This window comes from Clostridium sp. D5, from assembly GCF_000190355.1.
In the GTDB taxonomy this organism is placed as follows: domain Bacteria; phylum Bacillota; class Clostridia; order Lachnospirales; family Lachnospiraceae; genus Faecalicatena; species Faecalicatena fissicatena_A.
The window spans coordinates 1-81,325 of record NZ_GL870812.1 but is presented as its reverse complement, the minus strand read 5'-3'; the positions used below and the strand labels follow the sequence as shown (position 1 = coordinate 81,325).

Sequence of the window (81,325 nt, the reverse complement as noted above, 5' to 3'; positions counted from 1 at the left end):
TAAACGTTCATCTGCAAGAAGGGACTTAGTGCCGCTTGCCGGAAAGAGGTTCTCTATTTTAAATATACCGAAAAACCTATTTTCAACCTACTGGGGATACGAAAGTTACGCCAATTCTATTCCATCCACTGGCCCGGTCTGGGATCCAACCGGGGAAAGAGTTCTTTCCTATCGGCGGATGAACCTAGCTTACCGTGAGCCGGGACGGACTGTGAAAAACACCTGTCCTGTTGGAAATGCTTTTAGCGAGCACTAGCAGCAGTTAGAGGAAATCCGCAAAATCAGCATGAAAAAAGCTGCTTCCGAAGCAGCTTTTTAGAACACCTGAGCCGCTTAATCACCAGATTAAGCGGTGAATGTGTTCGGTTCAGGCTGATTTTGCGGATTTCCTCTTACTGCTGCTTGGCACAGCGGCTGTATTTCCAACAGGACAGGTGCTTTTCACAGTCCGTCCCGGCTCACGGTAAGCGTCCGCTCCATCCGCGCCCGAGACTAAAGCTCGTTCGCTAAATCCCGATTGCAGATAAATTGTATATGATATCTGTGTCGAGATAACATGCAATTCCTTTATCAAAATATACATCCTGTAGATACAACAAATCTTCTTTAGACAATGCATCCTGATTCTTATATTTATATGTTGTGCCAAGCTGCTCCCATTTCGATGTCCCAAGCCTGTGGAACGGCAGAAGATTTATTTCAAAGAATCCGTTTTCATTCATAAAATCTGCTGTTTTTTCAGCGTTTTCCACACTGTCGTTAAATTCCGGAATGATTGGTGTTCTTAATACGATTCTTCCTTTCCAGCCACTTTTTTTAAGTGCGCGAAGATTTCTTAATATCTCTTCATTCCCAACACCGGTCTTTTCCTTATGTGCTTCGGAGTCCATATTCTTGATGTCTACAAAAGCAAAATCTATATATTCTAATACCTTTAAGAATATGTTTTCATCCGTGTAAGCAGAGGTCTCTATTGCTGTATGGATATTATTTTTCTTGCATTCCTTTAATGCATCCAAAAGAAATTCCCACTGTATGATAGGATCACCGCCGCTAAAGGTAACACCCCCATCGGCTCCCCAGAAATCTTTATCCCTTTTTAACACATCCATCAGTTCTTCCAGTGTGTAATAAGTACCGGATACTCGAAGTGCTTCATAATTACACACATTCATGCATTGATAGTCTGTACAGTCAACGCAGTGCGCACGCTGTATCTTTGGCAATCCGCTTTCCTGATCCATTGTAATGGCGCCTCGTGGACACGCGGCCACACAACTTTTACAATGATTCTGAACTGCCTTGCACCTGCCGGAAGTGAATAACAGATTCTGCTTCAGCTTCTTCCCCTCCGGATTTGCACACCACTCACAACGAAGCGGACAACCGCTTAAGAATACAAGAGTTCTGTCTCCAGGACCGTCATGTACAGAAAATCCCTGTATGTCAAATATTAAACCTTTTTTCTCCATAACACTCCCTCCTGAAAACCAGTACATCGCACAGTTCTTTCATTTGCGATGTACCAGTAACTTATTTCTTTAACTTATCCGGCAATTTTGCTTCTTTTGGAAGTGTGAATGCAAAGACTGCAGATAAAATGAACATGATTGTTGCTACGATGAATGATACTTTATAGGATCCGAATACATCAAATAATTTTGCACCCAGGTAACTTCCTACCGCAGGGCCGATCCCCATTATGATAAGCGTTGCAAGCCCCCAGATTTTCGGGAAGCTTCTTCCGAATATAGATCCCATATATCCTGTCACCTGTCCCGGCATTCCCTGTCAGTAAGCCGCAAAGAAGATACATGCTGCAATCGTAATAATGATGGATGTCTTACCCGCTAACAGGCAGATCATACCAAGAACACCACTTGCCGCTGCAAAGAACATCAATATTTTCCTTGCCTTTGTCTCGTCCCCAACTTTGCTTGCATATTTATCGGAGAAGGTTCCAAGAAGCGGTGCGAATACACATCCGAGAAGTCCTACGAATGCGTAGAGGTTTGTGCTTGTTCCCATAGAGAGTCCAACGTCTGTCTGCCAGTAACGAACCAGCTGTGACCAGATCAGGAACTCAGAGAAACAGGAACAGAAGAATGACAGGATGGACCCCCATACAAAATATGTTGTGAATGCTTCTTTTACTGACCATGTATAACTGGCTGTTTCTGATACGGACTTCTTGCCGCCGATCATTTCACCTTTGGGTTCCATGCCATATGTTTGTGGCGCCTGTTTCGTTATTAGAGTCGCAATCAATAACAGTACCAGTGCTACAGCACCAAGAAGCTTCATTGCTACGCGCCAGTCCATTGTCAAGAGAACTGCTTTGAGTCCAAGTGTCAGGATTACCTGTGCGATACATGCACCTGCTGCCGCGAAACCAAAAGCTTTCCCGTAAGCATTTCCGATAAACCAGCTTCTGATCGTTGATACTGCCGGAACAAAAAGCATACCAGTTGCGGTACCTGCAAAAATAGAATATGGAAGCAGATACATCAGATAGGAATCCGCATAACTTGTAACAAAATATCCAAGGAATCCGGTAACCGTTGCAATACCAAAACAGAATTTCGGTCCGAATTTACTGAAAATAAGACCAGAAAAATAAGATATAACTGCATAGACAAGCATCATGATGGAATATCCTGCAGTTACGCTTGCCGTATCCCATCCCATATCTGTTGTCATTGGGGTAAGCAAAACGGAGAACGCACTACGATATCCGAAAAACACAAAATAAACAAGAAAAGCAGCTGCAATTACCATTAAACCATAGTTTTTAGAATTTGACTTCTCATTCATATTAAAGCCCCCTTTTCATTATGCAGGCGCCCAGGCGCCTGCATGCTCAGATAACACGGTTATCTATTTTGCCTCATATCCTTCACACGTTTTTGCGTCCATATTTTCATATGCCCAGTATTCAGATTCCAGTCCTTTACACGTTCCGATGCCTTCTTCATTCACATCACAGAAATGACTGCAGTTCCTGCATTTTGTTTTTTCTGTAAAGGCCGGACAGATCTCTGTATCAATCAGCACAAAACCACCATTTTTTCTACAAAAACCTTTAAATACATCAAACTGAACAAAGTTTTTACAATCACTGTGTTTATTCATATCAGATACCTCCTTCAAATTCTGTACGGGCAATTACTTCATCCTGGACCGGTTTTCCCGTCTCAACCCAGTACTGCGTAAATCCAGAAACTCTGACTAACAGATCTCGGTTTGACTCCGGATGTATCTGTGCTTCCTTTAACATTTTGGAATCAACAATGTTAAACTGAACATGGAAGCCTCCCTTATTCATAAATGCCGAGATCATCGTCAGCAGCTTCTTGCTTCCGTCAAATCCGCGGACTGCATTCGGATGGAATTTCATATTAATCTGTGAATTCTGGGATTTACTCTGATCCCAGCAGCATCCTGAGGACAGTAACGCATACGGTCCTTTACGGTCAGTGCCCGGATATGCAGACATAGAGCCATCAGCAAATGCCGTGTTGCACAGACGTCCGTCTGGTGTTGCAAATGTTGCCATACCTACTGCTGCATGCAGCGCCACAGATATCTGACATGCATACATTGGTTTTGCATACAGAGAATCGTATGTATTGCAAAGATCGCAGAACCAGTCTTCATACTCTTTCAGAATCTCTTTCACGTAATCTTCATCATTACCGTGCTTCGGTGCTTTCAGACAGTCACCATGGATTTCATCATATTTTGCAACATCTGGTTTTTTGATCTGTTCGCCGAGTGAGAATGCTTTTGATTCCATTGCTGTATAGAAACCAAAATTATCCTTAATTGCATCCCGGAAATCATCCAGTGCATATTTTCTGTCTTCGTATACAAGTTTCTTCAATGCCGCCAGTGAGTTCACCATATTGATCGTACCACAGGACTCAATATTATATGTCGCATTATATCTGGTTCCCATATGCCCGATATGATGGCCGTTCTTCAGACAGTCTGGTTTGAACAGAGAGTTCACTATGGACATATTTCTGTCGCGCCAGATATCATGCTGGATATTGCCGGCTTTTACCGTTGACTCCAATGTCTTTGCATAATATTTTTTATACTGATCCCAGAACTCTTCATAAGTTGTAAGTTCTCTGTTATGCGGCGGAAGTACCTGGATACCGGTTCTTGGATCTACGCCGTTGAACAGTACCATATTGATCATCTTCGGATTCGATACAAAGTGTACGCCTACGGAAGTTGTCTGGCTTGCGCCTGCCGGGATATAATGTGTCTTCCCGTTGAAATGAAGAGGCATGAAGCAGCCCGGTGCAGTCTCCAGACATCCGCCTATCGCTACCGCACGTGCTTCTGATACAGTCATTCCTTCTGCGCCATACTGATTCATCATAAAGTCCATTGCAACCCGGTTGTTCATCCATGCAGGATATCCAACACCTGTCTTGGTACATTCTACACATTTAATCAGAAAGTCCTTCGGAAGTCTCTCATCATATAATACAGATAATGTAGGCTGCGGAGACTGGTTTGTCATACCGGCATGAAGAAACAGCCACTCAAGTCTGTTTCCGCAAGGCGCTCCGTCTTTATCAAGGCCTCCCACAGAAAGGTTGTTAAATGTGTTACCGGATATACCTCCCGAAATTCCTGTACTTGCAAAAAGCTCGATCGTACTGAATTTGAAGCGGTGAACTTCCAGAAGTTCGATGACTTCTTCTTCTGTAATAGTACCATCTGCAATATCCTTTTCGAAATATGGATAAAGAACCTGGCCGAGACGTCCCGGTGAGTATCCGGAGATAGCATCTTCATTCAATACTGTTATATGGATTAAATAGGTAAGATGCAGTGCTTCTCTAAAGTTTCTCGGCGGATTATGTGCAATCCATTCCATTTGGTCTGCGAGCGCAAGATACTCTGCTTTCTGCGCTTCATCCGGCTCAATCTCAGCAACGGTTCTCAATTCTTTTACATAATTCAGCCAGAACTGCTGAATGCCGCCTAATGCAATGCGTGCTGCCTCGTAGAAATACAGACGTTTCATACCAAGAATTCCGTCGCCGTCTGCATATCCTGCAACTTCCAGTTTCTTCGCCTCACAGAATTTAATCATTCCGTCAATCCCATATTCCAGCGGGAAGTAATAACTTGCAACTTCACGTCCCTGTGGAATTGTATAGCCGCTGTCACAGAACACGAGAACGCTCTTCATGATATTTGCCTTGTCTTCATAGTCAGACATCATCTTCTCATAAGCAAGGCCAAGATCTTCGACCGATTTTCCTGCCCACTCTCTTGCAAGCTTTGTAAGCACCGGTACATCTTCCGCCCTGATACCGAATTTGCCTGCAAGAGAAACAACTTTGCCCTGGTTCTTTGTTACGTTTCCCCCTCCGGTTCCAAGGGCTGCAATCTCATCGATTGCCGTGGTTCCACTTGCCGCTGCACTCTTGAGCTCATCTTCTTTTGCAAGGTAGAATGAATTGGTAAGCCATGGCATTGGAAAACCGCCTCTTAAATAATCTGTTTTTCCGCCCGGGAGTAAATCTTTCGGATAAATACTCGGGGTGGAATGAGCGTATGCGCATGCAAGTGCTTTTGCACGACGGACTTCCAGCACATCTCCGTCACATTCTGCAAACTTTCTGTTGTACCAATAGGGGAACTCCACACTTGCGCTTGAAAATGCCTGATAATACAGATCCATTAAGTATTCTGCGCGTTTTGTTTTGTCCAGCTTGATCTCTCTATCAACAATCTCTTCGGATTGTTGGGAATCATCGCTGCCGTAGGCTAAACCCATTGACATTCCTTTTTCTGCAAGAATCTCTTCCAGCCGTTTCCCTCTCTCAATAGCGTCCATACAATTCTCCTCCTTTTGAAATTATTCGTTCTCTGCAGCCTTATAGGCGCTGCTTTGATATATTAGTATCATAGTATATTATGATCCGGATTCCTATTGACCAGGGGGCTCTTTTATGGAGTATTTTCTGGTATGATCTCCTTATTTTAGTCCTTTTCTCATGCTTGAGGATTAAAAAAGATGTAGGTTCAATGCGGGGATCGTCTTATGGCTTTACTCTTGAAATATATTTTACTGTAAAAAAATAACAGCCACTCTATTAATATAAGTAGCTGCTGAGATTTCTGTTTGTATTTACTTTTGCCATAAAGTGTGGGGGATGCCGCGTAGTTCCTTTCCACGAACCCCCTTTTTCATAAATCATAACCTATCCTTGCTCCTTAGCCAATTCGGGGTCACGGATGCGGCCCACGATAATGATTGCCACGAGGAACATGATAAATATAAACACAAATGGCAGGCGGCGGTCAATACTTGATAACCCCCCTGCAAAATAACCAAATGGTGAAGAAAAAGCAATCGTGAAAGACATAATCAAAGCATTTATCCGAGCCCGTTCCTCAGGATTAATACTCAGCTGAATCAAGGCATCCTTACGAGGCATAACAAGGGAACCGGCTACTGCCACAACAAAGACATAAATAATAATAACCGGTATATTACCGATCGGAGCCAGTATCAGAAGAATCGCTGCTGCAGCATACAAAACAAAACCGATACACATAGGTATCCGGAATTTCACGGATTCCAATCGGTGCTGTATTCCAATCATAAAAATCAACATCACAGCCGCATTCAAAATCGGAAAAAAAGCCAGATAGCGCGATTCTATGCCTAATCGTTGAGTCACATACAAGCTAAAGAAATTGGTACTGACCAGATTTGTGATATGTAATATCACGGAGACAATGAGCACTTTCATAATATCTTTATTCTTCAGCACTTTAGGTATTAGATCCTTGTATTCGTATAACATCTGTAAAACAGGGGTATCTTTTGTCTCAGCCATTCGAATCATTCCCTGCCGGGTTTCCTGACAATAACGAAAAGTAACAACTACCTTAATCAGCATATTCACAGCGAAAACCAAATATAAAACTCGGATAACCGGAACCACGGTAAAGGAATTGATAAGCAATCCAGAAATCGGCGCAAAAAAGATTGCAATCAGACCGCCTATATTCACCCAAGTATATATTCCCAATAAATCTTTGGGTTCTGCATCTTCAATCAATAAACAAAACCATGCGGTCTGGTTAATCTGCTCAAAGCTGTTGAATAAAACTGCAATTAAAAAGAGCCAGAAGTTACCCGATATGCTCCATATCAGGCAAGCAACAGTCCAACCAAAGAAATCGCCCATCATGGTTGTAAATTTTCGCCCCATCTTATCTGATATTATGCCTCCAAAGAAAGAAAAAAATACCTGAACAAACATGGCAATGGACAGAATCAGTCCGATTTGGACGTCCGTTATTCCCTGTGAATACATATATAGTGTGGCAAAAGGTGCGATCAAATTATATGGAATACCCCATAGCGGTTCCATCAATATCAGGGTTCTTGGATTTCCTTTGTTATGCTTTAACAATTCAATCAGCGGGTGTTTTCGCAAAGCTTTTGTTTTTTGTACTGTATTCACTGGTTTCTCCATTCTACGGTTGGTTCTGACTTCACGATCTATTCTGGGAGAAGGTAATTTTATTCTATAACAGGGTTACTCTCCATGTCTAATACAATAAGTATATCATGACGGAAAGCGGATTACACGGTTATCTTGCATTTGACGCTCAAAGTATTCATCTGTGAAGATTTGCCCTTTTTCAGTCGCTCCTTGTCCATTATCCATCCTTGGGTGGTATAATCCTTTACAATTTGGCCTGACCATTTACGTATGAACAGCACGGTCATTATTGACTTTAAAGACAACTGCAATAACCATCTGGAGATCATAATGAATGACCTCACGATTCACCTGACGTGAGCACTAATTTACCTGACCTTAGACATCAGACAGACTGTCTCAACGGCTCTATACTATTGGATCATATCCACATACAATACCTATATTTCTTCCATCAGCCTATCAAAATCACTTCTATAATCTTTGTCTTGAATTGTCCTATACTTCTCGAATTCTAGGTTCGTATTACTTTTGTAGCCCACTGGCGAAACTGTGTTGCTCTCAGAGAATTGACACAATATCCAACAGATATAATAGCATCTAAATTATAAAATTTGGTATTATAATTCTTTCCATCCGAACCAGTATGTCGGAATTTCCGACATACTGAACTTTCTTCTAATTCTCCTTCTTCAAAAATATGTTTTAAATGTTCTGTGATTGTGGTTCTACCCTTATCAAAAAGCTGTGAGATTCCTTCTTGCGTAAGCCATACTGATTCATCTTGTACCCGGACTTCTATTCCATCTTCTGTATTCTGTTTTGTAAAAACAAGAAAGTCCACAGTACTATTGCGAATTTGAATTTTCTTTCCATCTTCGTTCATTTTGTTGACCTCCTTATTTAATTATTCCAATATACTTCGTATGCACATTCAGACCATACTTCTCTTTCACATACTCCTTAACCTTCTGATATGTCACCTTCTCCGTCACATCTTCCCTATCCACATTCATTTCAATATCAATTCTCTCCACACCCTTTTTACGGGTTAAGAGCGCAACCGTCTCACCTTGCTCATTTTTGTCCAAACCTATTTCCATATCATATTCAATAGTAAAATGTTAGAATTCAATGGATTTCAGCTACTGACCCAGCTAATAATTTGTTTTTTCTTAACACCTATCTATGGTTAAGTATAGACTACATCCTTAATTCCTATGGGATATAATACAATTATAATCACACCGTTACTTCATCACCTGCACAAAAGATTTTTATGTCTGCACACCACTTTTGAATGTTAATTTCAATGTTTTTCTTTCCTTCCAAATGTGCCAAAACATGGCTCTTATTTAATAAATAAATGAAACAAATAACTTCCTGTGCAGTTCTTCGTCGTTCTTCATCACTTAAAAAACACAAATAATCCATGTCATCCAGACTATTTGTTCTCTCTAGCATATGACTATCACCATTAAGCACAAGCCTATACATTAGATTCTTGAAATAATCAATGTAATCTTTGTCTCCAATCTGTTGTAAAATCGTATCATCACAGGAAATCTCTGCTATTCCTTTTTTATACACAAATGTTGAGAATGCCTCCATCACTCGTCGCATTGAGTTCCCAACAATCAGAGCATCATTCTCATTCTTACCACAAGCATAATCATATACATCCTTCAAAATCTCAGAATATTCGTTTCGTTTTGTATAACTGAATGGAATAATCTCTTTGTTTTTCAATTCACAACAAGCATATGTAACTTTCTTTTGTCCATTGCTCTCTCTCTTATATTCGTTGCAAACCTCCTCTCCAATTTTTTGAAGATCATATAAACACTGAATATCATGTGTCATTACTAGAATTTGGCTTTCTGGATTGGTTTTAATAATATCGGCTACCTTAGCTTTCAGCAGTGACATAATTCCCACTTTGTTTTCAAAATCAAAACTTGATACGGGATCATCAATAACAAGGATTAGCTTTTTTGAATACCCGTCTTTCGCCTCCTGATTCATAATCAATTCTGTAAAAAAGTAACATAAAGCAATAATATTTCTTTCACCAACAGACACATTGTTGGGCTTTACTGCTTTTCCGTGGGCATACAATACATATTTATCATCCTCAACTCTGATTTCTAATCTATCCCTTGAAAAGAACACATATCTGAGACTCTTATTAATCAAGCTGACTGCTATTTTTATATTTTTCTTTCGAGATTTTAAGACATTCAACTCATCATTAAGATTTTTGATTTTCTCGTCAGATTCTTTTAATGCTTCATCAGCTTTCTTCTGATCCGCCAAGGCTTGCTTCCATAACTCAATATCTCTAGAAACCTCATAATGCGCAATGGCTGCATTATCAGTTGTGAGATTCCTTTTAAGCGTTCCAATTTTTTTAACTGCATTGTTGTAAGTTTCTATTTCCTGCTGCAGCTTAGTCCTAAACAACTCATATTGTTCAAGTTTATCAATTAGGTGGCTCTCAAAATCAGTAATAGGTGTATATGGATGGTTAATCTTTTTAAGAATAATTTCTCGTATCTTAAATATCTCCCTATTGATTTCTTCCACTACATCTTTACATTTTATATAATTAGGTGAGTTCAAGACATCCATGCCAGAAAAATCAACGTTTAATTCTTGTATGATGCATTTTTTGAGGTTTTCCTCATGAATATCAACTTCTTTCGATAATACTTTCTCTATACTACCAATCAAATCTCGTTTACCTTGATCCGAGATTTTTTGAAAGCAAAAAGGACATTTCTTTGTTTTTTCTTTTGAAAATACTGACTTCATTTCATTGATTTGATCTAATTTTCCGTCATCAATAAGCTGAAGAAGATATTGCTCACGATCTGACAACGTAGGTCTTTCAACCTTCTGTGAAAGAAAATCTTGTAATACCTTTTCATTATATGGAACATTCAGTTTCACAGTACTTCTAATCTGAGCCGCTTCATTAGCTATTACCTGACTTAACAGTTGAAGATTCTCTTCATAATGTTTTCTCAAATCCGCCAATGTTTCAGCAGGTTGCAACGCAATAATAGAATCAATTACTTTATCCGTAACGCTAGCATTGCGTTTACCATTATTAATAATCTTTTCTCGTTCAGCCCAATGTCCATTTCCAGACAATCCAAAGTTAATCTGAAATTTACAGTTACTTGGAGACTTTATATTATCTTTATCTCTATATTCGCCAGTAGCTGTTTTAAGCTCTGTATTTCTGTTAGATTCAGCTTCAATTCTAAGTTCTAAATCCAATATTTTATCTTCAAGATTACCTAGCTCACCCAAAAGAATAATTGCATTTAGCCCATCATCTCGTATTTTAACACGTGAACTCACATAATCTTCATTAAACACATGAATACACTGAGTATCCATAAAAGCCATATCTTCTTTATCAAGTAATGTAGCTTGGACTATATCATCAACTACGTCCCCTTTTGCCTTACGCACAGCATTAGAAATTGTACTCTTTCCAGAACCATTTTTTCCGTAAAGAAATGATACTCTGTCTTCATTCATAAATAATTTCAGCTCTTTTTCTTCATTAAAAAAGCCTCCTTTGAACTTTATCTTATTTAACATCTTATCCTCCCATTTAAATCATTTGAAAATGTTTAAACGCGTCTTTTATTGCATTTTCTTTTTCCTCTGTGCAGTTTGGCTGCTTAACATTTTCGTTTTTTGCCTTATTATAATTCTCACGCTCGACAATACCACACTTTGCTTTAATCTGAGCAATGTTCAAACTGGATACTTTCAAACCATATTTATCAAGCACATACTGTTTGAGTTCTGCATAAGTGGCTTTACTCTCCGCCGCCGTCAAATCAAGCTCATCCATCTCTAATTCCACATTAATATGCTTCAACTTATTTGATTTAAGTTTGGAAAGCAACACGATACTCTCAACGTGTGATTCCTTTACCCGTAAAGCCTGAATCACATCTTCCTCTATCGGGAACGAATACACAATGCTCTTTACTGCATGACCTTGCACCTTCTGTTCTTCTGGCATATATAGCTTGATTTCTTTAATCATGCACTTAATCAACTCACGTTTGTCTCTGTCATTCATTTTATCATAGATTTCATCAAAGGACAGCAGAATCTTATAAATCATATCCACGTTTAAAGATTCCTGCTCTGCAATGATAATTCTCCTTTTACACCTTTCTACGCTATCTTCAATATCATAAATCTGATTGTATATTTTATCCAACCGTCTATTATATTCTTCTCTTTTTCTCTCTGTATATCTATCATCCGGCAAACTGTCAATGTCATGCTCCAGATTTGTCCGGCTTCTTGCAAGTCGTTTCATTTCCTTTTCATAAACTGATATTTCTTTCTGAATCTCCGTCACATCCACAGCAACACCTATTTTTGTTTTGATGTCACGGGCAAACTTCGGATTGCGTAAGAGCTTTTTCGTATACTCTAGCACTTCTTTTTCCAACCGCTCCATTGATATTCCATTCCTCCGGCACTGGCTTGTACCTCTTGCGCGTTTATAATGACTGCACACATAGGTAAATGTCTCCCGAAATGTTCCATCTTTATTTGTCCACTGGTTACAATCAACATTCATAGCCGAGCCACATTGTGGACAACGGGCAATTCCTGACAGAAGATGTGCCTTGTCCTGACTGATATTATGATTACCAATAGCTTTCTCCCTCATCACTTTTCGGATTTCCTGCACTTTCTTAAAATCCTCTTCTGATACCAATGCTTCATGGCTCTTCTTTTCACTCATAATAAATTCTTCCTGTGGAACTAAACGCTGTTCATTGTTTGTTCCTTGCACTTTTTCTGTCCTTCTCCTGCCCCATGCTATTCTTCCGATATAAAGTGGGTTGTCTAAAATCCGTTTGATTTGCTCTGCTTTCCAATCATTGAATTTCGGATTGACCGCATTTTTGGCAGGTTCTCTAGTATAGCCCTTCTGATTCAGATAACGAGCAACCGTAGAATACCCCATGCCTTTATTCAAAAACATATGGAATATCATAGTTACAATCTCCCGTTCTCCTTCCTTTGGCTCTAACTTACCATTTTTCAATTCATATCCATAGGGCGCAAACCCACCATTCCAACCACCGGATTTTGCTTTCTCCTCTCGTCCTAATACGCTTTGTGCAATAATATTTTCCCGTTCCAGTTCTGCCACTGCACCAAGTATAGTTATCATCATTTTTCCCATTGATGTTGAAGAATCTAGTCCATCCTCTACGCACATCAAGTCAACACCATACTGCATAATAAATTCCAATGAGTTCAACACATCTTTTGCATTTCTACCAAAACGTGACAGCTTGTAAACAAGCACGTAATCTGTCTGTAAAGTACCTTTCTTGATTCCGTCCAACATGGACTGAAACGCTGTTCTCCCCTCAATACTTTTCCCACTTTTCCCCTCTTCCACATAAACAGCTAACACCTTCATTCCCTGACGTTCAGCACAATCAATCAGATACCGTTTCTGTCCGTCCAGACTATATCCCTTAACCTGACGCTCACTACTTACCCTAATATAAATTACACACGTTTTTCCTAATCTCGTCTGATACACTTTGCTTCCCCCTTCTAAAAAGGCGGTCAGCCTAATTAAGCCAACCGCCGGATATGATTATTTATCTTCCTTTTCCTCTACTACATATTTTGCCACAATATTAGACAGCACATTAATAAACCTCTGATAGCTCTGTTGTTGCTCCATATCCATTCCATTTTCACTTCCTGTCGGAATGTTAATTTCCACACCATTTTCTATGGTATATTTCTTATATTCTGTATGGGATTTTTTCTTCAAAAAACTCCCCCTTTCCTTGTATCGTCTTTTACATAAGGTATTAAATCTTCTCTGTTTATCCTGCATAAATGCCCTATCATTTTGTTTCCAAATGACGGGCTATAACTTACATCAGCCAACATCTCTCCTATACTTTCCAGACCACCTAAAGCCTGATGGGTTTCAAGAAAACAGAATCCCTTTACCGCTGACAATACACCACCTTCTTTCAACCACCTCTGGGTTTCCAAAAGAGTATTATGGGGGGTGTCCATATGTAATTGTAAAGGTTCAACTGCTCCTAAAAAGCGTTGCCAGAACTGACACGTTTTCCACCGGCTTTTATTGCTTTGATTTTCATCTGGTACAACAAATCTCAAATTTCCTGCCAAGAGGTCAAACGCCAGTTTTCCCAAATCAAGCGAATTCTCTTTGAACAATATCGCGAAGGCATGAGCCTTTTCATCTCGCAACTGTAACTCCGTTCGTTTCCAACTCCCAATCTCTTCATACGACCTCTGATACTTCATACTCACTTCTTTATCTTTGTCGTAGAAACGATAGGATAAATTGGATTTGCCAACACCAATATACACAGTTTTGGCGGTTTCCTTCTCTGTGAAACTGCTTTCCACAAAGCGATAACTGTTACTGTTTCCAATAAATTCCTCTTTCTCACATTTCCGTTTAATCTGTTCTGGTGTGAAATATGGCACTTCGTTTCTATCATCTATGGCAATATCTATTCTTGTCAGATGAAACTCACTGCCAAACCATTTCTCACACTTCCAAAACAAATCTCCGAAAGTATGACCATGCATATCCAATATACGGAAAATCTCTTCACATCCCATACCAGTCAGCACCAGATAACTTCCAAGTCCTATTGGATTCTCTTCTGTTATTTTAGAATCCCCGAATACTTGAATACTCCCTGCCCGGTAAACACTCTGATATGACTTGTGTTTGATTTTTCCTATTCCCTTTAGGAATATGTCTACCGGAAGTCCTAACACCTTTTTAATAACCTCTTCTGCCATTGCAGAATCAAATACAATGCTGATGTAATCTATTTTGATACTCACATTGTCACGTCTTGCGATTTTTTATCCTCTCCTCTCCAATACACTGTTTCAGTACATCTTAAAACTATATACAAACGTTGATTCCTGGCTGTTTTTGAATTATCAATCCTGTATGTACAGGGCGGTGTTACTTGTACGCCCTGTTGGAACGCCTCCGGCGTTCCTTCCTGCCCTTTCTCCGCTTTTCGCCTTCGGCACAGCGTAGAAGGTCAGGAACTTAGTTTCCCCATCCCGAAAGGATAAACAATGCTTTCAGAACTAAAACTTTCATGTTATAATGCTTTTGTAAGCAGATAATTAATGCCATTGAACTTAATCAATCATTCTGATGTGATAATAATACCATCACACTTATTTGTCAATACATTTTATAGATATTTTATATTTTTTAAGCCTTACAGGCTGAAAGGAGCATTTATGGATTACAAATGGCTAGGTCACAACATTCAAGTTATTCGGAAATTAAAGGGATTGACACAGCAGGAGCTTTCCGAGCAAATCGGAATTAATCTGCAAAGCCTTTCTAAAATTGAAAGAGGTATCAACTATCCCACCTTTGACACACTGCAAAAACTGGCAGAAATACTGGACGTCACACCTAATGAACTACTTGCCGGCGAACTAAAAAGCACATCCCACATAGAAGCCAACATTTTAAAATTTCTAGAACATGAAGAGAGACTGAATGTTGAACTTGCCCACGGTCAGTATGATAATCCACTGGACGCGGACGAATGGATCGAGTATGAGTTGCAGAAACTACGGGAATACATTACAGATTACATCCATTCTGATAAACGGAATGCTTCTGACCTTTATCCCCTGAAAAAGCTAATACAAGGGCAGAAATTACAAAAACTGATTGACCGATATGACGATTACTATTCTTTTGACCTTTTTGGAGAAACCATTGAAGGACACAAACACGTCAATCCTTATGTTCCAGAAACAATAAAGAGTATGACTGCTGATGAAGAAGGAAACATTTCATCTTCTCTTGAATTTCCTGATAATTTTGAAGAATGACCTTCTTCCTCTTGCCAGAAGATACAGGAAAGCAAAAAGCCTTGTCAAGAATGCTCCGCACCGCAGAAGCGGCAAGTTCTTGACAAGACTTTTCCCTTTCCTGTGTTGGGTAATCAAGAGGATAAAGCGAAATTATACAAACTTGTTTGTCCCCTTCTACCCATACCACACACTTCATTTGGCAGTAATATACATATCTTCTGTCCTACACTGTGCGGCTTTCAAAATCATTTCAGCTTTTTCCATTGACTTTTCATCATTTTTCTGGAAATATTTCAAAGCTAAAGATACTTCACTGAATAAGGAATTATACATTTCCCTATAATCTACATTTTGTGCCGTATCTCCTAACTTCCTTTCTATAAATTTTGTATTCTTTACTATATCCATCATAATCAGGATTCCGGCCTGTAGTCCTATCCCTGTATACACATCCGTTGCTTCACTCACAAGTTCATTAGCATAATCCATTAATTTCTCATGGTCTTCCTGCACATAGTGTAATACTTGTTTATCAAATTTATGATAGGCTTCATTCATCCGTGTCTCATAATCCCTCTCTTCTCCATGTTCCGGTGAACCATAAAGAAGAAAATCTGATATAGCTGTAATATTAGCACGATTAAATATTTCTTTTGTGAATCCCATTTTGTCCTCCTCTCTTAACCTTATACCGTTAATCTATCATACTTTTCCAGCAATGTCAACCGTGTACCATTAACATTGATTTCTAAAACCTCCTATACTTTTATTAACCGTACAAAGTTAATGGAGGAACTATTATGACTTATTCTGACGTAATCATTAAGCGATTAACAGAATTATGTGATGAACGTAAAATAACAATCAATAAACTTGCGTCGTTGTCAGGTATCACACAATCTACAGTAGACAATTTAATAAAGGGAAAAACCCGCAATCCGAAATTAAAAACATTACATAAACTTGCTATTGGACTGAACATGACTATATCTGAATTATTGGATTTTCCGGAAATGAATGAGACTACTTTTGAAGATGAATAATATAACGGTACAACACTAATTTATGTTGATTTCTAACGTTGCACCGTTATTCTTGCTGTCTGTTTGCTTATATACTTTTCTTAATAAAATCAGCTTTGAAGGGAGATTGTAATGACCTATTCAGATGTTATTATTCTAAGACTTACACAGCTTTGTGATGAGAAAAATATCACCATAAATAAACTCGCCACTTTATCCGGTATCACGCAATCAACTGTGGAAAATATTATGTCTGGAAAAACAAAAAATCCCAAACTGAAAACCTTGCATAAGCTGGCTCTCGGTTTGGGAATGACTGTTTCAGAATTGTTAGATTTTCCGGAAATGAATGAAACTATATTTGAGGATGAATAGAGTACGCTATTTTATTAGTCCTGCCACCTGACCTAAATAAGGCAACACAGCAATTAGTGCATCTGCTCCTTTATCAGCTAAAAACTTCAATACACCACATACTTTTTCTCTTGCTTTTTCTTTTTTTCCACTCCGTAAAGTTGCTTCTATACCTGACACTTTATCTTCCAACTCTTCCTTTTCTTCCTTCGTCATGATTTCATCAGGAATACTTTCAATAGTGCTAATTACCTGTTCTAAAGAAATCTGAACATTAATATTATTTGAATTATTGGAACTTGACGAAATACTTATATTCCCTTGTCTCAATCTAGCAATTTCTAATTCATCTTTCCGCTTTTGTTCTTCTAACTCTAGGTTATCTTTATAATTGATTAATTTTGCTTTTACTTTTACAATATCCCCATCATAGTCTATACTTCCATCGCCAAGATGGTATCTGTACATATCCAAGCCTTCATGAATATTCCCAATCTCATCCCCGTATACAGCAAACACTTCGTTTAAAAAATCATATTTTTCGACCTCACTTTTCCTTACTTTATCGCACTCAACTATGTATTTATTAATATTATCTATTTTTCCCATAAATTCCTCCGCTACTAAATCAGGCTAAAATATTCAAGAGCTTCCTCTATTGCCTTTACTTTCTCTTCTGGACAACCCGGATATTCCCTCTTCGGCACATCCACTTTATTCGGCGCTTCATGCATAGGCAATCCATGTTTCCTCTTCACTTCCGCAATATACTTCATATGAACATTCAAACCATATTTCTCTTTCACATAGTCCTTAATCTTCTGGTAGGTAGCTTTTTCCGTCACATCTTCCTTGTCCACAGTCATTTCAATATCTATTCTTTCCACATCTTTTTTACGGGTTAAGAGCGCAACCGTCTCAACGGTATTCCCTTTGTCCCACAAAAGCTCCGTAACTTCCCCGCCATCCTTGAACACCGGAAAATTCAGACCAATCCGCTTTAGCGGATATTCAGACTCGTCATTCCTGTAAATTTCAATTTCCTTAATCAAGGCTGTGACCACATTTCTCTTTTCTTCGTCATTTATTATATTATAAACGCAGTCGAAATTCACCATGATTTTGTAAATATTCTCAAGAGTAATTGCCTGCTGCTTAATTGCATCTCGCCGAAGTCTGGCATCTTCGATTTTTTCCTCCAGCTCAACAATGACATCATATAGGGAATCTAACCGCAAGGTCATATCATGGAGCTTTCGTTCCCGATATTTTGCATCAGCAGGGAGACTGTCAATTTCCCGTTCCAATCTTGTTTTATTCAGATCAACTTCCTTCAGCTTTGCCTGATAGCCCTCCAGTTCTTTATCCACTGCTTTCGTGTCAATCTGAACGCCAATCCGTTTTTTAATGGCTTGGGCATATTCCTCATTCCTTACGATCTCACGAATTGCCTCAATGACCATCGGTTCAATATCGGTCTTTTTCAGCATCGCCTTATATTCACAATGCTTCCCCCGGACCATCCTATTCCGACTACATACATAATAGTAAATTTCTTTGTAAGTGCCATCTTTATTTGTCCATGCGTGTTTATTCGTATACATGGGACTTCCACAAACCGGGCATTTCAGCAGACCGGATAACAAATGAACTCGATCTCGCCCAATTTTTGACGGTTGCTTTACTCCGGTTCTAAGACGCTTGGCATGAGCCTTTTCCCATACCTCCTCACTAACGATTCCTTTATGCTGTCCCTCTGTCAGAATGTAATCGTCATTTCTTTTCATCTGGTAATCGTTTTTTGTGCCTTTGACTTTTTCCTTCGTTCTCCGTCCATAAGCAATTTTACCGCAATAAACCGGGTTATCCAATATCAGTTTAATAAAATGTCCTGTCCAATCCTCTAATGTGCCATTCTGCCTCGGAATTTTCCGTATACCTTGTAAGTTCAACTGATTCGCAATACCACCCAAACCGATTTCCGATGAAGTATATAATTCAAAAATCTTCCGTATTGCCACAGCCTCTGTTTCTTCAATCATCAGCTTGTTATCTTCCAGTGTATATCCGTAGGGAGCAAAGCCACCATTCCATCCACCCTGCCGTGCCTTTTCGCGCCGCCCGTTCATCGTCTGCTCGATAATATTCTCACGCTCAATCTCAGCCACAGCAGATAGTACAGAAATCAAAAGTTTTCCGCTTGTCTGAGAGGAATCAATCCCTTCTTCTATGCAAATCAGATTTACACCATAAGATTGAACCAACTCCAAAGAGTTAAGTATATCTGCTGCATTACGACCAAACCGTGACAGCTTATACACTAAAATATAGTCAATGTCCAAGCCATCCTCAATATCTCTGAGCATTTTTTGAAAGGCAGGCCGTCCCTCAATGGATTTACCGGATTTACCGGCATCTTCATAAGTATCAACAATGATCATTTCCTCACGATCCGCAAATCGTGTCAGCATATTTTTTTGACCTTCCAGGCTGTATCCGTCCACTTGCATCTCTGTGCTGACCCTCGGATACAAAACACAGCGTTTTCCATATCGGTTCATAATTCATACCTCCAAAATTTACTTTTGGAAAATATCCTATGTAAAGCTGCGATTCTCACGCAGCTCCGTCAACCTCGCCCAGCACTCTCATACCATATTTCTCGATTATATGTGCCAGCGAAGTGATAAACGCTTCAAATTTTTGTTCCGCCAGACGTTCTTCTGACCGGATTTCATCTGAAGGAATCAATGCGCTTTTATTCTGGATATTCTCCATTCAGAATCACCTCCGCAATTCCTAACGAAATTATAACTCTACTTGCACGGCCTGAAAATGATACGGCCTTTCGGCACTTTTATGTAATCCCCAGACTGCACAAGAGCGTCTTGTTTATGTTTTCCATGTCATCCTTGTTTAGATGACCAATATAGTTTTTTAACCTCGACTTGTCGATTGTTCTGATCTGTTCCAGCATAACAACAGATGGTTTCACCAAACCGCATCTGTCATTTAAGTGGTAATGCGTGGGGAACTTTCTGCTTTTTTTGCTTACACTGGTAATTGCTGCAATAATAATCGTAGGACTGAAACAATTTCCCACATTATTTTGAAGAATGAGTACAGGACGAGAGCCACTTTGTTCAGAGCCGATACCAGGGCTTAAATCAGCCGAATATATGTCACCTCGATGGAATTTTTCAAACATCACTCTCGCCTCCTTAATATCTTAATACTTAAACAGCCGCACCAGTCTGAAAGAAATCTTCGGATAAAAACCTGGTGCGGCTACTGTTATTCTGTTCGGATTACTCGTCATATTTGCCACGCTCCCTGACGATGGGAACACAACAGGTCTCCGCTGGCGCGGCTGTCATAACTCCGCAGCATCGTTCGTATCGTGTGCCACAGGGTTCCCCCCAAGTCTTTGGCGGGCCGTGAGGAAGTATCTTTAAGCCCCCATGCAGTCATCGCGCCGGATCTGCCACAATCCGTTTTATGAAATCGTAGATCGCTCCGAAGCAGTTCTTTCATCACCTCCCTGACTGCTCCATCTTCGCGGCGTTTCACATTCGCTCGTACATGAGTTATGTACCTGTTGTGCTGTCTATTCAGTTTTCAAAGATCTTGAGGTCACGAGGATAGCGTGTCCTTCTAATAACCGTGAGGCTTTGAGCCTTTCTTTCAGGGGCGTTACAGACGATTTTTAAGGAAAGTCTCCATGTTCCGAAGGCCGCGCTGTATAGATTCGCTGACCGATGCAACGCTGACTCCTTCGCTCTTGGCAATCGCTGATTCTGTCAGTCCCAGGAAGTAGTAAGCATAGATGCGCTTGGCCTGCTTGTCCGGCAGAGCGGCAATCGCAGCGTGAAGCTGCTCCATCGTCACTTTGCGCTCATACAGCTCACAAGGGGTCATGGAAACGAAAAGGGCATCATACTCAATTCCGTCTCCGCGATCCAGAGAATAATGCGCCTTGTGGTAATATGTACGGCGGCGGTATGCGGCCTCCAGGCGGTCATGCTCTTTCATAACAGCGGCTACTTCATCAGGAACCTCAATAATGTAATCGGTCTTATAAAAATCGGGATACTGCTCCCGCAGATTGATCTTGGTCATAATTTCCTCCATTTCAGTTGTTAGGGACAAAGGGCAACCGAAATGGCTATGGCGGAGAGCGACACCGGGGATGTTCGGGAAAATTCCCGTAAAATCGACAAAGAAAAACGTCAGACGGCCTTAATAGCTGTCTGACGCATTTTGTATAATATGTTGTACGATTGTGCGGATTATTTACGCTTGATTGCGCGTGTCCGTGTGTATAATTTCTCTTTGGTAGGTCATTGATTTTTTTAGGTAATCACCTACCTGAAAACCATAATTCTGCTGAAATAAATAACCGCCCATCGTAGACTCCTCAAACGGCAGTCACGGGCGGTAATGGAAATATGCCCTGCCGTGAAAGGCCGTTTTTTTTATTGGCCTCCCGTCAGGGCTTTTATGTATATTTTATCTTTCAAAGGTGCATGATAAACACATATCAATACGCGTGATTGGGTTATGGTAACTTCCCCTTACGCACGATAGAATGTAATAGAGGTGAACAATCATGCCGGAAGATGTATTTGTGTATTTGGGACAGTGCCTCAGAGATGCAAGAGAAGAATGTGGACTGACCCAACAGGAGCTTGCGGATCAAACCGGCAGAGGGCTTCGTCATCTCCAGGACATTGAAAAGGGCAGGAAAAATCCGTCTTACGATGTACTGGCATCCTTTATCAAGCGATTAGGCATTTCTGCTAATGAGCTGTTTTATCCTGACGCTTCGGAACAGGAAAAGCAAGTACAGCATTTCATGGGAAAGTTTCTGGCCTGTACCGAGGATGAGCGGCAGATTATCTTGAAAACACTGGATTGTATGGCGGAGCAGTTTATCAGCCGACGTTACAAATCCTCCGATCCGCAAAATTATGAATAAAACCAGCAGGGCAAAATGCAATTTGTTTCTGCTGGTTTTATTTTGCCTCCGGCAGTAGACGTAAATTTTCCTAGCCCAATCAATCGCCACTATTTTGTTTCCGGTATTCAGCCGGTGCAATCTTCATGACATCTCGAAATGCTGTTGCAAATTTACTCTGATTCTCATATCCAACCTGGCTGGCAATTTCTGCTATGGTTGCCTGTGTCTGGCGAAGCAGAGCAGCGGCCTGTTTCATGCGGTACACTTTCATATAGGTTCCAATGGGCTGTCCATAAACTCCCTTGAACGTATCCTTTAAGGTTGCCGTATTGATAAGATACTCTTTGGAAAGTTCCTCAATCGTTGGCCGTTCCTGCAAGTTGGAGATAAGCCGCTTGTGAATGTCCCGTACAATCTCCACCTGGGGAGAAGTATATAACTCTCGCTGCTTTTCTTTATTTACATCCACCATACACAAGAATAAGAGAAGCTCCTGCACCTTCAGCATGAAGTATGGCTTTTGCAGGCGATCCGGTACGGAATACAGTTCAGAAAAGATATGCTCAATCTCATCCTTGGCCCGCATGACAAAGCATGCGCCATCGGCACAAAATTTGTTTTTGAAATCTGCAATACCAATACCGCTCTCGGCGAGGATTCCAGGCGGATTTTGAGAAACCAGCTCCAGATCAAGCACTACTGAGATTCCGCGATAATGTCTCAAAGGAAAGGCCATTTCAGAAGCACAGTTATCCATTGTATGAATGGAAAGATCCCCTTCTCCGAGGTACAGGCAGGAACCGCTTTGCAATACGCTCCCTTCACGCCCTTCCCGGCAATGATTGATCTCCAGCACATTCTTATCAATGGTTCCGTCCCAATAACAACTCGTTGCTTCAAAATCATTGTAAATAAGCTGGATACCGGGATAAACCTGATAGACTGTCATAAGCCCCAGGCCATCCTCACAGTCCATTTTATAGACGGTGCAATATCCGTCATTATCTTTTGGAATAATCGCAGATAACCCCGTAGCATTGGTGATAGGGTTTTTGTTCATAGTATTCATTCCGTTATCTCGTATTTGTTCTGCCAGGATTCTCCTGGCGTCTTTTATTATATAGTTTTTTCTCATTTTATACCGCTCCAATCGGCAGGATGTGCAATCCAATCAGAAAGCAAATTCTATTATAGTGCAGCCCTGCCGAATGTGCAAATATACGAAAAAGCCGATGCCCTCCAAAACGGAAAACATCGGCTATATGCGGGATTTTATTTGCTGCAATATTCCTTTCCTACACAACCGGAACAACTGCCGCTACAACAAGAACCATTTTTGCGGTTCTTATGGATTTTTCGCACAGCCCATATTGCATAGAAAACAATCCCGATAAGGATTATACCAGTAACAAGCATCTAAAACTCCTTTCTGACTGGAAACTCACAACTTATTAGCTTTGGGTCTCCGATCCTCTTTTCAAAATCCAAAGTCCAAATGCGACCACTGATAAAATGGCCGCTGAACGAAGCACTTTTCCAAACGTCATATTCATACCTCACAGCAAAAGTCCAACACGATAAACCACAAAAGTAACAGCCCAGGCCACAACCAACTGGAACAGGGCCGAGAACAGCATCCACCTTGTACTGCCGGATTCCTTGCGAATTGTAGCTAGGGCCGCTGCACAGGGAACGTAAAGCAGGCAGAAAATCATCAGGCAAAACGCATTGAGCTGTCCAAAACCGGCTGCACCCAGGATGCCGACCAATGTATCCATTCCCGCGCCGGAGTTGATATTGGGAATCCCAAACAGAACGGCACAACTGGACACCACAACCTCTTTTGCAGAGATGCCAGCAATCAGAGCAACCGCTATCTGCCAGAATCCCAGTCCAATCGGTGCAAAGATCGGTACAAGCCAATGGCCCAGGATAGACCCGAAGCTGTCTGCCATTTCCGTAGTATAGCCATGCGGCCCAAAGTTCAGGATCACCCACATGAGGATAGATGCTACAAAGATGGTAGTACCTGCTTTGGTAAGGTAGTCCTTTACCTTTTCCCATACATAGATTGCCACAGTTCTGGCGCTGGGGGCCTTATATTCCGGCAGCTCAATCAGCAGATAATTTTCCGATTTTCTCCGGTCAATCAAATGGATGATCGCCGCTACCAGGATAGCGACCACCAGGCCGATCAGGTACATGGAATAGGCCACGAGCATGGCGCGTTCCTGAAAGAACATCTCGGCAAACAAGATGTAGATTGGCAGACGGGCGCTGCAACTCATAAAGGGCGTAATCAACATGACCTTAAAACGGTCACGCCGGTTTTCCAAAGACCGTGAAGCCATGATTGCCGGAACAGTGCAGCCAAATCCCAAAATCATGGGGATAAATGCCCGTCCGGAAAGTCCCAGCTTGCTCATAATCCCTTCCATGACATACGCAACACGGGCCATATATCCGCTGTCCTCCAGAAAAGCCAATGCCAGAAACAGAATGAAAATGTTCGGCAGGAAAGTCAGGATACCGCCCACACCGGCGATGATGCCGTCTACCAGCAGGGAGCGCAGCACTTCATTGACCCCGACAGCAATCAGTCCATCGCTTATCAATGCCGACAGGCTTTCAATTCCTAATTCTAGGAATCCTTTCAGCCAATCGCCAATGGTAAAGGTCAGGAAGAACACCGCCGCCATGACAACGAGGAAAATCGGGATGCTCCAAAACTTATGCGTCAATACACGGTCTGCCTTTTCCGTCAAAGCGTCTTGACGATCCTTATTGACCAGAACCTCCCTGATGATTTCCTCGATAAAATCATACTTCTCATTGATAATGTCGGATTCATAGTTCCGGTCGATCACATCCGGCATATTGACCGGATAACGTGCAGAGATTTCCTTATCCTGCTCCAGCAGCTTAATGGCGTGCCAGCGGTAATTGGACAGGTTCGGATATTTCCGCTTCAGCTCTGCCATGATAAGATCAATCTTGTCCTCAATAGCATCACTGTAAACCATTGCGTATTCTGAATGGTGGTCGTGCCGGTGTTTTGGAGTATATTTATGATGATGAATCAGACACTCCGGATCTTTACAGTCTTTATGGTGCGCGGCTGCATGAAGTAGCACATCCAGTCCTGTCCGTTTTCTGGCTGAAACTGGAATGACCGGGATGCCCAGCATTTCCGGCAGTCTGTGTGTGTCAATCTCCATGCCGCGCTTTTCCACAATGTCCATCATGTTCAGCGCCAGCACAACCGGCTTGCCCAGCTCCAAAAGCTGCAAAGTTAAGTATAGGTTTCGCTCCAGAGCGGAAGCGTCCGCAACATCAATAATCACATCGACTTCATCGCTTAGTATAAACTGTCTGGATACCTGTTCTTCCATTGTGTAGGAGGTCAGGCTGTAAGTGCCAGGAAGATCGACCAGTCGAATATTCAGATCATGGTCTTTAATGGCACCCTCTACTTTCTCAACGGTTACACCTGGCCAGTTTGCCACTTTCAGATTTGCACCGGTGTAAGCATTGAAAAGTGTTGTCTTTCCGCAGTTCGGATTTCCGATGAAGCCGATAGTCAAATTTTCTCTCATCGGAATTTACCCCACTAAAATATTCTTTGTGATATTGCGCCCAAGTGCAAAGCGTGTTCCCCTGACTTTCACAATCAGGACACCCCGACTTTTGCTGTTCAGAACAGCGATAGAGGTTCCACGGGTCATCCCAAGGGCCTCCAAACGCTTTTCTATATTGACAGGCAGATCAATATCCTCAACTTTATATTCATTTCCTATTTTTCCATCGCAAAGATACATGAACGCTCCCTCCTCACCGATTTACGGAAGAAGTCGCAGGCAGTTTGCGGAACTCATAAGCCACCATGAACGCGATAATAGCCACCAGAATCGCATCGGTCAGCGCAATCGCCAGCCACACGCCGCGAATACCCATGCCGCCGATCATTGGCAGAACCACACAAAGCGGGATAAAGAGAATAATCTGACGGAACAGCACAAGCCAGGTGGCCTTTTTCGCTTTACCCAAAGACTGAAACAGGGTCACGGCGATCATAAAGCTGCCTTGCAGGATATAGGTGCTGAACATGATACGGAAGTTTGTCGAACCTGATGCGGCGATACCCGGCGTTGTCAGGAACATGGACAAAATCTTTTCTGGGAACAGCTCGGCGGGGATATAGAACACCAGCGACAGCAGCGTTGCGGCGATAATGAAAACTCTGGTCAGCGTCTTTACCCGGTCATAGTCTTTCGCACCGTAGTTTGTACCGGCGGCAGGCTGGAATCCCTGGCTGATACCCCATAGAGGTACAAAAGAGAAATTCCAGAACCGGAGCGCCGCCGCTAAAAGGAGCTGGGAGGTTTCACCGCCATAGTTCGATGCCACACGATAAATCACTGTCTGCTGCACCAGGGTCAGAATCTGCATTAACAGAGCAGAGATGCCGACAGAAAGAACCTGGGGAAGCAGCTCACCATCAATGCGGATACGCCCGATCTTCACATGGGGGCTTTTCTTCTTGAAATACCACAGGGTAATCGCAGCCTGGACAAACTGGGAGAAAATCGTTGCATAAGCAGCCGCCTCAATGCCCATACCGTAGGGATTCAGGATACTGATAAAAATAGGGTCAAGAATGATATTCAAAATAGCGCCGCTGGCAATAATGGTCATTGCCCTTTTGAGCTGGCCTTCTCCACGGATGACCATGTTGGCGCTCTGGAAGAAGTTTACGAACAGAGAACCGGCGAATACGATCCGCAGATATTTCTCAGCGTAATTCAGAATGTTATCGCTGGCTCCGGTCAGGGACAGAAGCTGGCGGGTGAAAACCATACCCACAACAGTGTAGATGACGGACAACAGAAGAACCATCGCAACCAAGTTGCCCATGATCTTCTTAATTGTGTTCTCGTCCTTCTTGCCGATAGCGCGGGACAGTACCGATGCAGAACCCACGCCCAGCATGGCCGCTGAACCGGCATTGATAAGCGTCAAGGGATAGGATACCGATATGGCTCCCATCTGCACGTCACCGACCATCTGGCCGACAAAGATGGAATCCATCATGTTATAAAGCCCAACGACCACCATGCCAAGAACCGCAGGGATGCTAAGTTCAATCATCAGCGGCCAGGGGCTTTTTGTTAAGAGCTTTGTTCTTGTGTCAAGTGCCTGTTTCATCACTCTATTCCTCCTGGTCTATTTTAATTTCGAGGTATCCAGCAAAGCGCGCCAGTGACGTGCCTTGCTGGATTAGCCATATCTAACTAACCACTTAAAGTATATAAAATCCGGGCTTCTTTGTACGCTCCCAACCGCAGGATTTACAATCCAATCTGAAACGAATTTAGGAGCGGAAAGGACATAATGCCCTTTCCGCTCCCGTTGTTACTGTATCATTTTTTCCAGTAGTTTCAGGGCTTCTTCCAGTTTTGGATTTACGGCGTCCGTTTGCAGGGCCTCCCGGACGCAGCTTCGTATATGGGCTTGCAAAATCTGCTGATTGGCGCTTTTTAATAACGCCTGCGTAGCAAGAAGCTGATTGGAAATATCCACGCAATAGCGATTTTCCTCAACCATTTGCAGGATACCGTCTAACTGTCCTCTGGCGATTTTTAGCTTGTGAACAATATCGCCTTTCTTGGCCTTCATAAACGGCCCGTTACTGGATACTGACGAGCTGATAGCCAGCGTCCTCGATAGCAGCTTTCAGCACAGCATCCGGCACATCCTGGTCAAGCTGCACCTGGGCCGACTTACTCTCCAGGGAAACATCCACATCCTTGATGCCCTGGATGTCCCGCAGCGCCTTATCAACGTGTTTTACACACATTCCGCAAACCATTCCTTCGATGTTCAATACTTTTTCCATGTGAATTGCTCCTTTTCGTTCTTGTTTAATCGTTGTTTGTTCATGCATAGGGACTGAATCCCGTTCTGTATTGGCCTGATGCTTCGCCTTGAACCACCGCAGACGCAGGGCATTGGACACCACGAATACCGAACTGAAACTCATAGCAAAAGCGCCGATCATGGGGTTCAGCTTCCATGCAAAGGGAAGATAGAATACGCCTGCCGCCACCGGAATACCGATGATGTTGTAGATAAACGCCCAGAACAGATTTTGCTTGATGTTGCGGATAACCGCCTTACTAAGCTGGATTGCCGTGGACACATCCAGCAGATCGCTTTTCATCAAAACAATGTCCGCTGACTCAATCGCCACATCCGTTCCGGCCCCGATAGCGATACCAACATCCGCTCTGGCAAGGGCCGGAGCATCGTTGATACCGTCACCGACCATCGCCACCTTCTTACCGACGCTCTGCAAACGGCGGATTTCCTTCTCCTTATCCTGGGGGAATACCTCTGCCACGACACGATCCACGCCGACCTGACGCCGAATCGCTTCTGCGGTCTTTGCATTGTCGCCGGTCAGCATGACCACCTCAATGCCCATGCCGGTCAATTCCGCTATGGCCTGCTTGCTGGTGGGCTTAACTACATCCGCCACGGCAATGACACCAATAAGCTGACCGCCACGGGCAAAGAACAGAGGTGTTTTCCCGTCAACGGCCATTTCCTCGCCCAACTGAAGGAGTGCGCCGCCATTGATGCCATTTGCCGCCATCAGTCGGCGGTTTCCGGCAAGGCACGTTTCGTTTCCGATCTGACCCACAAGGCCCTGACCGGGAATCTGCTTGAAATCATCCACCGGGAGGAAGGAAAGTTGTGCTTTTTCGGCCTCTGCCACAATCGCGTCCGCCAGCGGATGCTCGGACAGCTTTTCCAGCGAAGCAGCGATTTGCAGCATCTCCTTTTGTGGAACACCCTCTTTGCAGAGCATATTTGTCACCACGGGCGTACCCTGGGTAATCGTGCCGGTCTTATCCAGCACAACCGTATCAATGTTATGGGCCGTTTCCAGGGCCTCCGCCGATTTAATCAGGATACCGTTGCTTGCGCCCTTGCCGGTTCCGACCATAATGGCCGTAGGCGTTGCAAGGCCCAGCGCACAGGGACAGGAAATGACCAGGACAGAAATGCCGATAGATAGGGCAAATTCAAAGCCATATCCCAACAGCAGCCAGACAATGACTGCAATCAGTGCGATGCTGATAACCACCGGAACAAACACGCCGCTGACCTTATCAGCCAGTTTCGCAATAGGGGCCTTGGAGCTGGTCGCTTCATCCACCAGCCGGACGATCTGTGCCAGCGTGGTATCATCGCCCACCTTGGTGGCCTGCATCTTGAAATAGCCGGACTTACTTGTGGTCGCGCCGATCACTTTGTCCCCGATATGCTTCTCCACGGGGATGCTCTCGCCGGTCAGGGCAGATTCATCAACGGAGGAAAAGCCCTCGATGACAATACCATCCACCGGCACAGACTCACCGGCCTTGACAATCAGGGTTTCGCCCAACTGCACTTCTTCCACAGACACCTGAAGCTCTTTTCCATCCCGCTCCACGGTAGCTGTTTTGGGAGCCAGATTCATCAGCTTTGTAATTGCATCCGAAGTCTTACCCTTTGCGCGGGCCTCCAGGGTTTTGCCCAAGGTGATAAGGGTCAGAATCATGCCTGCGGATTCAAAATACAAATCCATCATAAAGCTGTGAACCGTAGCCATATCCCCATGACCGAATCCGATGCCGATTTTGTAAATGGCGTAAATGCCATAAACGATTGCGGCGCTGGAGCCTATCGCAATCAGCGAATCCATGTTAGGCGAGCCGTGGAACAGGGTCTTGAAGCCCATCCGGTAATATTTGAAGTTGATGAACACCACCGGGATCAGCAGCAGGAATTGGGTAAATGCAAAGCTGATTGCATTTTCCATCCCCAGCAAGGAGCTGGGGAGCGGCCACCCCATCATGTGACCCATAGAAATATAAAACAGTGGGATCGTAAAAAGGGCAGAAAGCAGCAGCCGCTGTTTCATCTGCTTGTATTCTACCTGTGCCGTACTGACCTCCGGTTTTGCTGCCGGTGTGGTCGTGCGGCTCTTGTTTTGTGCGGAGGCTTTGGGAATCGCGCCATAACCGGCCTTTTCAACGGCCTGGACGATTCCCGCCGTATCCAAAACGGATTCATCATAAGAAGCAACCATGCTGTTTTTTAACAGGTTGACGGACACTTCTTTGATGCCAGGTAGCTTTGCCACGCTCTTTTCCACTCTGGTAGAGCAGGCCGAGCAAGTCATACCCGTAATGTCAAATTGCTCTTTTTGCAAAATCACCCCTTCTTTCTTATAAAGATTTGTGCGAGTACCCCTCCCCCGTAGGGAACTAAATACCGTTATGAAAAGGGGCGTTTGGCATCTTGGGGGAAAGATGCTAAAGCCCCGAACATAAAGTTTACGCACAAGGTCTTTGACCGTTTTTCATTATACTTATACTGCTTCTCCTTTGTCTGCTCCAAAGTGGAGCTTTTTTTATCCAAAGAGAAATGAGGTTTTTTGCTGGAAATCCAATCGGCAGGTTCTCCAATCCAAAGGGCAGAACCGCTCCCAAATCCATTGACTTTGAGGGTTTTCGTGAATATACTGGCAGCATGAACGATTAAACAATCTTTTAATTGTTCAGCCATATCAAGCCAACCAAATACCAAAATGAAAGGGGGCTTTCTCAATGAAAAAGACCATTAAACTGCTTGACCTGGACTGCGGCCATTGTGCTGACAAAATCCAGAACGCCGTGAAGAAGATTGATGGTGTGACCAGCGTATCCGTCAACTTCCTGGGTCAGAAGATGGTTCTGGAAGCGCCGGACGATCAGTTTGACGCTGTTCTGGCCGAAGCAAAGACGCTGATTAAGCAGATCGAGCCGGATGTGACTGTTAAGGCGTAATGAAAAGCTGGACACCGGCTGCCACAAGGTAGCCGGTGTTTTTCATCAATAGACAGAAAAAGCGTGACACGCTTTATGCTGCAACGAAAGGAGAATACACTATGACACGAAAACAAAGGCACTTGCTCACACGCATTATCGTGGCGGCGGTGCTGTTTCTTGCAGGCAGCTTGCTCCATCTCCCTGAATTGGCGGAGATGGCGGTCTTTCTCGTCTGCTATGTGGTTGTCGGCTGGGATATTGTCTGGAAGGCAATCACGAACATCCTGCATGGACAGGTGTTTGACGAAAATTTCCTGATGACGATTGCCACCATCGGCGCACTCATTTTGGGCGAACATTCCGAGGGTGTCGCCGTTATGCTGTTTTACCAGGTGGGCGAATGGTTCCAGTCCTATGCGGTGTCCAAGTCCAGAAAATCTATCGCAAGCCTGATGGACATTCGCCCGGACTATGCTAACATCGAAAGGGACGGAAAACTGGTTCAGGTTGACCCGGACGAGGTTCAGATTGGAGAAACCATTGTTGTGAAACCGGGAGAGCGCATCCCGCTGGACGGTACGATTCTCAAAGGCTTCTCCACCCTGGACACTTCGGCCCTGACCGGAGAATCCATGCCCCGCGAGGTGGAGCCGGGAATGGAGGTCATCAGCGGCTGTATCAACCAGACCGGCATCCTGAACATTCAGACCACAAAAGAATTTGGGGAATCCACCGTAGCCAAAATCCTTGACCTTGTGGAAAACGCAAGCGATAAGAAGGGCCGTATTGAGAATTTCATCACACGCTTTGCCAGGTATTATACCCCGGTAGTGGTATTTGCTGCTCTGGCGCTGGCAATCCTGCCGCCGCTGATTACCCAGCAGACATTCAGCACCTGGATTTACCGGGCCTTGACCTTCCTGGTGATTTCCTGCCCCTGTGCGCTGGTCATCTCCATTCCGCTTAGTTTCTTCGGAGGCATCGGCGGCGCGTCCAAGATCGGCGTTCTGGTAAAGGGCAGCAACTATCTGGAGGCCCTGGCAAATACCGAGGTCGTGGTCTTTGATAAGACCGGCACACTGACAAAAGGCTCCTTTGCGGTCAGCGAGATCCACCCTGTCGGCATGAAGGAAGCGCAGCTTTTGGAGCTGGCCGCATACGCTGAGGACTACTCCAACCACCCGATTTCTCTTTCTATTAAAAACGCCTATGGACAGAAAATCGACAACAGCCGAGTTTCCGATGTCCAGGAAATTGCCGGTCACGGCGTGCAGGCCGTGATTGACGGGAAAACGATTCTGGCCGGAAACACCAAGCTGATGGAGAAAGCGCATATTAAGTACACGCCATCCTCAGCTGTCGGCACCGTGGTCTATCTGGCCTGTGACGGGAAATACGCTGGATGTATCATCATTGAGGACGAGATCAAGGCCGATGCTCCAGCCGCAATCAAGCTGCTGAAATCTGCCGGTATCCGCAAAACGGTCATGCTGACCGGCGATGCAGATGCCGTTGGAAAGAAAGTCGCAGGGCAGCTTCATCTGGATCAGGTTTATACTGAACTGCTGCCCGCTGATAAGGTTGACCGCGTGGAAAGCCTGCTGAAGCAGAAAAGCGAAAAAGGTATGTTGGCCTTTGTTGGGGATGGTATCAATGACGCTCCCGTACTGGCGCGGGCCGATGTCGGTATTGCTATGGGCGGCTTGGGTTCCGATGCGGCCATTGAAGCTGCTGACGTGGTTCTTATGACGGATGAACCGTCCAAAATTGCCGCTGTTATGAAGATCGCCCGTAAGACGATCCGCATCGCAAATCAGAATATTGTGTTTGCCCTGGGCGTGAAATTCCTGGTTCTGATTTTAGGTGCGCTAGGCTATGCAAATATGTGGGCGGCGGTGTTCGCAGATGTAGGCGTTTCCATTATTGCGATTCTCAATGCCATCCGCGCCATGCGGGTCAAGCTGCCGGATATGCCAGCGGGCAGCACAAATCAGGGTTAAGCGCAATAGAAATGCGCCGCAACTTTCACACGCTGCGGCGCATTTCCTTATTGTTCAGTCGGGCATGATACTTCAAACAACGCATCTATGGCATGATGCAGGAGCTTTGCCTGCGGCGTGTCCGACAGCGAATAATAGACTTCTTTTCCGTCCCTGCGGCTTGAAATGATCCCGCTCTTTTTTAATATCCGCAGATGATGTGACACAGCAGGGGCGCTCATATCCACAGCCGCCGCGAGATTGCATACACATTCTTCACAATGGCACAGCAGCCACAGAATCCGCAGCCGGGTCGGATCGCCAAGCTGCTGAAATAAAAATGATATATCCTTAAACCCTTCCGCAGAGGGCATCTTATTTAAGACTTTTTCAATATTCTGTCCGTGGTTATGGGGTAGATTGTAATGCGGCATAAAAATCAGCTCCTTCCTGTGACTATGATACTGACATAATTCTTGTCTGTCAAACAGCTTCATTATAGATTGGAGAAAAATACATGAACGAAACAGAGAAAAAAACTTTTTCCGCTCCAAGCCCTGGCGAATTGGAACAATTAACCGAGCTTCACAAAGCGATGGGCGATTACACACGGATGCGGATACTTTGGTATCTGATGCAGAAAGATTCTTGCGTCAGCGAACTGGCACAAAAGATGGAGGTCACAGAATCGGCCATATCCCACCAGCTTCGTGCGCTTTGGATTGTCCGGTTAGTGCAATCACGCAAGGCCGGGAAAAACGTGATTTATTCCTTGCAGGACGAACATATCCGGTGGATTCTTGAAGAAACCTACGCTCATATTTCAGAAAGATAAAAACGCAGCCCCTGTGCTGTTTTGCAGGGGCTGCGCGGGTATTCAATTACAGCGTTTCGTAGGAAACCAGCTGGCTCATCGGGATGCGCTGCTTATTGAAGCGATTGGGGTCGCCGGTTCCTTCATCGGAATAGCCGACAACCAGAATGTTGACCGGCTCCAGGTTGGCCGGGAGGTCAAATTCCTTGCGCAGAACATCGGGCTTGAAGTAGCATACCCACACCGTTCCAAGGCCCAGCTCTGTGGCCTGGAGCATCATGTGGTCGGTCAGGATGGAGGCGTCAATGTCACCGGTCTGCTTCTGATCGAAAGGCCGTACCCACGCCTTATCGTGATCGGCGCAAACAATAATAGCCAGGGGCGCACCGTAGATATTGGCCGCTTTACTGATCTTCGCAAGACCTTCCTCGCTCTGAACGGCAATCAGGCGAATCGGCTGAAGGTTGGCAGCGGTCGGGGCCACATGAGCAGCCTCCAGAATCTGCTCCAGCTTCTCAGGTTCTACCTTCGTTTCCTTGTAATCGCGTACCGACATACGCTGCTTTGCAATCGTGATAAAATCCATAATATATAGTCCTTTCAGTATTTTTATTTTGAGCATATCAAATCAACCATTGACCTAATTGTAGCACTAGAACACAAAACCGCAAGAATGCACTTTTTCGGAAGATACTTCCCAAAAAGATAGCACCTTGCGGGAAAGGAGAGCCATTTTATGAAATGTGAAAAAAATCAATTCAACTGCCCAGTTGAGGCAACCCTGTCTTTGATCGGCGGCAAGTATAAGCCGTTGATCCTCTGGCATCTGATTGACCATCCATTACACTATATGGAGTTACAGCGGCTGATTTCAAACGCCACGCCGAAGATGCTTTCGCAGCAGCTTCACGATCTGGAAAACAACGGCATGATTCATCGTGAAGTGATTCCAGAAAAGCCGCCCAAGACGGTATATTCTCTTACCCCATTTGGACAGAGTATTGTTCCTATTCTGGATGCAATGTGCCAGTGGGGAAACAACTATCTGGACGGCCTGGATGTTCAGCCGCCATGCTGTCAAAGTCGCAAATAAAAGGCTGGGCATAGCTGACGAAAAACGGCTATGCCCAGCTTATATTTTCTGCTCTAAATTTGTGACTGCCGGACGTAATTGCACAGCGCGGCAAAGTCAACATGGGGATTCTTACTTAAAATCTGTTGCAGGCTTTCCCCGGCCTTTTGATGCAGCTTCGGCTTTTTCAGATCGTCCAAGCGGAAGAAGATATTGAGCCGCCTGCCGACAGTAAACAAAAGCCTTTCATCCGGTGGCAGGGTCAGAAAGCGGTCAATCGTAGAGAGCATTTCCTGTTTCTCTGTTCGCAGATTTCCCCTGACCTCCAGAAGCAGATTGACGATGTGTTCATTCACATAGTAACTGTCCATCTCATGTAGCTGCTGCAAGAATAACTTTTGCTCTATAACGATTTCTTCCTCCGATTGCAGAGTAAACGAGCCATCCCTGACAAACTCGCCCAGCTTGGACTCTAGCTTAATACCCGTGGCGTGGACACGGATAAAATCAGGCTGGATGATGTTCAACGCCTTTGCTGTTTGAGCAGCATTTTCTTCAGACAGCTCCTTGCCGCCGATCCCCAGCAATATGAACTCCGACAAGATCATGTCCGCATCTTTTGCCATGCAGCCGCTTCGTACAACGGTAGCGGAACCGTTCATTGCTAAAGCGGTTGCTATTGATTACCCGAAGCAGATAGTCGGTAAACTTTGGTGGCATGATGCTCTCAATACTTACCACAACTTTTCGCTCCGGGCTGTTATGAATTTGAGTAATCAGGGAAGAAAGCACCTGCGGAGATAAGATGATAAAATCCATTTCTCCCTTGATAATTAGCGTGTACTCTTTCATTTTAGGTCCCTTTTTCATACGGCCAGTGTAACCGACACTGGCCGTATGTTAGAACACATCAATCAGTTGCCCGCAGTCTTTCCACGATACTTTGCTTCTCCAAATTCTTAAAGCAGATATAGGGAACAACGATTGCAAACGCAATCAAAATCGGCGTACAGATTACCAGCGGCAATAGTGTAAAGTGGAATGTTGCCGTCCAGTCACCGGCTACCATCATACGGACACCAACAGCTACTGCCACAGTGCCTAATACATAAGCTGCCAACAAAGTGCTTCCCGCGTAATACAAGCCCTCATCGATCAGCATACGCCGGAGCTGCCGTTTTGTCATGCCGATGCTCTGGATCATGGCAAATTCTTTCTGGCGGGAAACAATCGCTGTTACCATCGAATTGACGAAATTCAGAATACCCACAAAAGCAATGATAAGGCTGATTGCAAAGCCCATCACAGTGTTCGCCCGTGTCTGTTCCTGATAATGCTCAATCAAAGTGGATTTCGCAGTATAATTCAGGCTCTTGTCCACGTCTTGTTGATATTGGATCAGCATTTCTTCCGCCTGCGGCTGGTATTCCTCGACTACATCAAAGAACAGCTTCCGCAGAGTGTTATCCGGGTACATGGCCCGGAATGTATCGGCAGGAAGATAGAAAGAAAGGAAGTCTTGTGTGCTGCTGTTTACGCCCTCGGTAATGGTGGGAATATCCGCCACAATCGCCATAACCTCGTATTGCTGGCCGTTCAACTCTACCGTATCACCAACAGAATAAGTCGGCTGTGTTTCTTTCCCACTGTCCTCTGCACCGGTAGCCGCTTCCATCACTACATAGCCCCCGGACAAGAATTTCCCTTTGTCAAAGGTGCCATCCAACATCCTGCCGTCCTGTGCAAAGGTGTCCAGAATCAGGCCGTCAATGCCGTATAGAATGGAAATACATTCGCCGCTGTCGATCATGTCGTGATAGGCTTCTGCCAACCCTGCATCCGTTGCTTCAATATAGGTCAGCCGGTCATCAGCGTTATAGTAGGTCTGGATATTTTCAAGAGCAGACGCCCCGATTTTATGTGTAAATACCTGCGAATACAAACGCCCTGTTGCTTCCAGCCCGGAAAGTCCCTCAATGTTCTGTACCAGCTCCGGGGAAATGGTGGTGCCATAGGGATTATAGGTGCCAAAGGTGGAAGAAATCGAACTGTCCTCTACCTCAAAATCACTGATAACTGTCTGGCTCATGTACTTATCAATATCGAAGCTGGCATTTTTCGCATAGACACATGAAAGCAGCACAAGCCCCAGCGTCAGGGAGCAGATTACCGTAATGGTACGCTTTTTGTTCCGGCCTAAGTTAGCCAGAGCCATCTTCGGGATGCTTGCGCCGCCGGTGCTTTTCTTTGTTTTCCGTTTGCTGTTCGTTCCGGCGTCGGTGTAGCGCAGAGCTTCCATTGGGGAAACCTTACCGGCGATTTTCGCAGGCTTCATGCAGGAGATCAGAACCGTCAAATAGGCAAACAGCGCAGAGCCGATGAAGATATAGGGATTGACCGCTGTTTTGGCTTCTCCCGTTGTCCCGGTTATCATTACCGGCACCAGCACAGCCCCCAGCAGATACCCGATCACAAGCCCGATAGGAATACCAATCAGCGACAGGCGGTTGGCCTGTCCGTAAATCATCTTCTTTAACTGTCTTTTGGTTGTCCCCAAAGTTTTCAGTCGGCCATAAAAGCGGATGTCACTGGCAACGGAGATCTGAAAGATGTTATAGATAATCAGATAACCGCTTGCAAATACCAGAACCATGCAAATTGCCATCGGCAGAACTTCACGGTTGATATTCTGGTTCATTGTGGAATCATAAGCGGCATTGGGAGAAAGGGACACATTGGAAAGGCCGGTGTCGGCTAAAATCTGTTCCGCCGCCCCTTCCAAATTGCTGTCGCTGTATAGGTCGATATGGAGCATCACCGTTCCTAATACCTGCCCGTTTGCCAACTGTTCCACTTGGTCGATACCTGCACACTGGCTTTGAACACAGGCTTCGGAAACCCATGCCATACTTGCCATAGCAGCAGAATTTCCATTCCAATAGCCGGAGAGGGTGAATATACTGGTGGTGATTTCTTCACCGTTTAAGTCCTTACGCCATTGCAGGGTGATTTTCTGCCCCAATTCATAAGGCAGCCCCATTTTATCAAGGGTAATGGTGTCCAAAGCAATCTCGTTTTCCTGCACCGGCATGGTTCCCTCGGTGGGATAGGAAAAGCTGGAACGGGCATAGTTTTCGTCCGCATAGCGGATTTCTACCTGTCGCCCGGTCAACTCCTTGTTTTCAGCAATTCCAACCACAATGCTTTTGCCAAAGTCTCGGACAGCTTCATGGGTGGTGATCTTCTCCACATCCGCGTCCGTCATGATGCCGGAACTCAAATGGCTGTTATATCCGGCCTGCTGAAAATTCATGTTCCGCAGGTTTTCAACCATGCTCTGCGATAGGACAAACAGGGATGTAAACATTACCGTTGTCAGAACAATGGCAAAGATGGCAACCAGATTGCGCGTTTTGTTTGCCTTGAAACTGCGGTTTGTCAATGTGCGTATCATTGATTTTTGTCTTTTCATGGTATCACCGCCTTACTCTGCAATCCGGCCATCTTCGATATGAATGGTACGATCTGCCTGCGCTGCAATTTCCGGGTTATGGGTAATCATTACAATGGTCTGATGAAATTTCTGACTGGTGACTTTCAAAAGCTCGATGACTTCATCACTGGTCTTGCTGTCCAGATTGCCGGTCGGCTCGTCGGCAAGGATGATTGCCGGTTTGCTGGCTAAAGCTCTTGCAATGGCGACGCGCTGCTGCTGGCCGCCGGAAAGAGTGTTGGGCATATTGTAGAGTTTCTTTTCCAGCCCCAGCAAAGCCACGATCTCTTTGATAAATTTCTGATCCGGCTTTTTCCCGTCAAGCTGGATGGGCATAACGATATTTTCATACACATTCAAGACGGGAACCAGATTGTAGTTCTGAAAGATAAAACCGATCCGCTGGCGGCGGAACACAGTCAAGTCCTCGTCTTTCAGCTTGCCCAGCTCGTAATTATCTACCCTGACAGAGCCGGAAGTGGGGCGGTCTAATCCCCCCAGCATATTCAGCAGGGTTGACTTGCCGCTGCCGGATGTGCCGATGATGGCAACAAACTCGCCCGGTTCAATCGAAATGCTTACGCCGTCCAGCGCCTTAACAATATTCGGCTCGGTGCCGTATTGCTTTGTCAGTTGCTTGGTGCTTAAAATACTCATGTTCTATAACCTCTCTTTGCTTTTTGTGTTTTTTCTTCATTATATCCGGGCAAAAGAAAGGCACAATGGAAAATGCGTAAACTAACATCTATAATGAAAAAACTAAGTCTGCACAAAAAAACGCCGCTTCGTGAAGAAGCGGCGTCAATCTGTTAAGGAATCGGGATCAGGATTTTCAGCAGGTAAGTTCCATCCCCCTGATGGAAACTGCACTGTCCGTCGTATTTTTCAACGGCTTTTTTAATATTGGGAATACCAAAGCCATGTACGAAACGATCTTTCTTTGTGGTTCCCTCGGCTGGCCGTGTCCCCGGTAAGGTGTTGTTTTCCACCGTGATAATCAACATATCCCGAACACGCTCGGCCTTGACAGTAACCAATCGTTGATCTTCCGGCAACCGTTCGCTGGCCTCCATAGCGTTGTCAAGGGCATTGCTGAAGATGGTGCTGATATCCAACGGCTCTATGAAGTCCATACCCTTGAAATCAACCAAAGCCGAGAAATCAATCTGCTTTTCGCGGGCTTTTGCTGCCTTGTCCTTTAGAATGATGTCAAGAAACTCGTTTCCTGTATGCACATAGTCCTCATAGTCTGCAATTTGAGAGCGGAGCATTTCGGCCATCTGCCGGGTTTCTGCTGTATTCTGCCTGCTTTCCATGACAAGCAGGTGGTTTTTCAGGTCGTGGTAGATGGAGCGGACACGTTCTTCTTCGACAATGCGCTCCTTGTAATAATCCCGCTGTGTTTCCATCTGCTGTACTCGGTATGCTGTCTGCATGGAATCATAAATATAAGCTGCCAGATACATACAACTGAAACTGGAAAAAATAGAAGCCCCACAGATGGGATAAACAATCACAGTATTTTCAGGCATAAAGTAGATAATTGTGAAGATTGCCACAAATGAGGCAAGAATCAGCATATCAATAATCAGCCATGTCTTTATGTTCAGATGGGACGGAATTTTTTCCAAAAACCTCCGCAAAACCAACCATGCACCGATCCAGAACAGTAACCGCAGCAAAAGGGACACCGTATGAATGGCTGCACTGGTGAGCATGAGTGTTGAGGATTGTAAAGCCTCCTCATAACTTGCTTGGGTTACGATTTTGAATAATCGGCCCCCGGTGTCAAGCATTAAGTAGTTAATGGCAATGAGTGCCGGATAAAAAACAAGTATGACCGATAATTTCTCCATGAATGTCCCGCGATAAAACAGTAGAACATAGAGAAAAAACAAAACCATTGTACCAAACAGACTTCCAGCATCATTGGAATAGATAATGGAATCAGCTAAATAGCCACAAATCAGAAACGCTATAACTTTTAGTACCACATTTTTGCGGAGAGGAAGAAAGGATTTCAAAATAAGAAAGAAAATCGCTGTATATCCCCATGCCAATAAAAAAGAGAGAATTTCAAAAAAGCGGATCATAAGAAATTCCCCCAATAGTCCGTCAGCCGTTCCATAAATTCTTTCCGTTTGGGCTGGCTGATGAGAATGACCTCACCTGTAATCAATTCAATATCCAGCTTCTTGATGCCTTTCACATAGAACAGATTGACAATGTAGCTGGTATGGCAGCGCACAAAGTCTTTGTCGCAAAGCTCCCGTTCCACTTCTTTCATGCTCTTATAGCAGATAATATTTTCCTGCTCGGTATGGAACATCAGATTGCGGTTATAGGTTTCAACGTATCGAATGGATTTCAGCGGCACCTTATATTTGCCGGTATCGTTGGTAATCACCAGAGAGGGGGCATCTTCTTTCTGGCTGCGCTCCACGAATTTGTCCATTTCTGATTTGAGCCGGGCATATTTCATGGGCTTAATGATGTAGTTCGTCGCATGGTATTTATATCCCTCAAGCCCATACTGTGTAAGAGTAGTTAGAAAAATAATGCCCACGGTTTCGTCCATTTGTCGGATACGCTCGGCAGCATGAAGTCCGTCTACCATCTTCATTTGAATATCAAGGAAAATCAGGTCTATGGTTGGATCGTATTTCTCGATTAGCTCCATACCGTCATAGTACGGGGTAATCTTTATGTTCCGTCCTGTTTCCTTGCTGTATTGGTTCAGTAAGTCGGTCAAATACTGGACAAAGTCTTTTTCATCATCACAAATTGCTATATGCAGCACTGTATCACCTGCTTTCGTTATACCGTCTGTCCTTTGGCTTCTCTGCCTCCTTGGGGATCAGCCAGACACCGGCCATTTTGACAGCACCGGGGATGCGTCCATCGGTGCAGTAATAATTTATCTGACGGGACGAAACGCCCCATTTTTCGCTTGCCTCTTTGAGCGTCATGTAATCCATGTTCACACCTCTAACAATTTATTTTATTATATTTCATTTGCTCGAAGAATACAAGCCCGCAACCATGCTGTCAAAAAAAGAAAATCGGTATAATCGTACATCTTGTCAGGCATAATAAGGTCATTCCATCATATAAACCGGAACAATACAATATTATTGAGGTGAACGATTATGCCGATTGATGATTTAACTGCTTTAGGGCAAAAAATGCTGGAAGCCCGAAAGAATAAAGAGCTAACACAGCAGGAGCTATCTGATCTGAGCCATGTTTCTGTAAAGCAAATCGCCAATATCGAAAAGGGGAAAATGAATCCCTCTTATTTGATTTTAAGAGTATTGGCAAAGGTCCTGCACATCTCTTTAGATACGCTTATAAATCCAGATATTTCTCTGGAAGATGAAGGTGTCAATCAGATGAAAATGCTTTATTCCACCTGTCCGCCAGAAATGCGTGACACCCTGTTACATCACACACAGGAAACGGTGAAAGAACTGACAGAGTTGTCCGAGAAATTTGAAACGAATTGAGCCAGTGAGTGAAATTTAACGATTCTCTCAGTGGTTCTTTTCATTTTCGGAGAAAAGAGGCAAGCAATGCCTGTGTTAATACACACAGGCCCGCAGAGAAGAAAATCCCTCCGTGATTTTCCTCTCCGCTTGCTTGTTGAGGGCAGCGCCCCCAAGCCCCTTTGAACACAGAATTTCATTCTGTGGCTGCGCGTTCTGCGAACGCTTTTGACCAGGACCAGCTTACCGCTGGCCGTGGTCTTTTTCTTTTTCAACATCCTGTTCTACCTCCATTTTCAGCACTCGATCTACATTTGCCTTTGCCGTTAAAAGCTCCCGCATTTCCTCACGGGAACGCCGGTACTCGGCATAGGTCTTTTTCTTTTCTTCCAGCAATTTCGCGTACTCCGTCTGCAACTCTTTGACCTTGGGAAGCTTCTTGACTCCCATCTCATCAAAGGCATTCTTAGCAGCCTGGTGGAGCAAAATTTCTTCCTCATGTTCTTCCCGGAATTTCTTAGAGTAACCCGCCTTGCGGTATGCCACATAGACCTCACGGGTCTTGGCATAATTTACGATGTGAGTACGCAGAACAGCGATCTCTGCCATGCGCTTTTCAGCCGCTTTGATCTGCGCCGAAAGATCATTGTGATGTGCCGTGGCAGCCGCAGCCTTTTCTTCCAAAACCGCATACTCCAGCAGATTGTTCTCTGACAGGTAATTCATGGTCTGCGCCATTTGTTTCAGATTAAAAACTTTAGCCCATCGAGCATAGCCAGCACCTTTTCCAGCCTGCAATTTTGCCTGAATGTCCACCAGCAGATTGACCTTCGGCGGCTCTGCCTGTGTGACGGTTTTCTTTCGCGGGGTATGTGCTTTCTTCCCTAAGAGAACTGCCCGCAAATCTTCCAATCCATATCCTTCGCCCAGACTGTCCATGCGGGCGGCTTTCTCCCAACCAGAGAGCTTCAGTCGATACGATTTTCCGAGGTTTGAGACTTCACAACCATACTCTTGCAACAGCTTCAGCAGTTCTTCAAAGTCAGCAGGACTTTGTGATAATGCGTTGTCAATCATCACACGCAGCTGTTCCCGATGGGAGGGCTTGGCCTGATCGCCCAGCCATTTGTTATAGCTCTTTCCGTGAAGTTTCGGATTCTCTACAATGGACAGTCCATTCTCAATACAGATGGTGTCACTTAGCCGACGAACCGCCTTGGTGCTGCCCCAAAAGTTTCGGAACTTCCGGTCATATTCTAAGCTGACCGATGACCAGATAATGTGATTATGAATGTGCGACTTGTCTATGTGAGTGCAGACTACAAAGGCATGATTGCCTTTAGTAAAACGCTTTGCAAATTCTACGCCCAGCCGGTTTGCTTCTTCCGGGGTAATCTCACCGGGGCGGAAGGACTGGCGCACATGATAGGCAATCACATCATCTGTACCACGCACCCGTCCGGTAGCGGCAATGTACTGCCGCTTTGCCAGAAGAAACTCTGCATCCGCAGTCCGGCTGTCACACGCATAGCCGGTAATGAGCTTGCCGTTATCTGTTTTCTTTGGGTTTGCCACATAGTCGATGATGTCACTGATTGCCCGGCTTTCTGTGCGACCCTTGCCAACATGAAGCGGCATGATTCTTGTAGTTGCCATAATAGAAGGACCTCCTCTCATAAATATTTTTGTTTTCGCTGAACTCTTTGTTTCTATCGTTGCAATAACTTTCTCCGCTGGGTATAATAAAAAAGAACATTCTCCAACCTCAAAGGAGGGATTTCTATGATAGAACAGCTCATTGCTGAAGCAACAGAATGTGATTTCAAAGTTGCTCTCGAAATAAAAAAGCCAAAAAGCTGGTTAAAAAGTGTCAGTGCCTTTTCCAATGGAATCGGCGGCACTCTGTTTTTCGGAATCTCTGATGACCGGAAACCTATCGGCTTGTCCGATGTTCAAAAGGATGCTGAGGCGATCAGCCGCTTAATTAAAGAACGAATCACACCATTACCTCAGTTTATCTTAAAACCATTACAGGAAGATGGTAAAAATCTATTAGCTCTGGAGGTTTCTCCCGGCCGTAGCACCCCATATTATTACAAGGCAGACGGCGTGATGGAAGCATATATCCGTGTTGGAAATGAAAGCGTAATTGCCCCGGATTACATTGTAAATGAATTGATCTTAAAGGGAACCAATCAGTCCTTTGATACCCTAACAACAGATGCGGTAAAAAAGGATTACAGCTTTACACTTCTGGAGGCAACCTATCTGGAACGGACTGGTCTCCGCTTTGAGCCATCAGATTATGTCTCCTTCGGTTTGGCTGACAAAAATGGGGTCTTGACCAATGCCGGAAAGCTCATGACCGATCAGCACACGGTTTATAACTCTCGTATGTTCTGTACCCGGTGGAATGGCTTGGAAAAAGGCTCTATCTTTGATGATGCATTGGACGATAAAGAATACGAAGGGAATCTGATTTATCTACTGAAAAGCGGCAGTGAATTTATTCGCAATAATTCCAAAGTCCGTTTTGTCAAAGAGGCACAGTATCGGGTAGACAAGCCGGATTATGCGGAACGAGCTGTGACAGAGGCTCTTGTCAATGCGCTTATCCATCGTGATTATATTGTGCTTGGCAGCGAAATCCATATTGATATGTTTGATGATCGGGTGGAAATCACATCTCCTGGCGGTATGTTTGGCGGCGGCTCAATTCAGGAATACGATATTTACAGTATTCGTTCGATGCGACGAAACCCTGTGATTGCTGACCTGTTCCACCGCATGAAGTACATGGAACGCCGTGGAAGTGGCCTACGCAAAATCGTCAGTGAAACCGAAAAGCTACCTGGATATACAGCGGCATATAAGCCTGAATTTACCTCAACAGCAACAGATTTCAGAGTCATCTTGAAAAATGTAAACTACAACTTAGAGGGTGACGCCCACCAAGTTATCCACCAAGTTACCCACCAAGTTATTGAACTATCAACGGTATCCAAACAGATTTTGGCTTTTTGCACAACACCAAAATCCAAGAAAGAGCTTGCAGTATTTTGCGGCTTCAAAGATTTAAGAAACTTCACTTTGAAGCATATCAATCCGCTTTTAGAATCCGGGCAATTAGAAATGACTATTCCCGATAAACCTAAAAGTCGCAATCAAAAATATATTACAGTTCGTTCCGAATAAACAGAGAAGCAGGGCATTGGGTCTCATCTCCCATTGTCCTGCTTCTTTTTCATTCCAAATTATATTCACATCATTTACCCATACACCCAATCCTGTATCGCAAATTTCAAACTCTGCACCTTTCCCAACAGCCAGATCGCAGCCAGCGGCAGCCCCATCGGGCTAATCAAAAATGCCATAACCAGCAAAATCACACCATTCTGCGGGGAATAGGTAATCAGCACAGCCACGCCAAGCAGAGCAATTACCGTGCTTAGTAGACCAAGCACCAGACCGGATATGTAGATCAGCCCCGTGCAGAGCCAGACAAAAAGCGTCAACACCAAAACGACCGGTGCAGTTACGATCATCAGTAGACATTTCAAAATCTTCATTCCTGTTCCTCCTTCCAACGCTCCAGATGCCGTTTGCACAGGGCATCCGCTTCTCTCTCATCATCTTCCGTCACTTCCCGTTTTCCTTTGGTCAGTTCAATCTCCAGATAAGTCCGGTAATCATCGGCTAAGAGGTCGAACAGTTCCTTGGGAGTATGGCACACCTCGCCAGAGCAATAGTGAAAATCTTGGTCAAATTCAACTCTTACACATCCATGGCGGCTGACATAAACTTCTATGGTCTCGTCTGCGGTCAGGTAATCCGCAAAAATCTCCAGCACCTTTTCAAAGGTCAGCATCTGTTTTCACTCCTTTGCTACGCTTCTTATTCTACTCATATTATCCGGTACGGACAGCCAAAAGGCAAGGATACCGCCAAAAAGAAAAAGCGGAGGGAGGTGCGGCGAAGAAACGCCGTTCCTCCCTCCGCAAATGGAGTATCTATCCCTGTTATGAAAGTTTAGAAAGCTGAGTAAGGATTTGACTCACACCCTCCCACAGTTGTTCTTGCCGCTGGGATATATTCTCCAAGTCAGCATCATAAACCCGCCCGGTCTCATGCACTTTGCGGGTCAGCTGATTCAAGTTGTTGCTGCTTCGGCGCATCAGGGAGACCAACTCCTTCAGCTCCGGCAGTTCCAGCTTGACCACATACCCATCCAGCGCCATTTTCCGCAGATAAGCGCTCAAATTCTCTGTCCCGTATTGCTGCATCTTTTGATGGATCAGTTCCAGTTCTTCTGCGGACACCCAAAACAAAACCGGAACATCCCGCTTGCGCTTTGCCATGGTTATCGCTCCGGCTCCCGTTTTTTCGGGGCGGCAGACTTATGGGCGGGCAGTTCCTGTTTGAGCTTATCCCGTACTGAGGGACGGGACGGTTCCAGCTTTTCTCTCTGGGTACGGCTGCGCTGCTGTTCTTCACGCACCAGATCAATAAAACCATCCAGAACAGCAGGGTGGCTGTTTAAGGCATAACCACAACGGACGGTTTCGGGATTATCATTAGGAATGGTCTTAGCCCATTCTTTGTTGCGTCGGGAGTAGCGCCCATCCCAGTCCTGAAGCTGGACCGTGTTAGACAGAACCATAGACACACGCTCCATGCCATAGGTCTCGATCACACCCTTTGCCGCATCGTGGCTGAGATACATTCCATCGAAATGTTCCCGCACCGCCGCTTCAATGGACTCCTTGCATTGGCGATTTACATTGTTGGAAGCTCGGTACTGCTCCAGCTCCCCATGTTCTCTCGCATAGGCAGCTGAATGGGGATAGACCGGTATTGTTCGCAGTTCCTCTTTGGCTCTGCACACATCGTCGGCACGGCTCTCAATGCTGTCCCGGATCACATCCATGTGACCGGTCTCCAGCTTTTCAAAGTAGCGGTACACATCCGCCAGCGGCGAAGAAGATTCCAAAAGTGCCTGGGCCTGGGCGTCGGTCAGCTCCAGCTCCTCCATCGCCATCACGATGTCCTCCCGGACGGTGTACTCATAGGTGTGGTGCAGGATTTCTTCTGGGGGCTGGCTTTTCAACCAGTCCCTATATTTTTCCTGCTCAGTGGCCATCTTTTCATAAAGGACCGTATTCAGATTATTGGTATTCATGTTATCGCACCTCCTCATGCTGTTTTGGTTTCTTTTCAAGGCTGCGTGGTGGCACAGGGCGTTTCAGGCTGTCCAGCACCGAGGGCCGCGCACTCTTGGCAACCACGGTTTCCGGCTGGGTGTGGCCTTTGCCGTCAATGTTCAGCAAGGTGTCCAGTTCCACCAGACGGGCGGACTTGACCCGCAGATCGTCCTCAAAGGGGAACGGCTTGCCAACTTCCTCTTTGGCAGCGGCCTGCTGCTGGTAAAGGTTCTCCAGCTGGTTTTTGACCGCCTCCAGACGCTGGGGCATCTGCGCCAGTGCGTTGTCGATGCGGGTGAGATTTCCGCGCGGGTCTGTACCGAGGGTCGCCCGATGGGTCATTTGTCCTTTCAGCAGGAGCGTATATTCCTGTTTCCACGCTTGAAATTCCACCGACATAGTGAATCCCCGGTAACTGCCAATCTGCACCGGATCGGAGGTTTTGACCTCCTTGCAGGCATCCAAAAGGGCTGCGCCGGCGTTCTCCTTATCGGTCAGCAGATCACCCCGGATTTCCATACCAGCAAAACCGTCCTCCGGGTGCGGGTGCGCTGCCAAACCCTCCAGATCGGATTCAAAACCCTTGATAAAGCCTTTGTGTTTTTCAATCTCCTCCGGGAAGTATTTGAGCAACTGGTCCTCCAGACGATATTGCTTGCTCTGGTGGTCGGCTTTCATCAGCTTCAGCTTGGCAACCTCCACATCCAAATCCATACGCTCCTTGATACGGGGATCTCCGGCGCACAGGGCTTTGATCTCGGCAAAGGAAAGCGCCGTTTCATCCACATCATCGCAGCTTCTCACAGGCGATTTCGAGGTCATAATCTGGCTGATGAATTTCTGTTTGTTTTCCACCGTCTGCCAGAGGTAGGCATCAAAAGTTCCCTCCGTGACATAGCGGTACACATGGACAAGAGGATTCTGGTTGCCCTGGCGCTCGATACGGCCCTTGCGCTGGGCAAGGTCAGTCGGTCATTTTTTGCGGACAGTTCATACATGCTATCCTTTTCTGTTCTCTGCTCCTGCGTTTGCTCTCGTTTGATTTCTCCCTCCGTATCTTCTTGGCACAAGCAGGACAATACCTTGATGCACCAGAGCCCGGGACATATTCAACGCCGCACACCGTACAATTTTTAGCGGGCATTGCTGCCCACCGTTTTGTAGGTATGATATGTAATTCATCGACAAAGCCGATGAATTTATAGTAAATCTTGATTTCCTGCTTCACTGTTCCGTCTGCCATCTTCTCACGCTCCGAAACAAGTATCTTGTCTATGAGTGCGTTTATAACTGTTGCATCCAGTTCTTTTAAGCCTTGATAATTTCGGATAAGGGCGAGGAAGTCACGGATTCCCCGTGATTTCTCGTAGCTTTCATTAAGAGTTTCCGTCACCTCTTTCAGCCTTGCTTCAATTTCAAGCTGCTCTTTCTGGTATTTCCCCGACATCATCTCAAAATTCCGCTCGGTAATACGCTCCATGACCTTATCCTCGTAGAGAGAGGAAAACAGCCTGTCCAGTTCCGCAAGGCGTTTGTTCAGCTTCTTACGTTCTTTCTCTAATGCTTTCGCCCTGCTCTGGTCTGTTTCCGTGAGCCGCTTTTCTATGGCCCTGACCGCCTTTTCATCATTCACTGCCATATCCGCAAAACAGTTGATGTCGGCAAGAACGGCATTGAATAAATCCCTTGCTTCTATATTGTGGGCACTACACTCGCTTCTTCCGTTTCTTGCATAATTATTACATGAATACTGTACACAGTCGATAATCTCTGGGCGTTTCCTCCTGTGTACGTTCATTGCCCGCAGAGCACATCCGCAGTCCACACACTTGATAACGCCTGCAAAAATATTTACAAATCCTCCCTTGTTCTGTGGAAGCCTACGACTTGTAATAAGCTGTTGGACAATATCAAATTCCTCCTGCGTGACTATTCCCTCATGGGTATTGGGTATCACTTCCCATTCTTCGGGCAGCTTAGAGGGGCGTTTCTTGCTTTTCATATTGGCGGCAATCCGTTTGTAGCCTACAAGATTTCCCGCATATATCGGGCTTCTTAAAATGCTCCTCACGCTGTTCCCACTCCAAATATAGCGTTTGTCCTCGTTCCCCTCAAAATGACGTTCAAAGCCTGTTTCGCCACGCTCCGCCGCATAAGCGGCAGGGCGTAGGATATGCTGTTTATTAAGATGTCTGCAAATTTTGGCAACTCCATTCCCTTTTAATGCAAGGTCGAATATCTCTTTTACAACATGTGCCACTTTATCATCTATCAGCAGATGGTTGTGGTCGGCAGGGTCTTTGATATAGCCATAAGGGGCGGTAGTTCCCATGAATTTCCCCTGTTGAAACCTCGCCCGATATGCCGATTTTATCTTAACAGATATGTCAGCGGCATACATTTCGTTTAAAATGTTGCGGAAAGGCGTGATGTCCATAGCAGATTTATTCAAGGTATCTACGCCGTCATTGACCGCTATATACCTCACGTTATGCTCTGGGAAGAAAACTTCCAGATATAACCCACAATCAAGATAGTTTCTCCCCAGACGGGATAAATCTTTCGTAATCACGCAGTTTATCAGACCGCTTTCAATGTCTTTTATCATATTCTGGAAACTTGGTCTTTGGAAATTTGTACCAGAATAACCATCGTCCACATACGTTTTTGCTATGTGCCATCCCTGCTTTTTCACATAATCCGTGAGGATGGATTTCTGTGTCGCAATGCTCGCACTCTCGTTATCCGTACCATCGTCTTTAGATAAGCGGCAATAAATGCCGACTAAATAGATTTTCTTTTCTTCTTTGATTCCTGCCATACTGTAAAACCTCCGTATCTGTCCTATCTGTTTTCATGTCCCATTGCGTACATTCTAAGCGGACAGCCCCTCATTGTCGAAGGTGTCGCCCTCGGCAATCTTCTTCCGAATATCCTCGGAGATAATCGGGACAAACGCTTCTGTAACGGTCTGTGTGCCGACATATTCACGGCTGATTATCATCTGCACTGGTGCTTTTGGCACGATACGCTTTCTCTTTTTATCTGCTTTCTTATCCTCGCCCATACTTAAATCTTCCTTTCCAGACAGGGCAGGGAAGAGTTTGGAAATGTCCCCGCCCTGCCAATCAGATACCATTAATCCTCGCTGTTTAATTCTTTCTGTAATGCTTTAAGGAGTGCCGCCGCTTCATCAGCGTTCAGCGTGATTCCCTTGCCGCACTTTTCACGGTTCGGGGAAAAGCTGCGGATGTCATACTTCGGCTCTTTCCCATTCCATGAAATGAGATTGATTTCCTTTGTGTAGCCACTGTCGCCCGTAGACAATACTGCGATTTCCTTTACGATTTCATACTGGATTTCTCTCATTCTCCATACCTCAACTCTCTGTATTTACTTCCCGAAAAAAGAAGATTAGCGGCTGTCACGGTTGCGTTTCCTCTGCAACTCACGCTCCAAAAGTTTGATGATGGTTTCCTCCATCTGCTTCGGCGTTGTGTTCTTCGGAAAGTATTTTTTCAGCTTGCTTGTGTTGATTTTCAAGGTTTCTTTCTGGTTGCCCTTTTCCTCCGTCATAATCGCAAATATCGTATCCATGTCAAGCCGCCCGCTCTGGCTTAACTGTTTCATCCGCTGTGCCTGTGAGAGTGAGGGCGTTGCTTCTTCGCTCTCCATCGTGGCAAAGAGGTTTTCCTGCTCGTCTTTCTTCAAGAAGGACAGTTCCACCGCAGGCGTGAGGGCGATTTTCCCCTCGTCCACCATCTGCAAAATCGGCGGTATCAGTTCCGTCAGGCGGATAAAACGCTGCACGGTCATCCTGCCCACGCCGAAGCCCTGTGCCACCTTGTCGTCCGTCCGCAACTTCGTCACAACTTGTGACGAGGTTAAGTCTGTGCGGAAACCCTGCCGCTTCATGGCTTCGGATTTCATCTTGTAAGCAAACGCCCGCTCCGATGGCAGGATATTCTCACGCTGCAAATTGCTGTCTACAAGGGTGATGATGGCTCGGTCACGGTCTAAGGGCAGGACAAACGCAGGCACGGTATTTATCCCTGCAAGTTCAGAAGCACGGACACGCCGCTGTCCTGCAATCACTTCATAACCGTCCCCGTCCTCTTTCGGGCGTGTGATTATCGGCGTGACAATGCCAAATTCCTTGATGCTTTCCGCTAACTCTGACAGTGTTTCATCTTCTGCCACATGAAACGGATTGTCGGGGAACGGGTACAAGTCTTTGGTCTTTAACACCTTAAAATCCTGTTTCTTCATTCACATATCTACCTTTCTTTCGCTCTGCTTCTATGATTTTTCTGCAATTCTTCCAACACTTCGGGCGGTATTTTTGACAGCAGCCGCCCCATCTGCTCGTTGGTTCTCTGCAATTCAAATATCTTCTGATTCGCTTTCTGCACCTTTAGTTCCTGCTCGTACTTTTCATCACGCATACGCCCCGCATAGTCTGATTCCTGCCCAATTCTCTCTTTCAAACTGTCGATATACGCCTGCTGTTTCCCGATTTCCTTAGAGAATTTCTCCACGTCTGGCAGCCATGCAGAGAGTAAATCTAACGCTTTATCCCTTTTCTTCCCTGCGTTAAAGGCGTTGATGTCGGATAGGGCAGACACGATTTCTTCATACTGTTTATCAAGCCTGCCGCCTAATTTATAGAGCCATGTGGGGACGTGTTTCCGCTTGGTTTCCATTGAGGACTGCCCCCGTTCAAGCTGATTCCACCGTGAGGACATCCGCTCATGGTAGGCGGTCTGCCACTCGGATAATGATTTCTGGTTGCCTAAGATAGCTTTCGCTGACAGCTTATTGTCTGGCGTAATCGGCACAAAGCAGAGGTGCATATGGGGCGTTCTCTCGTCCATATGGACGACAGCGGAGAGGATATTCTGCTTTCCAACACGCTCCGAAATGAAGTCAAGAGCCGTCTGGAAATACGCTTTTTGTTCTTCGGGCGGTAACTGGTTCATAAATTCTGGTGAAGCTGTGATGAGCGTTTCCACCATCATCACGCTGTCTTTCCTTGTCCTGCACCCCGCTTCGGCTACCATGCGGTTAATCTCTTTCTTGTAGGTGTACTTTGGTGGTGCTATGAGATGGTAATTGTTTTTAGAGCGTTCCATATCTATATCTGGGTTGCTTTTGTAGGCTTCTTTCTTCCGCTCGTTGTGGCGTTCACAAGCCGCAACGCCGCCCGCTTTTCGTTTCTGGAAACGCAGGATTGCATAAGGCATAGGCGGATTCCTCCTTTCTTTCGGCGGGTGACCGTCCTTTGGGGTGACAGCGGTGACGGTGGTGACAGCAGTTTTGGGATACCCCCTGCCGACTGCCGCAACTGTCACCCTCACCCCCTGCATGACGGTCATGTCGATGATGACGGTGTTTTTGGGATACCCCCCTCGCAAGAGCCGTCACCGTCATGCCGCCATTCTTTTATCCGAAGCCGTAAGGCGTAGGATAGCAGGGCACAGCCCTGCCTTAAGGGAGTCCAGAGGGAACGTCTGGCACACGACTTTGCAGGGCAAAGTGTAGTGTGTTACACCCTGTAAACGCAGTCGGAAAAATCGGAATGATTTTTCTGACCGCAGGGGTGGTTTTACACGACCGAAAAGGGCGAGTAAATCTCACGCCTGCATTTTGCGTTTACGGGGTGTTCTCCCGTAGGGATGACAGCGGCAGGGTATCCTAAAATCACTGTCACCACCGTCACTGCTGTCACCCGCAGGGCAGAGCCGCCAGCTTTACATGGCTTTAAGCGTCAATGACAGTAACAGGGGGGTATCCTAATATCGCTGTCACCACCATCACCGCTGTCACCCGCCCTCCTTGCAAGGGCAATCCGCCTGCCGTCTTTCCTGCGGCTGTACTGGTAGCAGATACGGTTCTCGCTTAAAAATGTGGTGCGGTATTCATTCAGCCATTTCGTAATCACCGTGGGTATGGTTTCCGTTTCCCCCATAGCGGCTAACAGTTCCGTTGCCGTGCCTATCCATTCTTCCTTATCCCTCATAAAATCCACCAACCGAAAAAGGACATCTGGTATCGTTTCTTTCGCAAGCTGCTCCTGCGTTTTCCGCTCCACAAGCTCCCAACGGCAATCACGGAAACGCAGCGTGTATTCCTGATAAGGCGTGTCCCTGCCCGTCACATACAGCTTGGCGGTGTCAGACGCACGTTTCTCCTTTTCCAGAACAAAGGTAGCGTCCGCACTCCCCGTTAATCCTGTCGTCCCAGACACCTTGTTGAACACGTCGCTGTCATTCTGCTTTCGGATGTGGTGTACGACAATGACCGCCAGAGAGTGCCTGTCGGCAAAGTCTTTGATGAGGGAGATGTCCCCATAGTCGCTTGCATAGGCATTGTCTTTTGAAGCTGTACGGACTTTCTGCAAGGTATCAATGACAATGAGCCTGCTGTCTGGGTAATCTTTCAGATAATCTTCAAGCTGCACGATAAGACCGTCTGACAGCTTGCAGCTTGCCACGGCAAAGTGGAGCCGCCCGCTTGCTTCGTCCGTCAAACGAAATAACCTGTCCTGTATGCGGCAGAACGTGTCCTCAAGGCAGAGGTAAAGCACATCGCCCTCCATTGTCGGCATATCCCATAAAGGGATTCCCTGCGACACGCATAAGCATAGCTTCAGCATGAGCCAGCTTTTGCCTATCTTCTGTGAGCCGCAGAACAGCGATAAGCCTGTCGGGATAAGGCTGTCCACCACAAAGGATGGTTTCTCAAGCGGTTCATAAAGGAGCGTTTCGGCGTTGACTGTCTGTAACTTCTGCATGGCTTTCCTCCTTTCGGGCGGTGTCTTTGTTTTCGTTGCACATAGGCGTTGACCTCCTTAAAAATAGATTTACTCCCACGGAAAAAAGTGAGAGTATGTAATGCCGCCAATCCCACACAAATAAAAAACAGATTTCTTTTTCGGGCGGTGTCGGTCACGGTTGGAGATATTTCTTCAATTTCCGCCTTTACTTTCTCCTTTGCAATCGCAACAGATTTCTGTATTGCCGAAGCGGTGCAATGCTCCATAGCGGCGATTTGGTAAAAATTGAACTCATACTCGTAGTAGAGCAGGAAACGCCGCCTTTGTATCTCTGGAAGGCTCCCAACCGCCTTATAGAGCGTTTCATTCCGTTCTTCCTCAACCATGCGTTCATCAAGGCTCTTAGGCACACGCAACGCCCGTCTGTAAAGGGTTTCGTCCCATACCTCGTTAAACTCCCTGTGCCGCTCGTCCCATTAGAAAAGATTCCTGTTCCTGCGCTCCATCTGCCGAAACTCCATAAAGAACTGTTCCGACACTTCCAACTCGTGGGATTTGCCCTGCCCGTCCTTAAAGCTGATAAAATACCTTGTGCCGCTTTCCGTGGATTCCTCCCGAAGCGTGTATGCCTTAACCCTGTATGCCATCCTGTTGTCCTCCTGCAAAAAATGAGTGAGGGGATTTCCATCCCTCACCCAGTAGCCCGCAGGATGGCAGGCTGTTTTAGAAGCTATAAAATTTTCCGCAGCTTCTTCCGCAGATGGTCTAACCTCGCATAGATGGCACCAGTCGTCAAATGCACAAGCGGGGCAATCTCCTTTGTGGAATACCCCTGCATTTTCAGCAGGACGATTTTCAAGGTACGCCCGTCCACCGTGACTAATACTTGATAGAGATTTTCGCTCTCAATCTCTTCCAGTAACTCCGCAACCGTACCCACTTCCGCCTGCCGCTCCCTGCCTGCCATGTCCTCAAGATATTCCGCAACGTCATTCGTCCATCGGTAAAACCGCCTGTTGGAATTGAAGTCTGCCCTGTCCGCCATGCGTATCTGCTCAATGGTCGCTTCATCAACGCCGCACTCACGCAGCAGCTTTTCCTCCGCTTCTTTCCAGATACGCCATTTCCTGTCCTCCCGTCCGTGGTTGTATGCCATTCTTACTTCCTCCAATCAGAATTGATTGAGAGGGCAGAGAAAAGCCCCCTCATCTTCCCAAAGGAAAAAACAAGGGGGCTGAACGCCTTAAATTTTAATTTTCTATTATCTTTCTTAGTTTTATTAGGATTCTGGCTTTGCGTTTGTTTACAACGCTCTGGGTTATGCCCAACCTCGCCCCGACTTCACGCTCGGAAAGTCCGTCAAAAAAGATTGCCTGTATCAGCTCCTGTTCACTATCCGACAGCAAAGGCAGGGCGGCTTTCAGCCTGTCCACCATGACCGCATTGACAACGGTTTCTGCAATGTCCACCGCTTCATCAGTGATAAAGTCCAGAGGATTCCCCTCGCTGTCCGTAAATCCGTCGAGAGATAGCAGTCTATTCTTTGTATCTAATTTTTGCAGATAACGCCACCGTTCCTTGTCACGGTAGAAGTCTGTGTATTGCTCCCTCACGACTTCAAGCAGACAGCCTTGAATGGGGATAAACAGCTTGTCCATATAGGTCTGGTCGGATTCCCTGCAACGGCAGAACTCCGTGTAGGATAATTCCACATAGCCGCCACTTTCTCTGATATATACCTTTCTTGGTGCATATTTCACCATAAATACCTCCCATCTGAATTTTTGAAATGTAAAAAATCCAGATGGAGAGGCGGAGAACGACACCGCATATCAGAAACAGCCCTACGGCACTTTCCAACAAAAATCGACAAAAGAAAAACCGCAAAGGCTCTGTGACCTTTACGGTTATAGGAAATAGTAATTCTATTGTATGGAGATTGTACTTCTACTTTCAAGGTGAGAAGTACCGTTGCACTGGCAGAAATTTTTTTAACTGGTTTCCTGCCGTTCTCTGATATGCTATGTATTGATAAATTTTGCTTCGTATGAGCAGATAGATAACTGCCCGAAAAAAGGACATAAAAAAATCCCTCCAAATTTAAAAACAAATTCAGAGGGTAATTTAGGGTATAACAAAATAACCCACCCGAATATCGTTTTTTTTATTTGGTGAGTTTGTTCTTTCAAATACGAAACAAAAAGAGCCGATGATTCGTGAATTGTTCCACAATTTCATCGGCTCTGCGTCTTAAGCGTCTGGCTCTTTGATGACAGTTATCTTCAAGTTGTCAACTTTAATCAATCTTTCTTGTCTGCATTTTGGACAATAAAGGGGATAATTCTCCAAAACAGTGTCCTTCCTAATTTTATTACGGGTTTTGCTCCCACAAACAGGACACAATATCCATTCGCATTTCATCATAATTAGTCTCTAATCCTTTCAAATCTCATTTTATATGACTTTTGCAAGCTGTTAAGCTAACTTGTGGAACATATGCCGAACCTTATCTATACGGCTATTCGGGCGGCGGGGTTGGCAAATAAATTTACCAATAGCTGGCTGGTATCCTTTTAACTCTGTCAAGCAGACTCCCTGCCCATTTGTGAAATAAGTTAAATCGTTCCTGTATTCTTGAATACATCTAGCAGGGATTTCTCCTTTCAGAATGACCTCGTCATTCTTTATCTGAGTACTTACAATATCTGCACAATACCTTGGAGCATCATGATACGCCCGTGAGAGATATTCCTGCGGTGCATAAATTTCAAAGTGGAGATATGGCTCTAATAGTTCTGTCCCTGCTTTTTTTAAAGCCTGCTCCAATACGATAGGGGAAAGCAGCCGAAAGTCTGCGGGGGTACTTACAGGACTATAATACAATCCATATTCAAAACAGATTTTACAGTCTGTCACTTTCCATCCATACAGCCCCTGCTCGCAGCCATAAAGAACCCCCTCCATAACCGCATTTTGGAACGATTGATTTAAATATCCAAGTGAAACTCTGCTTTCATACTGCACTCCGCTTCCAATAGGGAGCGGCTCTATGGACAACCCGACAGAAGCCCAGAAAGGATTTGGCGGGACTTCTATGTGGATGGTATATTCTGCTTTTCTAAGCGGTCTTTCCATATATATAACAGTAGGCTCTTTTATTTCTGCCTCCACATGATATTTTTCCTCAAGGATGGCACAAATGACTTCCATCTGCACATTCCCCAAAAAAGAAAGTATAATCTCATGCGTTGTAGTATCCACATAATATTTTAAAAGAGGGTCGCCATCTGAAATTTCTGTAAGTGCCCCAAGCAATATTTCCCGCTGTTCAGATTTCTTTACTGCAATCGTTGTTTGGAGCATAGGGAGAGGATTTTCAATAAATTTTCTCTGCGGCAACAGTATTTCGTTCCCCAAAATACTGTTTAGCTGCAAAACATCATTTGGTAAAATTACAATATCACCAGAGCAGGCTGTATCGGATGAATATAATTCACCGTTTGTCGGAACACACATCTCTGTGATTTTTATTTTCTCTTTTTCAGATATTCTAATAACATCCCTCAAATGCAATGTTCCGCTATATATACGCACATAAACAAAACGCCGCCTTTTCTCTGAATATTCAATCTTAAAAACCTGCCCGCATAGTTCAGATTGACCTTCAGGCGTTGATGAATAAAATTTACTGGCAATTACTTCTATAAGCTGCCGAATCCCCAGATTGTTTTTAGCGCTTCCGTGATAAACGGGAAATAACGTTCCGTTTTGGAATCTCCTGTTTTCTTCCTGTTCCAGTTCTGACATTTTAAACGGTTTCCCTGACATATATTTCTCTAATAGTTCATCGTTTCCCATAATTACCGCATCCCACTGTTCCATATCGTCATTGTCCGTTACATTTATATGGGGATGCTGCCCAACCTTTTGCTTCACTATAATTTCCGAAGAAAGCTTTGCTTTCATTTCCCGATATACCATTGGCAAATCAATCCCCTCTTGGTCAATTTTATTGATGAAAAAAATTGTCGGAATCTTCATTATCTGTAGTGCATGAAACAGTATACGGGTCTGTGCCTGTATGCCATCCTTTGCAGAAACTAATAATACTGCTCCGTCTAATACGGATAAAGAACGGTATACTTCCGCCAAAAAATCCATATGGCCTGGCGTATCTATAATGTTGACTTTTACATCCTCCCACTGAAAAGATGTCACTGCTGTCTGGATAGTGATTCCCCTTTGACGCTCCAAATTCATTGTATCTGTCCTTGTTGTGCCTTCATCTACGCTCCCTAGTTCTGCAATTGCACCACTGGTATACAATAAACTTTCCGTTAATGTTGTCTTTCCTGCGTCAACGTGAGCCAGAATGCCTAAGTTAATTATTTTCATGTGATTTTCCTCCTATCAACACCCAAAAAAGGGCATAAAAATACCCAGTGATAAATACTCCTATCACTGGGTAAATAACTCCAATAGCCCCAAAACACTTATATGTTTTCGGGCATATAAAATTACATGATAAAAGTATTCTTAAACTGGGTACAAAAAACTAAGCCCCATATTAAAAGTGAAACGGGACTGCTACTTTTTGTTCCCACTATCAAATTGACAGTTTATTTAAGAATACCTTGCCGCATATTTATTAACTCCTTGTATAATACTGAATCTAATTATATTCCTTAACCCTTTATTTGTCAAGCTGACAAACTAAAGCAGAAAAAGCGGCAGGATTTCCCCCTGCCACTAATCATCTGTTTATGCAAAAATAATTTCCTTTTCCACAATCTCCCTCGCACAAGCCCTTATGTTATTGAGGCATCCTGTCCATTCTAAGGCGTTTTCTGCCTTTAGCTGTTCCGTTATGCCCTGTGCCTGTTTCATACCCTCTATGAGCCTTTCAAAGCGTTCCTGTGCCTGTCTGTTGATGTCGGCAAGGTAGGCGTTTAGCCTGCCGCTTGTAAGAAGATTGGTGTATGTAACTTTACGGTACTGTTTTAGATAATCTAAATGCCGTTGCCCCCAGATGCCTATTGCCTGTTCTTCTTCGGCGGGTACAGTTAAGCACGGTATCAAATAATCCCCTTGCCTTTCGTATTTGCCGCCCAGTTCCTCAAATAATGATTTTGCCATTGTCTGTTACCTCCACATTCTTTTTTATTTTGAATGTCCGCAAAATCCGTCCTACATCTCCCGGACGCCACGGGCAGTCCAAATCATGCAGCGCCACAAGGCGATCCTGCACATTGGTGCCAGCGCCCATCTTGGCAGTGCTGCCTAATAGGACGCGCACCTGCCCAGTGCGGACCTTGGAGAACAGTTCCTTTTTCCGTACCTCTGTGTTGGCTTCGTGGATAAAGGCGATCTGCTCGGCAGGCATCCCCTGGGCGATGAGCTTCTGGCGGATGTCCTCATAGATGGTAAAGGCAGGCTCCGGTTCATCCAGTGGGATTGCTTCTTCCAACCCGTGAAGCAGCGGATTGTCCAGCTGTTTGGCTGCCTTTTTGGAGGGAGCTGCCTGGGGCGTGGAAATGTCGCAGAACACCAGCTGGGTCAGCTTGTTTGCTTTGCCATCTCGCCAGATCTGCATGATGTTGTCCACGCACTGATTGACCTTTGTGCCAGGTTCATCCGGCAGCATCTGGTTGACGATCCTCTGGTCCAGTCCCAGCTTGCGGCCATCCGAGGTGATTTTGAGCATATTATCCACCGACGGGTCCACACTGCCTCTGTGTACTTCGGAAGCGCGCTCAGAGAGTGCCTTCACCATTTCCTGCTGATGTTCGGTAGGCTGCGCCACGATGTTGTGGTATTCCACCTCCGGGGTGGGCAGGTTCAGTTGGTCGGCGGTCTTGATGTCCGCCACTTCTTTGAACAGGTTCATCAGCTCTGGCAGATTAAAGAACTTGCTGAATCTCGTTCTTGCCCGGTAGCCGGTGCCTTCCGGTGCCAGCTCCAATGCTGTGACGGTCTCCCCAAATCTGGAAGCCCAGCAGTCGAAGTGGGTCATGTTCAGTTCTTGCAGGCGGTCATACTGAAGGTAACGCTGCATGGTGTAAAGCTCGGTCATGGAGTTGCTGACCGGGGTGCCGGTGGCAAAAATCACGCCACGGTTTCCGGTGATCTCATCCATATAGCGGCACTTGGCAAACATATCGGAGGATTTCTGCGCGTCCGATGTGGAAAGACCAGCCACATTCCGCATTTTTGTGTATAGAAACAGGTTTTTATAGTTGTGGGCCTCGTCCACAAACAAATGGTCCACACCCAGCTGCTCGAAGGTTACCACATCGTCTTTTCGCCCCTCGGCTTGCAGCTTTTCCAGTCTGGCTTCCAGAGACTTTCTGGTACGCTCCAGCTGTTTGACGGTAAAACGCTCGCCGCCACTGGCCTGTACCTCTGCAATCCCCTCAGTGATCTCGTCGATCTGTTCATAGAGAAGCCGTTCCTGACGCTCCCGGCTGATGGGGATACGCTCAAACTGGCTGTGTCCCATGATGATGGCATCATAATCACCCGTCGCAATACGTGCGCAGAACTTCTTTCGGTTATGGGTCTCAAAGTCCTTTTTGGTGGTGACTAAGATATTGGCGGAAGGATAGAGACGCAGAAACTCCGACGCCCACTGCTCTGTCAGATGGTTTGGAACCACAAAGAGAGATTTCTGGCACAGTCCCAGGCGTTTGGCTTCCATCGAAGCAGCTACCATTTCAAAAGTTTTGCCTGCGCCTACTTCATGTGCCAACAGGGTATTTCCTCCATACAGCACATGGGCAATGGCGCTTTTCTGGTGTTCCCGCAGGGTAATGGCCGGGTTCATGCCTCCAAAAGTGATGTGGCTGCCATCATATTCACGGGGACGGGTAGAGTTCATTTCCTCGTTGTACTGGCTCACCAAAGTCTGGCGGCGCTCCGGGTCTCTCCAGATCCAGTCCCTAAAGGCTTCCCGGATCGCCTGCTGTTTTTGAGCCGCCAGGGTGGTCTCCTTGGCATTCAGCACGCGGCGCTCTTTTCCGTCTGCGTCCTCTATGGTGTCATAGATGCGGACATCCCGCAGGTTTAAGGAATCCTCCAGAATCTTGTAGGCGTTGGCGCGGCTGGTCCCATAGGTGGTATAAGCTGCCACATCGTTGTAGGATACAGAAGATTTTCCCTTGATCTGCCATTCAGCGGTAAAGGACGAATAGTTGACCTCGATACTGCGTTGGAGATAAAACGGGGTATTAAAGGTCTCATACATAAACTGCTGGATATATTCCTTGTCAATCCAGGTAGCGCCCAGACGCACCTCGATCTCCGACGCATCCAGGTCTTTGGGCTGGGCGGCGGTAAGAGCTTCCACATTGACTGCATAAACCGGGTCCTGCTGTGCGGCCCGTTGCGCCTGACGCAGTTTGCGGCGTACATTGCCGGAGAGGTATTCATCAGCAGTCACATAATGGGGTGTGCCGTCTTTCTCCAGCTGTCCCGGTACACGGAAGATTACGCCTTGCAGCTCTCCGGCCAGTTCTTCTTTTGTTTTTCCGGTAAGCTGGCTCATATAGTCCATATCCACGCAGGCTTTTTCCGAGATAGACACCGCCAGTGCTTCACTTGCCGTATCCACCACAGCCACCGCCTGATGGGGCTTGATGGTCCGTTTGGTGAACATATCCGCCTTGCGTTCCAGCTTTCCGTCCTCGTCGATGACTTCCAGCGCACAGAGCAGGTAATAGGAAGAATCGTCTGCAAAGGCCAGTCGGTTCGCCCGGTCATTGATAAGACCATATTTTGCGGAAAAGCTGTCATAGAGCCGGTTCAGTTCGGCCTGTTTATCCTGAATGGCGCTGTCCGGTGTGGCAGCGTCCATTTGCAGATCAATGAGCTGCTGGACACATTCCCGCAGCCCCACCAGCCCTTTTACACGAGCTTCGGCGGTGGCATTCAGGTCAGGGCGCACCATGCGGCTGTTTTCACGGAAATACACAGTGCCGTCCACAACGGTGTAGGAGTAATTTTTCGCATTGGGGTCGGCGGGAATGGAGGTGTCGATAGCTTCGCCCTCACCCAGCTCCGGCAGCTCGGCCTCCTGGTAAGTGCCGCGAATGTACTTCACGGCATCATGCAGCTGATCGGCAAGCTCCAGCCCCTCAATGGGATTCACGGTGTAGTCCATGCCATGGGCGGTGCTTTCCGGTTCCTGTCTGCCCAGCACCATTTCCGGGTGGCCGATAAAATACCGGTTGATGGCAAACCCATCCTGCGTCGTCGCGGACTGCGCCTGCTCGTTTCCGCCTTGCGGCGAAAAGCTCGCTTGCTCCGTCGCTCCTCCTTCTCCCACAAAGTCTTGCGACTTTGCGGGAACCCTGATAATGCCGGTCTGCGTCCACTCTGGTGCAATGTCCAGCGGGCGGTCCCGCTTTTGCAGGAAGATGATGTCCGACACAACCTCGGTCCCCGCGTTGGCCTTAAACGCATTGTTGGGCAAACGGATAGCTCCCAGCAGCTCGGCGCGCTGAGCAAGATACCGGCGCACAGTAGAGTCCTTGGCATCCATCGTGTAGCGGGAGGTTACAAAAGCCACCACGCCGCCGGGACGCACCTGGTCCAGTGCTTTGGCGAAAAAGTAGTTGTGAATACTAAAATTCAGCTTGTTGTAGGCTTTGTCATTGACCTGATACTGACCGAAAGGTACATTGCCGATGGCAAGGTCAAAGAAGTCACGCCTATCGGTGGTCTCAAAGCCGCCTACTGTGATGTCCGCCTTGGGATAGAGCTGCTTTGCGATGCGCCCGGAAACAGGGTCCAGCTCCACGCCGTACAGACGGCTGTTTCGCATTTTCTCCGGCAGCATACCAAAGAAATTGCCCACACCCATAGACGGCTCCAGAATATTTCCGGTCTCAAATCCCATACGATCCACCGCTTCATAGATGGCCTGAATGACCGTAGGGCTGGTGTAATGGGCGTTGAGGGTAGAGCTTCTGGCGGCGGCATATTCCTCCGGGGTCAGCAGCTCTTTTAGCTGAGCATACTCTAAAGCCCATGCCGGTTTCTCCGGGTCAAACGCATCAGAGAGACTGCCCCAGCCCACATATCGAGAAAGAACCTCCTGCTGTTCGGGGCTTGCCTGCTGTCCGGCAGCTTCCAGCTCTTTCAGCAAACGAATCGCATTGACATTTGCCTGAAACTTGGCTTTCGGACCGCCTTCGCCCAGGTGGTCGTCGGTGATACGGAAATTCTCAGCGGTGCGGCGCAGGTTGTCCTTGTATTCCCCGTAAGCGGCTTCCTCGGCGGCTCTGGCATTGGGAAAAGTCTGCCACTGGCCATTGACCTGAATGGAAACCGGGTGTTCATCCAACACTTCCTCAAAGGTTTTCTCCGGCTCTGTCACAGGCGCTGGTGGCTCCGGCTCCTCGATATGCAGTCGTTCCACCACCACATCATAAGGCAGATTGTTCTTATCGCCCGGATAGACGGCCATGGTCTCGGAATGGAAGGTCGGGGATTCGGTAGCCGGTTGGGGCTGTTCCGGTCCCAAACCGTCCTGCTGACGGGCGTACATCCCGCGCAGCAAAGGTGCAACCTCATCCCAGCGGAAATACAGCATAGCCAGACGCTTTTCCTCTGCATCCATGACTTCCAGCTCTATGCCCTGTGCCGTGGTACGGTAATCGGCAATATCGCCAGTCTCCAGATTCAGTGTCTCGATCTCACCGGAATAGGCTCTGCTCAGCCAGTAGGCGATCTCGCTGTTGCTCCTGCCGGATTGCAGCAGCGTGGAAATCTGCTTTTTATCCGCTTCATCCATCAGTCCATGAGCCAATACATCCCGCAAGTCCTGATCTGCCTTGTCCGGGTCAATAGGAAGAAACTCGGTATAGTAAGCATTGCGGCGGTCTGCCCGAAGCAGCTGCTCGAACTGTTCTTTGCGCTCTGCCCGGTAGATGGGATATACCATCCCGGTGGGCAGAAGCTGTACGGTGTCCTCCCGCAGCTCGGTGATCTGATAGGCGTCATCCTCGATATACACGGTATCGCCCACGGCATAGACCGGGGCGGCTGGGTCATAGGAGGTTCTTTGCGGAACTGGGCGGCGAACTGCGTCATATTCCTCATCGGAAATGGAAACTTCGGAAGTCTGCTCTGTCTCGGCATCTGCGATCTGCTCTGCATCTGACATCACCTGTTGGATAAACGGGGCATTGTCCAGTTTTTCCGGGTCTGTCACCTGTCCGTTGACGATCCCTCTTTCTTCCAGAGCTTCCCGGATGGCGATTGGGTCGATGTCGTCAAAACGGTTCTGTTCTTCTTCGGTATAGAACCGGTCCTCCTGAATGAGCTGGGCAAGCCTGCGCTGTACCTTCGGCCAGGGCAGCTGCGTTTCCTCCGGGCTGCCGGCACGGACAACGAACAGGCTGTTGCTGTTACTGCCGCCGTATTCCTGAGCCAGCCATGCGGCGGTATCTTTTTCTCTTGCATGGTCTTTCATATAGCGGATAACAGCGTGTTTACTCTCGATATTGCCGTTCCATGCACAAATGGCAGTATCAATATCTTCCTGAGAAAGAGGGCGCAGAAGTTCATGGAGCTTTGGATAGGTTTCGTCGATCACTTCCCGGTGCAGACGCTGGCGGAACTCCGGCACATCCGAATAGAGGCGAATCAGCTCCATATCCTTAGAACCAAGGACCGCACGGCGCACAGCGGCATTGCCCTCGATGACAACATTTTCACGGTCAGAATGCCCGCAGGCATTGCGGTATGCGGCATCCTCGGAAATGGCGGCAGTCGCCACAGTCTTATACTGCTCAAACTGCTCCCGAAGGGTAGGCTTTGGCGTTTCTTCCTCCACCTCCGGCTGCTGGGCTTGGATGGCATCTTCTTCTGCCAATTCCTTTTCAGCCTGGATTTTGTCATACTGCGCCTGTTCCTGTTCGGTAAGATAGCGGCCTTTCTGGACAAGAGAGGTAATGCGCTTGGCAACCTTTTCCCAGTTCAAGTGAACATCCGGGCAGTCCTGCTTTTTATAGTGCAACCCTTTCCCGTCGTGATCTTCGCCGCTGTGTGTTGCGCCGGACAGGGCATGAGAGCGTCCGCCAATGCCATACTCGTCTTTGAGGAATCTCACTTTTTCCTTATCCGTATGGTTTTCCATGAAGAACGCATAGATACGGCCTTTTCCTCCGGCGAAACTGCTTCCGCCGGTCATGGCGGCGTCGATCTCATCCTCAGTAATAAAGTGCTGGACGGTTGGCACTTGGGAAAGCTCTGAAGAAAAGGTCCTGCGGGGCAGGTCAAGGTCCTTCAGGTTCTCCCAGATCTCCCTCGGTCTATGATAGTGAAAACGCAACAGGTCACGGTCCTGCTGATAGGCAGTCCAGAAGGCGGCGTATTCTTCCTTGAGGGTCTGGCGGAAAGCCGGTTCACTCAGCTGCTCCATCAGGCGGCGGGTCTCCTCCGGGAAACCATTGCCTTTGATCTCTGACAGGCAGGACAAATATCCGCCTTTTCTTGCGTCCTCACTGAGATCGTGATACAGATGCCAGAGCTTTTCCGAGAGGAGGGAGCGTTCATAGCCTGCCGCTTCTGCAAGCTCCACATTGGAGGCAAACTGACCACTTTCCAAAAGCTCCCCGATACGCTCTGCGGCACTCTCCCAGGAAATGACCTGGGCAGACCTGTCATAACGGACAGACTTCCCATGGGAAAGATGGATACCATCCTCGGCATACCATGCGCTCACACTGCCAAGGCCATTGCCGCCGTGGTACAGCGTTTTCAGTATCTCGGCAATCTCAGCGGTGGTTTTCTGCTTTTCAAAGGCTGCAACCACACGCTCCCTTTGACGGTCTGTATTGCCGCCCAAACGCAGCACATGGTCGATGTCATTTTGGGTAAAAGAAAAAGCAGAGGATGTATGCGCTACATTCTCTGCTTCATCTATGGATTGGATCTGTTCCGCTTCGGAGAGGAACAGGTTTAGAGTCAGCTGTTGATAAGCTCCGCCATCAGGATCTCCTCGGCCTGAGCTTTGCAGGTGTTCATCAGCCCCACCCACTTCATGGGATCGCTGGCTTTCAGGTCCTCGGTGGCTCCCGCTTCCTTCGCCAGCTGGGGCATCATCTGCTCCAGTCTGCTCTGGGCGGTCTCGTCGATCTCCAGAAGGTGCGGGTACAGCTTCTCGCTCAGCAGCATCTGGTTGTAGAGGATGGGACGGTGTTCCTTCAGGTAGGTTTTCCTCATCCTTCCGTACTTGCCCAAGGGTTTCTCCGGCTGCTGGCTCAGCTTCAGGTCGGGAATCAGATAGTCTCCGTTCTGGATATAGGTCATGGGATTGTTCATCTTGTTTGCTCCTTTCTTGGTTGGCTTCGCGCTCTGCATTTCGGACGGTAACGCCGATCTGCCGCAGCACCTGCTGGTTGATCTGGCTGACCGCTGTTCCCAGCGCTCCGATGGTTGCCGGAGTATTGAAATCAAAGATCGCCATGAAATCTTCGTGGTCGAAGTAGCGTTCCGGCTCCAGTCCACAGCGGGACATCAAAGCGTAAGTGATACTGACGGTGGCTGCTGCCTTGAACTGTACTCCGATGTTAAACTCATCATATTCCTCCAAAAAGGAACCGTCAACGATATAGAAGAAGTCCTGCTGATGCTCCGTCCAGTATTCCTCAGCCAGTTTTCCGGCTACCTCGGTGAGCTGTCCGGCAAGGTCATCACCGGAAACATCATAGGTGCGCTCCAGCATGACCTGCACGGAATCCAGATGGCGCTCCTCCAGCTGCCACAGCCAGGGAGTGCGGGAATGTTCACGGGTTCCGGTGTCGGAAATATCAAAAACATAGCGCAGGCGGGGTCTGTCCCCGGAATCGTCCACCAGAGCGATTCCCTTGGAGCCGCGCCTTACATACCGGCCCATCTTTTCATTCCACAAATCGTACTCTGCACAGGCGGTAGCGTCCGGGCGCTGGGCGTAGATCATCAACTGCTCATGGAACGGGTACTTGTAAAGGCGGGAAGCAGTGGTGAGAAACCCTGCCCATTCCTGCCAGCTCCCCGTGAGCTGCGTTGTTACCTTCTCCGCCATCTGTGCATATAGTTCAGCTTTGGTTGGCATAGTGTTCTGTCCTCCTTTCAGTTTTGGGGTAAAAAGGTGGGGTGGCATATTGCCACCCCATCCCTGCGATTATAGTGTTTACTGGTCAAAATCCGGATACAACTCCAGCTCGGCAAACTCGGCATCACTCATGGCCTGGAGCTTGCCCAGTGCGCTGTCTGTCAACTCCCGCAGCTCGGTTTCCTCCGGGGCCAGCTCGCCGCGCATCTCACGCAGGCTGTCGATCAATCCGGTGCGGCTACCGGTATTGTAAATGCACATCAGGTTCATTTCCTCAAAAGTAAAGTTTCCCATATCAAATCTCCCTTTCCGCACTCTTTTTGGGCGCTGTCTTTTTGTGTTCTGCCTTGGGCTGGCTTTTCAGCTGCTCCATGACGGACTTTTTCTTTTCCCGTTCCTCCCGATGGGCAGCGGCAGCCAAATCCATGAGGGAAATGGACTGACCGCTGCGGGCCTGCTGTTCCAGCTCTGCCACCGTAGGCTCTTTTGCGCCATTGTTGATGATACCGTCGATCATGCCGTAATCGTCCTCCACGGCCATCTCCGCATTTTTCAGCGGATTTTCCGGCAGGAATCCGGGGATCTGGGTAAAACCAACACTGTCACAGTAATGACAGGATACCTTACCATCCTGCTTGATCGCAACGATGTCACTGACACTCATAGAAGGACTGTGAAAATCCGCCGGTTTTTGCAGATTAAACTGCTCATATAGTTTTTCCAGCTGCTCCGGTACCGTGCCAAACTCCCTCAGCGGAGCAGTGTAAATGAGATCATAATTGCTACGGTCTATGGAAATGTCATGGGACTTTAGCCAGTCCAGATTCATAAAGCGCACATTCTGCGGATCGTCACGGCTCACCTGATAGATGGCAAAGCAATCTCTGTTCTGAGCAAGAAATGCCTGTTCCCGTTCCTGCTGATGTTCCTGACGCTCCATGACCTTTTCGTGGAACTGAGGGCTTTTCTCCCATTCCTCACGGTCCACGCCAAAAAGACCGCCATGATCCATGATTTCCTGCGGGTCAAACACCATGCTCTCCGTATTGTCCTCATGCAGCACATAGACAGTCAAACCAGCGGCATCCAGTTCCAGCGCCCGTTCTCTGGTGACAGGGAGCATCCCATCATAGGAGTAGCCGTATTCCTGCATATCTGGTGTGGAGACCTGCTCATCCGGCATGGGGTATTCATCCAGTGCCTGCTCTTGTGCTTCCGGCAGCTGAGAAGAAGCAGTCATCTGACTGACCTCTGCCTGCATCTGCTGATAGGCAGCGTCCTGCAAGGTTTCAATCATAGACAGGGGCGCATACTTTACTGAATTGCTGCTCAAATCGTTATCATCACAAATCTGGAGAACTGCCTTCATGCAGGAAAGCTCCGGCATATCCAGCTGACCTCCATCCAGCTCTTTCATGGATGCGGCATCGTAAAGGGTATAGTCCCAGCCGCTGTCACAGGACTGGATATGAAGATAGGTGGCATTGTCGATCAGAAACAAAGCCTCCTGCTGATTGGCGTCCGCCCCCAGCACCTCCATTTCCGGCATTGCCGCAGCCAGTTCCTTTACCGCTTTTTGCACCAGAGGATTATCACGGTAATAGTCGATTGCCTGGATGGTGTCCAGGTCAATGGTTTGGCCGGTCAAAATCGGAAAAGGTCCTTCATAGTCGCTTCCGTCTTTCAGCTCAAAACCAATGCCCTTGATCCCGTTCATTCGCTCTGCTGGAATCTCCTGATAAATGCGGACAGCTTCCTCCAAAGACAGGTTATCGTGGTATTCTCCGAGGTTTGGAAATTCCATGCACTCTGCTACATAGTAGGTCAGATCACCGGTCGGCAGCCTATCAGATACCTTAATGGCATCTGCTGGCTGCTCTATCGGGGCGGTTTCCGGCTCTACCTTTGCATGAGGGTCGATTCCGCGCTCTTTGCAGATTTCCTTATAGTGGCGCTCAATGTCGGAGATCAAAGTGCCGGAGGTTTTGTTAATGGTCTCCAAACTGGCTCTCAGTTCTTTCAGTTCCTTGCCCTGACTCCAGCTTGCAATATAGCCGAAGCTGTTTTCTCCGGTCTCGATGCCAAAATACTTGCAGACCGCATAGGAGATGCTTTCAGCCTCCACTTCCTCCGTGTGGCGGTTTTTGATTGCCTGTTTTTCTGCGGTTGGATCTTCCTCAACTGCAAGACGCCATTCAAACTGATTTTCGTCCACATAACGCCAATCCATATCAGAAGCAAACTGTTCGGCTTCTTTTTCTGTGGCAAAATCCAACTTGAAATCATGTTTGGTTCCACCTTCACTCTCCTGCACAACCTTCCATGACGGTAGCATTTCATATTTTTTAGGGTCATGGAGCTTGCTGTGGGCAATCTCGTGTACTGTGGCTGAAACCGTCTGAACCTCACTCATGCCCTGACGAATGGCAATTTTCTGATGATCAGCAGAAAAATAGCCGTCCGTATCAGCGGCCATTGCTTCAAAAGTAATCGGCACCGGTGCGCTGCGGCGCAGGGCCTCCATGAATGCCTCATAATTTGGCACATTTCCGGAAAGGGAGGAAGCAAGCTCCGGCAAAGGTTTCCCATCAGTCTGGCTCACATCAAAGACCTTGACCGGGCGAAACATGGGGATCTCGATTTCTTTTTCCTCTGTGATGATCTTTCCGTCTTTATCCAAAATCGGAGCCTTGGTATCCGGGTCCAGTTTCTGCTCCTCGATTTTCTTCTTGTACGGTGTGGGGGCGATGATGGTAATGCCATGTTCTCCCTTTTTAACATGACGCTCAAACTGGTCTTTCCACTTATTGTATCCGGCTACCAAAGTGGCGTCCGGCTTCTGCATATAGATGAGCATGGTGTTGTTTACCGAATAGCGGTGGAAGCGGGACATAACGGACAGATAGCGCATATACTTTTCACTCTCAAACAGTTCCTTGATGCCCTGCTCGATGCCGTCTGTGATTTCCCTTAGCCGCTCTCGGTTGGTGGGCTTATCAGCCATGATGTTCACTCTCCTCTCTAAATTGGTGATTGTTGATTGATGTTCAGCGATCCATAGCTTTTGTTCCTCCGGGCTGTCCTCCAGAAAAGAATCCAGCAGATAGCCGATATAATCCTTTTGCTGCACCGCCTCTAAAAAACGGGGGTGCATGGGTTCCTCCGGTGTTTTGGGCGTGTAGCCCGCTTCCCACTTGCGGAGAAGATGGAAGTAGTCCGCCAGAACCCGAAAGGCATGGTCCCGGTTCTCCCGAAACTTCTGTGCCTCGGTTTTCTGGCGAACATAGTTCCTGCGGGGCGGGGCCTGACTGTCATAGATCAGGCCAAAATCCTGCGCCAGCTTCTCGGCGGCTTCCTTGGGGGACAGGTTGTAGAGCCGGGCGGTCAGGTCTATCACATCGCCGGTGGCTCCGCAACCGAAACAGTAGAAATATTCTTCGTTCAGCTTCATGCTGGGATTTTTGTCATCGTGAAAAGGACAGCAGGCCATGCCGCCCCTTTTGACCTCAATCCCATATCGTTCTGCGGCTTCCCGGACGGTGACAGACTGCTTGACCGTCTCAAATACATTTGCGCCCATCGTCAATCAGCTTTCGGTTTGGGGATGGGCGGCCTGTACCCGGCAACCTTGGCCCGTTCACTGGCAGCCTTGCGGCGCTCGGCGCTGTATGGCTCTCGGACGGACACACAGCGTTTGGGGACTGTAAAATTGTGCTTATCCTTTTTGCAGACCTGTTCCGGGTGCTTTTTGGAAAGGCGGGTCAGCTTCTCCATCAGTTTTCGGTCATGGGTATAAACTTCGGCGGTGTCCTCGGCCTGATTGTAGAGGAGAATGGTTTCCTGTTCATAAAGGGAGAGCTTCATTTTGCACCGCCTTTCTGCCGGTCAAATTCCAGCTTGAAGTTGGCGTACCGCCCATCGTCCTCCAGAACCACCGTAGCGTCATAGGTCTTGCCGGTCTTTTCGGAATAGCAGCCGGTGAGCCTTGCCCGGCCATCCTTGAGCAGCGCTGTCACCAGCGCCTTGGTAGGCTGCTTTTTCTTCATGGCCCACCATTTACTGTTTTTCCAGATGGCAAATTTGCAGGATTCTGTCTGGCAGAAGAACCCTTTTTGCAGTTCCGCCACATCACCGCCGCAGCGGGGGCATTTGCCCACCACTTCGCGGGGCGGCGTGAACAGGTACTCAGTCCCCTTGATGACCTGATAGGTTCCCACCAGATCTTTCAGCATGGTGCTGATCCCGTCCAGAAACTCCTCCGGGGCAAGCTGCCCGCGCTCGATCTCTCCCAGGCGGTACTCCCACTCGGCAGTCAGAAGCGGCGATTGCAGCTGTTCCGGCAAGACTGTGATCAGGGAGACTGCATCGTGGGAAGGGAGAAGCTGCACCGTTTTCCTGTTCTTTTTTCGTTCCAGAAAACCGGCAGATACCAGCTTTTCCAAAATACCGGCACGAGTGGCCGGTGTCCCCAGACCTTTTCGCTCGGCGTCCTCCGGCATATCATCTTTCCCGGCAGTCTCCATTGCGGACAATAGGGTGTCCTCCGTAAAGTGCTGAGGCGGACTGCTTTTGCCTTCTTTGACGATTGCCGCAGAAACCGAAAGTGTCTGTCCTTCGGTCAGCTCCGGCAGGGCTTTCTCTACGCCCTCTTTTTTCGGCTCTGTATCCTTCATTTTGGCACGATAAGCGTCCTCCAGTGCTTTCCATCCGGGGTGCTTCACTGTTTTTCCTTTTGTGGTAAACTCCCCACCGGCACACGCTGCAATCACAACGGTTTCCGAATAGATATGGGGCTGGGCTACGGCGCACAGCAGACGCAGGGCCACCAGCTCCAGCACCGCTTTTTCTCCCGCAGGAAGGGCAGAAAGGTCTGCATCCTTGAGATTTCTGGTAGGGATTACTGCGTGGTGGTCGGTTACTTTCTTATCGTTGATTACCGTCTGCGGATCACAGGTAATGGCGATTCCTTTGCGAAACGGCATAGCATTGGCAACCAGATTCACCAGCACCGGCAGGCTGTCTGCCATATCGCCAGTCAGATAGCGGCTGTCAGTACGGGGATAGGTGCAGAGCTTCTTTTCATACAGGCTTTGCAGATAGTCCAGGGTCTGCTGGGCTGTAAATCCAAGCAGGCGGTTGGCATCTCTTTGCAGAGTAGTCAGGTCATAGAGGGCAGGCGGCTTTTCGGACTTTTCCTTGCACTCCACCTTTTTGATTGTGACATTTACACCCTGACAGGCTTCTTTCAGCTGCTTAGCAGCAGCCTTATCCGCCATGCGCTCCCCGGATACGGTAAGACCGGGCAGCTCCAGCGCCACGGTATAAAAGGGAATCGGCTGAAAGGTGTCGATCTCAGCTTCTCGCTGAACAATAAGCGCCAGCGTCGGGGACATCACGCGCCCGATGTTGAGGGTTCGGTGATACAGCACGGAAAAAAGCCTTGTCGCATTGATCCCCACCAGCCAGTCGGCCTTGGCACGGCAGAGGGCAGCATCCCGAAGTCCGTCATAGTCCGCACCGGGGCGCAGGTTTGCAAAGCCTTCCCTTATGGCGGAGTCCTCCATCGAAGAAATCCAGAGCCTTTTCATCGGCTTCTTGCAACCTGCCAGCTCATAGACGCTGCGGAAGATCAGCTCGCCCTCGCGTCCGGCATCGCAGGCATTTACCACCTCCGTCACATCCGGGGCGTTCATCAGCTTTTTCAGAATATCAAACTGCTTTTTCTTATCCTTTCCCACTACCATCTGCCAATGTTCCGGCAGGATAGGCAGATCACCATATCGCCACTTGGCATACTTTGGGTCATAGCTGTCTGCATCCGCAAGACCGGCCAGGTGGCCCACGCACCAGCTGACACGCCAGCCGTTGCCCTCCAGATACCCGTCCTTACGGACGGTTGCGCCGATCACCGCCGCCAAACTCTGGGCAACTGATGGTTTTTCGGCAATTACCAATTTATGTTGAGCCATGATGGTTCCTCCTCTCTTTGAGCCATCGGGACATTTCCCGGTGGCAGATACCTACGCAGGGTCTTCCATAATTCCCGCAACCATAGCAGGGGTGGCTGTGGGGTAAAGAAGGAGGACGGGAAGTTTCCTTCCCGCCCTCCGGCCTGCGTGTCATCATGCGTTCATAGGGACTGTCTGTGAATCGGGTCATTTCACGCTGTCCTCGTCATCTTCTTCTGTGCTGCCCCCGTCAGCGTCCGGTTCGTCCGACTCCTCATCCTCGGTTTCCCATTCCTCGGAATCTTCCTCGCCATAATCATAATCGTCCAGACTGTCATTGCCCTTGGTCTTAGGCTTGTTCTTAACGAGCTTCAAGTAGGCAAATACGCCACCGCCACCAAGCAGAGCCAGCAAAAGGACCAGCGCAGCCGGGTTCAATCCGGCAGGCTTCTCTTTTTCCGGCTCCGATGTTTCTGCCGGAGGTTCCGGTGCTTTGCCCGTACATTTACTCTTATCAGTTGCGCAGACCGGGCAGGCCGTATTGACTGCCCCTGCTTCACATTTTGTTGAACAGCTACACACAGCAGCCGGCTCCTCTTTGACATTTTCATCTTCCATCAGTGCCATCAAATCCGCTTCATCCACCTGGTTCAGAAAATGAACAGCAGTCTTTTTATCCTCATTAGCCCTGTCGATCAAAATGTAAAAATAGTTGCCAGCCTTGGTGGTAACGGTAATGAGCTGCTTATTGCCACCAAAATCATCCACCAGAGCGGCATTGCCATCTGGTGTAAGTGCCGGTTCTGTTTCTTCCACAATCACATTGCTGTCATTGGTAGAATCCTCTGCCGGTGCCGCCGGTGCCGGTTCTGACCCCTGTGCGAAAGCAGGGATCGTAAAGCCAAATGCCACAACCATTGTCAGGCAAAGGGCGGAAAGTGTTTTGCAAATTCGTTTATTCTTCATAAGCGGTAACCTCCTGATTATTTGATTCCGACAGTGCTGTATCTCTGCCGTGGTTCATTCCACCGGAAAGCATAGCGTTCAGCTGTGCTGGAGTCATGCGTAACGCACGAACCATCTGAACGATTTCCAGATTCTCTGCCTCCGTTTTCTGTGCTTCCAGGGTCTTGAGCTTTTCCTGATATTCCGCAATCTTCTCACGGGTTTTCTCAATTTCCTGGTCGATACGTTCAATTTTGTTTTTTGCCATAACCGTTCACTCCTTTCCACAAAGTCTGTTACCAGTTCATCAGGCCGTAGCCCTTAATACTTTGATAGTTCAGGTCATAACTTTTGATCTTGCAGGCATCGCCGGAATTTCCCTCCACGGTATAAACACGGCTGCCATCCGTACCGATCACGATACCCACATGGTCTGCTGTCCCATCCAAATCCCAATCAAAGAAAATTGCATCTCCGGGAGCCAGATTGTTATAGCCTCTTGCACCCCATTGTCCATGAGACTGGAACCACGGAACGCCCTGCCACTCGCAGCCTGCAAAGCGCGGCTCACTTTTTCCAGCCTGGTTATAACACCAGGATACAAAGCAGGCGCACCACTCCACGCGGCTGTCAAAGCCATACCAGCTCCAATAAGGATAGCCGCCCACATTGCCGACCTGACGCTTGGCCAGCTCCACCAACTGCGGATTTCCGGGACGGGTTCCATTTACAAACTGTACACCGGTCAAGTCCTCGGAATTGCTCATGTCAGGGGAACCACCGCCAAACAACAGCGGCTTATTGCCCATGGTCTGCCGGTAAACCTGATACATTTCCATCTGCTCCGGGGTCAGTAACTCCGACGCCACAGCGGAAATGGGCTTGCTGGTGAGTTTCACATTCAAAATGTAATACTCATAGGGGACTTCTTCTGAGGTGGTCTCGCCGGTCTCCGGGTCGGTGGAGGTCTCCGTGCGGTAGCGAATCTCCACTTCCTCAGTAAGCGTCAGCTGATACTGTGCTGCAAACACACGCGCCAGCTCTGCCTGAGCGCTCTGCTGGGTGTAACCTTGCAAGACGGCAGACAGAAATGCTGCCAGCTCATGAGGGTCATGGCCGATCATACCAAGGTCATAGCGATACTCGTCATACCCTGGGTGGCTGCTTTCAATGTTGTCGATTTCCTCCTGCAACTGGACTTCTCTGGCTGCATAATCTGCCTCCACTGCCAACATTTCCGGGTCATCCGACGGATAAGTGGTGCCGGAGAGAACGGAACCGATGCTCTGCGCCATCATGGAGCAGGAGGACATGGTATTCATCAGCATACAGGTAATGAGGAACAAAACCCCTGCCATCAGGAAACCCTTCTTGTGGCGCACGACGAACGCCCCTGCCTGCTGTGCCTTTTCTTTCACCGTCCTTGCGGCTTTTCCGGTTTTGGACGCAGCCTGGGCGGTATTTCCGGCAGTCTGACCGGCGTGTTTGGCGGCGGCATACTGCCTTTTGATGGCCTGCTTTTGCTGCCAGCGGGAAAGCGGATTGCTGGCAAACTGGGGATTTTCCTGCAAAGATTTCTGGTACAGAACATTTACATTTGCCTTTTCCAGTTGGCGCTCTGCCTGTGCTGCTTTGCGGTACGGCTTCAGCTTGTGGCTGCGATAGCCCTCCCTCACCAGATAAGCGCCGGTCTCCACCGCCTCCTCGGACTTGTGGGCGCTTTCCACGCCCACATTGTCCTGCTCTGTTTCCCGGATCTCTTTGTGGAGCTTGCCCGCAACCAGATGGACGGGAGCTTCCCTGACTCCTTGAGAAACTTTGGAGGGTGGCTTTTTCTTGTCCTCAAAGGTCAGCTTCGAGGTCTTGTTTCCGGTATCTGGGTCAATGATCGTCTGCCTGACCTTTTTCTTTGGGATATTGGCCTGCGCCTTATCTGCTCTGGCCGCAGCTTTCTCCGCTTTACGGATCGGCTTTTCCAGTGCAGGGTCAGACCGTTCCTCATCAGTAAAGCGCAGGCGCGGCTCTTTATTCAAACCATTCTCCCAGCATGAGGGAGGACATCATGTAGTGCAGCTCTGCATAAATGGCCATTCCCACAGGATCGTTGAACATACAGCCGGACAGGTAGGCATAAAACTGTGCCACCACATCGGACAGGATCTTCGCCTCTGTTCCTTCCAGAATCAGGCCGCCCATACCTTCTTTAGCACGAATGGCGCTCCAGACCTCTGCCAGACGGAGAAGCCCCACCTGACCGGTCTCATTCAGTTCGGCTGCCTGATCTGCCGCCGTGCGGCACTCACTTACCGCATCGGCCATGACCGTAAGCAGCTGGCTGCGCTGGGCATTTACCGCCCTGTCAAAAAACATCAGCGGATTTTTATTCAAAATGTTGGGGTTCATCATCATTCATCCTCCTTCTTTTTCAGTTCCTGGGGTTTGGTGGTCATAATGTGGTAAAGCTCGGTATTCTTCGGGAAGTGATCCACGAAAGGCAGGATTGTAGAGCCATAAAACAGCAGGCCCTCGCCCTCACCGGAGTGGGTCACATAAGATAATTGGTGTGTGGAAATACCCAGCTGCTTGGCGAGGATCTGACGGTCTCCGCCTGCCTGGTTGAGCATATACACGAAGTCGGAATTTTCAAAGATATTTTCCACCTCGCGGCTGCTCAAAAGGTCTTTGACATTCTGGGTGATACCTGTCGGAATACCGCCCCATTTTCTGAATCGCTTCCAGATTTCCACCGTATAGGCGGCGGTCTGCTCCTCCTTCAAAAGCAGGTGCATCTCGTCGATGTAGTAGCGGGTAGACTTGTGAGCGGCACGGTTGATGGTGACACGGTTCCACACCTGATCCTGAACTACCAGCATTCCGATTTTTTTAAGCTGCTTGCCCAGTTCCTTGATGTCATAGCAGACAATCCGGTTATCAATGTCCACATTGCTCTGGTGGTTGAACACATTGAGGGAGCCGGTTACATAGATTTCAAGAGCCGTGGCGATATACTGGGCTTCCTTTTCCTCCTGTTCCCGAAGCAGGTTATACAAATCCTCCAATATGGGCATATTCTCCGGGCGCGGGTCATTGAGATAGGTCTGATAGACCAGGCGCACACAGCGGTCGATGATGGTTTTCTGCACCGGCTGCAAGCCCTCCTTACCGCCCACGATCAGCTCACACAAGCTGAGGATAAAATCAGACTTGAGGGACAGCGGGCTTTCATCATCCGAATAGTCCAGATTCAGATCCATCGGATTGATATAGTTGGTTGAAGTAGGTGAGATCTTGATGACCTGCCCATGCAGACGCTCAACAAGAGGTGCGTACTCCGCTTCCGGGTCACAGATAATAACATCATCACTGGTAAGCAAAAAGCAGTTGGCAATTTCTCGTTTTGCGCTGAAGGACTTACCGGAACCCGGCGTACCCAGAATCAGGCCGTTGGGGTTTTTCAGCAGCTTTCTGTCCACCATGATGAGGTTGTTGGACAGAGCATTGATGCCGTAGTACAGAGCTTCTTTCCCGTTCTGGAACAGTTCCTGCGTAGTAAAGGGCACAAAGATAGCTGTGGAACTGGTGGTCAGTCCTCGCTGAATCTCAATCTGATTGAGACCCAGAGGCAGACAGCTCATCAGCCCTTCTTCCTGCTGGAAGTCCAGCCTGGTCAGCTGACAGTTATACTTCTGGGCAATAGAGCCTGCCTGAAAGATGTTGTTGCCAAGTTGACGGGGATTGTCCGCTGTGTTCAGCACCAGAAAGGTCAAAAGGAACATTCTCTCGTTGCGGCTCTGCAAATCCTGCAAGAGTTTTTTCGCTTCACTACCGTAGGTAGCAAGGTCAGATGGAATGATGTCCATGTCGTATCCGGCACGGACTGCTTTTTTCTGTTCCTCGATCTTGCTGCGGTCCAGGTCGGTAATCTTCCGCTTTACCGTTTTGATGGCTTTCACCTGATCCACCGACTGAATGTGCATACTCACAATGAGCGAACTTTCCATATCCAGAAAATCAGCCAGCAAACGGTCATTCAGCTCCGGTGCGAGAATCTGCAAAAAAGAAACAGCTCCGTATTTCTTACCCATACGGAACTGCTTGCCGGTGCGGAACTCAAAGGAGCTTGGTGCAATAAAATCCTTTGTGGACAGACCGGAAGGAGCCAGCCAGTCCCATTCAAACTGAAACGGGAGTTGTTCATCCATGTGGAATACCGCATGAAGCTGAAAAAGCCTTTCTTTACCGTCCAGCGTTCTGGCAGCTACACCAAGACGCTTGAAGTTATTAAGTATATCGGTCTCAATACGCTCCAGACGGGGCTTGGCGGCTTTGATGCTGTCCGCGTCGATACCAAAGGTCAGGTATTTGGTCTTGATGAGACCGTTGTTACCTCTGGCCAGCTGATTTTGCAGCATTGTGGTGTATTCCTCGCGGATACTGTCAAAGGCGTCCCCCTGCGGCGGGATGGAAATGGAGTTAGCAAAGGTCTCCTCCGATGCCGCAAGGTTCAAAAAAGACAGCTGGAAATGAATCGAGCTGTCAAAATAATTGAGGAAATCACACCACCCCTCAAAGATTGCCGTCTTATCTTCGTTTTGGGAGAGCTGATAGTTGATGTCCTGAAACTGGATGGTCTTTGTGTAGTGGCTGTCCGATATGCGGCAGATTCCGTCCGGCCACATCCGTTCATAAGGGATACTGTCCTGCGCAGATTTTCCTTTTTTGTCCGTGCGGTTAGCGCGGGCAATGGCCGCTTCGATCTGCTTCTTATCGGCGCGGGACAGTTTTTTCTTTGCCTTTACCGGCTGCACAGTTTTTTCCTCGGTTTTTCCGAACATCCGATGCAGCCATTTTTTTATTGCGGTGAACAATGTCATACACCTCCTTATCGAGCATTTCCTGCCGCTTTAATACGGCATAAAAGTTGTTGGTCTGGTAAGGTCGCTGCTTTGGACGGATCACAGCTACTTTGAGAATGTTGCCCACGATCTTTTCCAGCGGCTGTCCATGCTTTTCGTACATAGCCAGCATAAAGAAGGGCAGCATAACCAGCATCATACACATAGCCGCTACACTGTTTCCGGTAGGTTTTCTGAGCAAAAAGAAAAGCGGTACGCCAATAAGCGCTCCGCCCGTGAAGCAGATAAGCTGCCGCTTGGTCAGATTGAACATGACCTTTGTTTTGACTTTTGTTAAGTCCTTGGGTACGGGTACATAAGCCAATGTGGAAACCTCCTTCCGTTTTAGTGCGCCTGAAAGACTGATTTGGCGAGACTGCCGGTTTTGAACAGCGTAAAACATAGCAGTACAGTGTAGCCCACGCAGCTCCAGATTGCCATGATGATGTCATCTTCCATAGCGATGTTCTGCACCAGCACAGCATAAATTGCCACGCAGACGATAATGAGAAACGCCTGAAAGCCCAGTGCCAGCAGGGATCGGAGGTAATTCTGTCCCATACCGCCCCATTCTTTGCCCATCATTGCAGCCATTGGAACGGGAGCCACCGAAGTTACAAGGTAGATCTCGATCATACGGCCATAAATAACGATAAAGATACAGATATACAACGCCCACATGGTAATGCCAATAAAGAGGGATTGGAACCACAGTCCGAACAGCGGTCCCAAATCCATTTCCATCAGCCTCGGTTCCAGATCGGTCATAACTGAGGAAATGTCAATGGACGCATCCGAATTGATAATCCCTGCCGCCTGCGCCACCACGCTCTGCGCCATATCAAAGACGCCCATCACGATATTCCATGTGTTTGTGACAATGAGGATGGCGGCAGCTGATTTGAACACCCACTTGAAAATCATCCAGGTATCCACATCATGCAGGTTGTTCTTGTCTGCAATCATCTGGATCAGGTCTACGGTCATCACGATAGCCAGGATCACACCTGCAATCGGCACCATGATGGAGTTTGACAGATTCTCAATCATATTGAAAATACTGCCATTCCATCCCTGTGGGGTCTGTCCTACCTGTACGGATATATCCGCGACCTGTTGGTTTACGCTGTCAAACATCCCCGAAAGGTTGCTCATAATACCGCCCACCAGCATTTCTTTCAGCCAATTTGTCAGGGCTTCAAGTAAGAAATCCATACGGTGTCAACCTCCTTTCCGCCGCCCCCGCAGAACTGCGGGAGCGGCAAGAATTTCATGCAGGAACGCTTAGACAGAGAACAGCCCGGAGAGCAGAGGTACAAGGACCATGCCGACTACGGCTACACCAGCGCCGGCCATGAGCTGCTTCATGCCCTGAGATTTTGCGCCAGGGTTGTCGTTGCCGTAACCTTCCAACAGGTTGATGACACCCCAGATACCAAGACCAGCGCCCAGAGCGATAACGAGAGTCTGAAGAACGGTAATTGCCTGTTCAAAAAATGCCATAAATAATATTAGCCGGAATCATTTGAATGATTAGTTAGGTTTGTTTCATAAGCGCACAAAAGCCGGAACAATCTGCCCTCGATCTATGAGAGCTTGATTCCGGCTGTCCTCCTTTTTCATTATTTTGTTGATGATTGCCCGCTTTGTACGCCAATGGCCTCAACAGAGGCAGTTGCGGCAAATAGATACGATCACTCCTTTCTCAGCGGAACCGTATTACACGCCCTCCGTGTCTACTTCATATACATCGCAGACCTCATCAGGCTTGAGTTTTAGTCTGGCAGACAAAAATGCTTCAATATCAAAGGTATTTCGCTTGTCTGCATCAGCTGTGTATTTGAAATTAGGGTGTCTGGTAATGTCATACTTGTCTGAAAGAAACGGACGCACACCGCGCAACTGCAAGATGCACTTGCCGCCATCCATAACTGCCAGCTCGTCCTGGCTCATCAGCTCTTTTCCCAATTTCTGATAGTTGAGCGAGTGGGAGGTCTCCCGTCCCCGGCTCTCTCCGGTGTTGTAAGTGTCTATGGTCTCCTTTCCCAGAACAGCCGCCAGCTCTTTCAGCGTTGTTGGCTCTTTGCCACCCAGGAAGATGGAAGTATCCATATTGCCGATGATGGTATCGGCATTATCTTTGTAAATTGCCTTGAGCTGGCTCTGTGCCTGCAACACCAGACAGGCAGAGATTTCACGGCTTCGGATGGTGGCCACCAGCTTTTCCAGCTTCGGAATCTGCCCGATGTTAGCACACTCATCAATCAAACAGCGCACATGAACCGGAAGCCTGCCGCCATACACATCGTCGGCCTTTTCACAAAGCAGGTTGAATAACTGGGTGTAGCACATGGAAATGAGAAAGTTAAAACTGTCATCCGTATCACTCATAATGAGGAACAGAGCCGTTTTTCTGTCTCCCAGCGTATCCAGTTCCAACTCATCGTAGGATGTAACCTCGCGCAGCTCCGCAATATCAAATACGGCCAGACGCGCACCGCAGGAAATCAAAATCGACTTGGCTGTTTTGCCGGCGGCCAGCTTATATTTCTTATACTGGCGCACCGCAAAGTGATTTGGCTTCTCGGCTTCCAGTGCATCAAACATCAGGTCTACGGGGTTTTTGAACTCCTCGTCATCCTCACGGACTTCCATGGCGTTGATGAACTCAATGAGGGTAGAGAAGTTCTGCTCCTCCACCGGAGCCTCATAATGGATATAGCCAATAAGCGCGCAGTACAACAAGGTTTCTGCTTATAGTGATAGGTAATCCTTTGAAGTTATCGCCGGATTTTCCCCCACTCCACACCGGACGTGCGACTTTCACCGCATCCGGCGTTCCATCGGTTGTTTTCACAAGCATTTAATCAATCACCAAATGAAATGTTAGTTTTCTATTGCGGACAAACCAGCCTGCTGGCGCAGACTGTTCACTTTTAACATCAGTTCCTTTGTTGCCTTGAGCGTGTCGGCTATCTCTTTTAGCTCATTCTTAGGACACTCTTGCAGGAGTGGAAA

77 protein-coding genes and 4 pseudogenes are annotated in these 81,325 nt (G+C 47.1%); 12 read left to right on the top strand and 69 right to left on the bottom strand.

All coding sequences use genetic code 11. The features are described 5' to 3' along the window. The coding region (locus HMPREF0240_RS24815) for a hypothetical protein (RefSeq protein WP_207636758.1) at window positions 1-256 on the top strand (256 nt) is incomplete at its 5' end. Window positions 257-506: 250 nt separating this feature from the next. Here HMPREF0240_RS24815 and hpdA read toward each other — a convergent pair. From hpdA to HMPREF0240_RS10515, 13 genes and pseudogenes are all read right to left on the bottom strand, one after another. Next, entirely contained in the window at window positions 507-1,472 is a 966-nt protein-coding gene (gene hpdA / locus HMPREF0240_RS10570) for a 4-hydroxyphenylacetate decarboxylase activase (protein WP_009003410.1), read from the bottom strand. A gap of 61 nt (window positions 1,473-1,533) precedes the next feature. Further along, the gene (locus HMPREF0240_RS23440) at window positions 1,534-1,761 is read right to left on the bottom strand and encodes a hypothetical protein (protein ID WP_050794528.1); all 228 of its coding nucleotides are present in this window, start codon (window positions 1,759-1,761) and stop codon (window positions 1,534-1,536) included. 30 nt (window positions 1,762-1,791) lie between these two features. Then, a complete protein-coding gene (locus HMPREF0240_RS10565; RefSeq protein WP_050794527.1) occupies window positions 1,792-2,814 on the bottom strand; it encodes an MFS transporter in 1,023 nt (340 codons plus the stop codon). 63 nt (window positions 2,815-2,877) lie between these two features. After that, on the bottom strand, window positions 2,878-3,132 hold the full coding sequence (hpdC, locus tag HMPREF0240_RS10560; RefSeq protein WP_009003409.1) for a 4-hydroxyphenylacetate decarboxylase small subunit: 255 nt from the start codon (window positions 3,130-3,132) through the stop codon (window positions 2,878-2,880). Window position 3,133: 1 nt separating this feature from the next. Next, a complete protein-coding gene (gene hpdB, locus HMPREF0240_RS10555; protein WP_085959558.1) occupies window positions 3,134-5,866 on the bottom strand; it encodes a 4-hydroxyphenylacetate decarboxylase large subunit in 2,733 nt (910 codons plus the stop codon). Window positions 5,867-6,233: 367 nt separating this feature from the next. Beyond that, a complete protein-coding gene (locus HMPREF0240_RS10550; RefSeq protein WP_035313080.1) occupies window positions 6,234-7,508 on the bottom strand; it encodes an MFS transporter in 1,275 nt (424 codons plus the stop codon). Window positions 7,509-7,625: 117 nt separating this feature from the next. Next, a pseudogene (gene rhuM / locus HMPREF0240_RS10545) lies at window positions 7,626-7,850 on the bottom strand (RhuM family protein); the annotation flags it as partial. 154 nt (window positions 7,851-8,004) lie between these two features. Then, a complete protein-coding gene (rhuM, locus tag HMPREF0240_RS10540; RefSeq protein WP_009003406.1) occupies window positions 8,005-8,376 on the bottom strand; it encodes a RhuM family protein in 372 nt (123 codons plus the stop codon). 13 nt (window positions 8,377-8,389) lie between these two features. Beyond that, the gene (locus HMPREF0240_RS10535) at window positions 8,390-8,581 is read right to left on the bottom strand and encodes a hypothetical protein (protein WP_035313077.1); all 192 of its coding nucleotides are present in this window, start codon (window positions 8,579-8,581) and stop codon (window positions 8,390-8,392) included. A gap of 151 nt (window positions 8,582-8,732) precedes the next feature. Next, window positions 8,733-11,105 carry an AAA family ATPase gene (locus HMPREF0240_RS10530; RefSeq protein WP_009003404.1) on the bottom strand — a complete coding sequence of 791 codons (2,373 nt, stop codon included), beginning with the start codon at window positions 11,103-11,105 and terminating at the stop codon, window positions 8,733-8,735. Between the two features lie 13 nt (window positions 11,106-11,118). After that, window positions 11,119-13,095 (bottom strand): recombinase family protein, encoded by a 1,977-nt coding sequence (locus tag HMPREF0240_RS10525; protein ID WP_009003403.1) that lies wholly within the window; start codon window positions 13,093-13,095, stop codon window positions 11,119-11,121. A gap of 57 nt (window positions 13,096-13,152) precedes the next feature. After that, window positions 13,153-13,335, bottom strand: coding sequence for a hypothetical protein (locus HMPREF0240_RS10520; protein WP_035313075.1), 183 nt, complete (start codon window positions 13,333-13,335; stop codon window positions 13,153-13,155). Beyond that, complete coding sequence (locus tag HMPREF0240_RS10515) at window positions 13,332-14,387, bottom strand: replication initiation factor domain-containing protein (RefSeq protein WP_347462590.1); 1,056 nt, start codon at window positions 14,385-14,387, stop codon at window positions 13,332-13,334. The genes HMPREF0240_RS10520 and HMPREF0240_RS10515 overlap by 4 nt, the downstream gene beginning before the upstream one ends. 429 nt (window positions 14,388-14,816) lie before the next feature. Here HMPREF0240_RS10515 and HMPREF0240_RS10510 point away from each other — a divergent pair, with 429 nt between their 5' ends. Next, window positions 14,817-15,425, top strand: a complete 609-nt coding sequence (locus tag HMPREF0240_RS10510; RefSeq protein WP_035313181.1) for a helix-turn-helix transcriptional regulator — start codon at window positions 14,817-14,819, stop codon at window positions 15,423-15,425. 174 nt (window positions 15,426-15,599) lie between these two features. Here HMPREF0240_RS10510 and HMPREF0240_RS23435 read toward each other — a convergent pair whose 3' ends face one another. Next, complete coding sequence (locus tag HMPREF0240_RS23435) at window positions 15,600-16,073, bottom strand: hypothetical protein (protein WP_009003399.1); 474 nt, start codon at window positions 16,071-16,073, stop codon at window positions 15,600-15,602. 134 nt (window positions 16,074-16,207) lie between these two features. On the opposite strand from HMPREF0240_RS23435, the gene HMPREF0240_RS10500 reads away from it, so the two are divergent. Both HMPREF0240_RS10500 and HMPREF0240_RS10495 read left to right on the top strand, forming a co-directional pair. Further along, entirely contained in the window at window positions 16,208-16,450 is a 243-nt protein-coding gene (locus HMPREF0240_RS10500; RefSeq protein WP_009003398.1) for a helix-turn-helix transcriptional regulator, read from the top strand. 111 nt (window positions 16,451-16,561) lie between these two features. Continuing rightward, window positions 16,562-16,804 carry a helix-turn-helix transcriptional regulator gene (locus tag HMPREF0240_RS10495; protein WP_009003397.1) on the top strand — a complete coding sequence of 81 codons (243 nt, stop codon included), beginning with the start codon at window positions 16,562-16,564 and terminating at the stop codon, window positions 16,802-16,804. A gap of 6 nt (window positions 16,805-16,810) precedes the next feature. Here HMPREF0240_RS10495 and HMPREF0240_RS10490 read toward each other — a convergent pair whose 3' ends face one another. From HMPREF0240_RS10490 to HMPREF0240_RS10475, 5 genes are all read right to left on the bottom strand, one after another. Further along, window positions 16,811-17,392 carry a hypothetical protein gene (locus tag HMPREF0240_RS10490; protein ID WP_009003396.1) on the bottom strand — a complete coding sequence of 194 codons (582 nt, stop codon included), beginning with the start codon at window positions 17,390-17,392 and terminating at the stop codon, window positions 16,811-16,813. A 14-nt stretch (window positions 17,393-17,406) separates the two neighbouring features. After that, complete coding sequence (locus HMPREF0240_RS10485; protein ID WP_035313073.1) at window positions 17,407-19,344, bottom strand: recombinase family protein; 1,938 nt, start codon at window positions 19,342-19,344, stop codon at window positions 17,407-17,409. A 55-nt stretch (window positions 19,345-19,399) separates the two neighbouring features. After that, a complete protein-coding gene (locus HMPREF0240_RS24655; protein ID WP_002576183.1) occupies window positions 19,400-19,561 on the bottom strand; it encodes a hypothetical protein in 162 nt (53 codons plus the stop codon). Between the two features lie 79 nt (window positions 19,562-19,640). Beyond that, window positions 19,641-19,991, bottom strand: a complete 351-nt coding sequence (locus HMPREF0240_RS10480; RefSeq protein ID WP_002576184.1) for a type II toxin-antitoxin system PemK/MazF family toxin — start codon at window positions 19,989-19,991, stop codon at window positions 19,641-19,643. A 485-nt stretch (window positions 19,992-20,476) separates the two neighbouring features. After that, window positions 20,477-20,902, bottom strand: coding sequence for a sigma factor-like helix-turn-helix DNA-binding protein (locus HMPREF0240_RS10475; protein WP_025491709.1), 426 nt, complete (start codon window positions 20,900-20,902; stop codon window positions 20,477-20,479). 490 nt (window positions 20,903-21,392) lie between these two features. On the opposite strand from HMPREF0240_RS10475, the gene HMPREF0240_RS10470 reads away from it, so the two are divergent. Continuing rightward, complete coding sequence (locus HMPREF0240_RS10470; protein ID WP_002576186.1) at window positions 21,393-21,761, top strand: helix-turn-helix transcriptional regulator; 369 nt, start codon at window positions 21,393-21,395, stop codon at window positions 21,759-21,761. 79 nt (window positions 21,762-21,840) lie between these two features. Here HMPREF0240_RS10470 and HMPREF0240_RS10465 read toward each other — a convergent pair whose 3' ends face one another. The 8 genes from HMPREF0240_RS10465 to HMPREF0240_RS10435 form a co-directional block, all read right to left on the bottom strand. Next, window positions 21,841-22,878: an AraC family transcriptional regulator gene (locus HMPREF0240_RS10465; protein ID WP_002576187.1), complete on the bottom strand. Its 1,038-nt coding sequence runs from the start codon at window positions 22,876-22,878 to the stop codon at window positions 21,841-21,843. Window positions 22,879-23,015: 137 nt separating this feature from the next. Then, entirely contained in the window at window positions 23,016-23,159 is a 144-nt protein-coding gene (locus tag HMPREF0240_RS23920) for a FeoB-associated Cys-rich membrane protein (protein WP_080637114.1), read from the bottom strand. A gap of 140 nt (window positions 23,160-23,299) precedes the next feature. Continuing rightward, window positions 23,300-25,339 (bottom strand): ferrous iron transport protein B, encoded by a 2,040-nt coding sequence (gene feoB / locus HMPREF0240_RS10460; protein ID WP_005342311.1) that lies wholly within the window; start codon window positions 25,337-25,339, stop codon window positions 23,300-23,302. A 6-nt stretch (window positions 25,340-25,345) separates the two neighbouring features. Beyond that, window positions 25,346-25,561 (bottom strand): FeoA domain-containing protein, encoded by a 216-nt coding sequence (locus HMPREF0240_RS10455; protein ID WP_002576189.1) that lies wholly within the window; start codon window positions 25,559-25,561, stop codon window positions 25,346-25,348. 13 nt (window positions 25,562-25,574) lie between these two features. After that, a complete protein-coding gene (locus HMPREF0240_RS10450; protein WP_002576190.1) occupies window positions 25,575-26,948 on the bottom strand; it encodes an MATE family efflux transporter in 1,374 nt (457 codons plus the stop codon). 207 nt (window positions 26,949-27,155) lie between these two features. After that, window positions 27,156-27,419: a metal-sensing transcriptional repressor gene (locus HMPREF0240_RS10445; protein WP_002578546.1), complete on the bottom strand. Its 264-nt coding sequence runs from the start codon at window positions 27,417-27,419 to the stop codon at window positions 27,156-27,158. A 10-nt stretch (window positions 27,420-27,429) separates the two neighbouring features. Beyond that, window positions 27,430-30,003 carry a heavy metal translocating P-type ATPase gene (locus tag HMPREF0240_RS10440; RefSeq protein WP_025491711.1) on the bottom strand — a complete coding sequence of 858 codons (2,574 nt, stop codon included), beginning with the start codon at window positions 30,001-30,003 and terminating at the stop codon, window positions 27,430-27,432. A 65-nt stretch (window positions 30,004-30,068) separates the two neighbouring features. After that, the gene (locus HMPREF0240_RS10435) at window positions 30,069-30,359 is read right to left on the bottom strand and encodes a hypothetical protein (RefSeq protein WP_147331933.1); all 291 of its coding nucleotides are present in this window, start codon (window positions 30,357-30,359) and stop codon (window positions 30,069-30,071) included. A gap of 41 nt (window positions 30,360-30,400) precedes the next feature. Between HMPREF0240_RS10435 and HMPREF0240_RS10430 the strand changes: the two genes are divergently transcribed. Beyond that, window positions 30,401-30,619 carry a cation transporter gene (locus HMPREF0240_RS10430; RefSeq protein ID WP_002576192.1) on the top strand — a complete coding sequence of 73 codons (219 nt, stop codon included), beginning with the start codon at window positions 30,401-30,403 and terminating at the stop codon, window positions 30,617-30,619. 101 nt (window positions 30,620-30,720) lie between these two features. Next, the gene (locus HMPREF0240_RS10425) at window positions 30,721-32,601 is read left to right on the top strand and encodes a heavy metal translocating P-type ATPase (protein WP_009003388.1); all 1,881 of its coding nucleotides are present in this window, start codon (window positions 30,721-30,723) and stop codon (window positions 32,599-32,601) included. Window positions 32,602-32,648: 47 nt separating this feature from the next. On the opposite strand, the gene HMPREF0240_RS10420 is transcribed toward HMPREF0240_RS10425, so the two are convergent. After that, entirely contained in the window at window positions 32,649-33,014 is a 366-nt protein-coding gene (locus HMPREF0240_RS10420; RefSeq protein ID WP_002576194.1) for a metalloregulator ArsR/SmtB family transcription factor, read from the bottom strand. 83 nt (window positions 33,015-33,097) lie between these two features. Here HMPREF0240_RS10420 and HMPREF0240_RS10415 point away from each other — a divergent pair, with 83 nt between their 5' ends. Beyond that, on the top strand, window positions 33,098-33,415 hold the full coding sequence (locus tag HMPREF0240_RS10415; RefSeq protein ID WP_002576195.1) for a metalloregulator ArsR/SmtB family transcription factor: 318 nt from the start codon (window positions 33,098-33,100) through the stop codon (window positions 33,413-33,415). 46 nt (window positions 33,416-33,461) lie between these two features. On the opposite strand, the gene HMPREF0240_RS10410 is transcribed toward HMPREF0240_RS10415, so the two are convergent. Then, window positions 33,462-33,980: a nitroreductase family protein gene (locus HMPREF0240_RS10410; protein ID WP_002576196.1), complete on the bottom strand. Its 519-nt coding sequence runs from the start codon at window positions 33,978-33,980 to the stop codon at window positions 33,462-33,464. Between the two features lie 150 nt (window positions 33,981-34,130). Between HMPREF0240_RS10410 and HMPREF0240_RS10405 the strand changes: the two genes are divergently transcribed. Beyond that, complete coding sequence (locus tag HMPREF0240_RS10405) at window positions 34,131-34,487, top strand: helix-turn-helix domain-containing protein (RefSeq protein WP_009003386.1); 357 nt, start codon at window positions 34,131-34,133, stop codon at window positions 34,485-34,487. A 53-nt stretch (window positions 34,488-34,540) separates the two neighbouring features. Here HMPREF0240_RS10405 and HMPREF0240_RS10400 read toward each other — a convergent pair whose 3' ends face one another. The 6 genes from HMPREF0240_RS10400 to HMPREF0240_RS10375 all read right to left on the bottom strand — a co-directional run bounded on the left by HMPREF0240_RS10400 (window position 34,541) and on the right by HMPREF0240_RS10375 (window position 40,937). Then, a complete protein-coding gene (locus HMPREF0240_RS10400) occupies window positions 34,541-35,092 on the bottom strand; it encodes a coproporphyrinogen III oxidase (protein ID WP_227108925.1) in 552 nt (183 codons plus the stop codon). A 284-nt stretch (window positions 35,093-35,376) separates the two neighbouring features. Then, complete coding sequence (locus HMPREF0240_RS10395) at window positions 35,377-37,938, bottom strand: ABC transporter permease (RefSeq protein WP_009003384.1); 2,562 nt, start codon at window positions 37,936-37,938, stop codon at window positions 35,377-35,379. 12 nt (window positions 37,939-37,950) lie between these two features. After that, on the bottom strand, window positions 37,951-38,616 hold the full coding sequence (locus HMPREF0240_RS10390; RefSeq protein ID WP_002576200.1) for an ABC transporter ATP-binding protein: 666 nt from the start codon (window positions 38,614-38,616) through the stop codon (window positions 37,951-37,953). 152 nt (window positions 38,617-38,768) lie between these two features. Next, window positions 38,769-39,590 (bottom strand): ATP-binding protein, encoded by an 822-nt coding sequence (locus HMPREF0240_RS24990; protein ID WP_242833326.1) that lies wholly within the window; start codon window positions 39,588-39,590, stop codon window positions 38,769-38,771. A 458-nt stretch (window positions 39,591-40,048) separates the two neighbouring features. Further along, a complete protein-coding gene (locus tag HMPREF0240_RS10380) occupies window positions 40,049-40,759 on the bottom strand; it encodes a LytTR family DNA-binding domain-containing protein (protein ID WP_002576202.1) in 711 nt (236 codons plus the stop codon). Between the two features lie 4 nt (window positions 40,760-40,763). Next, complete coding sequence (locus tag HMPREF0240_RS10375; protein WP_002576203.1) at window positions 40,764-40,937, bottom strand: helix-turn-helix domain-containing protein; 174 nt, start codon at window positions 40,935-40,937, stop codon at window positions 40,764-40,766. A gap of 171 nt (window positions 40,938-41,108) precedes the next feature. Here HMPREF0240_RS10375 and HMPREF0240_RS10370 point away from each other — a divergent pair, with 171 nt between their 5' ends. After that, window positions 41,109-41,465: a helix-turn-helix transcriptional regulator gene (locus HMPREF0240_RS10370; protein ID WP_009003382.1), complete on the top strand. Its 357-nt coding sequence runs from the start codon at window positions 41,109-41,111 to the stop codon at window positions 41,463-41,465. A 222-nt stretch (window positions 41,466-41,687) separates the two neighbouring features. Here HMPREF0240_RS10370 and HMPREF0240_RS10365 read toward each other — a convergent pair whose 3' ends face one another. Further along, window positions 41,688-43,100, bottom strand: coding sequence for a relaxase/mobilization nuclease domain-containing protein (locus HMPREF0240_RS10365; RefSeq protein WP_035313060.1), 1,413 nt, complete (start codon window positions 43,098-43,100; stop codon window positions 41,688-41,690). A gap of 126 nt (window positions 43,101-43,226) precedes the next feature. On the opposite strand from HMPREF0240_RS10365, the gene HMPREF0240_RS10360 reads away from it, so the two are divergent. Next, window positions 43,227-44,639 (top strand): ATP-binding protein, encoded by a 1,413-nt coding sequence (locus HMPREF0240_RS10360; protein ID WP_009003379.1) that lies wholly within the window; start codon window positions 43,227-43,229, stop codon window positions 44,637-44,639. Window positions 44,640-44,713: 74 nt separating this feature from the next. Here the strand turns inward: HMPREF0240_RS10360 and HMPREF0240_RS10355 are convergent, their stop codons facing one another. From HMPREF0240_RS10355 to HMPREF0240_RS24325, 19 genes and pseudogenes are all read right to left on the bottom strand, one after another. Further along, window positions 44,714-45,013 (bottom strand): CD1845 family protein, encoded by a 300-nt coding sequence (locus HMPREF0240_RS10355; RefSeq protein ID WP_008817075.1) that lies wholly within the window; start codon window positions 45,011-45,013, stop codon window positions 44,714-44,716. Beyond that, complete coding sequence (locus tag HMPREF0240_RS10350; protein ID WP_009003378.1) at window positions 45,010-45,312, bottom strand: hypothetical protein; 303 nt, start codon at window positions 45,310-45,312, stop codon at window positions 45,010-45,012. The genes HMPREF0240_RS10355 and HMPREF0240_RS10350 overlap by 4 nt, the downstream gene beginning before the upstream one ends. 151 nt (window positions 45,313-45,463) lie before the next feature. Further along, entirely contained in the window at window positions 45,464-45,802 is a 339-nt protein-coding gene (gene mobC, locus HMPREF0240_RS10345) for a plasmid mobilization relaxosome protein MobC (protein WP_009003376.1), read from the bottom strand. A 2-nt stretch (window positions 45,803-45,804) separates the two neighbouring features. Beyond that, entirely contained in the window at window positions 45,805-46,623 is an 819-nt protein-coding gene (locus HMPREF0240_RS10340; RefSeq protein WP_009003375.1) for a DUF3849 domain-containing protein, read from the bottom strand. Between the two features lies 1 nt (window position 46,624). After that, window positions 46,625-47,611 (bottom strand): annotated as a pseudogene (locus HMPREF0240_RS10335) (helicase SNF2); the annotation flags it as partial. Beyond that, a complete protein-coding gene (locus tag HMPREF0240_RS10330) occupies window positions 47,610-49,466 on the bottom strand; it encodes a recombinase family protein (protein WP_001820670.1) in 1,857 nt (618 codons plus the stop codon). The gene HMPREF0240_RS10330 and the pseudogene HMPREF0240_RS10335, both read right to left, overlap by 2 nt. A gap of 54 nt (window positions 49,467-49,520) precedes the next feature. Continuing rightward, window positions 49,521-49,712: a hypothetical protein gene (locus tag HMPREF0240_RS10325; protein WP_001820669.1), complete on the bottom strand. Its 192-nt coding sequence runs from the start codon at window positions 49,710-49,712 to the stop codon at window positions 49,521-49,523. A gap of 71 nt (window positions 49,713-49,783) precedes the next feature. Beyond that, window positions 49,784-50,014, bottom strand: coding sequence for a PC4/YdbC family ssDNA-binding protein (locus HMPREF0240_RS10320; RefSeq protein ID WP_001206986.1), 231 nt, complete (start codon window positions 50,012-50,014; stop codon window positions 49,784-49,786). A 45-nt stretch (window positions 50,015-50,059) separates the two neighbouring features. Continuing rightward, window positions 50,060-50,914 carry a ParB/RepB/Spo0J family partition protein gene (locus HMPREF0240_RS10315; RefSeq protein ID WP_000743700.1) on the bottom strand — a complete coding sequence of 285 codons (855 nt, stop codon included), beginning with the start codon at window positions 50,912-50,914 and terminating at the stop codon, window positions 50,060-50,062. 8 nt (window positions 50,915-50,922) lie between these two features. Further along, window positions 50,923-51,888, bottom strand: coding sequence for a MobV family relaxase (mobV, locus tag HMPREF0240_RS10310; protein WP_001820668.1), 966 nt, complete (start codon window positions 51,886-51,888; stop codon window positions 50,923-50,925). A 524-nt stretch (window positions 51,889-52,412) separates the two neighbouring features. After that, a complete protein-coding gene (locus HMPREF0240_RS10305; protein WP_001170964.1) occupies window positions 52,413-53,438 on the bottom strand; it encodes an AAA family ATPase in 1,026 nt (341 codons plus the stop codon). A gap of 154 nt (window positions 53,439-53,592) precedes the next feature. Further along, window positions 53,593-54,067: pseudogene (locus HMPREF0240_RS24335) on the bottom strand (sigma-70 family RNA polymerase sigma factor). An 83-nt stretch (window positions 54,068-54,150) separates the two neighbouring features. Next, window positions 54,151-54,576 (bottom strand): sigma-70 family RNA polymerase sigma factor, encoded by a 426-nt coding sequence (locus HMPREF0240_RS10295; protein WP_000323895.1) that lies wholly within the window; start codon window positions 54,574-54,576, stop codon window positions 54,151-54,153. A gap of 94 nt (window positions 54,577-54,670) precedes the next feature. After that, a complete protein-coding gene (locus HMPREF0240_RS10290) occupies window positions 54,671-55,180 on the bottom strand; it encodes a sigma-70 family RNA polymerase sigma factor (protein ID WP_105116765.1) in 510 nt (169 codons plus the stop codon). 490 nt (window positions 55,181-55,670) lie between these two features. Then, a complete protein-coding gene (locus HMPREF0240_RS23900; protein ID WP_002779755.1) occupies window positions 55,671-55,844 on the bottom strand; it encodes a cysteine-rich KTR domain-containing protein in 174 nt (57 codons plus the stop codon). 51 nt (window positions 55,845-55,895) lie between these two features. Next, the gene (gene tet(O) / locus HMPREF0240_RS10285) at window positions 55,896-57,815 is read right to left on the bottom strand and encodes a tetracycline resistance ribosomal protection protein Tet(O) (RefSeq protein WP_000691758.1); all 1,920 of its coding nucleotides are present in this window, start codon (window positions 57,813-57,815) and stop codon (window positions 55,896-55,898) included. Between the two features lie 366 nt (window positions 57,816-58,181). Beyond that, window positions 58,182-58,556, bottom strand: a complete 375-nt coding sequence (locus tag HMPREF0240_RS10280) for a TnpV protein (RefSeq protein WP_001129922.1) — start codon at window positions 58,554-58,556, stop codon at window positions 58,182-58,184. After that, window positions 58,537-65,349, bottom strand: coding sequence for an SNF2-related protein (locus HMPREF0240_RS24985; RefSeq protein ID WP_347462589.1), 6,813 nt, complete (start codon window positions 65,347-65,349; stop codon window positions 58,537-58,539). The genes HMPREF0240_RS10280 and HMPREF0240_RS24985 overlap by 20 nt, the downstream gene beginning before the upstream one ends. Before the next feature lie 41 nt (window positions 65,350-65,390). After that, complete coding sequence (locus HMPREF0240_RS24325) at window positions 65,391-65,747, bottom strand: TnpV protein (RefSeq protein WP_009003371.1); 357 nt, start codon at window positions 65,745-65,747, stop codon at window positions 65,391-65,393. Here HMPREF0240_RS24325 and HMPREF0240_RS24320 point away from each other — a divergent pair. Further along, complete coding sequence (locus HMPREF0240_RS24320; RefSeq protein WP_009003372.1) at window positions 65,734-66,501, top strand: hypothetical protein; 768 nt, start codon at window positions 65,734-65,736, stop codon at window positions 66,499-66,501. The two genes, HMPREF0240_RS24325 and HMPREF0240_RS24320, sit on opposite strands and share 14 nt — an antisense overlap. A gap of 96 nt (window positions 66,502-66,597) precedes the next feature. On the opposite strand, the gene HMPREF0240_RS10265 is transcribed toward HMPREF0240_RS24320, so the two are convergent. The 14 genes and pseudogenes from HMPREF0240_RS10265 to HMPREF0240_RS10205 form a co-directional block, all read right to left on the bottom strand. Further along, the gene (locus HMPREF0240_RS10265) at window positions 66,598-66,813 is read right to left on the bottom strand and encodes a transposon-transfer assisting family protein (RefSeq protein ID WP_002576226.1); all 216 of its coding nucleotides are present in this window, start codon (window positions 66,811-66,813) and stop codon (window positions 66,598-66,600) included. 1 nt (window position 66,814) lies between these two features. Then, window positions 66,815-70,099, bottom strand: a complete 3,285-nt coding sequence (locus tag HMPREF0240_RS10260; RefSeq protein WP_009003370.1) for a YodL domain-containing protein — start codon at window positions 70,097-70,099, stop codon at window positions 66,815-66,817. Between the two features lie 2 nt (window positions 70,100-70,101). Then, window positions 70,102-70,383, bottom strand: coding sequence for a hypothetical protein (locus tag HMPREF0240_RS10255; RefSeq protein WP_006775892.1), 282 nt, complete (start codon window positions 70,381-70,383; stop codon window positions 70,102-70,104). Next, the gene (locus HMPREF0240_RS10250; RefSeq protein WP_009003369.1) at window positions 70,380-72,488 is read right to left on the bottom strand and encodes a type IA DNA topoisomerase; all 2,109 of its coding nucleotides are present in this window, start codon (window positions 72,486-72,488) and stop codon (window positions 70,380-70,382) included. Before HMPREF0240_RS10250 ends, HMPREF0240_RS10255 begins: the two co-directional genes overlap by 4 nt. Further along, a complete protein-coding gene (locus HMPREF0240_RS23895; RefSeq protein WP_009003368.1) occupies window positions 72,475-72,678 on the bottom strand; it encodes a hypothetical protein in 204 nt (67 codons plus the stop codon). The genes HMPREF0240_RS10250 and HMPREF0240_RS23895 overlap by 14 nt, the downstream gene beginning before the upstream one ends. Beyond that, complete coding sequence (locus HMPREF0240_RS10245) at window positions 72,675-73,433, bottom strand: DUF4366 domain-containing protein (RefSeq protein WP_009003367.1); 759 nt, start codon at window positions 73,431-73,433, stop codon at window positions 72,675-72,677. The genes HMPREF0240_RS23895 and HMPREF0240_RS10245 overlap by 4 nt, the downstream gene beginning before the upstream one ends. Further along, window positions 73,423-73,680: a DUF4315 family protein gene (locus tag HMPREF0240_RS10240; RefSeq protein ID WP_009003366.1), complete on the bottom strand. Its 258-nt coding sequence runs from the start codon at window positions 73,678-73,680 to the stop codon at window positions 73,423-73,425. Before HMPREF0240_RS10240 ends, HMPREF0240_RS10245 begins: the two co-directional genes overlap by 11 nt. A 28-nt stretch (window positions 73,681-73,708) precedes the next feature. Then, window positions 73,709-75,445: a CHAP domain-containing protein gene (locus tag HMPREF0240_RS10235; RefSeq protein ID WP_009003365.1), complete on the bottom strand. Its 1,737-nt coding sequence runs from the start codon at window positions 75,443-75,445 to the stop codon at window positions 73,709-73,711. Further along, window positions 75,438-75,821, bottom strand: coding sequence for a DUF3851 domain-containing protein (locus HMPREF0240_RS10230; RefSeq protein ID WP_009003364.1), 384 nt, complete (start codon window positions 75,819-75,821; stop codon window positions 75,438-75,440). The genes HMPREF0240_RS10235 and HMPREF0240_RS10230 overlap by 8 nt, the downstream gene beginning before the upstream one ends. Next, entirely contained in the window at window positions 75,818-78,220 is a 2,403-nt protein-coding gene (locus HMPREF0240_RS10225; protein ID WP_035313038.1) for a VirB4-like conjugal transfer ATPase, CD1110 family, read from the bottom strand. The genes HMPREF0240_RS10230 and HMPREF0240_RS10225 overlap by 4 nt, the downstream gene beginning before the upstream one ends. Then, complete coding sequence (locus HMPREF0240_RS10220) at window positions 78,177-78,632, bottom strand: PrgI family protein (RefSeq protein WP_009003362.1); 456 nt, start codon at window positions 78,630-78,632, stop codon at window positions 78,177-78,179. Before HMPREF0240_RS10220 ends, HMPREF0240_RS10225 begins: the two co-directional genes overlap by 44 nt. 20 nt (window positions 78,633-78,652) lie before the next feature. After that, window positions 78,653-79,522, bottom strand: coding sequence for a VirB6/TrbL-like conjugal transfer protein, CD1112 family (locus tag HMPREF0240_RS10215; RefSeq protein WP_005335866.1), 870 nt, complete (start codon window positions 79,520-79,522; stop codon window positions 78,653-78,655). A gap of 69 nt (window positions 79,523-79,591) precedes the next feature. After that, window positions 79,592-79,810 (bottom strand): Maff2 family mobile element protein, encoded by a 219-nt coding sequence (locus tag HMPREF0240_RS23890; RefSeq protein ID WP_003525154.1) that lies wholly within the window; start codon window positions 79,808-79,810, stop codon window positions 79,592-79,594. A 216-nt stretch (window positions 79,811-80,026) separates the two neighbouring features. Beyond that, window positions 80,027-81,104, bottom strand: a pseudogene (locus HMPREF0240_RS10205) (TraM recognition domain-containing protein); the annotation flags it as partial. Window positions 81,105-81,325: the final 221 nt, after the last annotated feature.

Excerpts from the sequence above, each read along its gene's own strand:
- HMPREF0240_RS10405 (WP_009003386.1), top strand. The coding sequence starts at position 34,131 with ATGAAATGTGAAAAAAATCAATTCAACTGCCCAGTTGAGGCAACCCTG.
- HMPREF0240_RS10260 (WP_009003370.1), bottom strand. The coding sequence starts at position 70,099 with ATGGGCGCAAATGTATTTGAGACGGTCAAGCAGTCTGTCACCGTCCGG.
- HMPREF0240_RS24320 (WP_009003372.1), top strand. The coding sequence starts at position 65,734 with ATGGGATTGTTCATCTTGTTTGCTCCTTTCTTGGTTGGCTTCGCGCTC.
- HMPREF0240_RS10425 (WP_009003388.1), top strand. The coding sequence starts at position 30,721 with ATGACACGAAAACAAAGGCACTTGCTCACACGCATTATCGTGGCGGCG.
- hpdA (WP_009003410.1), bottom strand. The coding sequence starts at position 1,472 with ATGGAGAAAAAAGGTTTAATATTTGACATACAGGGATTTTCTGTACAT.
- HMPREF0240_RS10215 (WP_005335866.1), bottom strand. The coding sequence starts at position 79,522 with ATGGATTTCTTACTTGAAGCCCTGACAAATTGGCTGAAAGAAATGCTG.
- HMPREF0240_RS10395 (WP_009003384.1), bottom strand. The coding sequence starts at position 37,938 with ATGAAAAGACAAAAATCAATGATACGCACATTGACAAACCGCAGTTTC.
- HMPREF0240_RS10265 (WP_002576226.1), bottom strand. The coding sequence starts at position 66,813 with ATGGGAAACTTTACTTTTGAGGAAATGAACCTGATGTGCATTTACAAT.
- HMPREF0240_RS10420 (WP_002576194.1), bottom strand. The coding sequence starts at position 33,014 with ATGCCGCATTACAATCTACCCCATAACCACGGACAGAATATTGAAAAA.
- HMPREF0240_RS10360 (WP_009003379.1), top strand. The coding sequence starts at position 43,227 with ATGATAGAACAGCTCATTGCTGAAGCAACAGAATGTGATTTCAAAGTT.
- HMPREF0240_RS10455 (WP_002576189.1), bottom strand. The coding sequence starts at position 25,561 with ATGTATCTTTGCGATGGAAAAATAGGAAATGAATATAAAGTTGAGGAT.
- HMPREF0240_RS10410 (WP_002576196.1), bottom strand. The coding sequence starts at position 33,980 with ATGGATTTTATCACGATTGCAAAGCAGCGTATGTCGGTACGCGATTAC.
- rhuM (WP_009003406.1), bottom strand. The coding sequence starts at position 8,376 with ATGAACGAAGATGGAAAGAAAATTCAAATTCGCAATAGTACTGTGGAC.
- HMPREF0240_RS10470 (WP_002576186.1), top strand. The coding sequence starts at position 21,393 with ATGCCGGAAGATGTATTTGTGTATTTGGGACAGTGCCTCAGAGATGCA.
- HMPREF0240_RS10325 (WP_001820669.1), bottom strand. The coding sequence starts at position 49,712 with ATGGGCGAGGATAAGAAAGCAGATAAAAAGAGAAAGCGTATCGTGCCA.
- HMPREF0240_RS10565 (WP_050794527.1), bottom strand. The coding sequence starts at position 2,814 with ATGAATGAGAAGTCAAATTCTAAAAACTATGGTTTAATGGTAATTGCA.
- HMPREF0240_RS10480 (WP_002576184.1), bottom strand. The coding sequence starts at position 19,991 with ATGTTTGAAAAATTCCATCGAGGTGACATATATTCGGCTGATTTAAGC.
- HMPREF0240_RS10355 (WP_008817075.1), bottom strand. The coding sequence starts at position 45,013 with ATGAAGATTTTGAAATGTCTACTGATGATCGTAACTGCACCGGTCGTT.
- HMPREF0240_RS10250 (WP_009003369.1), bottom strand. The coding sequence starts at position 72,488 with ATGGCTCAACATAAATTGGTAATTGCCGAAAAACCATCAGTTGCCCAG.
- HMPREF0240_RS10490 (WP_009003396.1), bottom strand. The coding sequence starts at position 17,392 with ATGGGAAAAATAGATAATATTAATAAATACATAGTTGAGTGCGATAAA.
- HMPREF0240_RS10320 (WP_001206986.1), bottom strand. The coding sequence starts at position 50,014 with ATGAGAGAAATCCAGTATGAAATCGTAAAGGAAATCGCAGTATTGTCT.
- HMPREF0240_RS10445 (WP_002578546.1), bottom strand. The coding sequence starts at position 27,419 with ATGAAGGCCAAGAAAGGCGATATTGTTCACAAGCTAAAAATCGCCAGA.
- HMPREF0240_RS24325 (WP_009003371.1), bottom strand. The coding sequence starts at position 65,747 with ATGAACAATCCCATGACCTATATCCAGAACGGAGACTATCTGATTCCC.
- HMPREF0240_RS10315 (WP_000743700.1), bottom strand. The coding sequence starts at position 50,914 with ATGAAGAAACAGGATTTTAAGGTGTTAAAGACCAAAGACTTGTACCCG.
- feoB (WP_005342311.1), bottom strand. The coding sequence starts at position 25,339 with ATGAGAGAAAATTTGACTATCGGCTTCATCGGAAATCCGAACTGCGGA.
- hpdB (WP_085959558.1), bottom strand. The coding sequence starts at position 5,866 with ATGGACGCTATTGAGAGAGGGAAACGGCTGGAAGAGATTCTTGCAGAA.
- HMPREF0240_RS10495 (WP_009003397.1), top strand. The coding sequence starts at position 16,562 with ATGACCTATTCAGATGTTATTATTCTAAGACTTACACAGCTTTGTGAT.
- HMPREF0240_RS23890 (WP_003525154.1), bottom strand. The coding sequence starts at position 79,810 with ATGGCATTTTTTGAACAGGCAATTACCGTTCTTCAGACTCTCGTTATC.
- HMPREF0240_RS10530 (WP_009003404.1), bottom strand. The coding sequence starts at position 11,105 with ATGTTAAATAAGATAAAGTTCAAAGGAGGCTTTTTTAATGAAGAAAAA.
- HMPREF0240_RS10340 (WP_009003375.1), bottom strand. The coding sequence starts at position 46,623 with ATGAATACCAATAATCTGAATACGGTCCTTTATGAAAAGATGGCCACT.
- mobC (WP_009003376.1), bottom strand. The coding sequence starts at position 45,802 with ATGGCAAAGCGCAAGCGGGATGTTCCGGTTTTGTTTTGGGTGTCCGCA.
- HMPREF0240_RS23895 (WP_009003368.1), bottom strand. The coding sequence starts at position 72,678 with ATGACCCGATTCACAGACAGTCCCTATGAACGCATGATGACACGCAGG.
- HMPREF0240_RS10465 (WP_002576187.1), bottom strand. The coding sequence starts at position 22,878 with ATGAGAAAAAACTATATAATAAAAGACGCCAGGAGAATCCTGGCAGAA.
- HMPREF0240_RS10230 (WP_009003364.1), bottom strand. The coding sequence starts at position 75,821 with ATGATGATGAACCCCAACATTTTGAATAAAAATCCGCTGATGTTTTTT.
- HMPREF0240_RS10375 (WP_002576203.1), bottom strand. The coding sequence starts at position 40,937 with ATGGATTACATGACGCTCAAAGAGGCAAGCGAAAAATGGGGCGTTTCG.
- HMPREF0240_RS24655 (WP_002576183.1), bottom strand. The coding sequence starts at position 19,561 with ATGGAGAATATCCAGAATAAAAGCGCATTGATTCCTTCAGATGAAATC.
- HMPREF0240_RS23900 (WP_002779755.1), bottom strand. The coding sequence starts at position 55,844 with ATGATGAAATGCGAATGGATATTGTGTCCTGTTTGTGGGAGCAAAACC.
- HMPREF0240_RS10430 (WP_002576192.1), top strand. The coding sequence starts at position 30,401 with ATGAAAAAGACCATTAAACTGCTTGACCTGGACTGCGGCCATTGTGCT.
- HMPREF0240_RS10510 (WP_035313181.1), top strand. The coding sequence starts at position 14,817 with ATGGATTACAAATGGCTAGGTCACAACATTCAAGTTATTCGGAAATTA.
- HMPREF0240_RS23920 (WP_080637114.1), bottom strand. The coding sequence starts at position 23,159 with ATGCTTGTTACTGGTATAATCCTTATCGGGATTGTTTTCTATGCAATA.
- HMPREF0240_RS10475 (WP_025491709.1), bottom strand. The coding sequence starts at position 20,902 with ATGACCAAGATCAATCTGCGGGAGCAGTATCCCGATTTTTATAAGACC.
- HMPREF0240_RS10400 (WP_227108925.1), bottom strand. The coding sequence starts at position 35,092 with ATGGCAAAAGATGCGGACATGATCTTGTCGGAGTTCATATTGCTGGGG.
- HMPREF0240_RS23435 (WP_009003399.1), bottom strand. The coding sequence starts at position 16,073 with ATGGGATTCACAAAAGAAATATTTAATCGTGCTAATATTACAGCTATA.
- HMPREF0240_RS10485 (WP_035313073.1), bottom strand. The coding sequence starts at position 19,344 with ATGAACCGATATGGAAAACGCTGTGTTTTGTATCCGAGGGTCAGCACA.
- HMPREF0240_RS10245 (WP_009003367.1), bottom strand. The coding sequence starts at position 73,433 with ATGAAGAATAAACGAATTTGCAAAACACTTTCCGCCCTTTGCCTGACA.
- HMPREF0240_RS10255 (WP_006775892.1), bottom strand. The coding sequence starts at position 70,383 with ATGAAGCTCTCCCTTTATGAACAGGAAACCATTCTCCTCTACAATCAG.
- HMPREF0240_RS10305 (WP_001170964.1), bottom strand. The coding sequence starts at position 53,438 with ATGCAGAAGTTACAGACAGTCAACGCCGAAACGCTCCTTTATGAACCG.
- mobV (WP_001820668.1), bottom strand. The coding sequence starts at position 51,888 with ATGCCTTATGCAATCCTGCGTTTCCAGAAACGAAAAGCGGGCGGCGTT.
- HMPREF0240_RS10450 (WP_002576190.1), bottom strand. The coding sequence starts at position 26,948 with ATGAAACAGGCACTTGACACAAGAACAAAGCTCTTAACAAAAAGCCCC.
- HMPREF0240_RS23440 (WP_050794528.1), bottom strand. The coding sequence starts at position 1,761 with ATGGGATCTATATTCGGAAGAAGCTTCCCGAAAATCTGGGGGCTTGCA.
- HMPREF0240_RS10370 (WP_009003382.1), top strand. The coding sequence starts at position 41,109 with ATGCCGATTGATGATTTAACTGCTTTAGGGCAAAAAATGCTGGAAGCC.
- HMPREF0240_RS10280 (WP_001129922.1), bottom strand. The coding sequence starts at position 58,556 with ATGGCAAAATCATTATTTGAGGAACTGGGCGGCAAATACGAAAGGCAA.
- HMPREF0240_RS10435 (WP_147331933.1), bottom strand. The coding sequence starts at position 30,359 with ATGGCTGAACAATTAAAAGATTGTTTAATCGTTCATGCTGCCAGTATA.
- HMPREF0240_RS10365 (WP_035313060.1), bottom strand. The coding sequence starts at position 43,100 with ATGGCAACTACAAGAATCATGCCGCTTCATGTTGGCAAGGGTCGCACA.
- hpdC (WP_009003409.1), bottom strand. The coding sequence starts at position 3,132 with ATGAATAAACACAGTGATTGTAAAAACTTTGTTCAGTTTGATGTATTT.
- HMPREF0240_RS10295 (WP_000323895.1), bottom strand. The coding sequence starts at position 54,576 with ATGGCATACAACCACGGACGGGAGGACAGGAAATGGCGTATCTGGAAA.
- HMPREF0240_RS10415 (WP_002576195.1), top strand. The coding sequence starts at position 33,098 with ATGAACGAAACAGAGAAAAAAACTTTTTCCGCTCCAAGCCCTGGCGAA.
- HMPREF0240_RS10330 (WP_001820670.1), bottom strand. The coding sequence starts at position 49,466 with ATGGCAGGAATCAAAGAAGAAAAGAAAATCTATTTAGTCGGCATTTAT.
- HMPREF0240_RS10500 (WP_009003398.1), top strand. The coding sequence starts at position 16,208 with ATGACTTATTCTGACGTAATCATTAAGCGATTAACAGAATTATGTGAT.
- HMPREF0240_RS10350 (WP_009003378.1), bottom strand. The coding sequence starts at position 45,312 with ATGCTGACCTTTGAAAAGGTGCTGGAGATTTTTGCGGATTACCTGACC.
- HMPREF0240_RS10390 (WP_002576200.1), bottom strand. The coding sequence starts at position 38,616 with ATGAGTATTTTAAGCACCAAGCAACTGACAAAGCAATACGGCACCGAG.
- HMPREF0240_RS10240 (WP_009003366.1), bottom strand. The coding sequence starts at position 73,680 with ATGGCAAAAAACAAAATTGAACGTATCGACCAGGAAATTGAGAAAACC.